General features: G+C 62.8%; 103 protein-coding genes (1 of these 103 only partly in view). 44 read left to right on the top strand and 59 right to left on the bottom strand.

The window, feature by feature from the left end; all coding sequences use genetic code 11:
• The first annotated feature begins 486 nt into the window (after positions 1-486).
• The 7 genes from NKJ04_RS15385 to NKJ04_RS15355 all read left to right on the top strand — a co-directional run bounded on the left by NKJ04_RS15385 (position 487) and on the right by NKJ04_RS15355 (position 7,460).
• The gene (locus NKJ04_RS15385) at positions 487-1,209 is read left to right on the top strand and encodes a nucleotidyltransferase family protein (protein ID WP_023808950.1); all 723 of its coding nucleotides are present in this window, start codon (positions 487-489) and stop codon (positions 1,207-1,209) included.
• A gap of 39 nt (positions 1,210-1,248) precedes the next feature.
• The gene (locus tag NKJ04_RS15380; protein ID WP_023808951.1) at positions 1,249-2,385 is read left to right on the top strand and encodes a DegT/DnrJ/EryC1/StrS family aminotransferase; all 1,137 of its coding nucleotides are present in this window, start codon (positions 1,249-1,251) and stop codon (positions 2,383-2,385) included.
• On the top strand, positions 2,382-3,056 hold the full coding sequence (locus NKJ04_RS15375; protein ID WP_023808952.1) for a sugar transferase: 675 nt from the start codon (positions 2,382-2,384) through the stop codon (positions 3,054-3,056). The genes NKJ04_RS15380 and NKJ04_RS15375 overlap by 4 nt, the downstream gene beginning before the upstream one ends.
• 87 nt (positions 3,057-3,143) lie before the next feature.
• Positions 3,144-4,148, top strand: a complete 1,005-nt coding sequence (locus NKJ04_RS15370; protein WP_023808953.1) for an SDR family NAD(P)-dependent oxidoreductase — start codon at positions 3,144-3,146, stop codon at positions 4,146-4,148.
• The gene (locus NKJ04_RS15365) at positions 4,145-5,374 is read left to right on the top strand and encodes a hypothetical protein (protein WP_352676093.1); all 1,230 of its coding nucleotides are present in this window, start codon (positions 4,145-4,147) and stop codon (positions 5,372-5,374) included. The genes NKJ04_RS15370 and NKJ04_RS15365 overlap by 4 nt, the downstream gene beginning before the upstream one ends.
• A 16-nt stretch (positions 5,375-5,390) precedes the next feature.
• Positions 5,391-6,653, top strand: coding sequence for a polysaccharide biosynthesis/export family protein (locus NKJ04_RS15360; RefSeq protein ID WP_023808954.1), 1,263 nt, complete (start codon positions 5,391-5,393; stop codon positions 6,651-6,653).
• A gap of 63 nt (positions 6,654-6,716) precedes the next feature.
• Positions 6,717-7,460: a N5-glutamine methyltransferase family protein gene (locus tag NKJ04_RS15355; protein WP_050592622.1), complete on the top strand. Its 744-nt coding sequence runs from the start codon at positions 6,717-6,719 to the stop codon at positions 7,458-7,460.
• Between the two features lie 60 nt (positions 7,461-7,520).
• Here NKJ04_RS15355 and NKJ04_RS15350 read toward each other — a convergent pair whose 3' ends face one another.
• The 11 genes from NKJ04_RS15350 to NKJ04_RS15300 form a co-directional block, all read right to left on the bottom strand.
• Entirely contained in the window at positions 7,521-7,787 is a 267-nt protein-coding gene (locus tag NKJ04_RS15350; protein WP_013533122.1) for an acyl carrier protein, read from the bottom strand.
• 39 nt (positions 7,788-7,826) lie between these two features.
• Positions 7,827-9,380 (bottom strand): class I adenylate-forming enzyme family protein, encoded by a 1,554-nt coding sequence (locus NKJ04_RS15345; RefSeq protein ID WP_031212342.1) that lies wholly within the window; start codon positions 9,378-9,380, stop codon positions 7,827-7,829.
• On the bottom strand, positions 9,377-11,398 hold the full coding sequence (asnB, locus tag NKJ04_RS15340; RefSeq protein WP_352676089.1) for an asparagine synthase (glutamine-hydrolyzing): 2,022 nt from the start codon (positions 11,396-11,398) through the stop codon (positions 9,377-9,379). The genes NKJ04_RS15345 and asnB overlap by 4 nt, the downstream gene beginning before the upstream one ends.
• 3 nt (positions 11,399-11,401) lie before the next feature.
• Entirely contained in the window at positions 11,402-12,385 is a 984-nt protein-coding gene (gene nadE / locus NKJ04_RS15335; protein WP_352676109.1) for an NAD(+) synthase, read from the bottom strand.
• Positions 12,382-15,117, bottom strand: coding sequence for an AMP-binding protein (locus NKJ04_RS15330; protein ID WP_502897929.1), 2,736 nt, complete (start codon positions 15,115-15,117; stop codon positions 12,382-12,384). Before NKJ04_RS15330 ends, nadE begins: the two co-directional genes overlap by 4 nt.
• Before the next feature lie 1,061 nt (positions 15,118-16,178).
• Positions 16,179-16,385 (bottom strand): hypothetical protein, encoded by a 207-nt coding sequence (locus tag NKJ04_RS15325; RefSeq protein ID WP_352676084.1) that lies wholly within the window; start codon positions 16,383-16,385, stop codon positions 16,179-16,181.
• A gap of 113 nt (positions 16,386-16,498) precedes the next feature.
• Positions 16,499-17,092 carry a DJ-1/PfpI family protein gene (locus NKJ04_RS15320; RefSeq protein WP_352676082.1) on the bottom strand — a complete coding sequence of 198 codons (594 nt, stop codon included), beginning with the start codon at positions 17,090-17,092 and terminating at the stop codon, positions 16,499-16,501.
• Positions 17,093-17,164: 72 nt separating this feature from the next.
• Positions 17,165-18,115, bottom strand: coding sequence for a substrate-binding domain-containing protein (locus NKJ04_RS15315; protein WP_023808960.1), 951 nt, complete (start codon positions 18,113-18,115; stop codon positions 17,165-17,167).
• 54 nt (positions 18,116-18,169) lie between these two features.
• On the bottom strand, positions 18,170-19,159 hold the full coding sequence (locus NKJ04_RS15310; protein WP_352676106.1) for an ABC transporter permease: 990 nt from the start codon (positions 19,157-19,159) through the stop codon (positions 18,170-18,172).
• Entirely contained in the window at positions 19,156-20,748 is a 1,593-nt protein-coding gene (locus NKJ04_RS15305; protein WP_352676080.1) for a sugar ABC transporter ATP-binding protein, read from the bottom strand. Before NKJ04_RS15305 ends, NKJ04_RS15310 begins: the two co-directional genes overlap by 4 nt.
• A gap of 11 nt (positions 20,749-20,759) precedes the next feature.
• Positions 20,760-21,461: a GntR family transcriptional regulator gene (locus tag NKJ04_RS15300; RefSeq protein ID WP_352553532.1), complete on the bottom strand. Its 702-nt coding sequence runs from the start codon at positions 21,459-21,461 to the stop codon at positions 20,760-20,762.
• Between the two features lie 177 nt (positions 21,462-21,638).
• Between NKJ04_RS15300 and NKJ04_RS15295 the strand changes: the two genes are divergently transcribed.
• From NKJ04_RS15295 to NKJ04_RS15285, 3 genes are read left to right on the top strand one after another with little or no spacing between them, the layout of a single operon-like run.
• Positions 21,639-22,865: an iron-containing alcohol dehydrogenase gene (locus NKJ04_RS15295; RefSeq protein ID WP_352553534.1), complete on the top strand. Its 1,227-nt coding sequence runs from the start codon at positions 21,639-21,641 to the stop codon at positions 22,863-22,865.
• A gap of 16 nt (positions 22,866-22,881) precedes the next feature.
• Positions 22,882-24,363 carry an NAD-dependent succinate-semialdehyde dehydrogenase gene (locus NKJ04_RS15290; protein ID WP_292694426.1) on the top strand — a complete coding sequence of 494 codons (1,482 nt, stop codon included), beginning with the start codon at positions 22,882-22,884 and terminating at the stop codon, positions 24,361-24,363.
• A gap of 10 nt (positions 24,364-24,373) precedes the next feature.
• Complete coding sequence (locus NKJ04_RS15285) at positions 24,374-25,198, top strand: alpha/beta hydrolase (protein WP_352676104.1); 825 nt, start codon at positions 24,374-24,376, stop codon at positions 25,196-25,198.
• 403 nt (positions 25,199-25,601) lie between these two features.
• Here NKJ04_RS15285 and NKJ04_RS15280 read toward each other — a convergent pair whose 3' ends face one another.
• Positions 25,602-27,098, bottom strand: a complete 1,497-nt coding sequence (locus NKJ04_RS15280; protein WP_352440673.1) for an aldehyde dehydrogenase family protein — start codon at positions 27,096-27,098, stop codon at positions 25,602-25,604.
• 320 nt (positions 27,099-27,418) lie between these two features.
• Between NKJ04_RS15280 and NKJ04_RS15275 the strand changes: the two genes are divergently transcribed.
• Positions 27,419-27,553, top strand: coding sequence for a hypothetical protein (locus tag NKJ04_RS15275; RefSeq protein WP_281040467.1), 135 nt, complete (start codon positions 27,419-27,421; stop codon positions 27,551-27,553).
• Here NKJ04_RS15275 and NKJ04_RS15270 read toward each other — a convergent pair.
• On the bottom strand, positions 27,550-28,455 hold the full coding sequence (locus tag NKJ04_RS15270) for a LysR family transcriptional regulator (RefSeq protein WP_127294331.1): 906 nt from the start codon (positions 28,453-28,455) through the stop codon (positions 27,550-27,552). The two genes, NKJ04_RS15275 and NKJ04_RS15270, sit on opposite strands and share 4 nt — an antisense overlap.
• Positions 28,456-28,590: 135 nt before the next feature.
• Between NKJ04_RS15270 and NKJ04_RS15265 the strand changes: the two genes are divergently transcribed.
• The 10 genes from NKJ04_RS15265 to NKJ04_RS15220 all read left to right on the top strand — a co-directional run bounded on the left by NKJ04_RS15265 (position 28,591) and on the right by NKJ04_RS15220 (position 37,797).
• The gene (locus NKJ04_RS15265) at positions 28,591-29,313 is read left to right on the top strand and encodes a LamB/YcsF family protein (RefSeq protein ID WP_127255327.1); all 723 of its coding nucleotides are present in this window, start codon (positions 28,591-28,593) and stop codon (positions 29,311-29,313) included.
• 66 nt (positions 29,314-29,379) lie between these two features.
• Positions 29,380-29,613, top strand: a complete 234-nt coding sequence (locus tag NKJ04_RS15260; protein ID WP_013533152.1) for an acetyl-CoA carboxylase — start codon at positions 29,380-29,382, stop codon at positions 29,611-29,613.
• On the top strand, positions 29,613-30,977 hold the full coding sequence (locus NKJ04_RS15255) for an acetyl-CoA carboxylase biotin carboxylase subunit (protein WP_352676078.1): 1,365 nt from the start codon (positions 29,613-29,615) through the stop codon (positions 30,975-30,977). The genes NKJ04_RS15260 and NKJ04_RS15255 overlap by 1 nt, the downstream gene beginning before the upstream one ends.
• Positions 30,978-30,987: 10 nt before the next feature.
• The gene (locus NKJ04_RS15250) at positions 30,988-31,863 is read left to right on the top strand and encodes a 5-oxoprolinase subunit B family protein (RefSeq protein WP_352676077.1); all 876 of its coding nucleotides are present in this window, start codon (positions 30,988-30,990) and stop codon (positions 31,861-31,863) included.
• Complete coding sequence (locus NKJ04_RS15245; RefSeq protein WP_352676076.1) at positions 31,853-32,824, top strand: 5-oxoprolinase subunit C family protein; 972 nt, start codon at positions 31,853-31,855, stop codon at positions 32,822-32,824. The genes NKJ04_RS15250 and NKJ04_RS15245 overlap by 11 nt, the downstream gene beginning before the upstream one ends.
• A 249-nt stretch (positions 32,825-33,073) precedes the next feature.
• Positions 33,074-33,826: an ABC transporter ATP-binding protein gene (locus NKJ04_RS15240; protein ID WP_023808980.1), complete on the top strand. Its 753-nt coding sequence runs from the start codon at positions 33,074-33,076 to the stop codon at positions 33,824-33,826.
• Positions 33,823-34,557, top strand: a complete 735-nt coding sequence (locus NKJ04_RS15235) for an ABC transporter ATP-binding protein (protein WP_023808981.1) — start codon at positions 33,823-33,825, stop codon at positions 34,555-34,557. Before NKJ04_RS15240 ends, NKJ04_RS15235 begins: the two co-directional genes overlap by 4 nt.
• Before the next feature lies 1 nt (position 34,558).
• Entirely contained in the window at positions 34,559-35,464 is a 906-nt protein-coding gene (locus tag NKJ04_RS15230) for a branched-chain amino acid ABC transporter permease (protein ID WP_031212348.1), read from the top strand.
• 4 nt (positions 35,465-35,468) lie between these two features.
• On the top strand, positions 35,469-36,560 hold the full coding sequence (locus NKJ04_RS15225; RefSeq protein WP_352628436.1) for a branched-chain amino acid ABC transporter permease: 1,092 nt from the start codon (positions 35,469-35,471) through the stop codon (positions 36,558-36,560).
• Positions 36,561-36,603: 43 nt separating this feature from the next.
• Positions 36,604-37,797, top strand: coding sequence for an ABC transporter substrate-binding protein (locus NKJ04_RS15220; protein ID WP_023808984.1), 1,194 nt, complete (start codon positions 36,604-36,606; stop codon positions 37,795-37,797).
• A 153-nt stretch (positions 37,798-37,950) separates the two neighbouring features.
• Here NKJ04_RS15220 and NKJ04_RS15215 read toward each other — a convergent pair whose 3' ends face one another.
• From NKJ04_RS15215 to NKJ04_RS15135, 17 genes are all read right to left on the bottom strand, one after another.
• Positions 37,951-38,619, bottom strand: coding sequence for a nuclear transport factor 2 family protein (locus NKJ04_RS15215; RefSeq protein ID WP_352676071.1), 669 nt, complete (start codon positions 38,617-38,619; stop codon positions 37,951-37,953).
• The gene (locus NKJ04_RS15210) at positions 38,616-39,998 is read right to left on the bottom strand and encodes an aspartate aminotransferase family protein (protein WP_352676070.1); all 1,383 of its coding nucleotides are present in this window, start codon (positions 39,996-39,998) and stop codon (positions 38,616-38,618) included. Before NKJ04_RS15210 ends, NKJ04_RS15215 begins: the two co-directional genes overlap by 4 nt.
• Positions 39,999-40,091: 93 nt before the next feature.
• Positions 40,092-40,823 (bottom strand): LamB/YcsF family protein, encoded by a 732-nt coding sequence (locus NKJ04_RS15205; RefSeq protein ID WP_352553548.1) that lies wholly within the window; start codon positions 40,821-40,823, stop codon positions 40,092-40,094.
• Between the two features lie 12 nt (positions 40,824-40,835).
• Positions 40,836-43,184 (bottom strand): xanthine dehydrogenase family protein molybdopterin-binding subunit, encoded by a 2,349-nt coding sequence (locus NKJ04_RS15200; RefSeq protein ID WP_352676067.1) that lies wholly within the window; start codon positions 43,182-43,184, stop codon positions 40,836-40,838.
• Positions 43,177-43,671, bottom strand: coding sequence for a (2Fe-2S)-binding protein (locus NKJ04_RS15195; RefSeq protein WP_352676064.1), 495 nt, complete (start codon positions 43,669-43,671; stop codon positions 43,177-43,179). The genes NKJ04_RS15200 and NKJ04_RS15195 overlap by 8 nt, the downstream gene beginning before the upstream one ends.
• Entirely contained in the window at positions 43,668-44,519 is an 852-nt protein-coding gene (locus tag NKJ04_RS15190) for an FAD binding domain-containing protein (RefSeq protein ID WP_352676061.1), read from the bottom strand. The genes NKJ04_RS15195 and NKJ04_RS15190 overlap by 4 nt, the downstream gene beginning before the upstream one ends.
• Before the next feature lie 136 nt (positions 44,520-44,655).
• Positions 44,656-46,623 carry a hydantoinase B/oxoprolinase family protein gene (locus NKJ04_RS15185; protein ID WP_352676058.1) on the bottom strand — a complete coding sequence of 656 codons (1,968 nt, stop codon included), beginning with the start codon at positions 46,621-46,623 and terminating at the stop codon, positions 44,656-44,658.
• Positions 46,624-46,626: 3 nt separating this feature from the next.
• A complete protein-coding gene (locus tag NKJ04_RS15180) occupies positions 46,627-48,654 on the bottom strand; it encodes a hydantoinase/oxoprolinase family protein (RefSeq protein ID WP_352676056.1) in 2,028 nt (675 codons plus the stop codon).
• Positions 48,655-48,758: 104 nt separating this feature from the next.
• Entirely contained in the window at positions 48,759-49,739 is a 981-nt protein-coding gene (locus NKJ04_RS15175; protein ID WP_023808993.1) for an AraC-like ligand-binding domain-containing protein, read from the bottom strand.
• Between the two features lie 234 nt (positions 49,740-49,973).
• Entirely contained in the window at positions 49,974-50,219 is a 246-nt protein-coding gene (locus tag NKJ04_RS15170; RefSeq protein ID WP_245486035.1) for a hypothetical protein, read from the bottom strand.
• Between the two features lie 38 nt (positions 50,220-50,257).
• A complete protein-coding gene (locus NKJ04_RS15165; protein WP_352676053.1) occupies positions 50,258-51,592 on the bottom strand; it encodes a PQQ-dependent sugar dehydrogenase in 1,335 nt (444 codons plus the stop codon).
• A gap of 37 nt (positions 51,593-51,629) precedes the next feature.
• Positions 51,630-52,691: a c-type cytochrome gene (locus NKJ04_RS15160; protein ID WP_352676051.1), complete on the bottom strand. Its 1,062-nt coding sequence runs from the start codon at positions 52,689-52,691 to the stop codon at positions 51,630-51,632.
• A gap of 20 nt (positions 52,692-52,711) precedes the next feature.
• A complete protein-coding gene (locus NKJ04_RS15155) occupies positions 52,712-53,332 on the bottom strand; it encodes a cytochrome c oxidase assembly protein (RefSeq protein ID WP_352676048.1) in 621 nt (206 codons plus the stop codon).
• On the bottom strand, positions 53,329-53,703 hold the full coding sequence (locus NKJ04_RS15150) for a hypothetical protein (RefSeq protein ID WP_127294296.1): 375 nt from the start codon (positions 53,701-53,703) through the stop codon (positions 53,329-53,331). Before NKJ04_RS15150 ends, NKJ04_RS15155 begins: the two co-directional genes overlap by 4 nt.
• 7 nt (positions 53,704-53,710) lie before the next feature.
• Entirely contained in the window at positions 53,711-56,239 is a 2,529-nt protein-coding gene (gene ctaD / locus NKJ04_RS15145; protein WP_352676045.1) for a cytochrome c oxidase subunit I, read from the bottom strand.
• Complete coding sequence (gene coxB / locus NKJ04_RS15140; RefSeq protein WP_281040870.1) at positions 56,236-57,213, bottom strand: cytochrome c oxidase subunit II; 978 nt, start codon at positions 57,211-57,213, stop codon at positions 56,236-56,238. Before coxB ends, ctaD begins: the two co-directional genes overlap by 4 nt.
• A 290-nt stretch (positions 57,214-57,503) precedes the next feature.
• Complete coding sequence (locus NKJ04_RS15135) at positions 57,504-58,472, bottom strand: LysR family transcriptional regulator (protein ID WP_023809000.1); 969 nt, start codon at positions 58,470-58,472, stop codon at positions 57,504-57,506.
• Positions 58,473-58,603: 131 nt separating this feature from the next.
• Here NKJ04_RS15135 and NKJ04_RS15130 point away from each other — a divergent pair, with 131 nt between their 5' ends.
• From NKJ04_RS15130 to NKJ04_RS15095, 8 genes are all read left to right on the top strand, one after another.
• Positions 58,604-60,037: an amidase gene (locus tag NKJ04_RS15130; RefSeq protein ID WP_352553564.1), complete on the top strand. Its 1,434-nt coding sequence runs from the start codon at positions 58,604-58,606 to the stop codon at positions 60,035-60,037.
• A gap of 53 nt (positions 60,038-60,090) precedes the next feature.
• Positions 60,091-61,389 (top strand): ABC transporter substrate-binding protein, encoded by a 1,299-nt coding sequence (locus tag NKJ04_RS15125; protein ID WP_031212361.1) that lies wholly within the window; start codon positions 60,091-60,093, stop codon positions 61,387-61,389.
• 70 nt (positions 61,390-61,459) lie between these two features.
• Entirely contained in the window at positions 61,460-62,284 is an 825-nt protein-coding gene (locus tag NKJ04_RS15120) for an ABC transporter ATP-binding protein (protein ID WP_031212363.1), read from the top strand.
• A complete protein-coding gene (locus NKJ04_RS15115) occupies positions 62,281-63,009 on the top strand; it encodes an ABC transporter ATP-binding protein (protein ID WP_127294286.1) in 729 nt (242 codons plus the stop codon). The genes NKJ04_RS15120 and NKJ04_RS15115 overlap by 4 nt, the downstream gene beginning before the upstream one ends.
• Positions 63,010-63,013: 4 nt before the next feature.
• On the top strand, positions 63,014-63,901 hold the full coding sequence (locus NKJ04_RS15110) for a branched-chain amino acid ABC transporter permease (RefSeq protein WP_352440685.1): 888 nt from the start codon (positions 63,014-63,016) through the stop codon (positions 63,899-63,901).
• Positions 63,902-63,927: 26 nt separating this feature from the next.
• Entirely contained in the window at positions 63,928-64,995 is a 1,068-nt protein-coding gene (locus NKJ04_RS15105) for a branched-chain amino acid ABC transporter permease (RefSeq protein WP_352440686.1), read from the top strand.
• A gap of 10 nt (positions 64,996-65,005) precedes the next feature.
• A complete protein-coding gene (locus NKJ04_RS15100) occupies positions 65,006-66,589 on the top strand; it encodes a GMC family oxidoreductase (RefSeq protein ID WP_352628398.1) in 1,584 nt (527 codons plus the stop codon).
• Positions 66,590-66,599: 10 nt separating this feature from the next.
• Complete coding sequence (locus NKJ04_RS15095; protein WP_023809007.1) at positions 66,600-67,700, top strand: histone deacetylase-like amidohydrolase; 1,101 nt, start codon at positions 66,600-66,602, stop codon at positions 67,698-67,700.
• A 185-nt stretch (positions 67,701-67,885) separates the two neighbouring features.
• Here the strand turns inward: NKJ04_RS15095 and guaA are convergent, their stop codons facing one another.
• The 4 genes from guaA to NKJ04_RS15075 form a co-directional block, all read right to left on the bottom strand.
• Complete coding sequence (gene guaA, locus NKJ04_RS15090; RefSeq protein WP_352676040.1) at positions 67,886-69,448, bottom strand: glutamine-hydrolyzing GMP synthase; 1,563 nt, start codon at positions 69,446-69,448, stop codon at positions 67,886-67,888.
• Between the two features lie 55 nt (positions 69,449-69,503).
• The gene (locus NKJ04_RS15085; protein WP_352676037.1) at positions 69,504-70,172 is read right to left on the bottom strand and encodes a 5'-methylthioadenosine/S-adenosylhomocysteine nucleosidase; all 669 of its coding nucleotides are present in this window, start codon (positions 70,170-70,172) and stop codon (positions 69,504-69,506) included.
• A gap of 147 nt (positions 70,173-70,319) precedes the next feature.
• Positions 70,320-70,778, bottom strand: a complete 459-nt coding sequence (locus NKJ04_RS15080) for a PaaI family thioesterase (RefSeq protein WP_013530371.1) — start codon at positions 70,776-70,778, stop codon at positions 70,320-70,322.
• A 125-nt stretch (positions 70,779-70,903) separates the two neighbouring features.
• Entirely contained in the window at positions 70,904-72,193 is a 1,290-nt protein-coding gene (locus NKJ04_RS15075; RefSeq protein ID WP_352676034.1) for an RsmB/NOP family class I SAM-dependent RNA methyltransferase, read from the bottom strand.
• 182 nt (positions 72,194-72,375) lie between these two features.
• Between NKJ04_RS15075 and NKJ04_RS15070 the strand changes: the two genes are divergently transcribed.
• Positions 72,376-73,053 (top strand): MIP family channel protein, encoded by a 678-nt coding sequence (locus NKJ04_RS15070; RefSeq protein WP_013530368.1) that lies wholly within the window; start codon positions 72,376-72,378, stop codon positions 73,051-73,053.
• Between the two features lie 72 nt (positions 73,054-73,125).
• Here the strand turns inward: NKJ04_RS15070 and NKJ04_RS15065 are convergent, their stop codons facing one another.
• Positions 73,126-73,647, bottom strand: a complete 522-nt coding sequence (locus NKJ04_RS15065; protein ID WP_352676032.1) for a DUF8737 domain-containing protein — start codon at positions 73,645-73,647, stop codon at positions 73,126-73,128.
• 101 nt (positions 73,648-73,748) lie between these two features.
• On the opposite strand from NKJ04_RS15065, the gene NKJ04_RS15060 reads away from it, so the two are divergent.
• Positions 73,749-74,657, top strand: a complete 909-nt coding sequence (locus NKJ04_RS15060) for a LysR substrate-binding domain-containing protein (RefSeq protein WP_352676030.1) — start codon at positions 73,749-73,751, stop codon at positions 74,655-74,657.
• Positions 74,658-74,705: 48 nt separating this feature from the next.
• Here the strand turns inward: NKJ04_RS15060 and NKJ04_RS15055 are convergent, their stop codons facing one another.
• The 5 genes from NKJ04_RS15055 to hisS form a co-directional block, all read right to left on the bottom strand.
• A complete protein-coding gene (locus tag NKJ04_RS15055; protein WP_352676029.1) occupies positions 74,706-75,809 on the bottom strand; it encodes a calcium:cation antiporter in 1,104 nt (367 codons plus the stop codon).
• A gap of 188 nt (positions 75,810-75,997) precedes the next feature.
• Complete coding sequence (locus NKJ04_RS15050) at positions 75,998-77,770, bottom strand: AMP-binding protein (protein ID WP_352676027.1); 1,773 nt, start codon at positions 77,768-77,770, stop codon at positions 75,998-76,000.
• Positions 77,771-78,188: 418 nt separating this feature from the next.
• Complete coding sequence (gene hisG / locus NKJ04_RS15045; RefSeq protein WP_023809018.1) at positions 78,189-78,887, bottom strand: ATP phosphoribosyltransferase; 699 nt, start codon at positions 78,885-78,887, stop codon at positions 78,189-78,191.
• A complete protein-coding gene (locus NKJ04_RS15040; RefSeq protein WP_023809019.1) occupies positions 78,884-80,005 on the bottom strand; it encodes an ATP phosphoribosyltransferase regulatory subunit in 1,122 nt (373 codons plus the stop codon). Before NKJ04_RS15040 ends, hisG begins: the two co-directional genes overlap by 4 nt.
• A 178-nt stretch (positions 80,006-80,183) precedes the next feature.
• Complete coding sequence (gene hisS / locus NKJ04_RS15035) at positions 80,184-81,689, bottom strand: histidine--tRNA ligase (protein WP_352676024.1); 1,506 nt, start codon at positions 81,687-81,689, stop codon at positions 80,184-80,186.
• A 227-nt stretch (positions 81,690-81,916) separates the two neighbouring features.
• Between hisS and NKJ04_RS15030 the strand changes: the two genes are divergently transcribed.
• Positions 81,917-82,171 carry a hypothetical protein gene (locus NKJ04_RS15030; protein WP_023809021.1) on the top strand — a complete coding sequence of 85 codons (255 nt, stop codon included), beginning with the start codon at positions 81,917-81,919 and terminating at the stop codon, positions 82,169-82,171.
• Positions 82,172-82,200: 29 nt separating this feature from the next.
• Here the strand turns inward: NKJ04_RS15030 and NKJ04_RS15025 are convergent, their stop codons facing one another.
• A complete protein-coding gene (locus NKJ04_RS15025; RefSeq protein ID WP_023809022.1) occupies positions 82,201-82,839 on the bottom strand; it encodes a DNA-3-methyladenine glycosylase I in 639 nt (212 codons plus the stop codon).
• A gap of 215 nt (positions 82,840-83,054) precedes the next feature.
• On the opposite strand from NKJ04_RS15025, the gene NKJ04_RS15020 reads away from it, so the two are divergent.
• Both NKJ04_RS15020 and NKJ04_RS15015 read left to right on the top strand, forming a co-directional pair.
• Positions 83,055-83,792, top strand: coding sequence for a L,D-transpeptidase (locus NKJ04_RS15020; protein WP_023809023.1), 738 nt, complete (start codon positions 83,055-83,057; stop codon positions 83,790-83,792).
• A gap of 259 nt (positions 83,793-84,051) precedes the next feature.
• A complete protein-coding gene (locus NKJ04_RS15015) occupies positions 84,052-84,972 on the top strand; it encodes a bifunctional 5,10-methylenetetrahydrofolate dehydrogenase/5,10-methenyltetrahydrofolate cyclohydrolase (protein ID WP_023809024.1) in 921 nt (306 codons plus the stop codon).
• A gap of 176 nt (positions 84,973-85,148) precedes the next feature.
• On the opposite strand, the gene glcF is transcribed toward NKJ04_RS15015, so the two are convergent.
• From glcF to NKJ04_RS14995, 4 genes are all read right to left on the bottom strand, one after another.
• Entirely contained in the window at positions 85,149-86,474 is a 1,326-nt protein-coding gene (gene glcF, locus NKJ04_RS15010) for a glycolate oxidase subunit GlcF (protein WP_023809025.1), read from the bottom strand.
• A gap of 10 nt (positions 86,475-86,484) precedes the next feature.
• Positions 86,485-87,690 (bottom strand): FAD-binding protein, encoded by a 1,206-nt coding sequence (locus NKJ04_RS15005; protein WP_023809026.1) that lies wholly within the window; start codon positions 87,688-87,690, stop codon positions 86,485-86,487.
• Between the two features lie 235 nt (positions 87,691-87,925).
• Entirely contained in the window at positions 87,926-89,422 is a 1,497-nt protein-coding gene (locus NKJ04_RS15000) for an FAD-linked oxidase C-terminal domain-containing protein (RefSeq protein ID WP_352676019.1), read from the bottom strand.
• A 277-nt stretch (positions 89,423-89,699) separates the two neighbouring features.
• Positions 89,700-91,022, bottom strand: coding sequence for a DUF3422 family protein (locus NKJ04_RS14995; RefSeq protein WP_352676017.1), 1,323 nt, complete (start codon positions 91,020-91,022; stop codon positions 89,700-89,702).
• A gap of 202 nt (positions 91,023-91,224) precedes the next feature.
• Here NKJ04_RS14995 and NKJ04_RS14990 point away from each other — a divergent pair, with 202 nt between their 5' ends.
• The 3 genes from NKJ04_RS14990 to NKJ04_RS14980 are packed head-to-tail and all read left to right on the top strand — an operon-like array spanning position 91,225 to position 93,994.
• On the top strand, positions 91,225-92,028 hold the full coding sequence (locus NKJ04_RS14990) for an FCD domain-containing protein (protein WP_352553602.1): 804 nt from the start codon (positions 91,225-91,227) through the stop codon (positions 92,026-92,028).
• A gap of 19 nt (positions 92,029-92,047) precedes the next feature.
• Positions 92,048-93,193 (top strand): alpha-hydroxy acid oxidase, encoded by a 1,146-nt coding sequence (locus tag NKJ04_RS14985; RefSeq protein WP_127292760.1) that lies wholly within the window; start codon positions 92,048-92,050, stop codon positions 93,191-93,193.
• Positions 93,194-93,220: 27 nt separating this feature from the next.
• Complete coding sequence (locus NKJ04_RS14980; RefSeq protein ID WP_352676015.1) at positions 93,221-93,994, top strand: metallophosphoesterase family protein; 774 nt, start codon at positions 93,221-93,223, stop codon at positions 93,992-93,994.
• Positions 93,995-94,033: 39 nt separating this feature from the next.
• Here NKJ04_RS14980 and NKJ04_RS14975 read toward each other — a convergent pair whose 3' ends face one another.
• Entirely contained in the window at positions 94,034-94,165 is a 132-nt protein-coding gene (locus tag NKJ04_RS14975) for a hypothetical protein (RefSeq protein WP_013893872.1), read from the bottom strand.
• A gap of 293 nt (positions 94,166-94,458) precedes the next feature.
• Complete coding sequence (locus NKJ04_RS14970) at positions 94,459-95,157, bottom strand: type 1 glutamine amidotransferase (RefSeq protein ID WP_127292765.1); 699 nt, start codon at positions 95,155-95,157, stop codon at positions 94,459-94,461.
• A gap of 88 nt (positions 95,158-95,245) precedes the next feature.
• Between NKJ04_RS14970 and NKJ04_RS14965 the strand changes: the two genes are divergently transcribed.
• The 4 genes from NKJ04_RS14965 (at position 95,246) to NKJ04_RS14950 (ending at position 99,337) form a co-directional block, all read left to right on the top strand.
• Positions 95,246-95,893, top strand: a complete 648-nt coding sequence (locus tag NKJ04_RS14965; RefSeq protein WP_352676013.1) for a hypothetical protein — start codon at positions 95,246-95,248, stop codon at positions 95,891-95,893.
• Positions 95,894-95,924: 31 nt separating this feature from the next.
• On the top strand, positions 95,925-96,659 hold the full coding sequence (locus NKJ04_RS14960; RefSeq protein ID WP_023809034.1) for a 16S rRNA (uracil(1498)-N(3))-methyltransferase: 735 nt from the start codon (positions 95,925-95,927) through the stop codon (positions 96,657-96,659).
• A gap of 163 nt (positions 96,660-96,822) precedes the next feature.
• Positions 96,823-98,196, top strand: coding sequence for a glutamate--cysteine ligase (locus tag NKJ04_RS14955; protein ID WP_127292773.1), 1,374 nt, complete (start codon positions 96,823-96,825; stop codon positions 98,194-98,196).
• A 100-nt stretch (positions 98,197-98,296) separates the two neighbouring features.
• On the top strand, positions 98,297-99,337 hold the full coding sequence (locus NKJ04_RS14950) for a DUF937 domain-containing protein (RefSeq protein ID WP_352676010.1): 1,041 nt from the start codon (positions 98,297-98,299) through the stop codon (positions 99,335-99,337).
• A gap of 159 nt (positions 99,338-99,496) precedes the next feature.
• Here NKJ04_RS14950 and NKJ04_RS14945 read toward each other — a convergent pair whose 3' ends face one another.
• Positions 99,497-99,787 carry a DUF1127 domain-containing protein gene (locus NKJ04_RS14945; protein WP_127254768.1) on the bottom strand — a complete coding sequence of 97 codons (291 nt, stop codon included), beginning with the start codon at positions 99,785-99,787 and terminating at the stop codon, positions 99,497-99,499.
• Positions 99,788-99,965: 178 nt separating this feature from the next.
• Here NKJ04_RS14945 and NKJ04_RS14940 point away from each other — a divergent pair, with 178 nt between their 5' ends.
• The 3 genes from NKJ04_RS14940 (at position 99,966) to NKJ04_RS14930 (ending at position 103,760) form a co-directional block, all read left to right on the top strand.
• Positions 99,966-100,922, top strand: a complete 957-nt coding sequence (locus NKJ04_RS14940; RefSeq protein ID WP_027035580.1) for a LysR substrate-binding domain-containing protein — start codon at positions 99,966-99,968, stop codon at positions 100,920-100,922.
• An 83-nt stretch (positions 100,923-101,005) separates the two neighbouring features.
• The gene (gene xseA, locus NKJ04_RS14935; RefSeq protein ID WP_352676006.1) at positions 101,006-102,637 is read left to right on the top strand and encodes an exodeoxyribonuclease VII large subunit; all 1,632 of its coding nucleotides are present in this window, start codon (positions 101,006-101,008) and stop codon (positions 102,635-102,637) included.
• A 4-nt stretch (positions 102,638-102,641) separates the two neighbouring features.
• Positions 102,642-103,760: a DmpA family aminopeptidase gene (locus NKJ04_RS14930; protein WP_352676004.1), complete on the top strand. Its 1,119-nt coding sequence runs from the start codon at positions 102,642-102,644 to the stop codon at positions 103,758-103,760.
• 154 nt (positions 103,761-103,914) lie between these two features.
• Here NKJ04_RS14930 and NKJ04_RS14925 read toward each other — a convergent pair whose 3' ends face one another.
• From NKJ04_RS14925 to ehuR, 11 genes are all read right to left on the bottom strand, one after another.
• A complete protein-coding gene (locus NKJ04_RS14925) occupies positions 103,915-104,169 on the bottom strand; it encodes a DUF768 domain-containing protein (protein ID WP_013530335.1) in 255 nt (84 codons plus the stop codon).
• A 500-nt stretch (positions 104,170-104,669) separates the two neighbouring features.
• A complete protein-coding gene (gene doeB / locus NKJ04_RS14920) occupies positions 104,670-105,668 on the bottom strand; it encodes a N(2)-acetyl-L-2,4-diaminobutanoate deacetylase DoeB (protein WP_352676001.1) in 999 nt (332 codons plus the stop codon).
• A 5-nt stretch (positions 105,669-105,673) separates the two neighbouring features.
• Positions 105,674-106,852, bottom strand: coding sequence for an ectoine hydrolase DoeA (gene doeA, locus NKJ04_RS14915; RefSeq protein WP_352553619.1), 1,179 nt, complete (start codon positions 106,850-106,852; stop codon positions 105,674-105,676).
• A 38-nt stretch (positions 106,853-106,890) separates the two neighbouring features.
• Positions 106,891-107,883, bottom strand: coding sequence for an ectoine utilization protein EutC (gene eutC / locus NKJ04_RS14910; RefSeq protein ID WP_352675997.1), 993 nt, complete (start codon positions 107,881-107,883; stop codon positions 106,891-106,893).
• Positions 107,884-108,115: 232 nt separating this feature from the next.
• Positions 108,116-109,108: a hydroxyectoine utilization dehydratase EutB gene (gene eutB / locus NKJ04_RS14905; RefSeq protein ID WP_352675996.1), complete on the bottom strand. Its 993-nt coding sequence runs from the start codon at positions 109,106-109,108 to the stop codon at positions 108,116-108,118.
• Between the two features lie 9 nt (positions 109,109-109,117).
• Positions 109,118-109,894 (bottom strand): ectoine utilization protein EutA, encoded by a 777-nt coding sequence (eutA, locus tag NKJ04_RS14900; RefSeq protein WP_352675995.1) that lies wholly within the window; start codon positions 109,892-109,894, stop codon positions 109,118-109,120.
• Between the two features lie 3 nt (positions 109,895-109,897).
• Entirely contained in the window at positions 109,898-110,557 is a 660-nt protein-coding gene (gene ehuD / locus NKJ04_RS14895) for an ectoine/hydroxyectoine ABC transporter permease subunit EhuD (RefSeq protein ID WP_352440712.1), read from the bottom strand.
• A gap of 34 nt (positions 110,558-110,591) precedes the next feature.
• Positions 110,592-111,251, bottom strand: a complete 660-nt coding sequence (gene ehuC / locus NKJ04_RS14890) for an ectoine/hydroxyectoine ABC transporter permease subunit EhuC (protein WP_352675993.1) — start codon at positions 111,249-111,251, stop codon at positions 110,592-110,594.
• A gap of 172 nt (positions 111,252-111,423) precedes the next feature.
• Positions 111,424-112,275 (bottom strand): ectoine/hydroxyectoine ABC transporter substrate-binding protein EhuB, encoded by an 852-nt coding sequence (gene ehuB, locus NKJ04_RS14885; protein WP_352675991.1) that lies wholly within the window; start codon positions 112,273-112,275, stop codon positions 111,424-111,426.
• 87 nt (positions 112,276-112,362) lie between these two features.
• Positions 112,363-113,148 (bottom strand): ectoine/hydroxyectoine ABC transporter ATP-binding protein EhuA, encoded by a 786-nt coding sequence (gene ehuA / locus NKJ04_RS14880; RefSeq protein WP_127292802.1) that lies wholly within the window; start codon positions 113,146-113,148, stop codon positions 112,363-112,365.
• Positions 113,149-113,273: 125 nt separating this feature from the next.
• On the bottom strand, positions 113,274-114,489 hold the 3' portion of the coding sequence (gene ehuR, locus NKJ04_RS14875; protein WP_352675986.1) for a MocR-like ectoine utilization transcription factor EhuR. 170 nt of this gene lie beyond the right edge of the window; the window shows 1,216 of its 1,386 coding nt (coding positions 171-1,386); its start codon lies beyond the right edge, outside the window; the stop codon is at positions 113,274-113,276.

Below are 114,489 nucleotides of genomic sequence, written 5' to 3'. Positions count from 1 at the left end.
CCCGCATGTGTCCCTAGCTGCCGAACCCTCCCTTTGGATGGACTGTACGGTGACCCAACACAGATCAGCCGCCCGCTGATCCCCCGTATGTCGACGCTCGTCGCCGCCCATCCGCACATTTCAACCTGCTAATATAGCTTACAATCGCACACATTTCAGGGCCAGATAGCAAAGTGTTTTTTTCGTACGAACGGTAGCGATGCCCTTCCGAGAAGGTCGTTACCGGCGCCGGACATGCGCACAGCAGTTGCCAATCGAGCGGCTACAGCTCCCAGCTCTGATTGACCGCCCTGCCGCGCCCATGCCCTGCCGGCTGGAATATTGAAATCAAAACGCCGGGAAAGTGCCATTCAAATGCACGACGACGCCTTCTCGGGCGCCACTTACCATCGCTGCACCCGGAGAGGCGAAACCAACACTGGCGTACCTTCCGGCCGGTGGGCTGGACCCATCACACCGCGACAGTCGTATCAATAGGAGGACGAGATGAAAGCGGTCATTCAGTGCGGTGGAATGGGAACACGCCTTCGGCCTTTCACATCCATCTTGCCCAAGCCTCTCATGCCGATCGGTGCTCGACCGGTTCTTGAATTGCTTTTGAAGTGGCTGCGACGGAACGGCATTCAGGAAGTCTACGTCACGACCGGCTATCTGGGGCACTTGATCCGCACCGTATGCGGAGACGGATCACAGTGGAATCTAAGGATACGCTATACCCAGGAGCTGGAACCTCTCGGCACTATCGGCCCGCTCTCCCTGATCAGGGAGGAACTGGACGAGCCGTTCATTGTTCTCAATGGGGACGTACTTACCGATCTCAGTCTCAGCCGGTTTGTGGCATCACACCGGACTCACACGGATCCAGTCACCATAGCCACCGCTTCCCGCGTCATCAAGATGGACTTCGGCGTCATCGACGAGATCGACAATACTGTTAAAGTATTTCGTGAAAAACCGACTCTATCTCATCTGGTAAGCATGGGTATATATTGCATGAACCCAGATGTTTTCCGTTTTATACCTGACGGTATCGCCTTCGGATTCGACGACCTCATGCTGCAGATGATGCAAAACGGCACGAATGTGCACGTCTACAAACATGATGGGCTTTGGCTGGATATCGGACGCGTTGAAGATTTTCAAAACGCACAAACCATTGCCTGGGAAGAGCAGTCCGCATCGATCGAGGTCTCGGCAGCGGCCGCTTGAGGGCCGAACGCTCGGCCGCGCCAACATGAGGAGGTCGTAATGCTCTTGGTCAGCGCTCCTATTCTTGGCTTTCCGGAAAAGGCGGCCCTGGCCAAAGTTGTCGACAGTGGGTGGCTGACGATGGGGGACCAGGTACGAGCCTTTGAAGAGGCCTTCGCGGCCGTGCATGATGCGGTCGATTGCGTCGCCGTCAGCTCTTGCACCGCCGCCCTGCATCTCATTCTCCATGCACTTGGGATCGGCCCCGGAGACGAAGTGCTGGTTCCCTCGCTGACCTTCGTGGCGACCGCGAATGCAGTGCTCTACGTAGGAGCAACACCGGTATTCGTCGACATAGAGTCGGCCGAAGTGCCACTGATGTCTCTAAGCGACGCGGAAGCCAAGTGCACCGGACGCACCAAGGCTGTCATTCTCGTCCATTTTGCCGGCTACCTCGCCGACCGGGAAGAATGGCAGAGATTTGCCCGTGTGCGAGGACTGCATATCGTCGAGGATGCCGCGCATGCTCCCGGCCTTAAGGAGGTGGGGACCTACGGTGCGGCCGCGGCCTTTAGCTTCTACGGCAACAAGAACATGACCACCGCGGAAGGCGGGGCCGTTATCGCCCGGGATGCACAGCTCCGTGAAGCGATCCGCCAGGCTCGCGGACATGGGATGACCAGTGGCACACATCAGCGGCTGAACAGCCGCACGCCGCAATACGACGTGACGATGCTCGGTTTCAATTATCGCATGGACGAATTGCGCGCCGCTATCGGCTTGGTCCAACTTCAGAACCTGCAGGAATGGAATGAAATCCGGCGCATATTGGTCGTCCTCTATCGGCGTCTGATCGCAGATTATTGCTCGGCTGTGACAGTCCCGTTCGGCAAACCGCGGACCTCGGCCTACCACATCATGCCTGTCCTCCTGCCGCATGACGTCGACCGGCAAACGGTAATCGACCATCTGCGAACGAAGGGTATACAGACCACAATCCACTATACGCCCGTGCACCAGATGACGCTTTATCGCCAGATGTTCACTGAAATCCATCTGCCGAAGACCGAGGACTTCGCGCAGCGGGAATTGACGATTCCACTACACCCGCAAATTACGGCAAGTGCGATCGAGTCGGTGGTTGTTGCGTTGGCCACGGCGATTGAAGGCAGCGGGCGGGCGGGAGCCGCGGCATGAACGCACTCGACGTGACGATGCATCGGCCCGCCGTAGCTGGCACCAGCCACGGAATTGCCAGACGCGCGATGGACATCATCCTCGCCGCAGTAGCGGGAATGGTACTCGCTCCACTGATGCTCCTGATTGCCGTTGCACTCTTTGTCGAGGGCGGTTGGCCCGTGCTTTTCGCACAGACGCGCCTGGGTGCCGGCGCAAAACCGTTTCGCATGTACAAGTTCCGCAAATTCAAGACGACAGCCGATCCTTTCGGCCTTGCGCTGACCATGAACGATGACAGCCGCATGACGCGGGTAGGCCGTTTTCTCGCGGCAACGAAACTTGATGAGCTGCCCCAACTGTGGAACGTTTTCACGGGGGACATGGCAATTGTCGGGCCGCGGCCGGAAAGCCTTGCCTTCGCCGATTGTTTCCGCGGCGGCAATGAAGCTGTCCTACAGTGGAAGCCTGGCCTGCTCGGCCCAACCCAGGTTCTCTTCCGTCACGAAGCCTGTTTTTACCCGCCCTCCCTTGATCCGCTCCTGTTTTATCGAGAGGTCCTGTTCCCGGCCAAGGCAACGATCGACCTCGCCTACTATCCGCGGCGCACCATTGCATCGGACCTCGTCTGGATAATGCGGGGCTTCAGGGCGGTTTTCGGCGTGTCCCTGCCTCCCGCGGCAAGTGGGTAGAGTTGGCAAGTGAGGAGAGTTTGGCATGAATGGATTGTTGTTCGTTCGCCAGTTTGACGGCTCACATGATCGAAGGAGTGCACGGTCGTGAACTATCACGGCAGGAAGGTCCTGGTCACGGGTGCGGATGGATTTATCGGATCCCACCTCACGGAAGCGCTGGTGCGCGAAGGTGCCGATGTCACGGCACTGGCCCTCTACAACTCGTTCGACAGCCATGGCTGGCTGGATGATTTGCCCGACCACGTTCGAAGCCAGTTGCAGTGCATTCGGGGGGACGTTCGTGACAGCGCCTTCATCAACCGGATCGTGCGCGGCCAGGCGGTGGTGTTTCATCTGGCTGCGCTGATTGCGATTCCCTATTCCTATGCGGCTGCCCAATCCTATGTGGAAACCAATGTGCTGGGTACCGTGAATGTCCTCGAAGCGGCACGCCACTGGGAAACCGAGCGCATTGTGCATACGTCCACAAGCGAGGTTTATGGCACCGCTCTGACCATGCCGATCCACGAATCCCACCCGTTGCAGGGACAATCCCCCTACTCCGCATCCAAGATCGGCGCGGACATGATGGCGGCGTCCTATGCCAGGTCCTTCGATGTGCCGGTGGTGATCCTGCGACCGTTCAATACATACGGGCCGCGCCAGAGCGAGCGGGCCATCGTGCCGACCATCATAAGGCAGGCTCTGGACGAGAACTGTTCGGCGATCATGGTCGGCGACACCAGCCCTATCCGCGACCTTACCTTTGTGGAAGACACTGCGGCGGCATTTGTGGCGGCAGGGGCGGCCAAGCTTGAATTTGGCCATGCCTACAATGCCGGCAGCCAGCGCGCCGCCAGTGTCTCGGACGTTTTGGAGTTGGTGCTCGAGTTGAGTGGCACCAGGAAACCGGTCCGCCGCGATGAAAGCCGGGTGCGGCCGCAGAACTCCGAGGTTCGTGCGTTGCTCGCCGATTCCTCAAACCTTGAAAGTAAAGTCGGATGGCGGGCACATACGAGCCTGCGTGATGGTCTGGAAAGGACCATCGAGTGGTGGCGCTCGCGCCTCAGCGAAGGCCGCGTCCGTCGTGAAATGAGCTATATGACATGACCTTTCCGCGGCTCATACCGGCTGTGCTGCTGATGGCCGCTCTGCTGGCGCTGCACACAGCCGGAAACCGGCCGAGCGGTGCGGCAAGCACGGAGCCGTCAATGGATCTGCCCGCTTACCTGAAACCTGTCACTGATCCGGCGACAGGGATCAGCTTTACTCGGATTACCCAGCCCGGAGCTCTTGGCAGCGGAATTGTCTGCGGCAAGATATATTGCAGTCACCGATACTCGAGCGCGCAAGCGTGGAATGCGGATCAGAGCCTCCTCGTCCTCATGAACGGCTGCAACGGCATGTGTTTCCTCGACGGGAAAACCTACCTCCCTTTGTTTCAGCGCAACAAGTCGGGTGAGTGCGAATGGCGCCCTCGAAAGGCGGAGATGATGATCTGTGTCGACGGTCAAAAGATCTCGACTTGGGCTCCCCGCACCAATCGTGAGGACATAGTGTATGCCGCAACGAAATATCGGGATCTCGAATTCGGCCCGTCCAAGGGAAATCCTAGTCGTGACGGCAACCGCATTGCCGTACGCGCGACCCGCGATGATGGGGCTGCCGTCGTCTTCGCATACGACATCGACCGGCGTCTGAAATACCCGGACATCGATCTCGCCCAGGTTGCCGGAACGACCAGTTCCTGCACCATTTCTCCGCTTGGAGAAAACATCCTGTGTTTCCAAAACCTGGTCGACGGCACCGAGCAGCGAGCCATTTTCGCAGTCGACGGCACCCTGCGCCAGAGGTGGAAGGACCATCATCGGCCCGGCCATGGCGATTTGACTCTCGATGCGGATGGTAGCGAGATTTACGTCGGAACCAGCAAATCCGCTCCGGACGAATATCAGGTGATCAAGCGTCGGCTGTCCGATGGAAAGGTCACGTCGCTCACGAAGTACGGTGAGGCCGAGCATACGTCGCTGCGTGCTTTGGACAGGCCCGAATGGGCATTTATAAGTTACGGGGGCAATCCCGATGAGGTTCGGAGCCATCCAAACTGGGCGCCATACACGCGCGAAGTGATCGCGCTGCGTGTTGACGGTCGTCAGGAGGTCCGACGCATCGTGCAGACGCGAAACGCTCCATTTGACTATTGGAGCGAGACACATGCCTCACCGTCCCCTGATGGGTCGCAAGTGATCTGGTCGAGCAATTGGGGGGTGCCTGGTGGGCCGGTCTACGAATTCGTCGCCCGTCTCGATTGGCCGCAGCAGCCGAGCTTGAATTAAAGGGAGATTGCCATCAATGGCCTTCGTTAGCCGAATTTTCTTTGCAGCGCTTGCCGGCTGCCTGGCCCTGGATATCGCAGCCGCGGCTGAAGCGCCGGTGGCCTACAAGCTTTCCCCCGGCGACACGGTGGAGATAGGAATTGCCTCCATAGCGGAACGAACGCAACGCGCGATTGTCCAGATGGATGGCTCGATCGCGCTGCCCGAGTTCGGGATGATCCCAGTTGGCGGGTTGACGCCGGCTGAATTGCAGACGCGCATGGAAGCGGTGCTGCCAACCAAGATCGTCCACCAGCGTCTGCCTGATGGACGGGAGCAAATGATCGTCATCAAGCCGAGCGACGTCACGGCCGTGATCGCGGAGTACCGGCCGATCTACGTCACTGGCGATGTGCTGACGCCAGGGCAGCAGGCTTACCGGCCACTCATGACAGTCCGGCAGGCGATTGCGGTCGCCGGCGGTTTCAGCCTTCTGCGGTCGCGGGCAAGCCAAAGCGGACCTGATCCCGTTGATCTGCGACGCGACTACGAGTCGATCTGGGGGGATTATATCAGGGACTACTTTCATGGCGCCCGTATCCGCGCCGAACTTCAGAACCAGGCAGAATTTGACATGCAGCCGCCGCAAGGTTCGCCCCTGTCGAATGCATTGATATCGGCGGTCGCGCAGGCGGAAGCGGAGGGTCTCAGAATTTCGCTGAACAATTTTCAACAGGAGCAAAGCTATCTCGACAAGACCGCCAAGGATGCCGAGGCTGAGGTCGAGGTTCTGCTCAAGCGCGAGCAGACGGAAGCGGCCGCGGTGAAACAGGATGAGGACGATCTGGCGCGGGTCACCAAATCGTTCGAATCGGGCAACCTGACCAACAGCAGGCTCGCCGACGTCAGACGTGCCGTGCTAATGTCGTCGAGCCGGGCGCTCGAGACGTCGGTCGAACTCATGAGAACGCGACGCCAGCAGGAAGACTTCGTCAGGCAGCAGGAACGCAATGAAAATCAACGAAGGATCGGCCTTCTGAACGAGTTGAGGGACACCGACCTTCGCCTCGCCGAGACCACTGCAAGGCTCCACGCAGCCAGCCAGAAGCTTCAGCCATCAGGGGCGTCCGCTCTTCCACTGCCGGTCGCCGGCGAAACCTTCCAGGCGCGGATCACAATAACCGGCGGGGCCGGCGACGCGTCGAGAAGTCGACCGGTCGACCAGGACACTGAGGTCGCGCCTGGAGACACGATCGAGGTGAGGTTCAGCAGCGACCTGCAGAGTGCGGCGATCCAGTAGCTACGCGGACGTGAACCTAGCCGGGAACGATGAGGCTGATGCCTCGCCTCACAGCATGAAGACATGGGCGACCTGAGAAATCGAGCATGGGAAAATCAAGAAAGCGGGTTTGTCGTGATTGGTGAAATAGATGTCGCCAGCGCCTACAGCACCGGCCGCACCGACTTCATGGGACTGAAGTTGGTTGTCGCGCCCGGCGTGCTCGTCCCTCGCCCGGAGACGGAATTGCTCGGCTGCACCGCCCTCAATGTGCTGCGTGAACTTAATCGGCCGGTCCCGCGTGTCGTCGACATGTGCTGCGGGGCAGGCAATCTCGCCTGCGCCATTGGATACAAGGTCCCCACCGCGCGCGTCTGGGCGAGCGATCTCACTGACAGCTGTGTAGAAACCACGTGCCGGAACGTCGCCCATCTTGGCCTGGCCGGACGCATTTCGGTGCTGCAGGGCGACCTGTTCAATTCCTTCTCGGGTCTGGAGCTCGAAGGCACGATCGATCTGGTCGTTTGCAACCCGCCTTACATCTCCGAGAAGCGGCTCGAAAACGACCGCGCGCATTTGATGGAACTTGAACCACGTGAGGCGTTCGCTGCCGGGCCCTACGGCCTGAGCATTCACATGCGGGTGATCAAGGAGGCGCGGCGCTATCTGCGGCAAGGTGGTATGCTGCTTTTCGAGGTCGGGCTTGGCCAGGACCGGCAGGTCATGAGTTTGGTTGAACGTTCCAAAGGCTACGAGAGCATTCGCACGGTTGCGAACAATGCTGGTGAAGCCAGGGTGGTTTGTGCACGAGCCAGAACGCCAGCGTGAGCCGCGCCATGGGTTTGCGCGCTCGGTTGGGAAGACGCCCTTATTACCATCGCCCGGCGATCAGTTTTCCTTGCTCACCACGTAACGTGCAATTCCCTGGATGGAATCGAAATTCTCAGGCAGAAGTTCACTGTCCTCGACAGTGATGCCGAATGTCTCCTCGACGAAGCCGATAACTTCAAGCACTCCAGTCGAGTCTATGATGCCCTGGTCGAGCAACGACGTTTCAACCTCCAGGGCACGCGGGTCGGCCACGTAGAAATTTGACGCCAGAAAGGCGCGTATCTGATCGCTGTAGGTGTCAATTCTGTTGTTCGTGCTCAGCATTGAATTGGCCTCCGATCCAAATGATTTCCAGGTATCGCTTTATGACAGCGCTATTTTCTTGAGCTTGCCCGTGTCCGTCATCGGTAGACTGGACACAATTTGGATGGACTTCGGAATCATGAAGTTTTCCAACCGCTTCTGACATTCCATCCGCAGCTGCTTTTCGCCTATGATCGTTCCTTGCTCCATGACGACAAACGCTTTCACTGCTTGCCCCAGCAGGTCGTCGGGAACTCCGACAACCGCGGCTTCCCGTACTCCCGGGATTTCCATCAGCACGTTTTCGACTTCCCTAGGCGCCACCTTTTCTCCCCGCGATTTTATGATCTCATCGCTGCGGCCGACAAAATAGAGGTACCCTTCCTCGTCCATTCGGCAGTAGTCGCCGGTGTACAGAACCTGCTCGCCGGGCAAAGGGCCAGGCTTGAGCTTCCTCGCGGTAGCCTCCGGCTTACCCCAGTAGCCCTTCATGACCGTTGCTCCGCGGATGACCAACTGGCCGACGACATTGGGACCGACCTTTCGGTCATCCTCATCGACAATCCACATTTCGGTGTTCGGGATGGCGATCCCCACGCTCAACGGTTTTCGCGCAAGATCTTCCGGCGGAAGATAGGTGCAGCGTTTGCATTCGGTCAGGCCGTACATCGAATAGATCCGGGCATCGGCAAACAGTTCCTGGAGCAGGCGAATGTGCTTGAGCGGCAGTGCCGCAGCAGTGTTCGTGACATACCTTATGCTTGCAAAATCATTTGCCTTCAGCGTCTTGAGATCCGACAGCGCGGCAAAGATGGTCGGCACGCCGGGAAAGCCTGTAACTCTCTCCCTTTCGATAATCGCAAGTATCTGTGCGGGGAAGGCAAACGAGCGCTCGAGGACCAACCGCGCCCCGGTACGGAATGCCATTATCATCTGATAGAGGCCGTAATCGAAGGCCAGGGGCAAGACATTGAGGATCACGTCGTCTTCGCCAAGCTCGAGGTACGAGGCGATAGACGCGCAGGCTGCCATCATGTTCCTGTGTGTCAGCATCACGCCTTTGGGTTCGCCGGTCGAGCCCGACGTGTAGATGATGGCTGCGAGATCGATATCGATGCGGCGGCGGGCCGGCGCTTTGCCGTGGCCGGCGGCCGCCTCATCCCAGCGCACGGCATGCGGCAATCCCCGGAGCTCGGCGTCGTCCACCTGACCGGAGACGATGAGCCGCCGCAGCGACGGACAGTTACGCGCCGGCTCAGTAAAGATCGGCTGCAAATGTTTGTCGGTGATCAATGCCGCCGGCAGGCAATCGTTGAGCAAATACCCCAGCTTGTCGCTCTTGGTGAGCGGATTGACGACGCACACAACGGCGCTCGCCTTGAGAACCGCCCAGAAGCTGACCACGGTCTCGACGGTGTTGTCGGCGAAGATCATGACGCGGTCACCGGGGGCGACCCCGGACGTGACGAGATGATGGGCGACCGCGTTGGAACGTGTCTCAAGCTCATCATAGGCGAGCCGGTGCCCGCCGCACACCAGCGCCACCTTGTCGCCGAGCCGGCCGGCCGAATGGCTGAGGTAGTCGTGCAGCAGAGGGACGGCGCCATGCATCATACCAGCACCTCTTGCCTGTGCAGGTGATCGACATCTATCCTGAGGTCGACCGCACACCCGCTCGAAGGGCGGCTTGCGACAAACTGCTGATGGAGGAGCTGCGTCGACAGCACGCCGACCAACGCCATGTTGTCCGAGTTGGACAGATCCCCATCGCCGGTCTTGGCAGCGCATTTGTCCAGCAGGCGCGCGACCGAGTTCGGATCAAAGACATTCGCCGCGCGCAGGGCAGTCTCCGAGAGTGCTTCGCGGACATAGGCGGGTGCGCTATCGCCGATGAAGCAAAGTGCGTTGGGCGCCCGGTAGGGTTGCTTCTTGCGGGCCACGACTTCCGCGGGCACGATCGATTTCGCCACACGCTTCAGCACGTGTTTCTCATCCAGAATGCGCAGCTTGTAGTCGGCCGGTAGCGAATTCGCCAAGGCCACCAGCCTGTCGTCCAGGAACGGGAACCGCCCTTCGACGGAATGGGCCATCAGCATCCTGTCTCCCTGCGAGGAGAGCAGGTAGCCCGACATCAGCGTCCTGATCTCAAGATACTGGTCCTGCGCGAGAGGACCCCATCGTTGAAACTCTTCGGGCAGGCGGCAGAGCAGGTCCGCCACCACGTCGTGACGCGCCGTTTCGGCGTGCATGTCGGCCGAGAACAGCCGTTTGATGGCGCTGGTGGTGCGCCAGCGGGTATCATGCGCGAAGCCGGGCGCGCCAAATGCATGGATACCATGTCCAAAGAACTGGCGCGCCATCGCCTGCTGCTTGACCGGCGAGCGGCTCAGATAAGGGTAGAGGCGTTCCAGCAGTCGCGCGCGTCGGGCAGAGGCGGGCTGCCGCCCCCAGAAGCGGCGGACCTTGCCTTCCCGGAACAGGTCGTAGCCGGCGAACATCTCGTCGGCCCCTTCGCCGGTCAGCACGACCTTGATGCCATGTTCGCGCACCAGCCTCGAGAGAAGGAACAACGGCGCCGGCGCCGTCCTGAGAATCGGACGCTCGGCGTGACGGATCACATCTGGGAAGATGTCGGCGATGTCACTGCGCGAAACCATCACCTCGTGGTGCTCGCCGCCGCTCGCACTTGCAACCAGCCGCTGGTAACGGGTTTCATCATATTCGGCGTCAGCAAAACGCAACGAGAAAGTCTGGAACGGCGCGCCGGCGAAGCGCCTCCCGAGCATGGCGACAAGTGAGCTGTCGAGCCCGCCGGAAAGGTAGCAGCCGACCGGCACATCCGCCTTCACCATCCTAAGCGCCGTCGCGGCCTGCAAGGCGCCGCGCACTTCGTCCACCGCATCCTCCAGCGAGCCCCTGAAGGTGCCATGGGACAGGTCCTCGCTCTCGGGATAGCAAGGTTTCCAGAAAGCCTGCTCACGAACGCTGCCATTGTCGTAGATGCGGACATGGCCGGGGGTAAGTTCCTGTACTCCCTGAAATACGCCTTGCGGCGGTACGACGGTCCACAGCGTGAAAGTCTGGTCGACCCCCGCCGGATCGAAGGCCCGCGGTATCGCCGGGTCGGCTGCGAAGATGGCCTTAACTTCGCTGGCGAAATGCAGGCGGCCAGCGTGTTCGCACAAATGCAGCGGGCAGATGCCGAACCGGTCGCGCGACAGGACGAGGCGGCCTGTCAGCGAGTCCCAGATGGCGAGTGCCCACTGCCCGTTCAGCCGCTCGAACGCGCCCACGCCCCAGGCGCGGTAGGCATGCACGACGACCTCCGTATCGCTGCGGGTGCGGAAACGATGTCCCAGGGCTATGAGTTGGTCACGCAACTCGACGTAATTGAAGATCTCGCCGTTGAACACGATCCAGGTGGTATTGCCTGTGTCGGCGAGAGGCTGCTGTCCGGTCGAGAGATCGATGACCGACAGGCGGGTATGCGCCAGCCCCGCTCGCTTGTCGCGGTAAAGGCCGCTTTCGTCTGGACCTCGATGGGAGAGCGCGGCTGCCATTCTCAGAAGCGCGGCTCGTGACGGAGGCTCCGCAGCCGCGTTTAGCGCCACAATTCCGGCGATGCCGCACATGGGTCAATCCCTGTCCATCGCAGCGGACAGCTGCGGCCGTGCGTGAAGGTAGCGTGCGGCGCGGCGTTTGCTGACGATATCCTTATAGACCTTCTCGACCTGCTCGGCCGTGAGGCCGGCGGCAGCGGCGACCGCGCCGGCCGAAATTCCGTGATTCATGCCGTAGAGGCACAAATCCATCAACTGATAGGGCAAGGCGAAGTAGAACTCCTCCTGGGTTTGCGCCATGGAAAACGTGTCCGTGGTCGGCGGCCTTGTTCGGACCTCCGTGTCAATACCGAGATATTCCGCCAGCTGGTAAACCTGGGTCTTGTAGAGATGGACGATAGGCATCACGTCGGCGACGCCGTCGCCCTGCTTGACGAAGAAGCCCTGGTCGTATTCGAGCCGGTTTGGGGTGCCTGCCACTGCATAGCTGAGGCGGTCCGCATGATAATATTCGGTCATCTTGCGAACCCGCTGCTTATAGTTGGTAGCAGCGACGATCTGCAGGTAAGCCGCCGGCGACAGACGCACGGTGTCGATCTTTCCGTGCGGATCCTCGACCGTAAGGCGCGTGATATTGAGGCCGCTGCTCTCCAGCACCGATGCCATGACCAGCTTGCATTTCCAGCCTTCGCCATATCCAGGGACGGCAGTTCGGATGGCCTCGATCTGTCGGGCGTAGGCGCCAATGCCTTCGAGCGCCGGCTCGATATCTTCAAGGATGGTGTCGATGCCAAGCTGCCCAGCGACGCTGCGGCCAAGCCTCAACGAGTCGCCTGATGAATCGCGCTCCGGCATGAACAGGCCCAGTACCTTGTACTTTCCGAACGCCCGTGCGCACACCGTTGCGACGACCGAACTGTCGATGCCTCCGGAGAGCCCGACGACCACTCCGCGACGCCGTTGTGTGCCGAGAACCTGTTCGCGCAAAGTCTCGACGATGCGATCGATCTCCAGCCGGGCATCGAGCGCCAGCACATCGCTGCTGAATTCGCCGATCAGGTCGATGACACTGCCTCCTGTTTGCGTGACTCGATTGAAGAGTAGGTCTCGGTCACAGCGTTTTCGATGAGTGGGCGATTGACGGTCAGATGAGGCTCCACGACCATGTCGATGTGGGTGCCGGCGATCGGAATGACGTCCAGATGGACGAATGCCCGATCCCACCCAAGTGCAAGCGGCATTCCGGGCCGCGTGCAACGGAACAAGGTGCCGGTGATCGGCAGTATCGGCCTAGGTTCTGTCAGCCATTGGAAGAAGGCGCGCGCCCGCAGAACCTCCTGCAGTTCCAGTTTGGTTCTGAAGCTCGTCGGATTGAACTGACCCTCGGCATAGCGGTCGAGGAAGCCGGCAAGCCGGGATTCGCAGTGCATTTTGACCGCGACCTTGGCAAGCGCGCGACACGCCACCCGACTAGCCGATATACGATTGGTTCGGATCCGGTGAAATGTCCGGGTAATGGTCTCCCAACGCTTGCTGCGCTCGCCAACCAGGCTGGTATCCAGAATGCCCGTGAACGCTACCACTCGCCCTTGATCAAGCAGACGCGCGGCAACCTCAAAAGCGACCGCTCCTCCGAGCGAGTGGCCAAGCAGGCGAACACAGCCGGTCGGCTGCACGCGGTTGATATGATCAATTGCAGCTTCGACCATTGCAGCGACAGTGTTCTGACCTTGCAGGATCATGCCCAGGGCCGGATATCTGATGGGAGACACCCTGGCGACCTTGCTTATTGCTGATGCGAACGAAGCAAGGCTCGGACCATAGCCGACCGACCCGGGGAAAAGGAAAAGCAGCGGAGGCTCGTGTTTCCAGGCGGGCGCGTGCTCTCCGCCTCCTTGAGCGGAAATGACCGCTGCAACCATCTCATCGAAGCTCATTCCAACCGTGAAGGCTTCCAATCCGAGCTCTTGCCCGATCGCGCTTTCGATTTCCATCACGCAATGCAGCAGCTTCAGCGAATCTCCCCCCGCTTCATCCCAGCACCCCAGTGCGACCCGCGTTTTAAGGACCTTGGTCCAGGCACGCCGTACGATCTGATGAGCAGGAACTTCATTTCCCGCATGGGCGATTTGCGGTGGGGGCGTTGTTTCCCGAACCGAAAGGTCGATTGCAGCCAGCATTGCCATATCTATCTTTCCGCTGGCCAGTCGCGGTATCTCGGCGCTTGCATGGAGCCGCAGCGGGCAAAGCGCCGGCGGCAATTTTGTCCTGGCAAGTTGGCGCAGCTCGTCGCAAAAACTGGCTCCCGCCCCGCCGTGCGGGACGGCGAACGCAACCAGTTCATTCGCCGGGGTGACGATAACCACGGCATCCTTCACCGACGGCGCGCCACGCAGAACCCGTTCGAGTTCGGCCGGCTCAACGCGCCGCCCATTGACCTTTATCTGGCGCCCTTTTCGACCGATGATCCGCAACAGGCCATCACTCCCAATTTGCACAAGATCGCCCGTTGCAAAGATACGAAGCGTCTGGTCGGCGGGATCTATTTCAAACGGAACAACTGCCCCGTTTTCCCAATATCCGAGTGCGACATACGGGCTTCTGATCAACAGTTCTCCGATCTTGCCGGGATGAACCGGGTAACCCTCTTCATCGACAATTGCGAAGCTGATTCCCGGAAGCAGCCAGCCGACGGGAGCTGAGGAATCGAATTCCGGCCAATCGTGCGGCAAGAACCACTGCGATCCAGTCGTTTCTGTCGATGAATAGCCGATCTGAACCAGGCAAGTTGGCGGGACAGCCTTGCGCACCAGGCGGATGTCGGCCGAGGACACCTTCTCGCCTCCAATTCGGGCAACCCTGAGTGAACCAAAGGCGTCCGCGGGCTCATCCGCCAGGAGAGCGCGAAGCAATGCCGGCACTAGATACGTGATCGTCACGCCTTCCGATTGCATGCGGCCGCGAACCGCGCGCAGGCCGACGGCTTCGACCTCCACAAGCTGCAACGTAGCACCCGTAAGAAGAGCAGCAAGGATTTCCCGGCAACCGGCGATGGTTGCCGGGCCGGTCAGGGGCAGGAAAACATCCTGCGCATTGATGTGGCAGGCGTCGACATATTGCTGCACTCGGCACAGCAAGCTCCGCTGGCTGTTGACAATCCCCTTGGGGCGGCCCGTGCTGCCGGAGGTATAAAGCACGATTGCCGGTGCATCGACAGAAACGGTACGGTGTTCAGCTGGACGAAGCGTTGCCTGCAACGATTGCGCTATCTCGATCCGGGCAACGTGCTGGGGCAGATCAAGGCCGTGGATGCCTTTGTCGCCAATTATGGCGGAGAGCCTCGCGTCGGCGACGATTTCGTTGATGCGCGAGTCCGGATCTCGCACGTTAAGCGGTACTGACGGTCGACCGGATGCCATGCTGGCCAGCATCGCAACTGTGTACCAGACCGAGTTGGCCTGAAGTATTCCAACCGCATTTCCGTCGGGAACGACGGCTTCAATCCGGCTGGCCAAGGCCTCGACCGCCCGAAAAAGCTCGGAATAGGTCAGTCGGTTGGTGCCGTCGCTGGCGGCTAATTTTTCGGAATAATGCCCGGCGATTTCCCTCAGGTGATCAAAGACCGGAATGTCGACGAAGCCAGTTCCCATCCGTTGATGCAGACGTAGAACGGGCCCGCCCTCGTCAAGAGCATGATCGGGAACTTTTGACCATCGACAAGAGACCACCGGTTGGTAGTCAGTCTGCACCGTTCGAATCGCCCTCGAAGATTCTAAATGCGCCAGAGACATAAGGGCCCCACGCTAGGATTGTTGCCGCTTATCGCCCCGCGGCATGATCTTTTCATCAATCATTCGGATGATGCGCCAGGCGGTCTTGATCGCTTGAATCGTTCGAAGTTGAGCATGCCAGCCTGCGCCCGCACGGGCTGTGGGACTACCTTACCGAGGTGTCGGGCTGTGCGCTGCTGTCCGCTTCGCCGGCGCCTGAAACGAAGCAATATGCGAATACTTCTCCTCCAAGCTCATCCGTGACACGAACCCAGTTGTTTTCCCATGTCCGCAGGGTAACTTGGCGTCCTGTTGATATAGTCGCCGCCGTGAACGGGCTGGACGCATTGACATTACTCGCCGCAACTACGTCGTCCCCTTCCATTTGCTCTACCAGGTATGTTTGCATCACTGCTCCTGACTGCAGGGCATGGCCGGCTCAATTGCGTGTAGCTGGAGGCATGAACTCCAACCGCAGGGAACGGATTTCGTTCCATGCAACAGGCAACACTACCGCCGGCAATCAGCGGTCAGACTGCCCCTGGCAGGACCATGGCCTAGCCGCTGAATGACTTGGTCAGGACTGAGCTATGCTTTGGCGGAGGTAGACCCTCGCGCTGCGCCGCATACTTCTGGAACAGTGCAATCTTGTCGGGATAAGTAATCCGGATTTCGCTGTGACACCCCTCGCAGCGATATTTGGATGCAACCTGAAACCAGCGCCCGGGTTTCAGCAAAGCCAATCCGCAACGCGGGCATTTGAATGTCATTTCAAGAGGGCATAGATTCTGACACAGCGGCATTTCGCAGATTCCATAAGAGATATCTAATGTTAGGCAACGGCAGCCGGCCGGAATCGTTCCTAGACGCCGTTCTTTTCGTCAGGCCGATGACCAACCCGGACGCTAGGAGATTATTGGGTTATCCGCGATGCCCAGATTCACTGGCGCGGCCTGAACTCAAGCGCACCCCGATTTATTGGCGGCGTCGCGCCGTTGCAGCTGTTGACTTGGGCCAGCAACTTGAAATCTGAACGAGCAAGCCCGGAGCGCCTCACTGCGTGGGCGCCGATCGAACGACCGTCAGAAAGGTTTTACGAGAACTTGTTCATCGCGTCCTCGTACCGAGCGTGATGGCCTCGGGGCGACGACGGGCCGCACGGTCGACGACACGACCTCTAATCCGGACGCTGAAACAACGCCGCGCGCCAGCATGTCGAACAGCACTGCCGCGATCAGTGAAACAAGAAGGATGAAAAGCGGCGTAACCAGGCGGCGATCCTTGAGCATCTCGCCTATATCGTTGTGCTCGGGAGCCGCGATCCCGACCGAATTTATGGATATGGAGGCGCTGTTGAAAGCAACCGACGCATCCCTTGGCGAAATGCGTCGGTTCCAGAAGCTTATGCGTGGCGGATTTCCGTCCCCAGCACCTTCAAACATTCGCGGATGAACGCAGCAAGCGCCGTCCAGCCTTTGGCAGAAACCATTGTCCCGTCCACATAGGCCTCGGTCGGCGACAGGTCGATATAGGTGCCACCCGCCAGTGTCACCTCAGGCTCGCAGGCGCCGAGTGCTGCGACCTTCTTGCCACGCACCACGCCTTCAACAGCGATCAGGATCTGCACACCGTGGCAGATGGTGAAGATCGGCTTCTTGGCCTCGTGGAAATGGCGCACGATCGCCTGCACGCGCTTGTCGGTGCGGATGTATTCCGGGCCGCGGCCGCCCGCGCAGTAGACGGCATGATATTGATCGAGCTGCCTCTCGGCTTCCGAGAAAGTCTTGTTGATTAGCGCATAGTGGCCGAGCTTTTCGGTGTAGGTCTGGTCGCCCTCGAAGTCGTGCAGCGAGGTCTTGATCAGATCTCCGGCGTTCTTGTCTGGGCATACCACGTGGATGGTGTGACCGACGGCTTCCATCGCTTGCTGGTAGACAAAGATTTCGTATTCTTCGGTGAACTCACCGGTCAGCATCAGTATCTTCTTGCCTGGCATGGCTCTTCCTCTCAGTGTTTGAGCTAGGCAAGGCGCAGACCGCGCCCTGCCTTTCGGTGAAATCGGATAGGGTTAGAATGGCGAGTCGGGGAAATAGTATTCCTTGGCGTTGGCTTGGGTGATCAACGGCGCGTCGAGCTTGACGGTGCCACGGACGGGTGCCTGGCCGATCAGGTTGGCGACGGTCATGTAGATCGCGGTCTTGATCATCGACGGTGGATATGGCGTCTCGACCGGCGTCATGGCGTCGCCGTCGATCACCTTCTTGACGATGTCCTTCATGCCGTTGCCACCGAGCGCCAGCTTGATATCGGTCCGGCCCGATTGCTTGACCGCTTCGAGCACGCCAAGCAGCATGTCGTCGTCATTGGCCCAGACCGCATCGATATGCGGGTACTTGGCCAAATAGTCCTGCATCAGCTTGAAGGCCTCGTCGCTGTTCCAATGCGCGTACTGGATGTCGAGAACTTTCAGGTTCGTACCCTTGATCGTGTCCTGGAAGCCCTTGATGCGCTCGTCGTCGATGACGGTCGGAATGCCGCGCAGCACAACGACGTCGCCCTTGCCGCCGAGCTTATCGATCATGAACTTGGCTGTGTTGGTGCCAACCGCGATATTGTCGCCGGCGAGGTAAAGATCCTGGACGGAGGCGTCAGTCAGACCGCGATCGACGACGGTGATGAACGTGCCCATGTCCTTGATAGCCTTGACCGGCTGAGTCAGCTCTTCCGAGCTGTAAGGCAGGATCACCAAAGCATCCAGCTTGCGGCTGGCCGACAGGTCCTCAAGCGCGCTGACCTGCTCCGCCGCGGACGGCGACGTCTTCACGACCACTTCGACGTTCGGGAACGCGGCGTTGATTTCCTTGGCCGCTGCTTGTGCGTGATAGACGATGCCCGCCGTCCAACCGTGGTCGGCTGCCGGTATTGACACCGCGATGACCTTCTTGTCTTGCGCCATGGCCTGGCCGGCCAGCAGCAGCGCGCCAAGTGTCGCCGCCGCAATCCATTTTCTACTGAACATTGTCTTCTCCCTTGGACCTATAAGAACGTTGATCCGCGTGGTCCGGACGCGGCGCTATTTCGAATTCGAAAACCGCTGGATGAGCATGGCGATGATGATGATGACGCCCTGAACAGCGGCAACGAGGTATTCGGAGACGAAGTCCGACAGCACCATGAGGTTGGCGATGAGCTCCAGGATAACGGCTCCGGCGACCGTCCCCCACACATGGCCCTTGCCGCCGCGCAGCGCGGTGCCGCCAATCACCACGGCTGTGATGACCTGCAGTTCCCAAAGCTGTCCGGTCGTCGGCGTCGCGGCGCCCAGGCGCGGCACGTAGCAGATCGCGGCAATGGCCACGCAGACACCCTGGACGATATAGGCGACGGTCCGTGTCCTGATCACCGAGATGCCGGAATAGCGGGCGACATCCTCATTGGCGCCGACCGCCGCGCATTTACGGCCGTATTTCATTTTGTACAGGATGAAGGATGCGACCGCGGCGACGGCGACGGATATGAGGATTGGAACCGGGATGCCGGCAACCGTGCCGAAATAGACAGGCCGGTAGGCCTCGCGCAGCGACCGGTCGATCGGTATCGTGCCGCCGTCGGTCAGATAGGTTATCAGCGCCCGGAAAATCCCCATCGTGCCCAGCGTGGCGATAAACGGTTCGATCCTGCCGACCGTGACGACGAGGCCGTTGGCAAGCCCGCACAGCAGGCCGACCAGGATCGCCACCGCCATGCCGGCGGGAATAGCCCAGATACCGGCATGCGGCGCCACCGTGTTCATGAACATGATGGTGATGCCGGTGATGAAGGCGGCCATCGAGCCGACGGAAAGATCGAGCCCGCCGGACGAGATCACAAATGTCGCGCCGACCGCGATAATGGCGATGAAGGCGCTGCGGGTGATGACGTTGGCGAGATTGGTGGCGGACAGGAAATCGGGGTTGATGAGGTAACCCACGACCAGGAGGGCCGCCAGCGCAAGGAAGGGCCCGATGTCGGTCCAACTGACATTGAGATCCAGGGGGCGACGCCTGGGTGCGGATTCGGTCATGACAGCCATTCTGTGCCTCCCTTGGCTTTTGGCCCTGGCTTGGGGCCACTGGTCGCCAGTACCGCCACGTTGCTTTCGGTCATTTCGGCGCCGCTGACCTCGCCGGTGATGCGGCCTTCGCGCATCACCAGGATGCGGTCGCAGATGCCGATCAGTTCCTGCATCTCCGAAGAGATGACGATGCAGGCCTTGCCCTTGGCCACAAGCTCCTGGATGAAGGCATAGATCTGCGCCTTGTTGGCGATGTCGATGCCACGCGTGGGCTCGTCGATAATGACCACCGAAGGATCGGTCAGCAGCACCTTCGCCAGCAGCAGCTTCTGCTGATTGCCCCCGGAAAGCTGGCCCGCTTTGGCGCCGAGACTCTTCAGCCTGATGTCATATGCCTCCACGGCCTGTTCCAAGGCCTCCGCTTCGCGGCGCCGACCCATCGAGAGGCCCCGATGGAACACACCGAGCGCCGACAGCGTCAGGTTAGGCGCCAGGCGCTCCTGCAGCAGCAGTCCCTTGCCCTTGCGATCCTCGGTCAGGTAACCGACGCCGGCGTCGATCGCCGCGCGCGGCGATTGGAAATGGATCGACTTGCCCTCAAGTTCGACCTTGGCGGCCGCCGGGCGCAGGCCGATAATGCCCTCGAAGAGTTCGGTTCGACCTGCGCCGACCATGCCGGCGAACCCGAGGATCTCGCCTTTGTGGACCGTGAACGACACGTCCTCCGCATAGCCGGGAACGGAGGCGTTCCTCACGCTCAGCATCGGTACATCCGAAGGCGCTGAGGTCCTTTCAGGATAGAGTGCGGCCAGTTCGCGACCGACCATCATCCGCGCCATATCCATCTGGCTCAGCGTCTTGCCGGGATAGGTGCCGACCATCTTGCCGTCGCGCAGAACGGTCACTTTGTCGGCGACCCGTTGCACCTCGTCCAACCGGTGGCTGATATACAGCACGGCGGTGCCGTGAGCCTTCAGTCGCAGGACGATCTCCAGAAGGCGCTCGACCTCGCCACCGGTCAGAACGGCGGTCGGCTCGTCGAAGATAACCAATTTATAGTCGCCAAGCAGAGCACGAGCGATCTGCACCATCTGCCGGTCTGCCAGCGAGACGTCTCGCACCAGTGCCCTTGGCGAGACCGCGCAGCCGATCTGCGCCAGTTTGTCGGCCGCCAGCCGGCGCATGGTGCGGTCATCCACGACATGGCCGCGCGAAAGCTCTCGCCCGAGAAACAGATTATCGGTGACCGTGAGCCCCTCGGCGAGCAGGATCTCCTGATGGACCAAGGCGATACCGGCATCCTGTGCCTGGCTGGGCTTGGCAAATTTCACCGCGTGTCCGTTCATCGACAATGTGCCATGGCTTGGCTCGACATAGCCGGACAGCAGCCGCATCAACGTCGACTTGCCGGCACCGTTCTCGCCAATGATGGCGTGGACCTCACCGGGCAGGATGTCCAAAGTGACGTCCGACAACACCGTCACCGGGCCGTATTGCTTGGACAATTGCTGGGCGCGCAGCACCGGTTCGAGCGAACCATGCGCATTGCTGGACAACGTGCTCCCGCCCTCCCCGGCGATATTAGCGGCAATGGACATCCGTTCCGACCTCAATCGAATGCCGGGAGCAGGCGATCGCGCGAGTGCTCTATATGGATGCGCATCGCCTTTGCGGCGGCATCGGGATCGGCAGAGCCGAACGCGGCAAGAATCGCCTCATGTTCGTCAAGTGCCTCCTCGGTCACACGTGCATGAAACATCAGGCGGAAGATGTGGAAGTGCGTGTGCTGGTGGCCCAACGTCTCTCGGATGAGTTCGTTTTGAGAAAACTCCAAGATCTTGTCGTGGAAGATCGCATCCTGCCTGGCGAAGTTCGAATAGCGTACGCGATCATCCTTGCCGTCGCGGCGTGACATCACGCCGGCGGCTTCGAGCAACACATTGAACTTGGCCTCGTCCATCATTACGGCGGCCTTTGCGGCGCCATGCGGTTCGAGCAGCAGACGCATTTCGTACAATTCGTCGAAACGGCGCCGGGTGATCTGGGGTGCAGCACGATAACCGATCAAATGCGTCTTGAGGACGAGGCCTTCGCCTTCGAGCCGGCCAAGGGCTTCGCGGATCGGCGTGTGCGAGACGTTGAATTCCTTGACCAGGCTATCGACTGTAATACGTGAGCCTGGCGGGATTTTCAGCGCCATCAACTGCGCGAAGATGGCTTCATAGACATCTTCGACGAGACTGTTGGCGCGCTGGATGCGACCAACTCCAATGGTGGCGTCGCTTGGGTCGGCTAAGTTTGCGGTGTGCATATTTTGCCTCTTGACAGTCAGGACTGCTAACACGATGGTTCCGTCGATGCAATCCTATATCCTATACGATTTTAAAGCGGATATGTTTTAGGGGCGAGAGACACGCGCTTAGACCGTCCGATCCCAAGCCCAGTTCAATGCCTCCGTTTCCAGTCAGCCGCCGTCAAAGGACCGATCATGACCCTCTTCGCCGCCCTGCGGTTGCCGCGTGAAATCCTGTTCGGGAAAGGGCAGCGCCATGTGCTGCCGACGGTCGCCGCCCGGTTCGGCCAACGTGCGCTGGTCTGCACCGATGAGCGTTTCGCGGGCACAACGGTATTCGTCGACATCATCAAGTCCCTTCAATCAGCCTCGATCGAAGTCCTTGTGCATGACCGCGTTCTGCCCGACGTGCCACGCGACACGGTCGGCATCTGTGTCGAGGAAGCCAAGGGGTTCAGGCCGGACATGGTGATCGGCATCGGCGGCGGCAGCTGTCTCGATTTCGCCAAATGCGCCACGCTGCTTCTCAGCCATGGCGGCAAGCTCCAGGACTATTACGGGGAGTTCAAGGTGCCGGGTCCGACACTGCCGCTGATCGCCGTACCCACCACGGCCGGCACCGGCTCCGAGGTGACGCCGGTCGCGGTGATTTCCGACCCGGACCGGACGCTCAAGGTCGGCATATCGAGCCCTCACCTTATCGCTGCAGTCGCCCTGTGCGACCCCGAACTGACAATGACCTGCCCCCCTGGCCTGACCGCGATCGCTGGCGCTGACGCTTTGACCCATGCGATCGAGGCCTTCACCGCCATGCGGCGCGGTGAAGACCCCAATCTGCCGCAACAGCATGTCTTCATCGGCAAGACTGCCCTGACCGACCATTTCGCGTTGCTCGCGATAAAACTGCTTGGCCGGAGTCTGGAGAAAGCCTGCAGCGACGGCACCGATGTCGACGCGCGTGCCGATGTCATGATGGGCGCTCTGGCAGCGGGCTGCGCATTCGGCACCGCCGGAACGGCGGCGGCGCATGCCGTGCAATATCCGGCAGGCGCCCTCACCCACACCGCCCATGGTTTGGGCGTGGCGACAATGATGCCTTACGTGATGACCTATAACAGCCGCGTCGCCGCTGACGAGATGGCAGAGATCGGCGCGGCACTTGGCTTGGAAACGAAGGCGAGAACCACCGCCCAGATGGCAGCCGCCACAATCGAGGAGATCAGGCGATTGTTCGCGGCGATCGGCATTACGCCAACACTGGCGGATCTAGGCCTCCCCGCCGACAAGCTTGACTGGACCGCTGAGCAAGCGCTCGGCATCGACCGCCTGATCAAGAACAATCCGCGTGCCTTCGATCTCGGCACGATGCGACGCCTCGTCCAGGCTGCCCATGATGGCGACATCGCCGCCTGCGTTATGTGAAGAACGGAACAAAGCGATGAATTTGAACGCTCAGCAGCTCGACCAGGATGGCTATGACGTGCGCGGTTTTTCGCACGGACTCTACATCGACGGCACTTGGCGACCGTCCTCCGACGGTCGGCTCATCGATGTCGTCGATCCCTCCTCCGGGGCGGTGATCGCGGCGGTTCCCGATGCGACAGTCGAGGACGCCACCGCCGCCGTCGAGGCCGCGGCCAAAGCAGCTAAGGGATGGCGGGAGACGGCGCCGCGCAAACGCTCGGAAATCCTTCGGCGCTGTTTTGAGCTCATGGTCGAACGCTCCGAAACGCTCGCCATGCTGATCTCGCTGGAGAATGGCAAGGCGTTGCGCGACGCGCGCGGCGAAGTGGCGTACGCCGCCGAGTTCTTCCGCTGGAATGCCGAAGAGGCGGTCCGGATTACCGGTGAATTCGGCACTGCGCCATCCGGCACCAACCGGATCGTGGTCGATTATGAGCCGATCGGAATCTGCGTGCTGATCACACCGTGGAATTTTCCGGCCGCGATGGCGACCCGCAAGATCGCGCCGGCGCTGGCGGCAGGCTGCACTGTCGTCCTGAAGCCGGCCAGTGAAACACCGCTGACGGCCTATGCGCTGGCGGCACTCTACAGCGAAGCCGGCGTGCCTGCCGGCGTCGTCAACGTGCTGACCACGACCAGTCCCGGGCCGCTGACTTCCGCCATGCTCGCCGATCCACGCGTCAGGAAACTGTCCTTCACGGGGTCGACGGGTGTCGGCCGAACCTTGCTCGGCGAGGCTTCAAAGCATGTCATTTCCTGTTCGATGGAACTCGGCGGCAATGCCCCGTTTGTCGTCTTCGACGATGCCGATCTCGACGCCGCCCTCGACGGCGCGATGATCGCCAAGATGCGCAACGCCGGCGAGGCCTGCACCGCCGCCAATCGCCTCTATGTGCAATCGGGAATCTATGATGCTTTTGCCGACGGGCTCCGCAAGCGCATGGCGGCACTTAAGGTGGGAGCAGGCCCGAATGCAGACACAGAATGCGGGCCGATGATCACCAGAAAGGCTGTCGACAAGATCGACCGCTTGGTCAAGGACGCCGTGGGCCGGGGAGCCAAGGTGCTTTGCGGCGGGGCGATTTCGGAGGAAGAAGGATTCTTCTATCCGCCCACAGTGCTGTCCGATGTGCCGCCCGATGCGGAGATGGCGCACGAGGAGATTTTCGGCCCGGTGGCACCCATCACACGCTTCGACACCGAGGCCGAGGCGATCGCACATGCTAACAACACGGAATATGGTCTGGCCGCTTATATATACACACGCGATATTGGACGCGGCATGCGGGTGGCGTCGGGGATCGAGGCCGGCATGATCGGTCTCAACCGGGGACTGATGTCGGATCCGGCCGCACCATTCGGAGGCGTCAAGCAGAGTGGCCTTGGCCGCGAAGGCGGCCAGCACCACGGCATCGCCGAGTTCATGGAGGCTAAATATATTGCCGTCACCTTCTGAACCGGCAGTCATGTCAAAAGACCCTTTCCGCACCCGCGACCATGTGGCCGATTTTGACTATATCGTGGCCGACATAGTGACTCGCAGCGCGGAAACCCGGGCGAACCTGCCGATGTCGGCTGATATCGCCTATGGCGAGGGCGAGGCCGAAAGGTTGGACCTGTTCTTTCCGCCCGGCGAGCGCAGGGATCTTCCCGTGCACATCTTCATCCATGGTGGCTACTGGCGCATGTTCTCCAGAAGCGACTATTCTTATGTAGCGAACACAGTCACCAAAGCTGGGGCGATCGCGGTCATCGTCGACTATGCGCTGATGCCTGAAGTCAGGATGGCGGCAATCGTCGACCAGATCCGGCGTGCCAAACAATGGGTGCTGGACAATATAGCCGCCCATGGCGGTGACCCTGCCCGGCTAAGCGTAAGTGGTCATTCGGCGGGCGCGCACCTGGCCACATTCCTGTTCGAAAAGACGCCAATGCCATCGCGCATACGTGCGGCGCTGCTGCTAGGCGGCCTTTACGACCTCAAGCCCCTTCAGACGTCCTTCCTCCAGCCGCTAATCGGAATCACCGATGAGGAGGCAACTGCCTTCACCCCGATGACGCGGTGGCATGACCCGGAGACGGCAGCGACCATTCTCGTCGGAGATCAGGAAACGTCACCTTTTCACCAGCAGGCCGCCGACTTCGGAAAGCGCTTGCGCGCGCAGGGGCAACTTGTCTGCGACCTCCGCCTGAATGACCGAAACCACATGAACAGCGTGCGTGATCTGGGCATCAGCGGCACACAATCTGGCGATTGCCTGATGGCGATGATCGAGGGAAACGGCCTATAGGACGGAAGCTGGGGAAAGTAGAGCCGCTTGACTGCCGGGCCAGACACTCCCGTCACTCAAGAAAGTACCGTCACGGGATCGCGGCAGCTACCGGCATCGGGCTGAGCTTTGCGGCAGGTGAAATCCGGCAGAGGACACAACCGACGATTCCTCATCGTCTTTCTCCACACTGCATGCGAGTGGTGCCGATCGACCATCGCGACGCCCACCGCTCCGTCGGCATCATCACCGCGGGGCTATGTGCACCAGTCCTTCTCCGAACAGCTGATGAACCTCATCCGCACCAATTTGCGAACTGGCAAACTGAGCATCGCGCCTTCGGACAGGCACCTTGCACGAGCGCCGAGAATGGTGCGGGACGCCGTCATTCGCAGGCCGGCCTCACCTGAATATCAGCGCACGCTCAGTCGGTCTGGATCCAGATCGACTTGGTCTCCAGATATTCATGCAGATGTTCGATGCCGCCCTCGCGGCCGTAGCCGGACATCTTCATGCCGCCGAACGGCACCGCCGGGTCGATGGCGTGGTACATGTTGACCCACACCGAGCCGGCCTTGATGCGGCGGGCGAGCTTGTGGGCGGTGCCCAGATGACTGGTGAAAATGCCGGCGGCCAGGCCGTAGGGCGTCGCATTGGCCCGCGCAACGGCTTCGTCGAGCGTGTCGAACGGCATCGCCGAAATCACCGGACCGAAGATTTCTTCACGCGCGATGGTCATCTTGTCCGACACCGCGCCGAAGACAGTCGGCGCGATGAAATTGCCGCCGTCGTAGATCTCGCCGGTCAGTCGCGAGCCGCCCGCTATCAGTTCCGCGCCTTCGTCGCGGCCGGCCTTGATATAGCCCACCACCTTGCCGGCCTGCCTGGCATTGATGAGCGGGCCGATTTCGGTTTCCGCCTCGATGCCATGGCCGATGCGAAGCCTGCCGGCAAACTCGGCTACCCGGCGCACGAATTCGTCATGGATCTCGCGCGCCACGAACAGCCGCGATCCGGCGATGCAGATCTGGCCCGAATGCACGAACACCGCCATCGCGGCGACAGGAACCGCCTTGTCGATGTCGGCATCACGGCAGACGATGATCGGCGATTTGCCGCCGAGTTCCAGGGAAACGCGCTTGAGGTTGATCACGCCCGCCCGCGCGATGGCCTGGCCGGTCAGCGTCGAGCCGGTGAAGACGATCTTGTTGACGTCGGGATGTTTAGCGAGCCACGCACCGGCCTCCGCCCCGGTGCCGGTGACGACGTTGACGACGCCGTCGGGAACGCCGGCTTCCTGCATCAGCCTGGCGATCAGCAACGGCGTCAACGAGGCATCCTCCGAGGGCTTCAGCACGATGGTGCAGCCGGTGGCGAGCGCCGGCGCGATCTTCCAGATCGAAGCGGCGGTCGGAGCGTTCCAGGGGATGATCGCGCCGACAACGCCCACCGGCTCGCGCCTTGTGAAGCTGACGATCTCGCCCGGGATCGAATTGTCTATGGATTCGCCATGCAGCGCGGTCGCCATGCCCGCATAGAAGCGCAGCATGCCGATGACGCGCCGCCGGTTGGCGAGCGTGCGCGTGATCGGCAGTCCCATGTCGAGAGTGTCCGAAACGCTGAGCTCTTCCCAATGGGTCTCGAAGAGATCGGCGATGCGCAGAAGCACGCACTGCCGCTCATAGGGCGAAAATTTTGACCATGGCCCTTCGAAAGCCGTGCGCGCAGCGGCCACCGCCGCATCGACGTCGGCCGCCGAGCCACGCGGCACGGTGGCCAGCACTTCGCCAGTCGCCGGGTTGAGCGCCTGCATCTCCTGGCCGGACCGTGCCGGAACCCACTTGCCGCCGACGAACATCGGCCGGAATTCGCCGTGGTAGAGCGCCGTGGCCTTCGCCCGCGGGTCGAAATTCAGCGTCATCCCTTCCTCCTCACAATTCCGTGGCGACTATGCCTCCCACGCCGGTCGACCTCAAACAAAGAAAGCTAAAAGGGCGTTCAGATAATCGGACTGTGCAATGTACGCGACTTCCCCGATGGTGCCGGCAATGGAGGAGCAGATATGAGACTTGCTGGCAAGGTCGCCATCGGCGGCAGACCTGGCCCGCTCGGCCTTTGGCGGTCTCGACATACTGGTCAACAATGCCGGCGTGGCCCAGCCGCCCTGGCGCTCGAGACGATGGACGAAGAGATGTCCGACCGGATCGCCAACGGCGGCGTCTCGCCTCGCCCGAATTTGACTTGGTGCAATGCTTCAAGGGCTGGGCGATTGCCGCCACCCGGGCCATGGCCGTGGAACTCGCACCGTTCGGCATCCGCGTCGTCGCCACCATTCCAAGCCTGTGCCATAGCGCCTGCCTGACGGCAGGCGGTTAGCCGCCGCCGCCCATGGTCACGGACATGAAGGCCCGGAAGGCCGCCGCTGCCGGTTCGATTGATCTGTCACGCGACCAGGCCAGGCCGACATCCATAGTGGGGATGGGCTCGACAAGCCCGCGCACTTCGATGCGCTGCCCCTCCAAGGACCAGGGGCGGTAAACCATGTCGGACAGGACAGTGACCCCCATGCCGGCAGCCACGAGCGACCGCACGGCCTCGACCGAACTGGTGGTAAGGACGGCGCGGAGCGAAAGCCCCGCGGCATCCCAGTAACGGGCGGCCGTCGTACGTGCCTCGTCAACCGTCAGCATGACATAATCTTCCGCCGCCACATCGGTGAGGCTGATTTCCTGTCGCGCGAGCAGGTGATGATCAGCCGAAAGCCAGAGCCGGCGGTTGGACCGCATCAAGACCTCCTGCGCCAACTCCTTGGTGTGCTCCAGGTTCGACACCAGCATCACGGCCATGTCGATGTCCCCGCACATCAACCCGCTTTCGAGAGCGTCTCGGGGCAGTTCCAGCACCTCGACCTCGATCTCGGGATAGGTCTTTCGAAACCGGGCGTAGTGGCGCGACATGTAGTAGCCGACGACCGTGTAGGTCATGCCCAGCCGCAGCTTGCCCGCCAGGCCTTTCCTATCGCGCAACGGGCTTCGGACGGCGGCAGCGACGGCCCCGGTGATAACCCGCGCATGTTCAAGAAACCGCGCGCCCTCCATCGTCAATCTTACGCCAGCGTGGTTACGCTCCAAAAGCCGTACGCCCAGGTCAGCCTCAAGCGTCTTTATCGCCGCAGTGACCGCCGATTGCGAGATGTTGAGTTCCACCGCAGCATGACTGACCTGTCCGCTCTCGGCGGTCGCGATAAAATAATCAAGCTGTTTCAAGGTGATGGTCATGGTGCGCTCCGGCCCAGAACCATTATCTGTTTTTTTGATATGACAATCAATAAACTACTATTTCACAAACGCCTTCGCATGCGCAAAAAATGCTGCAACGCCGCAAAGACGGCAGCTTCGAGGGGTAACAATGCGATGGCGGTGACGCTAAACTGCGACATGGGCGAAAGCTTTGGCCTCTACAAGGTTGGCGATGATATGGGCATGATGCCCATCATCGACGTTGCCAATGTCGCCTGTGGTTTCCACGCTTCTGATCCGGATCACATGCACGCCGCCGTCCGCAGCGCCAAGGCGAGTGGCGTCAAGATCGGCGCCCATCCAGGCTTGCCCGACATTCAGGGTTTCGGCCGGCGCGAGATGCGGATGACCCGCGAAGAAGTCAGGAACACCATCATTTACCAGGTGGGAGCGCTTGCCGGCTTCCTCAAGGCCGAAGGTGTGGAACTCCACCACATCAAGCCGCATGGCAGCCTTTACTTCATGGCCATGCAGCAGGAGGCAATCGCCCATGGCGTGTGTGACGCCGCAGAGGTTTTCGGCGTACCCCTCTTCGGCATGACGGGCACCCTGCATGAGAAGATTTATCAAGAGCGCGGTATCCCATTCGTCGCCGAGTTCTATGCCGATCTCGACTACGATGCCTCCGGCAAGCTGATCTTGACACGCGTTCATGACGCCAAGGACCCCGCAGAGATGGCCGAGCGGTGCGTACGCGCCATCAGGGAGGGCGAGGGCACGGCAGAGGACGGCAGTTTCTTCCCCGTACGCTGCGAAACCATCTGCGTGCATTCCGATACGCCGAACGCCATCGAAATAGCCAGAGCCGTGCGCACCGCAATCGCCCCCTGGCACTGAACTCGACCGAACCCGCCCGCGCGGGCGGTTCCAAATTAGTCTGTCCGCAGTTTTCCGGAGCTTTTTATGGCCCAGATTCTTTCGCCTCTTCCCGGCACTTTTTATCGGAGCGCTTCGCCAGACCAGCCGCCCTACAAGGCGGATGGCGACGCGGTTTCCGCCGGAGACGTAATCGGTCTCATCGAAGTGATGAAGTCGTTCCACGAAGTGAGGGCCGAGACGGCCGGTACGAACATCCGCTTCATTGCCGACAATGAAGACCCCATCATGGCCGGCGCACCTATTGCGGATCTCGACTGATGCTGAAAAAGCTTCTGGTTGCCAACCGGGGCGAGATAGCGGTCAGGATCATCCGGGCCGCGCAAGATTTGGGGATCACCACCGTGGCGGTGTATTCGGCCGCAGACGCCGAGTCGCTCCACGTCCAGCTTGCGGACGAAGCGGTCAACATCGGCCCACCAGCAGCAAAGAAGTCCTATCTCAATGTCGAAGCAATTCTGAAGGCTGCCCGCGACACCGGTTGCGACAGCGTTCATCCAGGCTATGGGTTCCTTGCCGAGAATGCCGCGTTTTCCGACGCGGTCACAGGCGCTGGATTGGTCTTCGTCGGCCCGTCGGGAGATGCGATCCGGATGATGGGAGACAAGGTCTCGGCGCGATCCGCCGCCGCCGCTGCAGGTGTCCCTGTGGTGCCTGGCTCGGCTGGCCGGGTCGAGGGCCTCAAGGCTGGCCACGAGGTGCTGACCGCAACCGGTTTTCCGGTGATGATCAAGGCGGCGGCAGGCGGCGGCGGGCGGGGCATCCGCATCGCCAACTCGCTCGCCGAGTTCGAGCAAGCCTTTCCTCAAGCCGAAGCAGAAGCCCTCGCCGCCTTTGGCGACGGTGGCCTCTACATGGAAAAGGTGATCGGCAAGGCCCGCCATATCGAGGTGCAGGTGCTGGCGGACGGAAGCGATGCCATCCACTGCTACGAGCGGGAGTGCTCGCTGCAGCGGCGACGCCAGAAGGTTTGGGAGGAGGCGCCGTCGCGCGCACTTTCAGACAGGCTGCGCGAGGAGCTCTGCGCTTCGGCGGTCGCTTTGGCCAAGGCGGTCAAATACTCTGGTGCCGGCACGGTAGAGTATCTTTATGACGATGAAGCAGACCGCTTTTACTTCATCGAGATGAACACCCGTATCCAGGTCGAGCACCCGGTCACCGAAGCGATCACCGGCATCGACCTCGTTGCGGAGATGCTTCGCATCGCCGGCGGCGAGAAGCTGCGGTTCAGGCAAGGCGATGTCTCCGTCAAGGGGCATGCGATCGAAGTCCGGCTCAATGCCGAAGACCCGGCGAAGGAGTTCGCTCCCTTCCCGGGGCAGGTGGCCGAGCTTCGCATTCCCGGCGGTCCGGGCGTACGCTTCGATTCGATGCTCTACCAAGGCTATCAGGTGCCGCCCTTTTATGACTCGCTGCTTGCCAAGCTGATCGTGCATGCAGAGACGCGCGAGGCGGCGATAGTGCGCCTGATCCGCGCGCTCAACGAGTTGAAACTCGGCGGGCTCAAGACCACCAAGCCGCTGTTTCTTGCGCTGGCCGCCGATCCGGCGGTGCGGGCGGGAGACGTGCATACCCGCTGGCTGGAAGGCTGGCTCATCGAAAACGCCGCAGCATTGGCGGGTTAAGGAGGGACCGATGTCGATACGATTCAACTTCGGCGGTGACGAACATATCTTCGGCGAGGTGTCCGAAGAAATGTCGCTCACCTCCTTCTTTACCGGCCTTTCGATGACCAACGCGGTGCGTACGGCAGGCATCCGAGGTGTCACCGAGATCTGCCCAGCCAACGCCAGCTTCCAGATTCGCTTCAACCCCGACATCGTCAAGCCGCAGGATTTGCTCCGCGAACTGAAGTCGATGGAAGAGGCGGCCTCGAAGGCGGACCCGGAGCTGAAGACCCGGATCATCGAACTGCCGGTTTATTTCCAGGATCCATGGACGCGTGAAACCTGCCTGCGCTTCCGCGAGCGCCATCAGGACCCCTCCTCCACCGATCTTGAATATTCGGCACGCATCAACGGCTATGCCACGGTGGAAGAGTTTATCGCGGCCTATTCCGGCCAGCCCTGGTTCGTATCGATGGTCGGCTTCGTCGCCGGACTGCCCTTCCTGTACCAGATGGTTGAGCGCAAGAAACAGATTCAGGCGCCGAAATACTTGCGTCCACGCACCGACACTCCCAAGCTCACCATTGGCCATGGCGGCTGCTTCGCAGCGATCTATTCAGTACGCGGCGCTGGCGGCTACCAGATGTATGGCATAACCCCGGCCCCGATCTACGACCCGACCAGGAAGGTGCGCTACCTCTCCGATGACATGTGCCTGTTCAAGCCAGGCGACATCGTCAAGTTCAAGGCCATTGGTCGCGATGACTACGACGCCACGCTGGAGGAAATCGAAGCCAATCGGTGGCAGCCGACGGTTCGCGAGTGCACCTTCAGCCTGAAGGACTTCAACAGCGATATTTACGGCACCAATGCAAAGCTGATGGAGCTTATCAATGGCCGTTAAGGTAATCTCTCCCGGCCTCTCCTCTTCCGTGCAGGACCTTGGCCGACCAGGCCACTATCATGTCGGCATTCCCGAAGGCGGCGGCATGGACCGCTTTGCCACACGCATCGCAAACCTGCTTGTCGGCAACGATCCGGGTGCCGCGGTGCTCGAAGCCACCTTCATGGGCCCCGAACTCGAATTCACCCAATCCGCGGTCGTCGCCGTCACGGGTGGAGAGCTCCCACCCAAACTCAATGGCGAGGAACGGCCTACCTGGGAAAGTTTTCCGGTGAAGGCCGGTGACCGGCTTTCCTTCGGCTTCCTCAAGGGCGGCGCGCGCGCTTATCTGGCCGTCTCCGGCGGCATCGACGTACCCGTGGTTCTCGGTTCGCGCTCGACTTACATTCTGGGCGCACTCGGCGGCCATCAGGGCCGCACGCTGAAGGCGGGTGATGAGCTTCCCCTCGGCGAAGGTTCCGGCAAAGCCGGTCTTTCACTGCCTGCAAATCTGCGCCGCGCGGGCAATAGTCCGGCGGAACTCAGAATGCTTCCCGGCATGTACTGGCATCGGATCACCGAGGCTGCCGGCAATCGGTTCTTTGAGGAAACCTGGAAGGTCGCGCCCGAAGCCGACCGCATCGGCTATCGCTTCCGGGGCGGGACGCCACTGGAGTTCGTCGAGCGCGAGCAGCCTTTCGGTGCGGGCTCCGACCCCTCGAACATCGTCGATGCCTGCTATCCCTACGGATCCGTCCAGGTGCCGAGTGGCACGGAGCCGATCGTTCTTCACCGGGACGCGGTTTCGGGTGGCGGGTACATGATGCTGGGCGTGGTGATATCGGCCGACATGGACCTTATCGCCCAACTCCAGCCGCACACCCCGGCGCGCTTCGTTCCGGTGACGCTGGAAGACGCGCTTGCCGCGCGAACCGAACAGCGCGCCGCGCTGGCGCGTGCTGAAGGACATCTGGCCGGCTGACGTCAGCCGGAAAAATGCCGGCGGAGGAGCCGGTGGCGAGGAGATCGGCCGGCCAAAACCGACCGTGCGTGGCGGAAGACAAAATCCGGTGCGCGAAACGACAAGACGACGCCGGGCAACGGCGTGAATTTGGCATCCGAGCAGTCCGCTAGAGACCGCCGGAACCGACAGGGGAAGACATTTGCAACGTGACTGGCCGCAAGGCCGGATGCTTCGCGCCTTTCCGTCGGTAGAAAGAAGGAAAGGGTCATGAGTCATCTGAGCGCGGAGAACGTCTCGGTATCGTTTGCGGGGCTGAAGGCCCTGTCATCGGTAGACCTCCAAATTACGCCCGGCCGCATTAGTGGCCTCATCGGCCCGAATGGCGCTGGCAAGACCACGCTCGTCAACGTGCTGACCGGCTTCCAGGCACCGACGGAAGGCACCATCAAGCTCGACGGCGCAGCACTCACGGGTCTCAAGCCGCATCAGGTCCGGCGGCGCGGCATCGCCCGCACCTTCCAGGGTGGGCGGCTCTTCCGCGACTTGCCTGTGCTGGACAATTTGGAGGTAACCGGCGTTGGCCTGGGAATGAGCCGGCGCGCTGCCATCGCCGAAGCGGAAGCGATGCTCGACTGGATAGGCATCGGTGCGCTGAGCACCCGCATCGCCGGAACGTTGCCATATACGGACGAGCGCCGCGTCGCCATTGGCCGCGCCCTGATGGGACGGCCCGCATACATCCTGCTCGACGAGCCCGCGGCTGGCATGAGCGCACTGGAGGCGCGGGAGCTTTCGGCCCTGATAAGACACATCGCCGCCGATCTCGGCTGTGGTGTCCTGCTCATCGAGCACAATGTCGGGCTGGTGCTCGGCCTCTGCCAGCATATCGTCGTGCTCGATTCCGGAGCGATCATCGAGGAAGGCCCGCCTGCCGCGATCCGCGACAGCGAGAAGGTGCGCCACGCCTATATGGGCACTGCCGCGAACACCGACCTGCCTGTGCTGGAGGCGATGGAATGAGCCTGCTCGCCCTTTCCGATATCACTATTCGCTATAGCCGTCTCACGGCGGTCCGAAATGTCTCCTTCTCCATGGCCGAGGGAGAAATCCTGTTCATCACCGGCCCGAACGGAGCCGGGAAGTCTTCGCTGCTGCGCGCGATCGCCGGTGTTACGCCGGTGGCGGGCGGCCGGATCGACCTTGCAGGTCATGAGATCACCGGCCAGGCGCCGGAAAACATCGCCCGGCTCGGATTCTCCATGGTGCCGGAGGGGCGCGATGTCTTCGGCTCGCTGACGACCGAAGAGAACCTCCTGGTCGGAACCGGCATGCACGCCCGCGAACGCGGCTGGCGCAGCCGAGCGGCCGACGAACTCGAAGCCGTCTACGCAACCTTCCCGATGCTGAAAGAGAGGCGGCACGGGCAGGCGGGATTGCTGTCCGGCGGGCAGCAGCAAATGCTGGTCATCGGACGCGCGCTGATGACCAATCCGCGGCTTGTAGCCATTGACGAGCCTTCGCTGGGCCTCGCCCCCAACATCAACGACCAGGTCTACGAGCGGCTGATCGCGCTGCGTGCGCAGCGCCAGCTCACGCTCCTGATCGTTGAGCAGAGCTCGGCCCGAGCGATGATGGTGGGCGGGAGGATGATCCTGATGCGTGGCGGACAGATCGTGCTCGATGGCGACGCGCGGACGCTCGGCAACGGCGAGGCGATCCAGGCTGCCTATTTCGGCTACGAGGACAATTGAGATGCTTCAGATCCTGTTCGACGCACTCTCGCTTGGCTCGCTGTACGCGCTCGGAGCGCTCGGCATCGCCCTCATCTTCGGCGTCATGCGGCTGGTGAACTTCGCGCATGGCGACGTCATCGCCTTCTGCGTCTTCGCGCTGCTATGGCCGTCTACGGACGCAATGGCCATCGTCTTCGCCGGCCAATTGCCGTGGTACCTTCTGGTTCCCTTCGTCCTCCTCTGCGGGGCCGGGCTGTCGGTGCTGTGCGAAATCGTCGTCTTCAGGCGGTTCCGCCAGGCAAATCCGGCAACCATGATGATCGCCTCCTTCGCGCTCGGTTTCGTAATTCGCTACTTCCTGCTCATGCTGTTCTCCAGTCGGCCGAAATCGATTTCGCTGCTGCCCGAACTGTCCCAGCCGGTGGAGATCCTCGGTGCCCGGCTTCCCCTCCTCCAACTCATAACGATCGTGACTACGATGGTCATCCTGATCGGCCTGACATTGTTCCTGCGTCAAACTCGCTTCGGCCTGGAGATGCGGGCGGCGGCCGAGAACTTCTCGATGGCCCGCATGCTGGGTGTGCGTGCGAACCGGGTCATCATAGGTGCGTTCGCCCTCTCCGGCGCGTTGGCCGCCGCCATTGCGCTGATCTTTGGCGCCCAGACAGGCACGCTGGACATCCAGATGGGCGCCTCGATCATGTTGATGGCCTTCATCGCCACCGTCATTGGCGGCCTCGGCAGCCTCGGGGGAGCCGTGCTCGCCGGCTTCCTGCTGGGTGCCGCCTCGGTGATCATGCAGGTCATGCTGCCCATCGACGCCCGGCCATTCCGCGATGCCTTTGTCTATGGAGCGGTCATCCTCGTCCTCCTCTTCCGCCCGCAAGGGCTTATTGCCGCGCGCGGCACCAAGGAAAGGGTCTGATTTCATGGCTGTCGCCGCCTCCCTAGCCAACTCTACCGCTCCCGGTGCCGCGGCTGCCAAGCAAAAGCCCGCCCGCTTCGCACTTGCCCGCCGCACAATCCTGACGCCGGTCCTGCTTTCTCTGCTGCTGCTGGCCATCGCGCTGATCACGGTGATGACCGGATCGCGACCCTTCAACCAGACGGTGATCGACGTGTTCGTCCGTGTCATCCTCGTCGTGGGCCTATACATCTTTATCGGAAATTCAGGCGTTCTCAGCTTCGGGCATATCGGCTTCACCTGCCTTGGCGCCTATGCGGCCGCATGGCTCACCATCAATCCGATGATGAAACGCGGTTCGCTGCCGGGACTGCCCGAATGGCTGCTGGCGACCCGATTGCCTTACTGGCAATCGGCCGTGCTGGCGGCATTGTTCGCCGCCCTCGCCGCTCTCATCTTCGGGCGGGTGCTGATGCGATTATCGGGCATCGCAGCATCGATCGCGACCTTCGCGATGCTCGCCATGATCAACACAATTTATTCCAACTGGGAGAGCGTGACCGGAGCGACCTCGTCGGTCGTCGGCATTCCGATCGTGCGCGTGATCTGGCCGTATCTCATCGGCGCCGTGGTCGCAATCTTCATCGCCTGGGCGCACGCGATCTCCCGGTCTGGCCTAGCCCTTCGTGCTGCCCGCGACGAGCCCACCGCCGCCGCGGCTTCCGGTATCGACATTCCCAGGGAAAGACTGGTGGCGTTCGTCGTATCAGGCGCGGTGATGGGGCTGGGCGGTGCGCTGATGGCTCATTCCATCGGCGTGGTCACACCCGATACATTCTATCTCGGTCTCACCTTCATCACCCTTTCCATGCTCGTCGTCGGCGGCATGGGCAGCCTGTCGGGTGGTGTGGTGGGTGTCGTCCTGCTGTCCGCCCTCATCCAGGCGCTGCGTTGGCTGGAGGCAGGCGTATCGCTCGGCGAGTCCACGTTCGCCCTCCCGAAAGGGGTTCAGGAAATAGCCCTCGGCGTCATCATGATCGTGATCCTCGCGCTTCGCCCATCCGGACTCATGGGCAACCGCGAACTCACCTTACCTCGCAGCAGTCGCAACAAGTGACCGGCGGCACAAGCCCGACCGGAAAACAAAAAAGGAGACGTGCATGGCATACAAAATGAGAATTGTCGCAACCGCTCTGGCCTCGATGTCCATCGCATACCCGGCCCTGGCCGATGACAAGACTATCGTCATCGGCTTCGCCACTGCGGAGTCGGGCTTCATGGAAGCCTATGACAAGCCTGCCCAGGAGGCGGCTTTGATCCGCATCGACGAGATCAATGCGGCTGGCGGTCTGCTTGGAAAGCAGATCAAGGTCGTCAAGGCCGACACCAAGTCCGACCGGGCCGAAGGCGCCAAGGCTGGCCTCTCCGTGCTCGACCAGGGTGCGGATCTCGTGGTCGTGTCCTGCGACTACGACTTCGGATCGCCGGCTGCGCTCGCGGCCGAGGACGCAGGCCGTATCTCCTTCTTCCTGTGCGCGGAATCGGTCAAGGCCGGCATCCAGGGTGTCGGCCCGCACAGCTTCTCCGCGTCGGTGCTGGCGGCCGTGCAGGGAGCGACCATGGCCGAGTGGGCATTCAAGGAAAAGGGCGCAAAGGACTTCTACCGTCTGCTCGATACCTGGACGGCCTACAACAAGGGCATCTGCGACGGCTTCGACTGGATGATGCCGAAGCTCGAAGCCCAGGGCGCGAAGCTTGTCGGTGAAGACACCTTCAAGAACGAGGATGCCTCCATCGCCGCGCAGATCACCCGCATCAAGTCTCTGCCGAAGGAGCCGGATGCGATCATGCTTTGCACGATGATGCCGGGCGCCGTCTCGGCCATCAAGCAGCTTCGCGCCGCGGGTATCAATTCCATGATCCTGAATGGATCGGGCGTCGACGGTAGCTATTGGCTCTCGGCTGTGCCCGATCTGACGAACTTCTACGTCCCCGTTCAGGGATCGATCTATGGCGACGATCCCAATCCGGCCGTGCTGAAGTTCAATGCCACCTACAAGCAGAAGACAGGCGCCGATCCCTCGAGCCAGTATGTCTTTCCGGGTTACGTCATGGTCGACGTCTGGGCCAAGGCGGTGGAGCGTGCAGGCACGGCCGATGCCGACGCGGTCGTCGCGGAACTGGAAAAGATGAAGAATGAGCCGACACTGTTCGGGCCTCGTACCTTCACGCCGGAACTGCATCACCAGAACCAGACGCGGTACCTGATCGTCGAGACCAAGGCCGGCAAGCCGGGTGTTGTAGGGAACTGGACGATTTCCGAGCCGGTACCGATGGAAGCCTTGCTCAAGTAAGACAAGATGGGCCGGGTAAGCGGGCGCTTCATATGCGAAAGGCCTGTTCCTTTGGGACGACCGGCCCTTTCTTCTTTCGAGTATCTCGCCTTTGGAAAAAACGAGGGCGGCCCGCTTGGACCGCCCTCGTCGCCCGATGAATTCAGATTTTCGCTATCCTCGCGCTTTGCGGTACGAATCCTTGAGCGCTATGAGCTCCCCCGAGAAAGCGAAGATATCGCAGCCGTCGACTTCGATTTGCTGCCCCGCTGCCGTGGCGCCGACGAAGCGCCATGATGAAAGCCCGGTGTCGCCCGTCACGACGTGCCGTCCCCTGGTCCACTCGGCTGTCGGGAAGGCATCGAACAGCGCTGCATAGGCGACGCGCACGGCGTCACGCCCCATATGCCTGCGCCCTTCGGCATCGGGTCCAACCGAGCCGTGGAAAGCGCAATTCTCAGCCATGCAGTCCATCAGCGCGCCCACATCGCGGGCGTTCCAGGCCGCGAGGAACCGGTCGAGCACGGCGAGCCGCCTGGCTGCGAGATCGCCAGCCTCAACGACTTCGACCTCCAGAAAGGCGAGCGGTGCATCGCCGGCATTGATGACATTGTGGGCCACGCCCGTCCGCCGCGAATAGGGCACCCCTTGGGTGAGAGCGGCTTGCGACTGCGCGCCGTCCGGGCCTTCGAGACCGAGCTTGCCGTCCGTAAGCGGCACGATGACGTAGTCATGGCCATGGATGTGCCAGCCGGTCTCGGCCCCGGTGGCAAAGCGCCATTCGGTGACCCGAAAGCGTTCGTCGTCGATATGGACGACCGGTTCGGCTTTCATGCGGGTCATTCAAGCCCCTCCTTGGCAACCGCACCGGTCAGGCGCTCAAGCGTCCGGCCCATGCGCGCCATGATTTCCTTCACATCGTTTTCTGTCGAGATCATCGGCGGACAGAGCGCGAGCTGGTCGCCGATGGCGCGGAAGATGAGGCCTTCCTCGTGGCCGATCCCTGCTGCGATACTCCCTGCGCGCCCAACCTTGGCGAAAGGGCGTTTCATCGCCTTGTCTGCCACCAGCTCAACGGCGCCGATAAGACCGGTGCCCCGCGCTTCGCCGACAAGCGGGTGATCGGCGAATGAGCGGATGCCGGTCTGGAACGACGTCTCAAGGCGGGCCGCGTTTCCGATCAAGTCCCGCTCCTCGAAGATGGCGAGGTTTTCGAGACCCACCGCCGTCGCGACCGGATGACCCGACGCCGTGAAGCCGTGGCCGAAATTGCCGATCGTTGCGGTGTTGTCGGCGATCGCCTGATAGATCGCATCGGAGAAAATGACGGCGGCAAGCGGCATATAAGACGACGTGATTTGCTTGGAGACCGTCATGATATCAGGCGTGAAGCCGTATTTCTGAGCGCCGAAAGGCGTACCAAGCCGCCCGAAACCACAGATCACCTCGTCTGCTATCAGGATGATATCATTTGCCCGGCAGATTTTCTCCACGCCTTCCCAGTACCCGACCGGCGGTGGCAGAACGCCGCCGGCTGCCATAAGCGGCTCGCCTATGAAGGCTGCAATGGTGTCAGCCCCTTCTTCCGCGATCACCGCTTCCAGCTCGGCGAGCAGACGCGCCGTGAAGGCGGCTTCGTCTTCGCCTTCCATGCCGAAGCGATAGAAGTGCGGACAGGTCAAATGGCGAACGGGAATCGCCGGAAGATCGAAGTCGCGATGGTTGACCGGCAGGCCTGTCAGGCTGCCGGAGGCGACGGTGATGCCGTGGTAGCCCTTGGTCCGTGCCAGGAATTTCTTCTTTTTTGGCCGGCCCAGCGCGTTGTTCATGAACCACATCATTTTGACGATGGTGTCGTTGGCTTCCGAGCCCGACGAGGTGAAGAAGACACGCGTCAGGTTTTCCGGCGTCATCTCCACAAGTTTCTCAGCGAGCCGGATGGATGGCTCATGCGCCTTGGAGGAGAAGGTGTGGTAGTAGGGCAGCTTCAGCATTTGCTGGTAGGCAGCGTCGGCCAACCGCTTTTCCGAAAAGCCGACGCCCACCGACCACAGCCCGGCGAGCCCTTCGATGTATTCCTTGCCGCGTTCGTCATACACACGGATGCCGTCACCGCGGCTGATGATCAGCGGCCCGGTTTCCTCGTGCTGACGCAGGTTTGTGTAGGGGTGCATGGAGGTGGCGATGTCGGCGGCGGCGAGAGAGTTGGAAAGCGCATCCATGGAAGTCCTCAGCGGCTTGGGGAAATGGTTCGGGCAGTGAGTGCAAGATAGTCCTCGATCCCATGCGTGGAGCTTTCACGATTCGGGAATGAATCATGGCAGGCTGTTGGAATGGGTGTCGATGATCCGCCGCATCAGCGCGGCGACGTCGCGCGCATTCGGAGGATCGGAGTGGATGCAGACGGTGTCGAAGTCGACCGGGCGGATCGTACCGTCTGTCGTGACGAGTTCGCGTCGGGTAAGCGCCCCCACCATGCGGTGCTCGGCAAGCGTCAGGTCGATGGCCGACTGGACGCGCGGAATGATCAGGCTGCCGCCGGGAGCGTAGGCAAGATCGGGAAAGAACTCGCCCACGAAGGCGACGCCGAGTTCGGCTGCCGCCGTCTCGTGACAGGTTCCCGCCAGGCCGAAGAGAGGGACGCCGAACGGCTTGACCGCCGCGGCAATCGCCCGGGCAGTGTCCATGTCGTGCGCGGCCATGCCGTAGATGATGCCGTGCGGCTTGACATGGCTGAGTTGCCCGCCCTCGGCGGCCAGCATTCCTGTCAGCGCACCGATTTGGTAGAGGAAGGCGGCTGTCAGTTCCTCCGGCTGAAGTTTCATCTCGCGCCGGCCGAATCCCTCGCGATCGGGAAGGGAGGGATGCGCGCCAACCTGCTTTCCGTGCGAAAGCGCGAGCCGCACGGTCTTCAGCATCGTCCATGGATCGGAGGCGTGGAAGCCGCATGCGATGTTGGCGCAATCGATGTGAGGCATGATGCCGGCATCGTCGCCGAAACGCCAGTTGCCGTAACTTTCCCCCATGTCGCAGTTCAGGGTGACCATGGTTTGCTTGCCTCAGCCCAGAGTGTTCGACGCCCAGCCGGGGGCGATGTGCGGGAATTCCGGCGGGGGTTCGCGCTCGTGCAGCAGCCGAAGCACGCGCGGCGGCGTCAGTGGCAGCTGCCGCACCGGCTTGCCGATAGCGCGTGCCACAGCGCAGCCGATCGCCGCGCCCACGGCCAGGATCGGGACCTCGCCCGCGCCCTTGGTGCCGAGCGGCCCCATCGACGGTGCGCCCTCGTAGAGGTCGGCGGCGACCGGAACCACGTCCTGCGCCAGCGGCAGGCGATAGGTCTCGAAATCGTCCTGCGCGATGCGTCCGTCAGCGGTGATCGCCACCTCCTCATGCAGGGCGTAGCCGAGACCCTGCACGACACCACCCTGTATCTGGCCCATGACCGCGCGCGGGTTGAGTGCGCGGCCGACATCCTGCACCACGCGATAGGCCAGCACCTCGACATGACCGGTGTCCGGATCAACCGCCACCTCGGCCTCGTGAACGACGAAGACGGGGATGTCGAGCGCATCGATGAAGTGCCCCATCGCGCAGCCGGACATTGCCGGAGTGTTCCTCGCGGTAAAGGCTCCGCTTCCGGTGATCGGGCCGGTGGTTGCCTGCGCATGGGCGACCACAGCGGGGATCGACATGCCGGAGCCGGGACGTCCCGCGATCTCGACACGACCATCCCGCAGCACCAAGTCTTCCGGTCGGGTCTGGAGCATCTCGCCGGCGGTCCGCAGCAGCTTTTCCCGCACTTCCGCGCAGGCAGCCACACTTGCCGCGCCGATGGACACGGTGGTTCGTCCGCCGCCGACGCCGACATCGAGACCGGCGGCATCGGTGTCGGCTTCGCGCACGATCACCTGGTCGGGAGCGAGGCCGAGTTGCCCGGCCACGATCTGCGGCAGGGATTGCACCATCGTGCCGGAACCAATCTCCACACCCGACGTGACCAGTGTTGCACTGCCGTCGGCGTTCAAATTCACCGTCGCCGCCGAAGGCCCGACGAAAACGAACCATGTGCCGACCGTGGTTGCAATACCATAGAGCCTGCCGTTGGCCTCGGCCTCTGATGTACCGGTACTGGCGCGCAGTGTCTCCATGCGATCGAGCATCGGACCCAGCACGTCGGCCTCGAAAACCTGGCCCGTGGCACCGAGATCGCCATCTCCCAGGACATTTTTCTTCCGGAACTCCATCGGGTCGAAGCCTAGAGCATCACAGATTTCGTCGGTGTGTCGCTCCAACGCGAAGGTGTTGTAGACGCCGTTGCAAGCTCGGAAAGCACCGTTGGGTGGTGTGTTGGTGTATACGGCGCGGCTGACGAGCCGCGTTGCGCCAACCCTGTAATTGCCGCCCAGCGTGTGCGCCGTCATCGTCGTCAGAAAAACCTGTTCGCCTCCATACGCGCCGCAGTCCATCAGCACGACCGCCTCGCGCCCGGCGATGTATCCTTCGGCAGTGACAGCGGACCGGATGCGGATTTCCGCATTCTCGCGGCAGAGGCAGGTTGCCATCTCTTCCTGCCGGATGTTTTCCAGGACCACCGTACGCCCGGTCATCCGCGCCAGAAGTGCCGTGATCGGCTCGATGGACGCATCGAATTTCAGGCCGAACCCGCCGCCGACAGGCGGCACGGTGACCCGCACACGCCCGGGCGCAAGCTGCATGACCCTTCCGGTGACGTTGCGAACTGTCCAGGGCACCTGCGTCGAGGTCTGGATGTGAGCACGACCGTCCTCCCAGGAGCCGATGGCAACGCGCGGTTCGAAGGGCACATGGCTCTGCCGGCCGACGGTAAAGCTGCTCTCGACAATGCGTATGTCGGGACGGGCGAAGGCCGCATCGACATCACCGCGGCTGGATTTTGCCTCCCATGCGATGTTGCCGGCACGTGCACCGCCTTCGGTGATCACCTCGTAGCCGCGCCAGCCCTCGTGGACGAGACGGGCGCCGGGCTGGAGCGCGTCGGCCATGGTGAGCACCGGTGCCTGCGGCTCGACCTCGAGCATGATGGCGGCAAGTGCCGCCCGCGCCTGCTTCTCCGTCTCGGCGGCGACGACGGCGATTGGTTCACCGTGATAGCGGATCGTGTCGATGGCCAGGAGCGGATGGTCGGCAATGCCGATGCCGTAGAGCCCTGGCGCGTCGGCGCCGGTCGCCACCGCGCGCACGCCAGGACAGCGAAGTGCCGCCGAAACGTCGAGCTTGCGGATACGCCCCGCGGGAACGGTCGACCGCAGCAGCACGGCATGCAGCATGTCGGGGCGAATCCGGTCGTTGGTGTATTTCGTCCGCCCGCGCAGTTTGTCCTGCGCATCGCGGCGGGGAAGATTCATCACCGTGGCGGACAGCTCAGACATTGATGCCTCCCGCCAACTGGCCGTCCTTCCGCACTTGGTCGAGGCAGTCGGCCACGGCGTCGACTATCCGCTCATATCCGGTGCAGCGGCAGATGTTGCCGACCATCGCCGCCTTGATTTCGGAACGGCTCGCATGCGGATTGTCACGCACGAACGCCGAAAGGCTCATGACCATTCCCGGAAAACACATGCCGCATTGCACGGCATCGGCCGCCTCGAAATTGGCCTGGAGCGGGTGCAGCGCCTGGTTTCCGGAACTCAATCCCTCGATGGTCGTCACCGCGCATCCCTGGACCAGGCCAATCGGCTTCAGGCAGGACGGCACCGCCTCATCGTCGACATGTACGGTGCACGCGCCGCAGAAGCCTTCGCGGCACACGGCTTTGGTCCCCGTCAGGAATCGTTCCCGCAGGATGTCGACGAGCGGCGTCATCGGATCGCCATCAAAGCGGCAGTCCTCGCCATTCAGCTGGAATATCACGGTCATGCCAGGCCCCCGGTCTTGAGAAGTGCGGCAACACCGCGCTTGACCAGCGGCGCAAGAACCTGGCGCCGGTACCAACCCTCCGCTTCCTTGCCGTCGCGGCCCTGAAAATCATTGTGCTCCAGCGCAAGCCCGGCGGCGCGTTCCGGATCGAACGCAGAGGCCGAGTCCGCCGCCATGGCCTGTTCGAGCGCCGTCCAGCGCCGCGCTACCGGCTCCACCGAGCCGACGGCGATGCGACATCGTTTGTCCTTGTCTACCGCAAGCGAGACGATGGCGACCGGATAGTCGCCGGCTTTCCGAAGCGGCAGGCGGATATGAGCACTGGCAACAAGGTCGCGGCGCAGATGAATTCTCGTCACAATCGCTTCGGCCACCAGCGCATGTCTGTCTTTGAGGAAATCCGAAATACCGATGAGTTTTGGGCCTTCGAACATCTCCAGCTCCACCGCCGCCTCACAGGCGAGAAGCGCAGGGGCGAGATCGGCGGCGGCAAAGTCGAGGGTACAAAGGTTGCCGCCCACGGTGGCGACCCTTCGGATGCCGGGATTGGCCGCATTCTCCGCCGCGGCAACCAGACCTTCGAAGCCCACTGCCCCGTGCAACGCGCGGCCAAGGACTGCATGGGTAACGGCTGCGCCGATCACGACATGGTCCGGTTCGATTTCGACCTTGGACAAGGCGGGTATTCGGTGGAGTGCGACCACCGCCTCGGGAAGATCGACCCCGCGCCGTGGATCACGCATCATCCAGGTGCCGCCGGCAAGCACCGCCGCGCCTTGCCGGCGTGCGGCCATTGCCTCTTCAATCGTGCTGGCTGCGGTGAACGATCGTTCCACGCTTGATGCCATCTGTCATACCCCTCGGAAGCAGCCAACTTTCGCGGCGCTGCAGCATTGTTGCTCCAGCTTTAGGCTCCTGTGAAATAGTAATTCTTTGAGTATCGTATCGAAAAAACAGATAACTCTGCGGCGTGCTCTTTGGCGCTCAGGCCCAGTGAGCGACCGTGCGTTTCTCAAAGCTCTCGCGGAACTGGGCGGTGGTTTTGGGGAGGAGTTCGCCAGTCTCCCAGTCGAGGATCACGGCATAGTGCCGAACCGCATCGAGCGTATCGATCTCGCCGGAGCGGTATTTGCGCGCGACCTCCTCAGGATCCATGCGTGCCCAGCCCTTCCGTTTCGCCCGGATGTCGGCACGGCAGGATTCTGTTGCCGTCTCGTCGATTTCGAACTGGCACAGGTCGCGGTCGATTTCGCGGATCACCACGCCGTAGTCAGTCCTGGCACGCTCCAGGGAAACGTAGTCGTCGATCACGTCCTCCATCACCTTGCGGGGCTCGCGCTGCAGCGGATCGCCGAAACCGCCGCCGCCGGCCGTCGGACGAGCGAACTGGTCGCCTGTGTGGACGGAGTAATCGGAGAATACGGAGCCGAGCCAGATCTCCGTCTCTTCTCCGGCGCGCTTCATGGTCAAGCCGTGGGGCATCGACGGCAGGCCTCCTTCGACACCCCAGACGACAGCGCGCTCGCGGTCGCAAATATAGGACATGACGGCATTTTCAGCCTCAAGCAGCAAGGAGGTCTTCTGCACGCCGACGCCGCCCCGCCATTTGCCGGGCCCGGCTGAATCCTGCTTGATCTGGAACTCGACCGTCCGAGTCGGATTCACCCGTTCGTTGCCTTCGTTCGGTTGCGACATCAACCCGGTTCCGAAGCAGGCGGTGGTGACATCGGCACCATCCTTGCCGTTGCGCCCGCCCCAACCGCCCGGCAGCCATTCGTAGAACATGAAGATCGGCTTTTCGGGTTTGCGCGCGTCCCGTCCCCCGGCCAGCAGATATTCGAGGTTGAAGGCGCAGGCGATAGCGCGTTCGGGCATGATCTTCGACCACATCTCGAAGATCGCGTTCATGATCTTTTCGAACGGCATCAGGAACCCGGTCACCGCCACCGGCCATTCCGCACTGACGATGCTGTTCTTTGGCGCAGTCACCTCGATCATCCGGTAAAATCCGCTGTTGAGCGGGAGGTCCGGAAAGAAGGTTTTCATGCCGGCGACCACGGCCGAGAAGGTCGCGCCCGGGGCGGAATTGTACATCGAGGCAATGGTCGAATGGCTTCCCGTAAAGTCGTAGTGGATCGTGTCGCCCTTGATCGTCATCTTGATGCGGATCGGGATCATGCCTTCGCCGGCACCGAGATCCCGGTCGATGTAGTCGACCGTCTCCCAAGTGCCGTCGGGCAGCTCCGCGAGACGCTTTCGCACGGCACGTTCAACGTAGTCCTGAACCTCCTCCATACCGCGCATGACCTGGCCGCGTCCGTACTTCTTGACCAGCCGCAACAGTTCGCGCTCGGCGGCCTGCGTCGCCTGCGCCTGGGAATGGATGTCGCCAATGATCGACGCGGGATCGCGCGTGTTGGCCGCGATCATGTTGGCGACGTCGGAGCAGAAGCGGCCGCGCTGGAAAAGGCGCAACGGCGTGATCCGCAGGCCTTCGCGAAACATGTCGCGGGCGGTGACGTCGAAGGAACCCGGCACCGAGCCGCCGAGATCCGACCAGTGTCCGTTCGACTGGGAGAAGCCGATCAGTTTGTCTTCATCGAAGATCGGTCGGACGAGCCGAACATCGCTGAAATGCGTACCGCCGGCATAGGGATCGTTGATTGCGTAGACGTCACCGGGTGCCATATCGCCTTCGAAGACCCGGATCACCTCCTTGCATGTGTTGTGCAGTGTGCCGACATGGACCGCGATGTCGTAGTTGCCCTGGGCAACGGAGTTGCCATCGGCGTCGTGCAGGGCGTTCGAAAAGTCTCGGTTGTAGATGACGAAGGAATAGCAGGTGCGAAGCATCTGTTCTGCCATCTGGTCGACGGTGGTGATGAAGGAGTTTTTCAGCACCTCGAACGTTACCGGATCGAGGCCAGGGCTCGTTTCAATCAGCTTTGTCATGTCTCAGCCTTTCGTCACGATGAGAATGTTCAGGAAGTCGTCGACGGTGGCGCTCATTCCCGGCGGAACCACGGTGGTGGAATCGAACTGTTCGACGATGGCGGGTCCCGCAAAGGCAGCGCCGGCGCTGAGTTGGTCGCGTTCATAGACAGCCGCATCATGAGATACGCCGTCGAACCAGACGCCGCGGCGGCCGAGCGGCTCGGGCACATGAGGCAAGACTTCATGCCGCGGCATCTCGGCTTTCGGTACGATGCCGATCGCCTTGACCGCGATGCGGAAGATCGACACCGGCGCCTCTTCGCGGCGATAGTTGAACTCGCGTTCGTGCTCGTTGTGGAATGCCTCTATCAGCGAGCAGATGCTCTCGATCCGCGCCGGGGCTGACACCGCGAGCGAGCGCCACTGGCCCTGGTACATCATCTCGACCGTACGCTGCAGCGCCATGTCTTCGCGCGCCACGCCCTCATGGGTCAGACGCTCAACCGCCTGTTCTTCCATCAGAACAAAGGCCGTCTGCATCTCGGCGGGCGAGACCGTCGAAGCATCGGCCATGAAGCTTTCGGAGAAATCATGCTGCACGTCGACGAGAAGGCAACCGAGCGCGGAGGTGACGCCAGGATTGGGCGGCACGATCACGGTTGGAATCGAAAGCTCCTTCGCCACGGCCGCTCCGTGCAAAGCGCCTGCACCGCCGAATGCGACGAGCGCAAAGTCTCGTGGGTCATAGCCCCGGCTGATGGAGAGAAGCCGGACGGCATTGCCCATATTGGCGTTGGCGACAGCGATGATCGCCTCGGCCGCTTGGTGGAGTTCCATGCTGAAGGGTGTCGCCACAGTCTCCTGCACCGCCTGGGCGGCCAGAGCGGGGTCCAGCGTGATCTTGCCGCCCGCAAGGCTGGTGCCGAGACGACCGAGCACGACATTGGCATCAGTGTTGGTGGCGGTGCGGTTGCCATTCTTGTAACAGGCCGGGCCCGGAAAGGCGCCGGCGGACTGCGGTCCGTTGCGCAAGCTGCCGCCCTCGTCCTGCCATGCCAACGAACCGCCGCCCGCGCCGATGGTCAGCACCTCGATGGAGGGGAAGCGGATCGGATATCCGAATTCGATGTACCAGTCTTTTGTGATGCGCGACTCCCCGTTCCATGCGAGCGAGACGTCGGTGCTGGTGCCGCCCATGTCGAAGCCGATCGAGTTCTGGAAGCCACAGAGATTTCCGATGAAGCGGCTTGCGATCGCACCGGCGGCGATGCCCGATCCTGCGAGCCGGGCTGAGAAATCCCTGACGCTTGCGGGTGTCATGACCCCGCCACCGCTGTGCAGCAACAGGAGATCTCGCTTGTATCCGGCCGCGGCAAGCTTTTCTCCGAGACGCGACACGTAGTCGACGACGACCGGGGCGCAGACGGCGTTGGCCATGGTGGTGGAAAAACGCTCGTGCTCGAAGATTTCCGGCATCACCTCCGAGGAGATCGAAACCGGCAGATCCGGCATGGCCTCCTTCAGAATCTCACGCATGCGGCGCTCATTGGCGCCGTTGACATAGGAGTTCATGAAGCAGACGGCGATGGACTTGACCTGCCGTTTCACGAGAATTTCCGCGACGCGGTGAGCGGCCTCTTCGTCCAGTGCTTCCAGGATCGTGCCCTCGGCACTGACCCGTTCCCGGACCGTCAGCCGGTCGCGGCGCGGGATATAGGGCTTGGCGACATCCTTGTAGGTGTCCCAGAGGTCTTCCTTGTTGGCGCGGCGGATCTCGACAACATCACGGAAACCCTCGGTGCAGACCATTGCGGTGCGTGGCAGGCGGCGGGTGATCAGCGCATTGGTGGCGACCGTCGTACCATGAGAGAACAGCGTCACCTCCGAAAGATCGATGCGGCCCTGCTCCACGCCATTCATGATCGCCTGCATGGGATCGTCAGGCGTGGAGGCGGTCTTCTCGATGCGGATCGCGCCGCTATCTTCGTCCATGATGCAAATGTCGGTGAAAGTCCCTCCGACATCGACGGCAACTCTTATTCTGCTCATGACAGTTCCTTCGCGGGATATTTGCGGGCAAGGCCCGGCTTTCGCCGCCCTTGCCGGGGCGGCGTCGCAATAGATTATGGGAATTGGCCCGGATTTCGCCGGGTCTAGTGCCGCTCTCTTGAGGTCGAAGCGCGGCCTGCCCGGTTCGCTGCTTCGCGACGGGTATCAGTCGGTGCGCAACCGAACCGCGTCCGGTAGTGCTTGCAGAATTGAGACTGGTCGGCAAAGCCCCAGCGGTAAGCAATCTCGGCAACGCTGCTGATGTTGGTCACCGACATCAGTTCCTCGGAGCAAAGTTCAAGCCGGGCGTCGCGGATGAAGCCGTTGATCGACTGGTTGCTGTCCTGAAAAAGAACCTGCAGGTAACGCAGGGAAATCCCGCAGGCATCGGCCACCGCCTGCGGGCCGAGGCCGGAATTCTTCAGATTGTCGCGAATATACTGCTCGGCACGATGCAAATGGCCGGCCCGGATCGACGAGATGCTGCTGTCCAGCACGCGATCGTCGCTCACGATCGACAGGCACAGCATTTCCAGGATGTGCCTGCCCATCATCTCACGAGCGACTTCAGTGATCTCATCGACATGGCCGATCGTGGTTCGCACCGTGTCAAGGAAGAGCGCGGCGACGCCTTGGGTTGCGTCGAAACTGAGCGCACTGAGCCGTTCGGCAGACCCGATCCGCGCCCGAACGCTCGACGACGGCACCTTCAGGACCCACAGCGCGTTTGGCTTACCGTGCCAGAATTCGTAAGGCGCATCTCCCCTCTCAACGAGGAAGCCCCCCGGACCGCAATTGACGGTCCTCGACCCTTGCGAGAAATTCACCTCCGACATCTCCGGGATGGTGATGAGCAGGCTGGCGTCACGTTCGTTGAGGAAGTGGCGGCGATGGCGGCGATAGCTTACGGCATCGCAGCGCATTTTAGACACGCTGACGAGCCCAAGCGAGAAGGTTTCCAGCGTGCCTGAAAATTCACGACGGTTCCGATACTCGGTGTCGAGCGGAAAATAGGCTTCGGTAACAGCGGCTTGCCAGGCATCACCGCCTGTGGGACCGCCGATCGTATCGACGACGTATTTCATTCCCCGACCTTTCTGGTTGGCCCCGGTTAGCCCGGTGTTTTTCTGAAGATTACAGGAATCCGCCGGCGCGTATTGGTCAAAAACGAATAAACTTATGTGGCCGTTTGGCCCAAGGGCCGGAGCTCGCGACGGTTTCAATTATCGTCACGGTCCTGGTGTGCAGTTGATCAAACCAGCCTTGGGCGCGCAAACCGCAAGCCAACTTGGAGCCATGCATTCTTCTCGCACACTCATTCAGGATAAGTTGGCCAGCGCCGGGATCGCCGCCATGTTCTGTGCCAGGCCGACGGTCACCGCCGCCTCGGCCAGTTCCTGCGCACCCTTCACCCCGAGGATCTTGAGCGCGATGTGGGCAGCGGACGCGTCTGGTGGCGCCGCCAACCAGACCGAGCGCCATCGGCATCTCGATCGTCCCCCGAGAAACCCTGTTTCGCCAAAAATGGTGACGATCCGCTCGGCTCCTCGGTCGTTTTGGCCCATGAGCCCAACCCTTCCACGCGCCGAAGCAACGCGCCGGCCTAGTCGGCCGCCGGGATAATCCGCCAAATCTTGTTGCCCACATCATCCGCGATCAGCAATGCGCCAGTTCGGTCGATGGCGACGCCAACCGGACGGCCGAATGCCTTGTCATCGTTGCTCAGAAATCCGGTGAGCACGTCCTGTGGCGGCCCCGACGGCTTGCCGTCGGCAAACGGCACGAAGATCACCTTGTAGCCGCTTCGCGGCATGCGATTCCATGAACCATGCTGGCCGACAAAGGCGCCATTCTTCATGTGCGGGCCGAACAGGTCGGCGGTGTTGAAGGTGAGCCCAAGCGACCCGGTGTGCGCCCCGAGTGCGTAGTCGGGCACGATCGCCTTGCCGACGAGGTCCGGACGTGGTGGCTGCGCCCTGACATCGATGTGTTGGCCGAAATAGCTGTAGGGCCAGCCGTAGAAGGCGCCATCCCTGACCGATGTCATGTAGTCGGGAACGAGGTCGCTGCCGATCTCGTCACGCTCGTTGACGACCGCCCAGAGTTCCCCGCTTTCAGGGTTCCAGGAGAGGCCGTTCGGGTTGCGCAGACCCGACGCAAAGAGCCGCGTCTGCCGCGTCGCGAGGTCGATTTCGTGCACGGCGGCGCGGCCTTCTTCCTCCTCCATGCCGTTTTCGCCGACATTGGAGTTGGAGCCCACGGTGGCATAGAGCTTCGTTCCGTCCGGACTGGCAATGACGTCCTTGGTCCAATGGTGATTGCGGCCGGCCGGAAGGTCGACGATCTTCTCGGACGGAGCAGTGATCTCGGTGGTGCCGTCGCGATAGGGGAAAGTGACGACCGCGTCGGCATTGGCGACATAGAGCTTGCCGTCGAGCAGCGTCATGCCGAAGGGCGAGAAGAGGCTGCTGAGGAGGGCTGTCCTGGTCTCAGCCACGCCATCGCCGTTCTCGTCGCGTAACAGCGAGATACGGTTGGCGCTCCGCACCTCGGCGCCAGCCCGGCTCTGGAACAGGTTCATGAACCAGCCACGTATGGAAAAACCTTCGTCAGGTTTTGGCGGCGCGTTGCTTTCGGCGACCAGCACGTCGCCATTGGGCAGCACGTGCAGCCAGCGCGGATGGTCGAGGCCGCCAGCGAATTCGTTGACGGCGAAGCCTTGGGCGGCGACCGGCATCTTGCCTTGGGGCCAAGGGGTCGCCTCGGCAACGTGGACCGTGGGTATCCAGGTCGGATTGGGTTCGGCGAGCGTCGGGTTTGGACCGTAGGTCTGCTCGATCGGAACGGTGGCCTGTTCGCGCGAGAAGAAGAACAAGCTCGCCCCCGCGATTACGACGGAGGCGACAATAACGAGTAAAACGCCGAGAATTTTTCGCATCAGATATTCCCGAGATTGGGACAGTGACGTAACGCCATCAGGGCGTTCCGGTTGCGGCGGCACGCGACATTTGCGCGAAATAGGCGGCCAGTGCGGCAATATCTTCGTCCGAGAGGTTTTTAGCAGCGTTGCGCATCAGATGGGCGAAGCGCGTGCCGCTGCGCTTTTCCTCGCGGAAAAGCTCGAGCTGGGTCGCAATGTATTTGGCGGGCTGTCCGGACAGTTCCGGATAGATGGGGTTGCGGTCCGGACGACCGTGGCAACCCAGGCATGCCGGAACGTCGCGCTCCGGAATGCCACGTCGCGCGATCTCATCGGCACGCGCGATCCGGGCACGGTCCGGTTGCGTCGACGTTGCAGGCGCAGGCAGCGCGGAAAAATGCCGCGCGAGATCGGCGAGGAGTGCAGGGTCGACAGCGGTGACAGAAATTCCCATGACACCGCTCTGGCGGTGGCCGGCAGCGTAGGCTCTCAAACTTTCAAGAAGATAGGTTTCGCGCTGAGAGGCCAAGACGGGCGTTGCGGGGCTCCGGCCGAGCCCATCCGTGCCGTGGCAGCGGGTACAGTCGGCGAGTGCGCGTTCGAGGCCTCGTGTTTGGCCAGTCGGCGGTTCGCTACTGCCATAAGCAAGGTCGCGCCACCGCGCCTGGTCCATCATCGGCAGTTCGCGCAGGAAGGCAACCATCGCCCAGACTTCATCGTCGCGCTGCTGCGTCGGCCAGGCCGGCATGCCGGTGAAGCGCACGCCGTGCTGGACGATGCGGAAGAGTTCGGCGTCCGTCCATTCGCCGACCTTACCGACAAGGTCCGGCGGCTGCGGCAGCATCGCAAGGACGGCGGGCGATCGCGGTTCGCCGGGCGCGCCGTGGCAGATGGCGCAGCCGCGCGCGAAATGGCCGGCAGCCGGCTGAATAGCGTAGCGCGGCAGCTCGTCCGGCACCTTGACCGTGAGTGCGTATGTCCGTACGGCCGAGCGCATGGCGAAGTGGAGGAACCACTCGGTCACCTTCCAGTGGCCGGTCGAGGCGCCAACGTTGAAGAAGCCGATCCAGGTCGCGAAAAGCACGGCGACCGGCAAAATCGCCAGGCCTATCGCCAAGTGTTTCCAGTTGACGTGCATCAGCCGGCCAGCCTCTCGGTTTTGCCGTCTAGGAGCCTGGCAAGCAGGAAGACGCCTCCAGCGAGGTAAGCGGCAGCGCCGATCATCAACATGATGATGCCGCCGAGCGCCTGGTCCTGTCCCGCCCCGAGCACGAGGCCGAAGCACGTCACATCGCCGAGGCCATAGAGCGGTCGCGAGGCGAGCGAGAGCAGCGCGCCAAGCAACGTCATGTGGATGGAGGTCAGGAGCAACGCGAAGGCGCCGGCAGCGTCCCTAGCCGGCGCATCGGAATTGCGCGGCGCCACGCACGTCAGCCACAGGAACAGCCCGGCGCCAAGGAAGGACACCTGCTCGATCATGGTGGCAATGGTCGATGTCTCGGCCCACTGGCGCGCAGCCGGCGCATGCCAGCCCCAGACGACAATCAGTTCGACGAGAGAGGCGATAAGGGGAGCGGCGGTGGCCACGGAGCGTATCGTCCTGGCAATACCGATTGCGATCAGCGGCGCCGCGATCGCGACGACGCCCATGTGGGCAAGCATGTGGGCCGCGAACGAGCCACGCCACGCATCGAGCAGCGGTCCCGCCCAGACCAGCGCGAGGGTGACGAAGCCCAGCAACAGGCTTGCCGTCCTCATGAGGAGCATCCGTCGATGAAGAGCAGCGGCAGCGCCACGTAGAGCACGGCGACGAAGCTCAGGCCGCAAAGCAGTAGCGTGGCAAACCCCTGGAAGAGGTTGCGGTCCGTCGCTGTGGGATCGTCGTGCGGCGGGTCGTTCGTGCCGAAGCCCCACTGCCTCCAGGCGAGCCACCCGGACAAGACGATCATCGCGAGTGCCGCCAGCGTCATAGCCACTATGCCAGCCTGGACGACAGCGAAACCGAGGTCACCGCGCTTTGCACACCAGATTGCGGCCAGTGCGTAACAGGCGAGGAAATGTCCGGCCCAGATCACGGGCGCGGTGAAGAGCGTCCAGAGCGTTTCGACCTCTTTGGGAATGATGCGCATCACCGTCTCACATCGCTTCAGGGAAAAGGCCGATGACGGCGAAGGTGATGACAGCGGTGATCGCCATAAAATGCCAGTAGAGCGCGACGTTGTGCAGTTCCATGTCGTGCTCCCGCGTCAGGCGACCGGCGAGGCTGCGCGCAAGGCAATAGAGCTGCATGACGGATCCGACCGTGGCATGAGCAAGCGCCCAGATGACGAGAATCCAGACGATCGCCGGATAGACATGCGCGGTCGGCTGCATGTCATGCTGCCAAGGTCCGGCAAAACCGGCTGCAGAGGCAGCAAGCGTCAGCAGAAACGCGGCAACAAGCGCAACGCGTGCGCCGTCGATCCACCCGCTTGCGTTCAGTCGGCGCGCACCAAGCATCGCGACCCATGCGGCGACGAAGAGAGACAGCGCGATCATCGGCCACCGCATACCGGGACCCGGCTGCCCCAGAGTGAAGTCGGGATGGATGGTCCAGTAGAAGAAATAGCCGAAGATGAGGCTGGCGAAGGCAGTTCCGTCGCCAACCATCGTAATGAACATCGCCCACCAGCCAACAGAATCCGGGCCGGAGGCATAGAGCGGCAAGCGCAGTCCAAGGCCGACATCCTTGGTCTTCTTTTCCGGGGTTTCGCCGGTGCCGGTCCAGAGCCACCACAAAATGGCAGAGAGCGTGCCGATGCCCGACAATAGGGCAAGGATCCAGAGTTCGAAGGTGAGCGCGACGAAGACGCCGCCGAGCAATGCGGCCGAGATTATTGTGATCGTGGTTGATGTCGCCACGCGCTGGCACTGCAGCGGATGGGCGTCGAGCACCGAGGTGATGAGCGTCTCGCGGCGATTCTCCTTGGCACTGCGAAGATAATAGGCGCCCTCATTGACCTTTTGCATCAGATCCGCCTGGTCCCAAAGCGGATACCGGCTCTCGATGATCGGAATGGATCGAACGCCCCAGTTCTCCTCGGGCTCGTTCAGCCATTCGAGCGTGCCCGCCTTCCACGGATTCTGCTCGCTGCGAGGTTCGCGATGCTTCGGCCGTACAACATCGAAGACAACCACCAGCACCCCTGCCGCGAAAACATAGGCGCCGATCATGGAGATGAGATTCAGCCAGTCCCAACCGATCCCCTCGGGGTAGGTGAAGACGCGGCGCGGCATCCCGCGCAGGCCGCTGAGATGCATCGGAAAGAAGGCGACGTTGAAGCCGGCAAACATCAGCCAGAAGGCGGTGCGCCCGAGACGGGGCGAGAGCATCCGCGCATTGATCAGCGGGTAATAATAGTAAACGCCGGCGACCAGCGGGAACAGCATTCCACCGATCAGCACGTAATGCAGATGTGCGACGATAAAATAGGTATCGTGCGCCTGCCAGTCGAACGGCACGAGCGCGACCATCACGCCGGTCAGCCCGCCGATGACGAAGATAGCGAGCCCGCCGGCGCCGAACAGCATCGGCACCGAGAAGATGACACGTCCGGCCAGCATGGTGGCGATGAAGACGAAGATCTGCACGCCGGTTGGAATCGCGACCACTTCCGAGGCGGCCGAGAAGAATGCCAGCGAGATCTGCGGCAGGCCGGTCGCGAACATGTGGTGGACCCAGAGGCCGAACGATAGGAAGCCGGTGCCGACAGCGGCAAGCACGATCCAGGAATAGCCGACGATCGGACGTTGCGAAAAGGTTGGCACGATCATCGCCATCAGCGCGATGGCGGGCAAGAAGATGATGTAGACCTCGGGGTGCCCGAAGATCCAGAACAGGTGTTGCCACAGCAGTGGGTCGCCGCCCCGCGTCGGGTCGAAGAACGGCCAGTCGAACATGCGCTGCATCTCAAACAGGATGTCGCCGGCGATCAGCGGCGGAAAAGCGAATAGGATCATGCCCGCGACGATCAGCAGGTACCAGGCGAACAGTGGCATTAGGTTGATGCGCATGCCCGGCGCGCGGCACTTCATGATGCCGACGATCAGTTCGACCGCCGCAGCAATGGAGGCGACTTCGATAAAGGAGAGGCCCAGCAGCCAGATGTCGGCACCAATGCCGGAATATGCCTTGTCAGTGGCAAGAGGCGGATACATGAACCAGCCTGAAGAGGGAGCGGCGTCGAAGAAGATCGAACCGCAAACGAAGACACCGCCGATCAGAAAGCTCCAGAAGCCGAAGGCGCCGAGACGGGGAAATGGCAGTTCACGCGCACCGAGCATTGGCGGCAGCAGAAAGATGGCGACGGCCTCGAAGATGGGCACGGCAAACAGGAACATCATCACGGTGCCGTGCAGCGTGAAGGCCTGGTTATAGAAGTCGGCAGAGAGGAAATTGTTTCCCGGAACCGCGAGTTGCGTGCGCACAAGAAGCGCCAGCACGCCGCCAAACAGCATGAAGGCAAAGGCCGCACCCCCGTACCAGAGGCCAACCTGCGTATTGTTGACCGAAGTCCAGTAACGCCAGCCGATCGGCGTCTTCCAGACGAGGCGCAGCTGTTCTTCCTCGATCTTCTCTGCGGAGGGCAAGGCGTTTCGCTTGATGCGGGCTTTGAGGGTTGTCATTCGAGCCCCTTCAGCCAAGAGGCGATTTCGGCGATGTCCTGTTGGGGCAACATGTTGAAGTCGGGCATCTTCGAACCCGGCTTGATCAAATGCGGATGGGCGATGAAGCTACGAACGGCCTCATCGTCGGTGGGCAAAACGCCGGCACCAATCGTTCCCCGCGAACCCATATGCGAGAGATCCGGGCCGACACCACCCTCAGCTTGTGTGCCCGCAACGCGGTGGCACGCGCCGCAGCCGTTGCGAAGGAATATGTCGCGTCCGGGCAAGGATGCGCCGGGCGAAGGGTTCGCCCGCACAGCCAGCCATTCCCGGAAGGCAGCGGGCTGCATGGCGACGGCCGTGAAGGTCATCAGCGCGTGCGAGGTCCCGCAATATTCCGCGCAAGGGCCGCGGTAGGTGCCAGGTTTGGTAGCCAGCAACGAGAGCCGATTCACGCGACCCGGGATCATGTCCATCTTGCCACCGAGCGCGGGAATCCAGAAGGAATGGATGACGTCGGTGCTTTTCAGCAAGAACTCGACGCGCTCGCCAACCGGCAGCCTGATCTCGTTGGCGGAAAGAATAGGAACTCCGCCGTCAGCCGGGTGGTAGGCGACCCGCCACCAGAATTGCTCACCGGTCACTTCGATCCTGAGACCATTGGCTTCGCCGGCTCGTGCGAAAGGTCTCAGTCCAGGCATCAACCAAAGCGCATAGCCTAGCAAGAGAAAGAGGAGTAGCGAAGGAATGGCTGCCCCGCCCCAGAAAATTAGCCGGCTTGCAATACGCTCGTCTATGGGAGTGCGCTCATGACGCGTCGCGTGGACCAGAAGACCGATGACCGTCAGCCAGATAAAACCGCCAGCAATGGCCATGAGCCAGAAAAGGTCAGCGATCTGGCGCGCTTCCTCTCCAGCCGGATCAAGCGCCGACTGGGCTCCCGAGCAGCTGGAACAGGTTCCCAAGCATAACCACAGCGCGAGCCAGCGCACCGCAGCGAGTTTCGTAATTCGGGCGCTTTTGCTTGGAACTGTTGACGAATCTATCCCTCCAATCGATGCCCTTGCTCACAAACGCGCCCGCAACCGAGTGGTTGCGCCAAAACTTCAGTTTAGCGGCAACGGCCAGTGCTCATGCAATCTATGCGCCGGCTTCGTCATTTGTCGCGCCGGTAGGCTTCGCCGAGCCAGCCGTCGATCTCGAACATCTCGATCCGGAACCCGCGCCTCCGGCGCGGTTGCAACGCCAGTCCTGTAAATGTCCGCAACGCCAAGGGGGCGGCTCAGCCATCCTCCCTGGCGACCAGTAGAAAAGGTTCGCGCTCCGGCGTCGTCACCGAAAAGCCCGAAGGGCCCACCGCGCTGAAAAAGCGATGGAACATGTCGATGAAGACACGCACGAAGAGTGGCTTTGCCGAACCGTACATGTCGGCGACGATCAGCGTCGGTGGCGGCAGTTCATCGAGGATTGGTCTTCGAACGATCTCCTCGCCATCGGCGGTGGCGCGGCCGATCGGCCGCATGTTGAGGACGGCCATGCCGAAGCCGGAGGCGACGGCCGAGCGCACCGTTTCGTAAGAGCGCGTGCGAAAGCGCACCTCCGGCCGTTTCGCCAGCACGTCGAACAGGGTCAGGAGATAGGTCGCCGTGTGCGGCAGGTCGAGCAGCACCAGCGGACGTGCCGCCAGTTCCGCCAGCCAGATGCCGTCGCGCGCGGCAAGGGGATCGTCTGCATTGAGCACGGCATGCGCCGGTACCTTGCAGATGCGGGTGACGCTGTCGATACCGATTGGACCGATATCGTAGAGAATGGCCAGATCGATCTGGCCGGCGACAAGCCGTTCCTGCAACTGGACCTGGTCGGCCTCGACAAGGTCGATCTCGACATCGCCGACGCTGTCGAGATAGCTGCGCAGCATCTCCGGCATGAACAGCGCGCCGAACGGCTCGAAGCAGCCGATGCGCAGGACCTTCGGCACGCGCCCGTTGAGATCTCCGATCGACCGGTTGAACTCTGTTTCCGCCGCCAGCATGATGCGGGCGGCGGCGACGAAGCGTTGGCCGGCCGGCGTGATGGAGACGCCGCGCGCCGGCCGCCTGTCGAAAATGCGCGCCCCCATCCCGGCCTCGGCCAGAGTGATCGCCCCGAGGATGGAGGATTGCGAGATGTAGAGCGATCTGGAGGCCGCCAGCACGCTGCCAAGGCGGGCGACTTCGCAGACATAGCGCAACTGCCGAATGGTCAGATTCATGGCTCTTTGTTACATTAAATAGCGAATGTTCCCCACAACAATACATTTTATGGTGATGAAAAAACCCGCCAGATTGCCCGGGCTGACAAGGCTGCCGCAAGAGCGGCCATGAAGTGAGGGGTTCGAACTGCATGCCGAATGGGCTGTCTCCCATTGCCGACGCCGATGTTCTGTGCCGCCTGGCTGCTGCGGAGCTTAGCGCCGCCTACCGCGCTGGATCGCTGTCGCCCGTCGAGGTAACGCTGGCGGCGCTGGATCGCGCCGAAGCGATCAATCCGCTTTTCAACGCTTTCACCATGATCGACCGCAAGGGTGCGATCGAGGCCGCAGGTGCTTCCGAGAAACGCTGGCGGGCAGGCGAGCCGCTGTCGGAAGCCGACGGCATACCGACGACGCTGAAGGACATCGTCTGGGTCGAGGGCTGGAGCGTGCGTTACGGCAGCAGGACGACGACTTCCGCCGCCTATGACAAGGATGCCCCCGCCGTTGCCCTGCTGCGCAGAGCCGGCGCCGTCTTCATCGGACAGACGACGACGCCCGAATTCGGCTGGAAGGCGATTACCGACAGCGGCCTCTGCGGCATCACGCGCAATCCCTGGAATGCGCAAAAGACCCCCGGCGGTTCCTCCGGCGGAGCGGCGGTGGCCGCCGCCACCGGCGCCGGCGTCTTCCATCTCGGTACCGATGGCGGGGGCTCGATCCGCATTCCGGCCTCGTTCACCGGCATCGCCGGATTGAAGCCGACCTTCGGCCGCGTGCCCGCCTATCCGTCCAGCGCGTTCGGAACCGTCGCCCATATCGGACCGATGGCGCGGACAGCACTCGATCTTTCCGTCATGGCCGGCGCCATGTCCGGCCGCGATATCAGCGACTGGCAGCAAGGCGTGGGAACGCTGGCGCCGCTTGGCCGGATCGAAGAAGTTTTGCGGGGCGCCCGGATCGGCTACTGGTCGAAGCCGCCTTCAGGAGCGCTGGATTCCGGGATCGCCGCCGTCGTCTCCCACGCCTTGACGTGTTTCGACGCCTTCGGCGCGACGGTCGAGCCGATTGACCTTCCCGGTGGCGATCTCCTCGATTTGTTCCAGCATCATTGGTTCACCGGCGCCGCGGCGCGGCTGGCGCTGGTTCCGCCGAGCGAACGGGCGGGCATCGATCCGGGCTTCCTGGAGATCGCGCAGGCTGGGGCGGCGTTCGACGTCCATACGCTCGTCGCCGCACAGTTGGAGCGCGCCGAATTCGGCGCCGCCATGGACCGGCTGCTAGACGACTATGATTTCATCGTTTCGCCGGGGACATCGATTCCAGCCTTCGACGTTGGCCTTGAAGTGCCTCTGGGCAGCGGCCTCTCGCGATGGATCGAATGGGCGGCGTTCAGCTACCCGATCAATCTCAGCCAGCAACCGGCCTGCGTCATTCCTTGCGGCATGACCGAGGCGGGCCTGCCCGTCGGCTTCCAGATCATCGGCGCGCGCGGCGACGATGCCCGCGTGCTTTCGGCGGCAGCCGACCTGGAAGCCGCTTTCGTGCCCATGACCCACGCGTTTCGCCAGAAAGATCTGGTGTGAAAGATTTCGCATGAAGAAAAGACTCTAACCAACGCCAAAAGGGGAACTTTGCCATGATGAACAGACGTGCAATGCTGCAGGGCGTGGTCGGCGCGGGTGCGGCCGGTGCCGCGCTTCTTGCCGATATGAACACTGCGGCGATCGCCCAGGACACCAAGCCCATTCCGGTCGGCTCGGCCCTGCCGATGTCCGGCATCGCCGCCGCCGACGGCATCGAGTTCAAGAACGGTCTCGAACTTGCCGCCGAGGAGATCAATGCGGCGGGCGGCATTCTCGGCCGGCCTGTCGAGATCCACATCGAAGACACCAAGGAAATGGGCGCCGACCTCGTCAGCCAGTCGATGCAGCGCCTGATCGACCGCTTCGAGGCGCCGGTCATCATCAATGGCTATAATCTCGGCACCAACATGATCGAGATGGACGTCGCCGCCGACAACGACGTCATCATGATGCACTACAACACGCTGATTTCGCACAATGAGAAGTTCAAGACCGACCCTGCCCGCTATTACAGCTCCTTCCAGGGCGATCCGCCGGAGTTCTGGTATGGACCGGGCTGCCTGAACTTCCTCAAGACGCTTGCCGCGGACGGCAAATGGAAGGCGCCCAACAAGAAGATCGCCATCATCCCGTCTGCCAACGAATATTCGATCGTCATCGCCAACGCGATCCGCGACAAGGCCGCCGAATATGGCTTCGAGGTCAGCCTGTTCGAGACCGTTCCGTTCCCGACCAACCAGTGGGGACCGACGCTGGCGAAACTCCGCCAGGACCCGCCGGCGGCGATCCTGGTCACGCACTTCCTGCCGCAGGACCTGGCGCAGTTCATGGTCCAATTCCTCGCCGAGCCGATCAACAGCCTGATCTACATGCAGTACGGACCATCGCTGCCGGCTTTCCGCGAGATCGGCGGCGAGGCGGTCAACGGCGTCGTCTATTCGACGGTGATCGGCTGCCTGCCGGACGACTTCTCCAAGCCGTTCCGCGAGAGCTACCGGGCCAAATTCGGTCCGAACTCGGCCTACATCACGGGATCGCAGACCTATGACGGCCTGTGGATGTGGGCGCTTGCCGCGGCAATCGCCGGTGGTCCAGGCGAACCGATGGACAAGGCGCAGACCACCAAGGTGGCCAATGCGATGAAGCGCCTGGTCTATCGCGGGGTCAACGGCACCTACCGGGCCGATCCGGCCGGCCAATCGGCCTTCTGCTATCCGACGCAGGTGGCCGATCCGTCGCTTGGCATGCCGCACCAGTTCCTGCAGCATCAGGATTACAAAACCGATCCGAAGCTGATCGCGCCGGCGCTCTATGCCACGGACAGCTTCATCCTGCCGCCATGGATCAAGTGACCGGACGCGGAAATGAAACCAACGACACCGGCCGGGCCCTTTGCCCGACCGGCTCCATTGGGTGAGAAATATGACTGAGGCCGCCGGTCCGATGCTGGTTTGTGACAGTGTGGTCAAACGGTTCGGCTCGCTGGCCGCCGTCGACGGCGTGTCGATGGTGGTCAATGCGGGCGAGATCGTTGGCATTGGTGGGCCGAACGGCGCCGGCAAGACGACCTTCTTCGACGTGGTGACAGGGATCACGCCGGCCAGTGGCGGCCGGGTGCATTTCGGCGACACCGACATTTCGGCGCTTCCGGCCGACCGCATCTGCCAACTCGGCATCGCCCGCACTTTCCAGCTCAATGCCGCCTTCGACAGCTTGACCGTTCGCGAAAACATCGAGATCGCCGCCTATTTCGGCCGGCAGCGGCGAAGGCTGGCCGGCTTCCGCCTCGGCGAGGATGTCCGGCAGGCAACGATCGAAGCGCTGGACTTCGTCGGGCTTGCGGCCAAGGCCGACGAGACCGTGGCGCGGCTGCCGGTGCTCGACCGCAAGCTGCTGATGATTGCCGGCGCCATCGCCACCCGGCCGAAAATGCTCTTCCTCGACGAGCCGGTGGGCGGGCTCAACGTCGCCGAGATCGACCAGATCATGGCGATGGTGCTGAAACTGCGCGACCAGGGACTGACCATCGTCCTGATCGAGCACGTCATGCGCTTTCTCCTGGCGCTCTCCAGCCGCGTGATCATCATGCACCATGGCAAGGTGATATTTGAAGGCCGGCCGGACAAGGTCGCCGAGGACCAGACCGTTGTCGAAACCTATCTCGGCCAGGGCACGCAGAAACGGCTGAAGAAATTCTTCGATGAGCAAGCCGCCATGACGAATCCGGCGGTGGGGGGAACGCCATGACGGGCGCAGCCGCAAAACCACCTGTCCTGCAACTCGACGGCATCGTCTGCGGCTATGACGGACTCGACGTGCTCAAGGGCATTTCGCTGACCGTTCATGCCGGTGAATTCATCACCGTCGTCGGCCCGAACGGCCATGGCAAGTCGACATTGCTCAAGACCATTTCCGGCCTGGTGCCGCTGCGCGGCGGTCAGATCAGCATCGACGGCCGGCGCCTGTCCGGCAAGCCGCATGAGACGGCGATGCTGGGCGTCGCCCACGTGCCGCAGGGCGATATGCTGTTCGCGCAGATGAGCGTGCTCGAAAACCTTTTGATGGGCGGTTATCTCGCGCCGGACAAGGCCGAGATCGCGCGTCGGTTGGACGAGGTCTACGCGCTTCTGCCGAAGCTTGCCGACCGTCGCAACCAGATCGCCTCGAGCCTATCGGGCGGCGAACGGCGCATGGTCGGCATAGGCCGCGGCCTGATGATGGGCGGGCGCATCCTTTTGATCGACGAGCCGTCGCTTGGCCTCGCGCCACTGATCATCGATCAGGTCTACGACGTCATTTCGCAACTGAGCAAGGCTGGGCGCACGATCCTGCTGGTGGAGGAGAACCCGGCCCGGGTCGAGGACCTCGCCGACCGCCTGCATCTGCTCGACGACGGCGCCATCGTCTGGTCAGGCAAGCCCGCCGAACTGATGGCGCGCGACGAACTCCTCGCAACCTACCTCGGAGGCTGACGCCATGACCGACGTTCTCATGGCCATTCTCGTCGCCGGCTTCACCTCGGGCGCGCTCTATGCGCTGGCGACGGTCGGGCTGTCGCTGGTCTGGGGTTCGATGGGCATGCTCAACATGGCCCATGCGGCGATGCTGACGCTTGGCGGCTACGTCGCCTTCACGGTGATCACCTCGCTCGGCCTGCCGGTCGCGATCGGTTTCGCCGGTGCCATCGTCGCGGGTGCTTTGGCCGGCGCCATCCTCTATTTCGCGATCGTTCGCAATCTCCTGCAGAATGACAAATCGACATTCGAAGCCAACGTCATGATCGCCACGGTCGGCATCGGCATCGCCCTCGAGAATGCCATCCTCCTGACCTATGGCGGGCAGCCGCTGAAGCAGCCGGTTTCGATCGCCGGTGCCTTACGCCTGGGACCGCTGACGCTGCCCTGGCAGAACCTTCTGATCATCGCGGTGGTGGTCGTGATGATGGTGGTCGTCTCGGCGGCGCTCGGCCGCACGCGGATGGGCCGTGCGATCCGGGCGACGGCGCAGAACCGCGACGCGGCGCAGCTCATGGGCGTCGCCGTCAACCGCGTCTACCTGCAGGTGCTGATGCTGTCGGGCGCGCTCGCCGGCATCTGCGGCGTCATGGTCTCGTCGATGACGCAATTGTCGCCGCCACTCGGCAACGACCCGATGCTGAAGGCCTTCATCATGTGCGTGGTCGCCGGTCTCGGCAATCTGCCGGGCGCCATCGCAGCAGCACTTGGGCTGGCGTTGCTCGAATCCTTCGTCCAGTACGCCTTGGGCGCCAGGTGGGGCTTTCCATCGCTGCTGTTCGTCGTCATTGCCGTGCTGATCTGGCGGCCGTCCGGCCTTTTCGGCCACGTCGAAATCCGGCGCATGTGAGGGGCATCATGACAGAGACACGTCCCATGTCCCGTTCCTCCATGTCTCGCTCGGGCAGGACTGATCTTGCCATCAGCCTCATGCTGATCGCGGCGGCGATCGCGCTGCCGTTCCTGGTCGACAGCCGCTACATCCTTGGCCAGATCGTGCTGGCGCTGTTCTATGCGACGATCGCCTCGCAGTGGAACCTCCTGTTCGGCTTCTCGGGCATCTTCTCGCTAGCGCAAATGGCGATCTTTGCGTTCGGCGGCTATGCGACGGCGATGCTCTGCTTCTATTTCGGCTGGAACGTCTGGGCAGCACTTGTGCCTGGCGCGCTGGGCGCCGTGCTGTTCTCGCTGGTCGTCGGCCTCGCCTGCCTTCGCCTGACCGGCGTCTATGTGGCGCTGCTGACGCTGGCGATCGCCCAGACGATGTATCTGCTGATCGTCACCGACACCGAATGTTTCGTCATGGTCGGCTCCGTCTGCCGCCAGTTCACCGGCGGCGCCGTCGGCTTTGCCCGCTTCGGCGACCTCGGCACCAGGGCCTTGCTCCGGGCGCAGTGGCTGGTCGGCAATTACGCCATCATCGCGGTGCTGTTCGCGCTCACCATGGTCTTCACCTACGCGATCGTCAAAAGCCCTATCGGCCTTGCCTTCCGGGCGCTGAAGGACAATCCGGGCTATGCGGTGGCCCGCGGCGTCAACCGCTTCCAGGCGCAGCTTCTGGTGTTCGGCATCTCCGCCTTCTTCACCGGGCTGGCCGGCGGTTTCTATGCCGCGCATTTCCAGGCGATCGGCCCCGGTGTGCTGTCGATGTCGCAACTTATGTTCATCATCGCCATCGTCGTGGTCGGCGGCGTCGGCACGTTCTGGGGACCGCTGGTCGGGACGGTGGTGCTGGTGCTGGCTGACGAATTGATGCGAGAGAGCGGCGAGTTCCGCACGCTCGGGCTCGGCCTGATCATCGCCCTGTCGGTGGTGTTGATGCCCAAGGGGCTGGTCGGCCGTTTTGGTGATCTCATCGACTGGCTCGGGCGCCGTCGCGCCAGCCCCGACAGCAAGCCGGCAGCAAGCAGCATTGTGCAAAGCCCGACCCCGGCCGGAAAGTGAGAGACTGACGATGTTCGATACGATCATAGTGGGCGCCGGCTCGGCCGGCTGCGTGCTGGCAAACCGGCTCAGCGCCGATCCTGCCCGCAAGGTGCTGCTGCTGGAGGCCGGGCGCGAGGCGCCGCTCGCCTCGGATGTGCCGTCGGACTGGCCGACCATGTTCAACACGCAAGTCGACTGGGGCTACTACACCGAGCCGCAGGCCGCCTGCCGCGGCAGGCGGGTGTTCTGGCCGCGCGGCAAGATGATCGGCGGCTCCGGCGCGCTGAACGCCATGATCTATATTCGCGGCCTGCCGTCCGACTATGATGGCTGGGCGGCGATGGGCTGCCCCGGCTGGGCGTGGGCTGACGTGCTGCCGGTGTTCAAGGCCAGTGAAAGCAATGCCGAACTCGGCAACGACCCGCTGCACGGCGCCGACGGGCCGCTGCATATCGGCAATGTCGGACATGTCGATCCCAACGAGCTTGCCTGGATCGAGGCCTGCAAGGCCGCAGGCTACAAGCAGAACCGCGATTTCAACGGCGTCGAGCAGGAAGGCGTCGGCCTGTTCCAGTTCACCATCAAGAATGGCGAACGTTGGGGCACCGGCAAGGCCTATCTGCGCCCGGCGCGGGAACGACCCAACCTGACCGTGAAAACCGGTGTGCTGGCGACGGGCCTGATCGTCGAGAAGGGCCGGGTCAAGGGCATCCGCTATCTCGTCAATGGCGAACCTGAGACCGCTTTCGCCGACAGCGAGGTGGTGCTGTCCTCGGGCTCGATCGGCAGTTGCCAGCTGATGCTGCTTTCGGGCATCGGGCCGGCCGACGAACTCGCCCAGGTCGGCGTTGCTCCCGTGCACGACCTCCCGGGCGTGGGCAAGGATCTGCAGGACCACATCAACATTCCGATCACCTTCTATACCAAGGACAAGATCGGCGTCGGCGCCTGGACCGACGAGACGCTGCAGCGCGACTTCGCGGAATGGCAGACATCGCGCAGCGGTCCGCGTTCCTCACCCTGGGTGGCGGCGGGCGGCTTCGTCAAGAGCCGGCCCGATATCGAGCCGGACCTGCAGCTTTACGGCGCCATCAGCCCGCATCGCGACTATGTTCGGTTCCTTTCGTCCAGACCCGGCATCACGCTGCACACCACGCTGCAGCGGCCAGACAGCCGCGGCGAGATTCGCCTGCGCTCGGCCAATCCAATCGAATATCCGGCGATCGACCCACGTTACTTCATCAGCGACGAGGATGGCTCGGACATCGCCACGCTGGTCGAAGGCATCCGCATCAGCCGGCGCATCGCGGCGCAGTCGCCGCTTGCCGAAATGCTCGTCGGCGAAATCACGCCGAGCGCCGAATGCGAGAGCGACGCCGAGATCGCCGACTATATACGCGGCCACTGCACGACGCTTTATCACCCGACCAGCACCTGCCGCATGGGTTCAGATGCGATGGCCGTCGTCGATCCCACGTCGATGAAGGTTCATGGGCTGGACGGGCTTTGCATCGCCGACGCCTCGGTCTTTCCGAAAATGGTGTCGGGCAACACCAACGCGCCGACGATCATGATCGCCGAACGCGCCGCGTCAATGATCCTGGCCGGCTAGGAAACAAAACATGACGACAGGCTGGAATTTCCACGAACTCTATCTCTGGCACGAGACCGGCAATGCCGCGCAGTTCTTTCAGCCGAGCCTGACCATCGAGCCGGGCGAGCATGCGGAGAATGCCGACACGAAACGCCGATTCCGCAATCTGATGGAGGTTTCAGGCCTGACCGAGAAACTGTATAAGATCGCCTCCGTCGCGGTGAGCGAGGATGACCTCGCCCTGTTTCACGACCGCGACTACATCAGCCGTATCAAGCTGCTCAGTGATGGGCGCGGCGGCGATGCGAGCTATCTCACCCCCTTCGGCCATGGCAGCTACGAAATCGCCTGTCTGGCCGCTGGCGGCACGGCAGCGGTGATGGATGCGGTGTTGAGCGGCGATGCCGACAATGGCTATGCGCTGGTACGACCGCCCGGCCATCATGCCGAGCGCGGGCAAGGCATGGGCTTTTGCCTGTTCGGCAACGTTCCGGTCGCTATCCTGAAGAACCGGGCCAAACATGGCTTCGAGCGGGTCGCCAGCGTCGACTGGGATGTTCATCACGGCAACGGCACCCAGTCCGCCTTCTATTCGGACCCGTCGGTACTGACCATCTCGATCCATCAGGACGGTCTTTATCCGGATGACAGCGGTCTTCACAAGGAACGCGGCGAGGGCAAGGGCGAAGGCTACAACATCAATGTACCGCTGCCGGCCGGCTGCGGCCACGGCGCTTACATGTCCGTCTTCGAACGCGTCGTGCTACCGGCGCTCAATCGCTACAAGCCTGATCTCATCGTCGTGCCGTCGGGCTTCGACGCCTCGGCGGCCGATCCGCTGGGGCGCATGATGCTGCATAGCGGTAGCTACCGCGACATGACGCGGATGCTGATGCAGGCGGCGGACGACCTCTGCGGCGGGCGCCTGATGATGTCGCATGAGGGCGGCTATTCGGCCTCCTACGTTCCCTATTGCGGCCTGGCGGTGATGGAGCAACTGTCCGGCATCAGGACGCATATCGACGACCCGTTCCTGCCGGTCTTCGAAAGCTATGCCGGCCAACCCTTGCAGCCACATCAGGCGGCCGCTGTTTCCAGGGCGGAGGAACTTTTGGGCGGCATCGCCTAGAATTCTGATTGCGGTCAGCCAATGAGGCGATCTCAAGACACACCGGCGCCCAATCTCACAAATGCGGACTTGCGCTGACGGTAGGACGTGCGGCTGATGCAGCGTCGATAGTGAATGAGATAAACCGCAAATCGTTGCTTTTTCTGCGAAAAACTACGCCGGAGCATTCCAGACTACGCTAACTCCTACTCCCACTCGATTGTTCCCGGCGGCTTCGACGTCACGTCGTAGACGACGCGGTTGATGCCGCGGACTTCGTTGATGATGCGGGTGGCGGCGGCGCCGAGGAAGGCCATGTCGTAGTGGTAGAAATCCGCCGTCATGCCGTCGACCGAGGTGACGGCACGCAGCGCGCAGACGAACTCGTAGGTGCGGCCATCGCCCATCACGCCGACCGTCTGCACCGGCAACAGCACGGCGAAGGCCTGCCAGATGGCGTCGTAGAGGCCGGCCTTGCGGATCTCGTCGAGATAGATGGCGTCGGCCTCGCGCAGGATCTCCAGCTTTTCGCGGGTGATGCCGCCGGGGCAACGGATGGCAAGACCCGGGCCTGGGAACGGGTGCCGGCCGATGAAGCTTTCGGGCAGGCCAAGCTCCTTGCCTAGCGCCCTGACCTCATCCTTGAACAGCTCGCGCAGCGGCTCGACAAGCTGCATGTTCATGCGCGCGGGCAGGCCGCCGACATTGTGGTGCGACTTGATCGTCACCGACGGGCCGCCGGTGAAGGAGACGCTTTCAATGACGTCGGGATAGAGCGTGCCCTGCGCCAGGAATTCGGCGCCGCCGAGTTTCTTGGCCTCTTCCTCGAACACCTCGATGAACAGCCGGCCGATGGTCTTGCGTTTTTTCTCCGGGTCCGACTCGCCCTTGAGGGCGTCGATGAAACGGTCCGACGCGTTCACCAGAATGAGCGGTAAATTGTAGTGTTCGCGGAACATCGCCACCACGCCCGCGGCCTCGTCCTTGCGCATCAGGCCGTGGTCGACAAGGATGCAGGTCAGCTGGTCGCCGACCGCTTCGTGGATCAACAGCGCCGCAACGGAGGAATCGACGCCGCCCGACAGCGCGCAGATGACCTTGCCCTTGCCGACCTGCTTGCGGATCGTCTCGACCGCGTGCTCGCGGTAGGCGCGCATGGTCCAGTCGCCCTCGATGCCGGCGATGTTGTGGACGAAGTTGCGCAGCAGCCGGGCGCCGTCGGGCGTATGCACCACCTCGGGGTGGAACATGATGCCGTACATCTTGCGCTCGATGCTGCCGAAGATGGCGAAGGGCGAGCCTTCCGACTTGCCGAACACTTCGAAGCCCTTGGGCAAGGAGATGACGCGGTCGCCATGGCTCATCCACACCTGGTGGCGCTGGCCGGGTGCCCACAGGCCCTCGAACAGCGGGCTGTCCTTTTGGATCTCGACGAAGGCGCGGCCGAACTCGCGATGGTCGGAGCTTTCGGCAACGCCGCCCATCTGCACGCACATGGCCATCTGGCCGTAACAGATGCCAAGCACCGGCACGCCGGAATCGAAGACGATCTGCGGCGCGCGCGGGCTGCCTATATCGCCGGTCGAAGCCGGACCGCCGGACAGAATGACGGCCTTCGGATTGATGCGCTTGAATGCCGCTTCGGCCGACTGGAACGGCACGATCTCGGAAAACACGCCGGCCTCGCGGATGCGGCGGGCGATGAGCTGGGTGAACTGGCTGCCGAAATCGACAATCAGGACGGTGTCGGGATGATTGGCTGTTTTCATGGCGAGCGTTTAGAGAAAGAAACGAGTCGGCGCAATGGGTTGCGTAGCCCGACTTTCAGGCTGGTCTGGCATCTTCATGGGATGGTTCCGTCCGAAGGGCGCCGTCGCCGATCGCCCGTTCGAGCCGCATGACGGCGTCCGCCAGCTTCTCGTCGATAACATGCAGATATTCGGTCCAGTCGTTGACGTGCCGCAGATCCGCCGCGCCGTCGGAAATGCCGCGCAGCCCGACCAGCGGGATGTCGAACAGCTGGCAGGCGCGCAGGCAGGCGAAGGTCTCCATGTCGACCATGTCGGCGCTAACAGCATCATAGGCCGCACCGGTGATGATCGCTGCGCCGGTCGACAGGGTCGCCTGCCTGATGTCCGGTATCTTGAAGGGCAATGGCACGGTTACCGGCAGGTCGAGGAAGGGTGTGGCGCCCTTTTCGAAGCCAAGCGGCGAAGCGTCGATGTCACGGTAGCTGACCGAAACCGCCTGGTAGATCTCCGTCTGCTGCAGCGTCCGACTGCCGGCTGAGCCGAGCGAAACAACGAGATCCGGCAGTGCTTTTTGCGATTTCAGCCAGGAGAGTTCCGCACCCAGCCTAACGCCGGCCTCGACGGGACCGACACCGGTCATCAACGGCGTGAACAGTTGCTTGAGGTGCGGACCGTATTCGGCCTGCGCCGCCATGACGAAGAGGACGTCCTTGCCCGCCAGGCGCGACACTTTACCGGTCATGATCTATTCCTCTCTACCCAATCACCTACACCGGAAGGTAAGAACGGCGACGTGCCCTCACCGGCGCCCAGCCCTCCGCTATGGCTCCGGGCGTTCGTGCTCGGAAAGCCCATTTGGGAGCTTTCCGTCCGCTCCGCGGACCGCTCCTCAACCTTCTATGCCATCACGCCCGACCACCGTCATCATGGTGCCGGTCATGGTGGCGATCAGCTTGGCCTCGCCGTCGGCGGCAAAGGCGTAGGCCTGGCCGTCGGCGACGATGATGGTGCGGCCCGGCTTGGTCACCGAGCCGCGGAACAGGAAGCGCTCGCCCCTGCCCGGCGCCAGGAGGTTGACCTTGAACTCGATGGTCAGCACGCCGGAATTTTCCGGCATCAGCGAAAAGGCGGCATAGCCGCAGGCCGAGTCCAGCGCCGTCGAAATGACGCCGGCATGGAGGAAGCCATGCTGCTGGGTGAGTGCCGCCGAATAGGGCATCTCGATCTCGATGATGCCGGGCGTCACCAGCGTCAGTTCGGCGCCGATCGTGGCCATCGCCTTCTGGCGCGCGAAGGAGGTCCTGACGCGATCCTCATAGTCCGGGGCGGGTACGATCTTTGCTGCCATTGCCGCTGCCTTCCTTTACGCGGATAAGCTTATTGCAGAGGCATGGGCGGCAGGCAATGCTTTTGCTGCACTGCACAATCGACCTGGCCTGCCGGCCGGCGCCGCGCATCCGTCAGGAATTGGATTCAGGCCGATCTGCGTAACGCACAGAGATAAAACCCATCGGTGCCGCTGAGCGCCGGCGACAGCGAGATGTCGCCTTTGGCGCCGATGCGTGCGGCTGCCTCATGGCCGGGAAAACGGCTGTCCCAGAGCTTGCGGTGGTCGACGGGAACATAACCGCTGTTACGGTCCCGAAAGGCCGCGATCTGCTCACCGTTTTCCTCATCAAACACCGAGCAGGTGATGTAGACCAGCAGGCCGCCCGGTTTGACATAGGCTTTGGCCGCATCGAGGATCGCCGACTGCTCGCCCTTGCGGGCATCGAGTTGTCTCTGCGTCAGCCGCCATTTGGCGTCGGGACGGCGGCGCCAGGTGCCGCTGCCGGTGCATGGGGCGTCGACCAGCACGATGTCCATGTGGTTGCCGAGCGGGGCGAGTTCGGCCGGCTTGGTGACGATCTGGACATTGCGGTTTTCAGAGCGGCGGATGCGGTCGAAGATCGGCGCCAGTCGCGCCTTTTCGGCATCGTGGGCAAATATCTGGCCACGATTTTCCATCGAAGCCGACAGTGCCAGCGTCTTGCCGCCGGCGCCGGCGCAGAAATCCAGCACCTGCATGCCGGCTTCGGCCCCGGCAAGGGCGGCCGCGATCTGCGAGCCTTCGTCCTGGACCTCGAACCAGCCCTTCTGGAAAGCCGGCTCGGCCTGCACGTTCGGGTGCCGGCCGTCGCCGTCGATCGGCGGGATGCGGATGCCGTGTGGCGCGATTGCCGAGGGTTTCGCGCCAGTTCCCGTCAGTTCGGCCAGCACCTTGTCGCGATTGGCCTGCAAGGTGTTGACCCTGAGGTCGAGCGGCGGGCGCGTCGCCAGCGCCGCGCCCTCGTCGGCCCAGGTCGAGCCAAAGGCTCGCTCGAAAAGCGGCGCGCACCAGTCGGGAACATCCGCCCGCACCGCGTCCGGCGCGTCGGCGAGCCGATGGTCGGCGATGGCCTGAAGCTCGGCGGCGGTCAGCAGCGGCGGTGCGAACTTGTCGCCATCAAGCGCCTCGTTGAGCGATTGTGCCGTCTGGCCCCATTCGAGCAGCAGCGCGCCGAAGCCGATGGCGCGCGGCGTGTCCTGCCCCAGCAGCCAGCCGGCGGAACGCTTGTGGCGCAAGGCGTCATAGACGATGTTGCCGATCGCCGCACGGTCGCCGCCGCCGGCGAAGCGATGCGACAGGCCCCAATCCTTCAGCGCGTCCGCCACCGGCCGGTGGCGCCGGCCGATGTCTTCCAGCACTTCGATGGCCGCAGCCAGCCGTCCGCCCAATCGCATGGTCTTGTTCCGTCACGCAGAAAATTATTCCGGCCCTGCTCTAGAGCGCGCAACCGGCGCGCACAAGCAGGTCGGCCTGCACAACCGCTCTGCTTTCCAACTTTTCTGGTTGCGAATACTCTTCCGGTTGTGATTCGCGGCGCGCAAAAGGCGGACCGGCGGATTGACACGAGGAGAGGGCAATGAAGACTTATCTGGCGGAAGTTCTAGGCACATTTCTATTGGTGTTCATCGGTACGGCTTCTGTGGTGACGGGCGGCTTCGGCGGCGCGCTGCCGCTTGGCCAGGAAGGCATCGGTCTGGCGTTCGGCATCGGCCTCATCGCGGCGGCCTATGCGATCGGCCCGATTTCGGGCGCGCATCTCAACCCGGCGGTGACGCTCGGTGTCTTTCTGGCGGGCCGGCTGCCGGCCAAGGACGTCATCCCCTACTGGATCGCGCAGGTCATCGGCGGCGTCCTTGCTTCGCTGGCGTTGTGGATCATCGTTTCCGGCCAGGTTGGCGGACACACGACCGGCTTCGGCGCCAATGGCTGGGATGTGACGAAATGGGGCGTCAGCTCGGCATTTCTGTGGGAAGTGATCGGCACCTTCACCTTCGTCACCGTGATCCTGGGTGTCACCGCTGAAAAGCACTCGACGGCGTTCGCCGGGCTGGTCATCGGCCTGACGCTGGCGGGGTTGCATTTCGCCATCATCCCGGTGACCGGCACGTCGCTCAATCCGGCCCGCTCGATCGGCCCGGCGCTGTTTTCGGGCACTGCCGCGATCGGCCAGCTCTGGCTGTTCATCGTCGCACCGTTGATCGGCGGCGCCATCGCCGGCGTCGTCGCCAAGGCGCGCATCTTCGAGAAGGACTGAGCTTCGAAAGCCTGGACAGAACAAAGGCGCGGGCCAAGCCCGCGCCTTTTTCTTTGGGGTATACTCTTGCCGTCAAAGCACAGCCGGGGCGGTCGTCGTTAGGATCCGGACCTTCGGAGGGCGTAGCAGAAAATAGAATGCGGCGATGTGCGTGATCATCAGCAGCGGTACATAGATGATCGGGATCGCGTAGGCGGCGCCCAGTTGCTCCGCATGTGCAGGGAGGCCGACCTGGATGGCGTGGTAATAATCGACGACGAGCTCGACCGTCCCGACGATGTTGAAGGCGACGATCAACGGCCAGAAGAGCCGGGGTAGCCTCACCGTGAGCAGCGCCAGCATGGCCAGTACCCCTGTTGCGAAGTCGCCGTAGGCGGCGAACACGGCGAAACCGGCCGGCAGATCGGGGCTTACGACGCCCGGCAGGATGAACACGAGCCCGAAGAAACGCAAGCTGTGCAGGGTGGCGATGGCACGTTGCGCCGCGACCCGGTCCAGCGAGCTCAGCCATGGGAGGCCGTATGCGCCGAAGCAGAGCAGCCACGCGACGTAGCCTAGAACGAGATGGGTCTGGAACACCATTTCCGTGGACATTTGGCCTCCTGTCAGCAGCCGGTTCACGCGGCCCCAGCTTCAGTCGGTTACCTCTAAGCCTGCTTCCATAATTCGACTACCCGGGGTAATCACAACAACCTATGAAGCAGAACTACACAGTCCGGCACGGTGCGCTGGAGGGGGTCGAGACCTTCCTGGCGGTTGCCAGGCGCCGCAACTTTCGCCGTGCCGCCGCCGATCTCGGCGTGACGCCGTCCGCCGTGAGCCAGGCGGTGCGCACGCTGGAAGCCCGCACGGGTGCGGCGCTGTTCGTGCGCACGACGCGAAGCGTCGGTTTGACCGAGGCTGGCCAGCGGTTCCTCGATCTTGCCGGACCTGCCTTCGAGGAGCTCGTCGCGGCAGGCGAGGCCGCGCGCGATGTCGGCCAACGGCCGACCGGGCTGCTACGCCTGTCCGTCCCCCGCGCCGTCGTGCCGTTGATCCTGGAGCCGATGATCGCATCGTTCTGCCGAACCTATCCCGAGGTCGAGCTGGAGATCGCCGCGAGTGACGAGATGGTCGATCTTGCGACCGGCGGGTTCGATGCCGGCATCCGCCTCGGCCAGTTCATCGCGCCCGACATGGTCGCGGTGCGGCTGACGCCGTCGTTCCCGTTCGTGGTCGTCGGCAGTCCGGACTATCTCGAGCGCCATGGCTACCCCGAGCACGTCGACGACTTGTGCCGCCACGCCTGCCTGCGCTTGCGCCGTTCGAACGGCGCCATCGCGCCCTGGTCTTTCGTCGACGGCAACGGGGAGATCGAGGCGATGGTCTCAGGCCCGCTGATCGCGCACGACTATCCGACGCTGCTCGGGGCCGCGATGCAGGGCATTGGGCTGGCGCAGATCCCCCGACCCGTCGCCGAAGGTCCGATAGGCCAGGGAAAACTCGAGCCGGTCCTAGACACCATCGCCGCCACGACGCCGGGCGTCTTCCTCTACCATCCCGGCAAGCGCCAGATCCTGCCGAAGCTGCGCGCCTTCATCGACCACCTCAAATCCACGGCGTGAGGTAACGAAGGATACCGCCCCCTTGGCGCTTCGCTTGCACCAAAGCTCTCATGGTATAAATATCAGAAATACATAAGTAAAAAATACTACAAGATGGACCATTCCGGTCAAGAACGTCGTTCTTTCAGTGCTGAAGCTTACATTGCATATGAAAAGCGCCAAGACCAAAAGGACCGCATCAGCAGCCGGCAGCCCCAGGGTTAACCCTCTTCCCGTCAGCAGGCTGGCGGCTGCGACCGCCGGTATTGTCAAACCAATCGTGGCACAAGCGGAACCCATCGCGACATTCAAACCGCGTTGCAGCTCATTGTTGAGTGAAGCGCGAACCGCCGAAATGGCCTCCGGCATCAAAACCAGCCCGGCGATCAATGCCCCCACAATGCTGTCAGCCTGTGTCACCTGATAGGCAACGAGCGTATTTTCAACACTTGCGGCGACCTGCTCGGCGAGCATGACAATGCCAATCAGCCCGATCAAAAGCAGCAATGCGCCGGCAAAGACGCTTTCGTGAGGGGCAGTCCGCAGCGCAACGCCGTGGGCCTGCCCTTCGACAAAGTCTTCTCGGTGGCGGACAGTCTGCGCGAACACAAAACTTGCATAAAGCAGCACCGAAAGCACGCTCACAAAGCCAAGTTGAGCTGCCGAAAATGTGCCCGGCCCCGTAGCTTGTGTGTAGGTCGGCAGAATAAGCGTCATGATGGTCAGCGCGATCAGAACCGCCAAATATGCGCTGGTCCCTTGTCGAACAATTGCCTGCTTGCGATGACGCCAGCCGCCGAGCGCAAGACACGTGCCGACGACGCCGGTAGATGCAATCATCACCGTTGAGAAGACGGACTCACGTGCAAGCGTAGGGTTGTTCTCTCCATGCAGCATCATGGAAACGATGATCGACACCTCGATTGCCGTCACGGCAAAAGTCAGCACCAATGTGCCATAGGGCTCTCCTACACGCCGGGCCACCGCCTCGGCGTGGTCGAGCACCACGAAAATGGTGGTGAACATAATCGCACTCGAAAGCGCTCCGACGAGTATCCTGGCGCTCAGCGAACCTTCGTCCGCCGACAGCCCGCCTGCCCTGACTGCAACAGCCATCACCAAGGCGGCCAAGGGCAACGCATAAGAAACCACCGATCGTTTGAAACCAACCATTCAAGCCCCTATGCGCTTCTGCGAACCTTGCGGAAAACCCCATGTGGAGTGTGGAGCGCCTTGGAAAACATCCGGCAGGCCCGACGGCCGGCGTTCGCCCCCTCACAAACAACGCGCTCCAAATGATGCAGCAGGATCGCGACCTGACCGCACCCAGCGCGCCGGACAAACCGAAGCGCCGCCTTCGCTCACGCCGTCTTCTGCGCCACCAGCCCCAGTTCCTCCACCATGGCCTCGCGCATCAAGAACTTTTGCGGCTTGCCGGTCACCGTCATCGGCAATGCGGTGCGGAAGCGTATGTGGCGGGGGATCTTGTAATGGGCGATCTGGCCGGCGCAGAAGTTCTTGACCTCCTGCTCGGTGGCGATCTGGCCGGGCTTGAGCACGATCCACGCGCACAGCTCCTCGCCATATTTGGCGTCGGGAATGCCGAACACCTGCACCTCCTTGACCTTTGGATGGCGGTAGAGGAATTCCTCGACCTCCCTGGGATAGACGTTCTCGCCACCGCGGATGACCATATCCTTGACCCGGCCGACGATGTTGCAATAACCCTCGGAATCGATGGTGGCGAGGTCGCCGGTGCACATCCAGCCGTCGCTGTCGATCGCCTCGCGGGTCTTGTCTTCGTCGTCCCAGTAACCCTTCATCACCGAATATCCGCGCGTGCAAAGCTCACCCGGTACGCCGACCGCAACGGTAGCGCCATCGGCATCGACCGCCTTTACCTCGACATGGGGATGGATGCGCCCGACGGTCGAGACGCGCTTTTCCAAGGGGTCGTCGACGCCGCTCTGGAACGAGACCGGGCTGGTCTCGGTCATGCCGTAGGCGATGGTCACCTGTTCCATATGCATCAGCGACACCACCTTCTTCATCACCTCGATCGGGCATGGCGAGCCGGCCATGATGCCGGTGCGCAGGCTGGAGAGATCGAAGGCGGAAAAATCCGGATGATCCAGCAGGGCGACGAACATGGTCGGCACGCCATAAAGCCCGGTGCAGCGTTCCTGCGCCACCGCCTTCAGTGTGGCGCCGGCGTCGAACCCTTCTCCCGGAAAAACCATGGTGGCGCCTTTCGAGACGCAACCCATCGTGCCCATCGACATGCCGAAGCAGTGGTAGAGCGGCACCGGAATGCACAGCCGGTCGTCGACGGTCAGCTTGATCGCCGAAGTGACGAAATTGCCGTTGTTGACGATGTTGCTGTGGGTCAGCGTCGCGCCCTTGGGGGCTCCCGTGGTGCCTGAGGTGAACTGGATGTTGATGGCCTCGCCCGGCTTCAGCTTCTCCGAGATGCGGTCGAGGCTGTCATGCTCGTCACGCCCGGCCATGGCCAGCACGTCGCCGAAATTGAACATGCCGGGCGAATTCTCGTCGCCCATGCGGATGACGATCTTCAGCGCCGGCAGTTTCTGTGCCTTGAGCTTGCCCGGTGTGGCCTTGGCGATCTCGGGTGCCAGCGTCTCGATCATGCCGAGATAGTCTGACGTCTTGAACCTGGCAGCGGTGACCAGCGCCTTGCAGCCGACCTTGTTCAGCGCATAGTCGAGCTCGGTCAACCGATAGGCGGGGTTGATGTTGACCAGGATCAGGCCGATGCGGGCGGTGGCGAACTGCGTCACCAGCCATTCCCAGCGGTTGGGCGACCAGATGCCGACGCGATCGCCCTTTGCCAACCCCAGTGCCAGGAAGCCGGCAGCCAGCGCGTCCACTGTGTCCGACAGTTCGCTCCAGGTGAAGCGCTTGTCCTGATCAACGAAAACGGCGGCGTCGAGCGTGCCGTATTTGCTGACGGTATCGGAAAACAGCGCGGGGATGGTCTTGTCGAGCAGCGGCACGCTGCGTTCGCCAGAGACATGCGCCCTGTTGTCGACGGGTGCCACGAAGACACCGCCAGCACGCGCGCCGCGTCCGCGCAAATTGCTGGCGTTCTTCAGCTCGTCGAGATTGACCGGCATCGCTCTCTCCTCCCGGGACTAAAGCGTGTCGCGCTGAAACGGAATCATGCGACGCGCTTTAGGTCCTTGTTTTTAGGCATGTCGTTCTCCCAAAACCGAGATCACTTTTGGGCGACATGCATTGGCCGAACCTATCAGCCTGAGGGGGTGGTGAAAACCCGCCGATCGTCGTGGCAGGTCAACGATGCTTCGGAGCTTCGCGTTGGTTGACGAAGCCCCAAAACGCAAAAACCCGCCTGGGCGGCGGGTCGCTGGCGCAAATCAGCACCATGGGCAAAAATGTAGCATAGCTGCCCTCACGGGTCAAGAAAAAATTCCTATCAACATGAAAACCTCGGCGCAAACGCTACCGACACCGCTGGGCGGCCGTCAGGGTTCTTAAGCTGGGTCGGGGCCCTAAGGGTAGTGGGCCCCGCCGCTATCCGGCCGCAGCCGCCATCTTCGCGGCAATGTCGCGCAAGAGCGCCTCATCAGCCGCCGCCCGTGTCTTCTTCGACGCCACCAGACAGGCCTGCGAGCGCAGGACAAGGCCATCGCCCAGCACTTTGAGATGATTGGCGCGCAGCGTCGAGCCGGTGGTCGTGATGTCGACGATGACATCGGCCAGACCGGCCGCCGGCGCGCCTTCGGTAGCCCCTAGGCTCTCGACGATACGATAAACCTGGATGCCGTGCTTCTGCGAGAAGAATTGCTGGGTCAGCCGCCAGTATTTGGTGGCGATGCGCAGCCGCCGGCCATGGCGCTGGCGAAAATCGGCGGCGACGTCGTCGAGATCGGCCATGGTGTCGACATCGAGCCAGATATCCGGCACAGCCACCACGACATCGGCATTGCCGAAGCCGAGACGGGCGACGATTTCGGCGCGCGCCTCCCAGTCGGCGAGGTTTTCACGCACCAGGTCCTCGCCGGTGATGCCGAGATCGACGGCGCCCTGGCCGATCTCGCCTGATATTTCGGAAGCCGACAGGAACACCACTTCGACATCATCCAGACCCTCGACGCGGGCGTGGTACTTGCGCTCGTCGCCTGGCAGGCTGACGGCGAGGCCGGCTTTGGCCAGCACGTCCAGCGCCTGTTCTTTCAGGCGGCCTTTCGACGGGATCGCCAGCGTGATCATGGCGCCGTCTCCCGCAGTGCCTCGATGCGATCGAGCCAGACCGAAAAGCCTACGCCGGGGATAGGCGTCTTCGCGCCAAGCAGGGTCAGCAGCCGGTCATAGCGGCCGCCGCCGACCAGCGGCCGGTCGCCATTGTCGGCCGCGATTTCGAAAACAAGACCGGTGTAGTAATCGAGCGGGCGGCCGAAGGCGGCGTCGTAGCGGATTTTATCGGCCGGCAAGCCATACGTTTCGATCGCCTTGGCGCGGGCAGCGAACTTTTCCAGCGCGACATCGAGCGACAGCCCGGCGCCGGTGGCGAAGGACTCCAGCGCCTGGGTTGCGCCATCAAGCGGAACGTCGATCGCCAGAAAATCCTTCAGCGCGGAAAAGGCCTCGCTCGACAGCCGAACGCTGCGCAATTCGGCTTTCTCGATCAGCCGCCGGGCAATGTCGGACGGCGCGCGCCCGGCGGACGCCGACAGGCCCGCCTCTTCCATGCCGCTGGCGATATGGGCGGAAAGACCGTCCAGATCACCGTCTAGCACAAGGGCCGCGACCGGGCCGGAGAGCTGGCTGTTGCGCGGCGGGTTGGCGAGATCGGCGAGAGCCGCCTCAAGCATCGGCGCCGAGCCGAACGCACGGGCAAGGCGCATGCGCCAGCCGCGCGGCAAGCCAAGGGCAGCCAGAACCGCCTCGAAAATAGTCTGATCGCCGAGCGTGATCGCCAATGCCTGGCCAGGCAGCACCAGCGACAGCAGCGCATGCGCATCGGCCACCGAGCGGGCATCGGCTCCAGCGGTATCGCGGTCGCCAAGATCCTCGATGCCGGCCTGGAAGAACTCGTTGCCGCCTTCGCGGCGCTGGCGAAACACCTCGCCCAGGTAAGAATAGCGTCGCGGCGTGCCGGCCTGCGAGCTTATGTGGTCGAGGCAGACCGGAATGGTGAATTCCGGCCGCAGGCACAATGTCTGCCCGGTTTCGCTTTCGGTCAGGAAGATACGGCGGCGTAGATCCTCGCCGGCCATGTCAAGGAACGGGTCGGCCGGCTGCAATATGGCGACTTCGACCGCATGCGTGTTGCGGGTGGCGAAGAGGTTGGTGATGTCGGTGGAGATGGCGGGGGTGCGGGAGGTCATGGAGCGGATGGGCGCGAGGCACCCCCCTCTGGCCTGCCGGCCATCTCCCCCGCAAGGAGGGAGATCGGCAGCTTGAGGCTCAGCGCCTCTTCTTCAACGCTGGAGATTGGCGAAAGCCCACGTGACATCCAATCTCCCCCCTTGCGGGGGAGATGGCCGGCAGGCCAGAGGGGGGTGTTCAAGCGCCACCTTTCGCGCGATCAGCAGCCTGCGCCCCCAGGATCTTCCTAACCTCGGAGACCAGCTCGCCCTCCGCCACCGTCACCTGCGCCGGGCGGACGGCGCGCCATTCGGCATTGTCTGTGATTTCGGCCGACATGCGGGCGCCTTCGATCAGGTCCTTGATCTGCAGTTCGCCCTTGGCGCGCTCGTCGCCGCCCTGGATGATCGCGACCGGGCAGCCGCGCCGGTCGGCATATTTGAGCTGCGCCTTCATGCCGGCGCCGCCGAGATACATTTCGGACCGGATGCCAGCGGCGCGCAGGCTCGCCACCATCTTCTGGTAGCGGCCGAGACTGTCGGTGTCCTTGTCCATCACCAGCACGACGACAGGTGCGATCACATCCGAGGCGTCGAGCTTGCCGAGGTTCTTCAGCGCCGTCATCAGCCTGGAGACGCCAATGGAAAAGCCGGTCGCCGGCACCGGCTCGCCGCGAAAGCGCGAAACCAGACCATCATAGCGACCGCCGCCACCGACCGAGCCGAAGCGCACGATCTGGCCGTCCTCGTTGGGGATTTCGGCCAGCAGCTCGGCTTCGAAGACAGGGCCGGTGTAGTATTCGAGGCCGCGCACGACCGAGCGGTCCATGGCGATACGGTCCTCGCCATATCCTGCCGCCCTGACCAGCGCTTCAATCGTGGCGAGTTCGCCGACGCCTTCCTGGTAGATGGCATTCGAACTGACCATGGAATCCTGGCCTACCTGTGCATTCCTCGCTGTCGCGAGAAGGACTGCCTCGGCCTGCCCGTTATTCAACCCGGCGCCCTTGGCGAAGTCGCCTTCGCCTTCCTTGCCACCGTCCCAGCGGCCCGGGCCAAGCAAAAGCTTCACGCCTTCCGGCCCGAGCTTGTCCAGTTTGTCGATCGCGCGCAGCACCGTCAGCCTTCGTCCGGCATTCTCCTCGCCGCCAAGCCCGATCGCCTCCAGCACGCCATCCAGAACCTTGCGGTTGTTGACGCGAATGACGTAGTCGCCGCGCTTGATGCCGAGCGCTTCCATGACGTCGGCCATCATCATCGCCATTTCGGCGTCGGCGGCCACGCCCGGCGTACCGATCGTGTCGGCGTCGAACTGCATGAACTGGCGGAAGCGGCCGGGGCCTGGCTTCTCGTTGCGGAACACCCAGCCGGAGCGATAGCTGCGGTAAGGCTTGGGCAGGCGCTCGTAATTCTCGGCGACGAAACGGGCCGTCGGCGCGGTCAGGTCATAGCGCAGCGACAGCCACTGGTCGTCGTCATCCTGGAAGGAGAACACGCCTTCGTTCGGCCGGTCCTGGTCGGGCAGGAATTTTCCGAGCGCGTCGGTGTATTCGATCAGCGGCTGGTCTGCCGGTTCGAAGCCGTAAAGCTCATAGACCGAGCGGATCGTCGCCATCATCTTCTCGACGGCGCGGATATCCTCGGCGCTGCGGTCGGCAAAACCGCGCGGCAGCCGCGCTTTCGTCTTTTCCGATTTGTCGGCCATGAGTGAGCATCCGGTGTTTCGTGGCGTTGCGGGATAGGAAATTTCCTATTCGGCAGCGCGCGTTTCCTAACTGATGCAGCCGGGAGCGGCAAGGGTCGGCACCCAGCACCACGCTCGAACCTCCGTGAAACAAAACCGCATCGAAAATGAAACAATCCCGACACGGGTGCGGCATCGTGCCGACACAATCGTCGCCGATAAGGCGGGGTAAATGAGGGCTCGGGGCCATGGTCAGCACAGCAAGATTTTACGCTATTGATGGCGAAGCCGGCGAATTGCCCGCGCGCTTGCGCCCGGCCGACATCCACGCTCCGAAAATGGTCAGCCAGGCTGCCGGCCCGTTCGAAGTGCCGGCCGACACCGGCAAAGGCCCATCCATGCGCGACGCGTTGATGACCGGCCTGCTGGTGATCTATCCGACCGTGGCCACGGTGGTGGCGATCGTCGCCGGCCTGGTGCTGGCCAGCGCCAACGGCACCTGAAATTACTCGCTTTACCGGAAGTAGAGGGGCTACTTCGGCCTTTTGAACGCCTTCCGCTGCTTCTCGACCTCTTTGCGGCAGATGCAGCCCTCGAGATGGTCGTTGACCAGGCCCATCGCCTGCATGAAGGCGTAGACAGTGGTCGGCCCCACGAAGCTCCAGCCGCGTTTCTTCAACTCCTTCGAAATCCGCACCGAGACCGCCGTGGTCGGGTTGGCGCGCAGATGGGCGAGATCGACGATCTGCGGCCGCTCCTCCTTGCCGGGTTCGAACTTCCAGAACCAGGCGGCCAGCGAGCCGAACTCGTCGGCCATTTCGCGGGCGCGCTTGGCGTTGTTGATGGTCGAGACGATCTTGCCGCGATGGCGGATGATGCCGGCATTGCCGAGCAGGCGCTCGACATCCTTGTCGGTGAAGGCGGCGACCTTGTCGAATTCGAAATTGGCGAAGGCTTCGCGAAAATTCTCCCGCTTGCGCAGAATGGTCAGCCACGACAGGCCAGACTGAAAGCCTTCGAGGCAGATCTTTTCGAACAGCCTGCGGTCGTCGGCCACAGGCCGGCCCCATTCATGATCGTGGTAGTGCAGATAGTCGGGCAGATTGCCGTGCCAGAAGCAGCGCGCGACACCATCGGGACCGGCGAGCAGTCCGGTGTTTTCCTTGTCCATAAGCCAAAATCCGTTCGTTAACGCGCTTTTGCGCGGCATTTACTGCGGCTTTACCAGATTCCTGAACCCGGCGGTAACCACACCAAAAGGTTTACCGACAGTTCCGCATTTTACGCATTCCGATTCATGTTTCGGTTGCTGCTTGCGCGCCAATGATCGCCGAACCGGGAGGACGTTTCCACCCGTTTTGTATCAGACGATCAAGGTGCGTTACGATGAAGACAGTTCTGTTTCCCGTGCTCGGCGCCGTGGCTGTGTTTGCCGCCGGCGTCACACCCTCAACCGCCGGCGACCGCTATGCCGACAGGCCGCCGGTGATGGTGAGCCCCGACCTTTCCGCACCCTGGGTGCTGCAGCTTGGCCAGGCACCCGGCATCGTGCGCCAGAACCGCCAGGTCGTCCAGCAACAGCGGCGCCTGCGCCCGGCGCAGCCCGACCGGGTGCAGACGGCGGCGGTGCAGCCGCCGGCCAAGCGCATGGTCGCGCGTCCTCAGATCAACCCGATCTACCTGCCGCAGGAAGTCGACTATGACGGAGGCCAGAAGCCGGGCACGATCGTCATCGACACCACGCAGAATTTCCTCTTCCTGGTCGAGAAGAACGGCAAGGCAAGGCGCTATGGCGTCGGCACCGGCAAGCCGGGCTTCGAATGGTCGGGTACGCACAAGATCACCAACAAGCGCGAATGGCCGGACTGGCGCCCGCCGGCGCAGATGATCAAGCGTGAAGCCGCCAAGGGCCGCTATTTGCCGACCTATCTTGCCGGCGGCACGGAGAACCCGCTTGGCGCCCGCGCGCTCTACCTCGGCACGACCGAGTACCGCATCCACGGCACCAACCAGCCGTGGACGATCGGCGGTGCGGTGTCATCGGGCTGCATCCGCATGCGCAACGAGGACGTCGTCGACCTCTATGAACGGGTCAATGTCGGAACCACGGTCGAGGTGATATAGTAGGTCTTGCGAATCACTTGGCCGGCAAAGCAGTCCGCTTTTCGAGCCGGTTAGGGACAACGGGGGACGGGCCGTATGGGGATGCGGCCGGTCAGGAAGGGCAGCACGGGAAACCGCGCTGCCCTTTCCGTTTTTGAGCAGAAATCGAGGGCAAAGGTCACCCACGCGTCGCGCAACGGGCATAGCGGTTCGCTTTCATGCTGCCCTTTACCGCATTCTTTTGCTATCTCGGTGGCTAGTTCCACAAAAGAGTTCACCCATGCTCCTGTCCGAAGACAGCCGTTATCTCAAGGGCGGCCCGGTCGCCCAGCGCATCATCGCCGCCGTTCGCGAGGACGCCGCGATCGCCAAAGCCGAGGGTTTTCCGCCCAAGCTGATCTCGATCACCGTCGGCGACACCGATGCGGTGGATGTTTATGTACGCAACCAGCGCGCCAAGGCTGAGCTCGCCGGCATCGATTTCGAGGAACGGCGCTTTCCCGCCACCATCACGGCAGGCGAGTTGGAAGCGGCCATTCACGGCCTGAATGCCGATCCGCGCGTCACCGGCATCATCATTCAGCGGCCGGTCCCAGTGCATATCCCGATCAGGACGCTGCAGGCGGCGGTGCATCCGCTCAAGGATGTCGAAGGCATGCATCCGGCCTCGATCGGCAACATCGTCTACAACCAGCTCGATCTCGCGCCTTGCACGGCGGCGGCCTCGGTCGAACTGCTCAAGGAAACCGGCCCCGACCTCAAGGGGCTGGAAGTCGTCATCGTCGGCCATTCGGAAATCGTCGGCAAGCCGATCGCCTTCCTGTTGATGAGCGAAGGCGCGACGGTGACCGTGTGCCACCACATGACGCGGTCGGTCGCCGCCCATGCGCGACGTGCCGATGCGCTGTTCGTCGCCGTCGGCAAGCCGCGGCTGATCAAGGCCGACATGGTCAAGCCGGGTGCGGCCGTCATCGACATCGGCATCAATTCCGAAATCGGCCCCGACGGCTCAAGCCGCATCGTCGGCGACGTCGACACCGAGAGCGTCCGCGAGGTCGCCTCCTGGATCACCCCGGTGCCGGGCGGCGTCGGCCCGATCACGGTCGCCATCCTGCTGCGCAACACCATGGTCGCGCTCAGCCGCCAGCGCGCGCTCTATGAGGCGACCTACGGCACGGCGGACAGGCTCGCGGCGGAGTAAGCACAGAGCGGCGCCAGCCCCCTCACCCAGCCTCCGCTTCGCTCGGCTGACCTCTCCCCGAGGGAGAGGAGATTGTCACCGCCGGCGCAAACCTCTTCTCCCCTCGGGGAGAAGGTGGCCGCGAAGCGGCCGGATGAGGGAGACTTGCCGTTAACTCTGACAGCGGCAACGCCACGCTACTCAGCCGCAACCAGCCTTTCCTCGGGGACCCCTTCCGGCATCGGTCCGCCATAGGCCCAGTCGAGCAGTTTTATCGTGTGCACCACCGGCAGCTTGGCGGCGGAAGCGATCTGGGTGATGCAGCCGATGTTGCCGGTGGCGACGATCGAAGCCCCCGTCGCCTCGATGTTTGTCACCTTGCGGTCGCGCAGTTTGGCCGAGATTTCGGACTGCAGGATGTTGTAGGTGCCGGCCGAACCGCAGCACAAATGCCCTTCGCGCGGCTCGCGCACGATGAAGCCGGCCTTGGCGAGCAGTTCCTTCGGCTGGCGGGTGATCTTCTGGCCGTGCTGCATCGAACAGGCCGAGTGATAGGCGACGACCGTGCCCGGCTTGCGCGCCGGTTCAGGCAGGTCGAAGGTCGAGAGATATTCGGTAATGTCCTTGGCCAGCGCCGAAACGCGCGCCGCCTTGTCGGCATAGGCCGGGTCGAGCCGCAGCATGAAGCCGTAGTCCTTGATCGTCGTGCCGCAGCCGGAGGCAGTGATGACGATGGCATCGAGCCCGCCTTGTTCGATGGCGCGCGTCCAGGCATCGACATTCTGCCTCGCAGAGGCAAGCGCGGCCTGCTCGCGCCCCATATGATGAACCAGCGCCCCGCAGCAGCCCTCGCCCGGTGGCACCACGACCTCGACACCGAGCCGCGTCAGCAGCGAAATCGTGGTGTCGTTGATGGCGGGATCGAGCACCGATTGCGCGCAGCCGGTGAGGATGGCGACGCGGCCTCTTTTGCTCCCCTGCCCGGCATGGATGCCAGGTGAAGCTATCGACGATGCTGTCGGGATCGAGGCCGGCGCGAGCTTGAGCATCGCACTCAGCGGCTTCAGCGCCGGAACCTTGTCGAACAAGCCCATAAACGGCTTGCCCAGCTTCGCCAGCTTGAGCGCGGCGCGAAAACGCTGGGGATAGGGCAGCACGAAGGCCAGCATGGCGCGGGTCAGGCGGTCGAGCAGCGGCCGCTTGTAGGTCTCCTGGATATGGGCGCGGGCATGGTCGACCAGATGCATGTAGTTGACGCCCGACGGGCAGGTGGTCATGCAGGCAAGGCAGGACAGGCAGCGATCGATATGGGTGACGATCTCCTTGTCGGCCGGACGGCCGTTTTCCAGCATGTCCTTGATCAGGTAGATGCGCCCGCGCGGTGAATCGAGCTCGTTGCCAAGCGTCACATAGGTCGGGCAGGTGGCGGTGCAGAAGCCGCAATGCACGCATTTGCGCAGGATCTTTTCCGATTCCGCGACATGCGGATCGGCAAGCTGGGCAAGCGAAAAATTGGTCTGCATCGCTGATGTCCTAGGCCATTCGGCCGGGATTGAGGATATTCTTCGGGTCGAATTCCTGTTTCAGGCGCACCGCTAGTGCGGCAAGCGCCGGCGGCTGCGGCTCGAACACCGGCAGAGCGGCGCGATGCGAAGGTGCGGCACGCACCAGCGTCGCATGGCCGCCGCCATGTTTCCTCAACAGCCCGCGCAGCAGGGCGGCTTCCGGGTCGCCTTGTTCCATGCGCAGCCACACCAGCCCGCCCTGCCAGTCATAGAAGGCGCTGACGGCGGCCTGCATGCGCAGTGTCAGGACCATCTGGTGGCACTGTCCCGGCGTCATCGAGACACGCCAGACCGGTTTCTCGCCGTTGTCGGCGAAGGGCCTGCAATCGCGCACATCGCGCCAGATCAGCCGTGAGGTTTCACCGGCAATCTCCTGCAGCGGCCCGGCCTTGCCGAGCAGCGTTTTCAGCGCGGCAATACGGTAGGCAACCGACGGGCCGAAACCCTCGACACGCAGCAGCGTGGCGGCCTCGCTGCCGAGACTGCCGCCGGCGACGCGCGCGGCGATCCGCTCCGGCAGATGGGCGGCACTCGACACTTCAGCACTCGAGCCAAGCGCCAGGGCCATGGCGGCGGCAGCGGCATCGTCGAGCAAGCCACGGATGGCGAGCGTGACTTCGGTCTCGGCTGCCGGCAGCACCTTGAAGGTGACGTCGGTGAAGGCGGCCAGCGTGCCCCAGCTGTTGGCCATCAGCTTGGACATGTCATAGCCGGTGACGTTCTTGACCACGCGACCGCCCGACTTGAAGGCCTCGCCGCGCCCGGACACCACATTGATGCCCAGGATATGATCGCGCGCCGCGCCCGCCTTCAGCCGGCGCGGACCGGAGAGGTTCGCGGCGAGCACGCCGCCGATTGTGCCTTTGCCAGCTTCGCCGCCGAGCAGTGGGCCGTAGTCCATCGGCTCGAAGGCAAGCTGCTGGCCGTTTTCCGCCAGCAGCTTTTCGATCTCGGCCAGCGGTGTGCCGGCTTTTGCCGACAGCACCAGTTCAGCCGGTTCATAGAGCGTGACGCCGGTGAGCCTCGACAGGTCGAGCGTGTGTTCGGTTTGCAGCGGCCGGCCGATGCCACGCTTGGAGCCGTGGCCGAGGATTTCCAGCGGCGAGCCTTCCGCCGCTGCCCAGGCGACGGTGGAGGGGACTTCGGATGAGGTGGTCGGGGTGAAGGTGGTCATGGGCGACCCCTGTTCCTCGCCCAGCGAAGCGGGGAAGGCCACATCGGCCGCGTTTCTTCACACCCCCCTCTGTCCTGCCGGACATCTCCCCCGCAAGGGGGGAGATTGGCAGCTCGCACGACCGCGCCTTTCAAACCTTGGTGATTGGCGAAAGCCAAAACGACATCCAATCTCCCCCCTAGCGGGGGAGATGTCCGGCAGGACAGAGGGGGGTGTTCAAGCGCCGACATATCCCTCAAAACCTCGGAATGTCTGGGAACGGCAGTTTGCCGCCGGAAATGTGCATCCGCCCAAGCTCGGCGCATCGCCGCAGCTGCGGGAACACTTTTCCCGGGTTGAGCAGATGGTTGGGATCGAAGGCACATTTGACCCGCATCTGCTGGTCGAGATCGATCTGGGTGAACATTTCCGGCATCAAGTCGCGTTTTTCCACGCCCACACCGTGTTCGCCGGTCAAGACGCCGCCGACCTTGACGCAGAGCCGCAATATGTCGGCGCCGAAGCTTTCGGCCTTGTCGAGTTCGCCCGGTACGTTGGCATCGTAGAGGATCAGCGGATGCAGATTGCCGTCGCCGGCATGAAAGACATTGGCGACGCCGAGACCGTATTTTTCCGACAGCTCGCGCATGCCGGCGAGCACGCGCGGCAGCTCCTTGCGCGGGATGGTGCCGTCCATGCAGTAGTAGTCGGGCGAGATGCGGCCAACGGCCGGAAACGCCGCCTTGCGGCCGGCCCAGAAGCTCAGCCGTTCCTGTTCCGACTGCGAAATGCGGCAGGTGGTCGAGCCGTTCTTGTAGGCGATCGCCTCGACCAGCCCGATCAGATGATCGACCTCGACGCCGGGGCCGTCGAGCTCGACGATCAGCAGCGCCTCGACATCGAGGGGATAGCCGGCATGAACGAAATCTTCCGCCGCATGGATCGCCGGCCGGTCCATCATCTCCATGCCGCCCGGGATGATGCCGGCGCCGATGATGTCGGCAACGCACTGACCGCCCTGCTCGCTGGTCGGGAAGCCGATCAGCAGTGCACGTGCCGTCTCCGGCTTCTTCAGGATGCGTACGGTAACCTCGGTGACGACGCCGAGCAGCCCTTCGGAGCCGGTCATGACGCCGAGCAGGTCGTAGCCTTCCGCATCAAGGTGACTGCCCCCCAGCCGCACCACCTCGCCATTCATCAGCACCATCTCGATGCCGAGCACATTGTTGGCGGTAAGGCCGTATTTCAGGCAGTGCACGCCACCGGAATTCTCCGCGACATTGCCGCCGATCGAGCAGGCAATCTGGGAGGATGGATCGGGGGCGTAGTAAAAGCCCTCCTGCTCGACGGCGGTGGTGATGCCGAGATTGGTGACGCCCGGCTGGGCAACGACGACGCGATTGGGGAAATCGATCCCGAGGATGCGGTTGAAGCGGCTCATGACCAAAAGCACCGCGTCCTCGAGCGGCAGCGCGCCGCCCGACAGCGAGGTGCCGGAGCCGCGCGGCACGACGCGGATGTTGCGGTCGTTGCAGTATTTCAGCACGCGCGAAACCTGCGCCACCGTTTGCGGCAGCACGACAACCAGCGGCAGCTGCCGATAGGCGGTCAGGCCGTCGCTCTCGAAGGCGCGCATGGAATTGGCGGCGTCGACGACGCCCTCACCCGGCATGATGATGCGCATGTCGGCGACGATCTCGTCGCGCCGGCGCATCGTGGCGTCGTCTGGTTTCGGCATGGCCAAGCCGGACATCAGCAGCCTCATTTCGCTTGACTGGTCAAAATCTTTTACCAGTGAAGCGCGTTGGGTGCAAATCCTGTGGCGGCGGGGAATCCGCTTCAAGGCTGAGGCAAGCTTCCTCGGCGGCAATCTGCCGGTCTCTCACCCTCCCCTTGTGGGGAGGGTCGCGAACGAAGCGAGCGGGGTGGGGGTCCGCGCGGCGCTCTACGAGGACCACCACCCCGTCTCACGATCTTCGCTTCGCTGCGATCATGAGCCGACCCTCCCCACAAGGGGAGGGTGAGCAGATCTATTCGCCGGGCGGCTTGCCGGGCTCGGAATGCATCCGGCGCACACGGCGTACGCCCCACCAGACCAGCAGGATGGCGACAGGCACCGAAGCCGCGGTAACGATCTCCGGCGCGAAGGCGTGGCCGAAGATCGAGGCGCCCTTGGCGACATAGCCGACAAGGCCGACCACATAATAGGAGACGGCGGCGACCGAGAGCCCCTCGACGGTCTGCTGCAGGCGCAGTTGCAGGCGGGCGCGGTTGTTCATCGAGGCAAGCAGGTCGCGGTTCTGCTTCTCGACCTCGACATCGACCCAGGTGCGCAGCAGCGTCGTGGCGCGGGTCAGTTTTCGCGACAGATTTTCCTGCCGCTCCTCGACCGAGCGGCAGGTGCGCATTGCGGGTGCCACACGGCGCTGCAGGAACCCGCGCCATGTGTCATAACCGGGCACAGCCTCTTCCTCGAGCGCCTCCAGCCGTTCGCCGACGATGCCGTCATAGGCGCGGCTGGCGCCGAAACGATAAAGGCTCGATGCCGCGTCCGCCTCCAGCTCCGCCGCAAGTTCGGTCAGATCGGCCAGCAAGGTCTGGCTGTCGCGTGTCCCGGCGACCTTCATCTCCAGCGTGGTCTGCGCCAGCCGGTCTTCGATGCGGCGGGCGCGGCCGGACAAGGTCAACGCCAGCGGCAGGCCGAGCATGGCCAGCGTCCGATAGGTTTCGATGTCGATAAGCCGCTGCGACAACGCGCCGGTGCGCGCCGGGGTCAAACCGCGATCGAGCAGCAGCATGCGCGTCAGGCCATCGCCATCCTGGCGAAAATCGGTGACGATGGCGGCGTTTCCGCGCTCGACCAGCGAGTAGCACAGGCTGGTCGGGTCGAAACCGGCTATCAGTTGCTCGCTCGCTTGCGTCCATTTGCGGATTTCGAGCCTGATGCCGGAGATGCAGGTTCCCGGCGACGAAAACCCGTTGCCGAAGGGTGAGTCCTCCTGCGTCCTGCCGCTTTCGGAAAGCGGCCCTTCCCACAAATAGGTCGAGAACTCGGTGTGCCGCTCCCAGCGCAGCGAGCCCTTGCCCCATTTCATGGCATGGTGGCGGGCCTGGCGGTCGGGCGCGGCGATGCCGAGGCGCCGCGACAGTTCGGAAAGCACCGCATGGTCGACGCCGGAGCCACCCTCCGTCATGAAGGCGAGTTGTATCAGGACGCGTGGCTTTTCGATCAGCGGATGCGGCCGGGCATGAACCTCGCCAAGTGCGCCGGGCCGCCCCTCATGCGCAGGAAAGCCCATGACGCTGCCCTTGGCGCGCGGCTGGAATTCGAGATCGGACGGGTCGTCTGACACGGCTTGTTCCCTGGGTTCCTTGAACCCTCTTGCACGTGCGTCCCTCTAGTGCCAATGGCCTTATGACGCAAACAGCAAAGTTAGCCGAAGATGATGGCATCGGGCGGAAAATCGGCACGCTTTTGTCAATTGGATAAATAATTTGACCAGTTGGCGAGGCAGGCTCTATTCTGCGACACCGGTTCACCTTCCAGGCATTCTGTTGAGCGACATTTTTTCCAGGATCGAGCATTCGCGCACCGCCGACGAGGTGGTGCAGCAGATCGAGAGCCTCATCCTCGAAGGCGTGCTGCGCACCGGCGACCGGCTGCCGGGCGAGCGCGAGCTTGCACGCCAGTTCGACGTATCCCGGCCGATCCTGCGTGATGCGCTGAAGTCACTGGAAGGACGCGGCCTTTTGACGACAAGGCCCGGCGGCGGCACGCATGTCGCCGATGTCATCGGCCAGCTCTTCACCAAACCGGTGACGGACCTGATCTCGATGCACCGCAAGGCAGTGACCGATTATCTGGAATACCGCCGCGAGATCGAAGGGGTCGCGGCTGAATACGCGGCACGGCGCGCCACTGCGGACGACATGGCGCTGCTCGACAAGATCATGGCACGCATGGACGATGCGCACCGGACCGGCGACTTCGACGACGAAGCCGAGATCGATGTCGAGTTCCACCACGCGATCTGCGAATGCGCGCACAACATCATCCTTTTGCACACGCTGCGCTCCTGTTACCGGCTGTTGTCGGAGGGCGTGTTCCAGAACCGGCTGCTGGTGTTCAGCGTGCCCGGCGCGCGCGACGCCCTGCTCGCGCAGCACCGCGCGATCCATGCGGCGGTGAAGGCCGGCGACCCGGATGCTGCCCGGCAAGCGGCGATGGACCACATCACCTATGTCGAACGGTCGATGGCGGAGGCCGAGCGCAGCGGCGACTGGCAGCGCGTCTCGCGACTGAGGTTGAAACAGCGCGTCGACGCCACCGATACAGAACCAGCACGCAAACGCTCCTAGCTATCGAGACGGGAAGCCCATGAGCCAGATCCTGACCATCGCCGACCTCAAGGACCTCGCCCGCCGGCGCGTGCCGAAGATGTTCTTCGACTATGCCGATTCCGGTTCGTGGACCGAAGGCACGTATCGGGCCAACGAAGAGGATTTCCAGAAGATCAAATTCCGCCAGCGCGTGCTCGTCGACATGGACAACCGTTCGCTGGCGTCGACGATGATCGGCGAAAAAGTGTCGATGCCGGTGGCATTGGCGCCAACCGGCATGACCGGCATGCAGCACGCCAATGGCGAGATGCTGGCGGCTCAGGCGGCGGAGGAATTCGGCGTGCCGTTTACCTTGTCGACGATGAGCATCTGCTCGATCGAGGATGTCGCCTCGGTAACCACGAAGCCGTTCTGGTTTCAGCTCTATGTGCTGCGTGACAAGGATTTCGTGCTCAACCTGATCGACAGGGCAAAGGCGGCGAAATGCTCGGCGCTCGTGCTGACGCTCGACCTGCAGATTCTCGGTCAGCGCCACAAGGACATCCGCAACGGGCTTTCGGCGCCACCCAAGCTGACGCTGACGAACATCGTCGACATGGCCATCCGCCCGCACTGGTGCGCCGCCATGGCCGGCACGAAGCGGCGAACCTTCCGCAACATTGTCGGCCACGCCAAGGGCGTCGGCAACATGGCCTCGCTGGCATCGTGGACGACGGAGCAGTTCGACCCGCATCTGTCGTGGAAGGACGTCGCCTGGATCAAGGAGCGCTGGGGCGGCAAGCTGATTCTCAAGGGCATTCTCGACAAGGAGGACGCGCTGATGGCGGCCAAGACCGGCGCCGACGCGATCATCGTTTCCAACCATGGCGGGCGCCAGCTCGATGGTGCGTCGTCGTCGATCGGTGTGCTGGAAGAGATTGCCGACGCGGTCGGCGACACGATCGAAGTGCATATGGATGGCGGCATCCGCTCCGGCCAGGATGTGCTGAAGGCGCTTTGCCTCGGTGCCAAGGGAACCTATATCGGCCGGCCATTTCTTTACGGCCTGGGTGCGCTTGGCAAGGAAGGGGTTACCAAAGCGTTGGAAATCATCCGCAAGGAGATGGACATCACGCTGGCGCTGTGCGGAAAGCGTCTTGTCACCGACATGGGCAAGGACCAGCTCCGGCGCCAGGTCCCGTGACCGCCTGACCACGGAGACACCGAAAAATTGGTAGAACCCGGCATCCATTTTCTCGACGCGCATGGGCCGGAAGGTGTGCGTCTCTATGCGATCGGCGACGTCCACGGCCGGCTCGACCTGCTGGCCGCCATGCATCGGCGCATCAGGGCCGAGATCGAGCAGCAGGCGCCTGCCGACTGGCGCGTCATCCATCTTGGCGACTATGTCGACCGCGGGCCGGACTCGAAGGGCGTCATCGATTTCCTGATCGAAGCGCAAGAGCGCGACCCTCGTCACCTGATGCTGGCCGGCAACCACGACATCGGTTTTCTCGACTTTCTCAAGACCCCTGACCCGGAAGGGCTTTTCATCCGGTTCGGCGGCATCCAGACGGCACAGTCCTACGGCGTGGCGATCAGTGAAGGCACAAGCGTGTGGTTCGGCAAAGCCGAATCGGCCGTGCGCAAAGGACATCAGGCCCTGGTCGAGGCCGTGCCGCAAAGCCACATCGACTTCCTGCGATCGCTGCCGTTCTCCGCGATTTTCGGGGACTTCTTCTTCTGTCATGCCGGCATCAGGCCGGGTAATCCTCTGGAGAAGCAAAACCCACAGGACCTGATCTGGATCCGCGACGTCTTCCACAACCACACCGACCTCTATCCGAAGATCGTGGTGCACGGCCACACCCCGGTGCCGGAGGCGGAAGTGATGGCCAACCGCGTCAATGTCGACACGCTTGCCTGGCAATCAGGCATGCTGAGCGCGCTCGTCGTCGACGGCGCGGATAAACGCATCCTGACAATGACGATCAAGGAAGCTTGAGCGTCGCGCGTCGGAGGACGCGAAAGGCGCTTCCCGCCTTTAGCGCAGCGAGGCGGTGACGCCGTAACCGTCTACGGCGTTGTGGTTGTTGGCTGCGTCGGCGGCATAGATGCCGAGACCGCACAGCACGATGGCGGACAACATGGCAAAGGACAGAAGCGCTGCTTTCACGGAGGTCATCTCTTGTTGAGCTTTCTGCATCTGTGCACCAGGCGGTTACCAATGCGTTGAAACGGAGAATTCGCTTCAAAGTTTCGACGATTTTGCGCTTCTAGGCATGTTCTGTATCAACGGTGTGTCGCGCGGGTCACACAAAAGGTTCATAGCCGTTGCACAGAAGATGCAGAGCGCGCGCCTTCTAGGATGGCGGGCGGACACAAGCCAAGAATGAAACGGTTTTCCCCAGGCGGTTTCACCGCCGCGTGCCAATTATGTCACGCTGGAGGGTACGGAGAGACCAACGCTCAGATAGTCGCTACCCAGGCACGGGCAATGGCGAGGCCAGCGGCATCCGCATCGGGTCCGTTGCGGGCCATTTCGCCATCGAGCTTGCCGGCCCAGTCGGGATGGCGCGCGGCGATGGTCGGGGCAAAGGACGTGCTCCAGTCCTTGACCATCGGCCGGTCGGCCTCGAAATGGAACTGGAAACCGTAGACGGCGCGTCCGACGCGAAACGCCTGGTTCTCGGCGACATCGTTGCCGGCGAGCCGCACGGCGGCCTCGGGCAGCACGAAGGTGTCGTCATGCCACTGGAAGATCGGGAATTTCTCCGGCAGCGCGCCCAGCACCGGATCGGCCTTGGCGTCCGCCGTCAGCGATACGCCGCGCCAACCGAACTCATTGGCGCCGCCGATGCGGTTTTCGCCGCCGAAGGCACGGGCGACGAGCTGGCTGCCGAGGCAGATGCCGAGCACGGCGCGATCCTTGTCGGCAAAGTCGCGGGTCAGTTCGAGCAGTGCCGGGAAATAGGGGTACTCATCGTCGGCCAGCGCATTCTGGCCCCCGCCGAGCACCACCATGGCATCATGCCCGGCCGCGTCATCCGGCAGGGGATCGCCCCTGTAAGGGAGACGCAGGTCGAGATCGGCACCCGCTTCCGCAAGTGCTGCGCCGACCTGGCCAAGGCCGGTATTGTCGTAGTTCTGGACCACCAGCACCCGCATCACAAAACCCTACTGACATGAAAAAGATGCGACGAGCGATATCATGCCGCTCGCATTGCAGCCAAGATGCGTGTCCGGAGAGAAAACTATGCCACTGCAGAACCGGGTCGATCCGTTCGGTACCATCCACGCCGTGCCTGATCGCGGCCTGTTCACCGGCAATCGCGGCATCATCCACGATCCCGAGACGAAGACGCTCAAGAAGAAGCGCTGGGCGCTTCCGGCCTGGATCATCTGCGTCCGCCAATTCCGCGATGTGCGGCGCGAACCGATGGGCCGCAACCGGAAGGGCGGGAAAGCGGGCTGGACCGAGCTGTTCTTCCTCGACGAGGTGACTGCATTGGCTGGCGGGCATCGCCCCTGCTTCTTTTGCCGCCGCGAACGGGCCAGGGATTTCGTCGGCCGCTTCGGCGACGCCTTCGGCATTGCCGAACCGCGTGCGCCGATGGTCGACAGGCGGCTGCACAAGGAGCGGCTGGCCTCGGGCGGCAGGCCGCCAGTGGTTGCGGTTGAAGACCTTGCCGGCCTGCCGGACGGCGCCATGGTCGCGGATGGCGCCACGGTTTATGCTTTGCGTCGGGGCAAAACGCTGCGCTGGTCGTTTGCCGGGTATGGGCATCCCGGCGATTTCGGCCTGCTCAACGGCAAGACACTCTCGCTGCTGACACCGGCCACAACGCTCGCCGTGCTGGGGTATGGCTTTCGGCCGGTGTGGCATCCGACCGCCGAGGCTTGACGCCGGCAGCCGGCTCGCTCATTCCTCGGCGATGCGCGCCAATTACAAGATGCAACGTCTGTTCGTGCCCGACGATCTCGCGCCGGATGTAGAGTTCGACGCCGGCCAACAGCAGAGCCACTATCTCCTGCATGTGCTGCGGCTTGGCGAAGGCGCCGAAATCCTGGTGTTCAATGGCCGCGGCGGCGAGTGGTCGGCGGCCATCGCGGCGAAGACGAAAAGGTCGGTTCGACTGAAGGTGTCGGCGCTGCAGCGACCGCAGCCGCCGCTGCCCGATCTCGTCTACTGCTTTGCGCCACTGAAGCAGGGCCGGCTCGACTATCTCGTGCAGAAGGCGGTCGAGATGGGCGCCGGCGTCCTGCAGCCGGTCATCACCCAGCACACGCAAGTGGCCAAGCCGTCGATCGATCGCCTGCGCGCCAATGTCGTCGAAGCCGCCGAACAATGCGGCATCTTGGCGGTACCTCAGGTGCACGAAGCCGAAAAATTCGACCGCCTGCTGATCGGCTGGGACACAGGGCGACGGCTGATCTTCTGCGATGAGGATGCTTCGACCAACAATCCGCTGGCCGCGCTGCAGGCGGTCAAGGAAAAGAAGCTTGGGCTGCTGGTCGGGCCGGAGGGTGGCTTTTCCGACGACGAGCGCAAGATGCTGCGCGCCCTGCCCTTCGTCACCGCCATTCCGCTCGGCCCGCGTATCCTGCGCGCCGACACGGCGGCGGTGGCCGCGCTCGCGGTGATGCAGGCGACAGTCGGAGACTGGTGAAACGTCATCTCTTGCAAGGGACGGTGAGCTCTTGCAAGGGACGGTGAGCGCGGTAAGGTTCAATTCCTGTTGACCTGTGGCTCAGGATTTTTCGCTTGATCGGCTACTGACATTTCGTCCATTTAGCGCCGGCGGTTCTCCAACCGCCTCTGAGGGCTTGATCATGGCGCGCGACACAACCGATTTCCGGCCCATCGAAGGCATCGACGAACTCGTCGAGCATCTGGCCGAAGGCAACAAGCCGCGCGACAAATGGCGCATCGGCACCGAGCACGAGAAATTCCCGTTCTATGTCGACGGCAATGCACCGGTCCCCTATGGTGGCGAGCGCGGCATCCGCGCCATTCTCGAAGGCATGCAGTCAAAGCTCGGATGGGATCCGATCGTCGATGACGGCCGCATCATCGGCCTGGTCGAACCGACCGGTCAGGGTGCGATTTCGCTGGAACCCGGCGGCCAGTTCGAACTTTCCGGCGCACCGCTGGAGACGATCCACCAGACCTGCCGGGAGGGCAACGCCCATCTGGCGCAGGTGCGCGAGATCGCCGAGCCGATGGGCATCCGCTTCCTCGGCCTCGGCGGCAGCCCGAAATGGTCGCTGGCCGAGACGCCGAAAATGCCGAAATCGCGCTACGAGATCATGACGCGCTACATGCCCAAGGTGGGCACCAAGGGCCTCGACATGATGTACCGCACCTGCACGATCCAGGTGAATCTCGACTTCGAGAGCGAGGCGGACATGCGCCGCAAGATGCAGGTGTCGTTGAAGCTGCAGCCGCTGTCGACGGCATTGTTCGCCAATTCGCCTTTCACCGAAAGCCACCCGAACGGTCTGCAGAGCTGGCGCGGCGACATCTGGCGCGATACCGACAACCAGCGCTCGGGCCTGCTCGAATTCTGCTTCTCGCCCGATTTCGGCTTTGCCGACTATGTCGAATGGGCGCTCGACGTGCCGATGTATTTCGTCATCCGCGACGACCGCTATCACGACATGACCCACATCACCTTCCGCCAGTTCATGGCCGGGGCCGCGCGCAATGAAGTGCCGGACGGGCTGCCGACAATGGGCGACTGGGCGAACCATCTGTCAACGCTGTTCCCGGACGTGCGGCTGAAGCGCTTCCTCGAGATGCGCGGCGCCGATGGCGGGCCATGGCGGCGCATCTGCGCGCTGCCGGCCTTCTGGGTCGGATTGCTTTATGATGAGGCCGCACTCGATGCCGCCGAGGCGCTGACCTCGAGCTGGACGTATGAAGAAACGCTGGCGATGCGCAACGCCGTGCCGGAACAAGGCATTTCCGCACCGTTCCGCAACACCACGCTGCGCGAGATCGCGCGTGACGTGATGGTCATTTCCCGCATGGGGCTGAAGAACCGTGGCAAGAAGAACCGCGACGGCTACGACGAGACCTCCTTCCTCAACACGTTGGACGAAGTCGTGGCGCGCGGCACCACCAGCGCCGAGGAGATGCTGTCGGCCTATCACACACGCTGGGGCGGCTCGATCGAGCCGGTTTTCATGGAATACGCCTATTAACCCTCGGATCTGGGAAAGCTGACCGGCCGGCAAAAGTCGCTTCAATCGGAAGTGGAAACAAACTAGGCTTCTTCGGCGAGGATTTCCGGAGGAGAGACCAATGCCTTCCTTGTTCGACATGCTGACGCAGGCCCAGAACGGCAACGGCATGCAGGCCCTTGCCCAGCAATACGGGCTTTCGATGCAGCAGACGCAAGCCGCGGTCGCCGCATTGCTGCCCGCCTTTTCGCAAGGGCTGCAGCGCAACACCGCCGACCCTTACGGGCTCGGCGCCTTCATGACGGCGATGGCCAGCGGCCAGCACGCCAAGTATTTCGAGGACGCAACCCGGGCCTTCTCGCCGCAAGGCGTCGATGAGGGCAACGGCATTCTCGGGCACCTGTTCGGCTCGAAAGACCTGTCTCGCGCCGTGGCCAGCCAGGCGGCGCAAGCCAGCGGCGTCAATCAGCAGATCCTGCAGCAGATGCTGCCGGCGATCGCCTCGATGGTCATGGGCGGGCTGTTCAAGCAGACGACAAATCAGATGCAGGCCGCCGGCGGTTTTGGCGGCGGCAACAATCCGCTCGGCGAGATCATCGAGCAGATGATGCGGCAAGGCGGCGGCATGCAGGCCCCGGCGCCGCAGCCGCGCCAGGCGCCGCCACCCCAGAACCCGATTGACAACCCGCTCGGCAAGGTATTGCAGGACATGTTCGGCGGCGGTGCGCCTCAGCCACAGCCGCAAAGCCAGCCGCAGCCGCAGCCCAATCCCTACGGCGACAATCCGCTCGGCAAGGTGCTGCAGGACATGTTCGGCGGTGGCGCGCCTCAGCCGCAGCCGCAAGGGCGGGCGCAGCCGCAGCAGACACAAAGCCCCTACGGAGACAATCCGCTGGGGAAAATCTTCGAGGAGATGCTGTGGCAAGGTGGCGGAGGCTTAGGCGGCATCCCTGGCGGACAGCCGGCGCCGCAACAGCCTCAAGCGCCCCCACAGCAGCGTCAGGCACCGCAGCCACAGGTCAATCCGAGCGGCCGGCCGAAAAACCCGTTCGACGACCTGTTCGGCAAGATGTTCGAGACCGGCGCCCAGCAGCGTGACGACTACCAGAAGGGCGTGGAGACGATCTTCGACCAGTTCAAGCGGGATATGGATCGGCGGTAGCGGTCTTCGCTGAGGTAGAAAGAGAAAAGCCCGGTCCTGGGAGGACCGGGCAGAGTGCAGGCGGGCCGGGGGGATCCGGCAGGGAGTGGGAGCCTGCATACTCGTCAGTCGCGTCGAGCCCCGAGAAGGTTCGCGGCAACCCAAACAACAAGCATCAGATCAGGCCACCTTGCGGGCGATGTCCTCGATTGTTTCGACGCGATCGCTGGCGATTTCGCGCAGCATCGCCGTCGGGTCGCGGCCAAACGGCACGTCGATGGCGACGTGCAGGTCGGCGCGCGTCAGGCCGATATCGGCGAGTTCGGCGTCCGACATCTCGCCAAGGCGATAAAAGGCGCGGCGGTTTTTCCAGGCGCGATAGATGTTGGAGACGGTGTTGGCCACGCGAGTCGCAACGGCCGGACGCGAGGTGATGCGCGAGGTCTCGGTGGCGAAATCGAACGTGGTCATTGTCGGTCTCCTTCAGACTCGAACGGGCAAAGCCTTGCTATCGGCGCTGGCGACAGCGGCCGTTCCGGCTTCGATTCACATGCCTTCATGTGGACAATACCAATTTGCCATCGAGTGATTGATTAATCCAACGAATGTTTCTAATCTTTACCATCAACACCAGTGATGGATCATGTCGATGAAATCGCCGCTCGATCTCGATCAATTGCAGACCTTCATCTCGATCGCCGATACCGGCAGCTTCACCAGGGCGGCCGAAGAGGTGCACCGGACCCAGTCGGCGGTTTCGATGCAGATGCGCCGGCTGGAGGAGCGGCTCGGCAAGCCGCTGTTCGAAAAGGACGGGCGCACCAACAGATTGACCGAGGAAGGCGACAAGCTGCTCTCCTATGCGCGGCGGCTGCTCTATCTCAACCGTGAGACGCTGGCTGCCTTCGATGACCGGCGGCTCGAAGGCACGATCCGCATCGGCACGCCCGACGACTATGCCGATCGTTTCCTGCCCGAGATCATGGCGCGGTTCACGCGCTCCAATCCGCGCGTCGAACTGACCGTCATCTGCGAGCCGACGCCGGGGCTGGTCGAGCATATCAAGCGCGGCAATCTCGACCTCGCGCTGGTGACTCACAACGACGTACGCGGCCAGTCGGAGGTGGTGCGGCGCGAACCGCTGCTGTGGGTCACCTCGGCCAACCATGCGACGCATGAGCAGGAAACGCTGCCGATGGCCTTTGGCCGGCCGAACTGCATCTGGCGGCGCGCCGCCGTCGATGTGCTCGACCAGCAGAACCGCGACTATCGCATCCTGTTCACCAGTTTCTCGGCCACCGTCATCACCGCCGCGGTGCTTTCCGGGCTGGCGATCTCGGTGCTGCCGGAATGCGCGCTGCGGCCCGGCATGCGGGTGCTGAGCGAAGCCGACGGCTTCGGCGCCCTGCCCGACTGCCGCATCGGTATCATGCGCGGCCAGACGTCGCGGCCGGAGATCGTCGATGCGCTCGCCCGCCATATTTCGGAAAGCCTGGACAATATCTCCGTCCCGGTCGGCGAAGACCCCGGGACATTCGATTTCGCAGCACTGGCCTTCACCAAGCTGCGGCGGACCAAGCCGAACCAGATTCTGCCCGGCTGGTAGGCAGGGTCAGGTATGCGGGTGATGAACGGCTGGCCCGACGCAACCGCCTTGACGCCGGCGCCCAACCGTTCCCCAATTGGCCGATGAGCGAAGCAGCATCCGAATCACGCACCAACGCCGCCGAATATACGGTGAGCGAGATTTCCGGCGCGCTGAAGCGCACGGTCGAGGACGTTTTCGGCAATGTGCGGGTGCGTGGCGAAATATCAGGCTATCGCGGGCCGCATTCCTCAGGTCATGCCTATTTCGCGCTGAAGGACGACCGCGCCCGGCTCGACGCCGTGGTGTGGAAAGGCACGATGAGCCGGCTGAAATTCCGTCCCGAAGAGGGCATGGAGGTGATCGCCACCGGTAAGCTCACCACCTATCCCGGCAAGTCCAACTACCAGATCGTCATCGACAATCTGGAGCCTGCCGGCGCCGGCGCGCTGATGGCGCTGCTGGAGGAGCGCAAGCGGCGGCTACAGGCCGAGGGTCTGTTCGACACCGGCCGCAAGCGGTTGCTGCCATTCATGCCGCGCATCATCGGCGTCGTCACCTCGCCGACAGGGTCCGTCATCCGCGACATCATCCACCGCATCAAGGACCGCTTTCCGCTGCACATCCTGGTCTGGCCGGTGCGTGTTCAGGGCGAGACGTCAGGCACGGAAGTGACTGCTGCGGTCAACGGCTTCAACGCGCTGGCATGGGATGGCGCCGTCCAGCGTCCCGATCTGTTGATCGTGGCGCGTGGCGGCGGCAGCCTCGAAGACCTCTGGGGCTTCAACGACGAGGCGCTCGCCCGCGCGGTTGCTGCTTCCGGCATTCCGGTGATCTCGGCTGTCGGCCACGAGACCGACTGGACGCTGATCGATCTCGTTGCCGATGTGCGGGCGCCGACACCAACGGGTGCAGCCGAAATCGCCGTGCCGGTGAAGGCCGATCTCGAAGCAACGCTTGCCAGCCTCGGTGCACGGCTGAAAGCGGCGGTCCTGCGCAATTTCGAGCGCAAACGGCAGGCTGCCCGTGCCGCCGCCCGGGCTCTGCCCTCGCCCGATCAATTGCTGGCGCTGCCGCGCCGACGCCTCGATGAGGCGACATCCAGGCTCGGCCGGGGCCTGTTGGTCTCCACCGAACGCAAGCGTGCAAGGTTTTTTGCCGTAAAGCTGACACCGGCAATGCTGTCGCAGCGCATTGCCGAGGCGCGGCGCACCAACGAACGCAATCTTTTGCGAGCACAAGGGGCATTGCGCACGTTGGCAAGAGCCCGGCGTGCGGAGCTTAACCGAGCGGCGGATCAATTGCCAAAATGTGCCAGGGCATCGCTGCAGCGGCACAAGCAGCAACTGGCCATGCTGCAACGCCGCATCACGATCGAGCCGACGGCACGGCGGCAACGCGTGCAGAGGGATTTGCTGACAGCTTTGACAAGACGCGGCACGCAAGCAGTGGTGCTCAGGCTGGAGCGTTTGCGCGGCCGTGTCGTCCAGGCCGACAGGCTGATGGCAACACTGTCGCACAAGGCCGTCCTGGCGCGCGGCTTTGCGCTGGTGAGGGATGCGGATGGCGCGGTGATCAAGCAGGCTGCCGATGTGGCGTCGGGAATGGCGCTTTCGCTCGAGTTCGCCGACGGCGTCGCCGATGCGGTGGCGATCACCGGCACGGCAAAACCGAAAGCCGTAGCCAAGCCGGCGGCCAAGGCCAAAGAGCCCGGCAATCAGGGATCCCTGTTCTGACACCATGACCAACAATCCGCATCATCTGACAACGCCCTCAGGCAAACCGCGCGCGCGAAATTTCGGCATCGGCTTCGACGGGCGGCCCGGACCGTTTAACGCGATCACCGATGTGCCCGGCGTCGCGGTCGGTTATGCGACGCTGATTTCGGGCGATGGCGCGCTTGTCGTCGGCGAGGGACCGGTGCGCACCGGCGTGACCGCGATCCTGCCCAGACCGCTGGCGGATCTCGCCACCCCGGTCTTCGCCGGCATCTTCAGCCAGAACGGAAACGGCGAACTGACCGGCTCGCACATCGTCGAGGAAACCGGCGCTTTCAACTTCCCGATCACCATCACCAACACGCATTCCTGCGGTGTTTCACGCGACGGCACGCTGCGCTGGATGCAAAGCGTGCTGCCGGCGGCGCTCGACAGCGGCTGGGGGCTGCCGGTGGCGGCGGAGACCTATGACGGCTTCCTCAACGACATCAACGGCCACCATTTGACGTCGGAGCATGTTGCGCAGGCCCTCGACAGTGCCGCCGGCGGACCGATCGAGGAAGGCAGCGTCGGCGGCGGTACCGGCATGATCACCTTCGGCTTCAAGGCCGGCTCCGGCACGGCATCGCGCATCGTCGAATGGCACGACCGTGCCTACACCGTCGGCGCCTTCGTGCAGTCTAATTTTGGAAAACGGCGCAATATCACCATTCGCGGCCTGCGCGCCGGGCCGGAGCTTCTCGAACCGGCGGTCCGCGAAGGCACACCGCGTGCTGAAAAGGGCTCGATCATTGCCGTCGTCGCCACCGACGCACCGTTCCTGCCGCATCAGATGAAGCGGCTGGCCCGCCGGGTGCCGCTCGGCGTCGCCATGACCGGCGGCTTCGGCTATCACAGCTCAGGCGACATTTTTATCGCCTTCTCAACCGCCAATGCGAGCGCGGCGCTGGCGCCCTCCGGCCGCACCGCCAGCGCCGATTTTATTCCGGACACCGATATCGATCCGTTTTTCGATGCGGTGATCCAGATCGTGGAGGAAGCAATCCTCAATGCGCTGGTTGCCAATGACGATATGACCGGACGCGACGGAAATTTCGTGCCGGCGCTGCCGAAGGCGTGGCTGAAGGAGAAGTTTGGCTGAAGACAAAACGTGGGCCAGAAGCCCGCGCTGAAACAACGACGCCGCTAGAGCAATTCCAGGAAAAATGTGAAACGGTTTTCCGTCCGGGATTGCGTAAAAACAAAGAGTTAGAGAAGTTCACTGTTTCCGTGAAACGGTGAACTTCTCTAGGTGATCATTCCGCGGCTTTTCTCGGAGCCTGCTGGCTTTCCTCGGCCTCGGCCGCTTCCTCAAGCCGGGATGCGATAAGTTCCTGGATATCGCCGACTTCTTCCTGGATGTCCTCCAGCGGGATGCCGACCTCGGCCGCCTCGGCAGCGCACTCCTTGGCCAGGGTTTCGGCCTGCTTGTCGATCCTTGCCTGGGAGGACTGGCAATGGACCTTTTCGCCGATCCATCCCCGCAAGAATTCGATGGCGTGTTCACTCATACTGCTGTTCCCTGGCGGCAAAGCCGGTTGGTAATCATAAACGTCGACATCCCGCAAAGGATGCATGTCCCCATTCCAGCCGAGTCGCGACCAGCCGGCAAGCCAATGCCGTCCAAGGTCCACAGAGCCATAGGAAATCGAGGGGTCAAGAGCATTTTCTGATTCTGGAGGGGTCGGTACCGTTGGCTGGGTCACACCCAGCGCTGCGCGACTGTTTCTATTTGCTTTTTTCCGGTTTCCGAGCCGATTTCCGTCACAATAGATGGCGCAACACACTACACATTCACAGTTGCTTCGAGGTGCGGCCCTCGGGCGCGCGGGTCGAAGCCGCCGCTATATAGTGACATCGTCCTGCAATGTCGACTCCGCTCGCTATCCTGCTTCTTTCCGCCGCGCCGGAGGGCCGCGACGGACGCAGAGCAAGTGACGAAGGGCCGCGACGGACGCAGAGCAAGTGACGAAGGACCCGAGCCGGGTGGAGCAAGCCTCGGCGGAACCGCTCAGACGTGCACAGCCACCACCGCCGCGCAGTCGCCGGCCTTGACCAGCCCGGGGAAATGCCGCGCCGCCAGCATGCCCGACATTTTTGCCTGGATCTCCTGCGGGGCGATGCCGGTGCGGCCGGTGGAATGGATGCGCGCCAGCAACGCGCCCTTTTCGACGGGTTCACCGAGATCGACCATGGTTTCGATCATGCCGTCATCTTCGGCGAAGGAGAAACAATCGCCCGATGGCATATCCAACCACTGGGTTGAGGTCTTCTCCACCGCACCGGCGACAATGCCGGCGTGGCGCAGCACGTTGAGAATGCCGTGCCGCGCGATCCGCACGGTTTGCGCGCGCGACGTGCCGCCGCCGCCAAGCTCGGTGCTGACGAAGACCTTGCCCATCTCCTCGGCTGCCGTGTCATACATGCCGACGGCGTCGATTTCGATCATGCGCATCGAGAACGGGGCGGCGAAGGCCGCGACCGCGTCGAAAGCTTTCTGCTCCAGCGCCTTGTCGGGCAAAGTATGCGCGGCGCAGAACGGCACGAAGTCCAGCGTCTTGCCGCCCGAATGGAAGTCGAACACGATGTCGGCGCGGGGGAGCAGCTCACGCTGGAAATAGTCGGCGATCTTTTCGGTCACGGTTCCGTCCGGCCGGCCGGGAAAGCTGCGGTTCATATTGCCCTTGTCGATCGGCGACGTCCGCGTGCCGGCGCGGAAGGCCGGATAGTTCATCGCCGGCACGATGATGACCGTGCCGCTGACATGTTTCGGATCAAGCGTCCTGGCGAGATCGTAAAGGGCCAGCGGTCCCTCATACTCATCGCCATGGTTGCCCCCGGTCAGCAGCGCTGCCGGCCCGTTGCCGTTGCGGATGACGCAGATCGGGATCATCACCGAGCCCCACGCGGAATCGTCGCGGCTGTAGGGCAAGCGCAGGAAACCGTGCTGGATGCCGTCGCGGTCGAAATCGACGGTCGGCGCGATCGGCGACGGGCGGGTGCTGGACATCGGGCTCAATCCTTCACCACCAGCTTACGCGGCACATTGGCCAGGCACTCTACACCGGTTTCGGTGATCAGGATGGACTCGGTGATCTCCAGTCCCATCGTTTCCAGCCACAGGCCGGTCATGAAATGGAAGGTCATGCCGGGCTTCAGTTCGGTGCGGTCGCCGGGACGCAGGCTCATCGTGCGCTCGCCCCAGTCCGGCGGATAGGACAGCCCGATCGAATAGCCGGTGCGGTTGTCCTTGATGATGCCGTATCGCTTGAGGACACCGAAGAAGGCGTTGGCAATGTCCTCGCAGGCGTTGCCGGGTTTCGCCGCGGCCAGCCCCGCTTCCATGCCTTCCAGCGTCGCCTTCTCGGCATCGAGGAATTCCTGCGTCGGCTTGCCGAGGAAGACGGTGCGCGACAGCGGGCAGTGATAGCGGTTGTAGCAGCCGGCAATCTCGAAGAAGGTGCCCTCGCCCCGCTTCATCGGTCTGTCATCCCAGGTCAGATGCGGCGCCGAGGCATCGGCACCCGACGGCAGCAGCGGCACGATCGCCGGATAATCACCGCCGATACCGTCAACGCCGCGCGTGCCGGCATCATAGATTTCGGCAACGAGATCGCATTTGCGCATGCCGACCTCGATCTTGTCGAAGATGCGCTGGTGCATCGCTTCGACGATGCGGGCCGCCTTGCGCATATAGTCGATCTCGGTCGGGCTCTTCACCGCACGCTGCCAGTTGACCAGCGCGGTGGCATCGACAAAGCGGGCATTGGGCAAATGCTTCTGCAGCGACGCAAAGGCGGCCGCCGAGAACCAGTAATTGTCCATTTCGACGCCGACTGTCAGCTTGCCCCAGCCGCGATCCGCAAGCACGCTGGCCAAAAAATCCATCGGGTGGCGCTCGGTCGACTGCACATAGTGGTCGGCATAGCCGACGATGTTGTCATGCGCGAGATAGGCGGTGCGCTTGGCGCCGTTGGCGTCCTGGCCGCGGCCGTACCAGACCGGCTCGCCCGAAGGCGGCACGATAACCGCCTGATGCACATAGAACGACCAGCCGTCGTAGCCGGTCAGCCAGGCCATGTTGGAAGGATCGCTGATAACAAGAAGATCGACGCCCTTCACCTCCATGGCTTTGCGTGTCTTCGCGAGGCGATCCGCGTATTCGCCGCGCGAGAATCTCAGGTTCGGTTGCATTGTTCTTGGTCCTCGTTTGTTGGGCCTTGCGGCCGGTATCAGCTTTCGAAAATGGTTCCCGCCTTCACCACCCGCGCGCGGTCTCGAGCGAGCGTGGCGATCGCCGTGTCCTGGACGCCAGTGCCGGTGAGGTCGGCGATGGTGATGTCGCTGGCCGAGCGCCGGCCATGTTTTTCGCCGGCGATGATCTGGCCGAGTTCGGTCACCTCCGCATCTCCAGCCATCACACCCGCCGCGATGGCATGGTGCAGCTCACCCAGCCGCCGCGTCTGGCGGGCGCTGTCGGCGACATAGAGATCGGCCATGCGCAGGATTGCCGGCGCAATCTCATTCTTGTGCTCGGCGTCGGAGCCCATCGCGGTGATGTGCTGGCCGGCGGTAACAAACCCCGCTTTGATCAGCGGCTCGGTCGACGGCGTGGTGGTGACGATGATGTCGGCGCCGGCGACCGCGTTTGCCGCGTCGGATTCAGCGCGCACGACGATGCCGATCTTTTCGCGCAGGGCTCCGGCGGTCGCCTCGGCCTTTGCCGCATCGCGCGCCCAGATGCGCGCCTCGGCAATCGGCCGCACCAGCATGAGGGCTTCCAATTGCAACCCGGCCTGGACACCGGCGCCGAAGATCGCGGCAACGGACGAGTCCTGCCGCGACAGATGTTTGGCGGCGACGGCGCCGGCAGCAGCCGTGCGGACGTCGGTGAGATAGCCATTGTCGAGCAGCAGTGCTTCGACCAGCCCGGTCTTGGACGACAGCAGCACCATCATGCCGTTGACGCTGGCCAGGCCGAGCTTCGGATTGTCGAAGAAGCCGGGGCTGATCTTGATGGCGAAACCGTCAATGCCAGGCACATAGGCGGTCTTCACGTCGACCTCGCCGCGATGCTCGGGAATGTCGAGTCGCAGGATCGGTGGCATCGCCACCGGCAGGGTAGCGAGCGCGCGGAAAGCGTTTTCAATGCAGGCGACGGCATCGAGATCGAGTGTCACGATCGCCCGCAACTCTTTCTCGGTAAGGATGGTCATCCGGCTCATGCGGCGCGCTCCGGAGTGGCAAGCTCTGCAAAGGACAGCGTTCTGTCACACCCCCCTCTGTCCTGCCGGACATCTCCCCCGCAAGGGGGGAGATTGGACTTCATCTTTGCCTTCCCCAATCTCAGACGCCGCAAGAAAAGCGGCAGCATCGAAGCTGCCGATCTCCCCCCTTGCGGGGGAGATGTCCGGCAGGACAGAGGGGGGTGTGAAGAAACTCGGCGTGAAAGACGTTTCATCCGGCGCGACCCGCATTTATCGAAGTGTCACCGCAGACGATTTTCCGATGCAGCTCCGTATCAATGTTTCGGCCAGAAAGAAGCACAACCACCGGCCCGTTCGCCGTAATCTTGCCGGCGAGCAGTGCGGCGATACCGACCGCGCCGGCGCCCTCGACGATTTCGCGCTCCTGCGCATAGGCGTGGCGGATGCCGGCGGCGATCTCTTCTTCGCTGAGCAGGACGACATCGTCGAGCAGGTCGCGGCACATGGCGAAGGTCAGCCGGTTGTCGAGGCCGATGCCGCCGCCGAGCGAATCCGCCAGCGTCGGCAATTCTTCCACCAGCACCGGCTGGCCCGCATCGAGGCTGGCCTTCATCGCCGCGCCACGCGCCATCGAGACACCGATGACTTTTGTCCGGGGGCTGACGCCTTTGATCGCCGCGGCAACGCCTGAGGCGAGCCCGCCACCCGACAACTGCACCAGAACGAGGGCAGCATCCGGGACCTGTTCGATCATCTCAAGCCCGAGCGTGCCTTGCCCGGCGATAATGTCGGGACGGTCGAAGGGTGGCAGCATGACCAGCCCCTCTTGCGCCACCAGCCGATCGACCTCCTGCTGGGCATCGTCCTGGCTGTCGCCGATAATGCGGACCTCCGCGCCGAGCCGGCGGATCTCGTCGAGCTTGTTTTGAGGCACTAGCCGCGACATGCAGATCACCGCGCGCATGCCCTCAAGCTTCGCCGCATGCGCCAGCGCGCGGCCGTGATTGCCGGTCGAGGCCGCGACCACGCCACGCGCCTTCCGTTCGGCGCTCAGCGAGGCGACGGCGTTCGAGGCGCCACGCAGCTTGAAGCTGCCGGTGGTCTGCCGGTGTTCGAGCTTGAGGTGAACGGGGACGCCCAGCTCTTCGGAAAGACTTTGGGATAGCACGGTCGGCGTGCGCTCGACTTTACCGGCAATGCGCTCACGCGCGGCGCGAATGTGCTCAAGAGTGACCTGTGTCATGATCATCAATCAGACGGCCAATGGCTGCGTCATCAGACGGCCGAATTCGGGATGCGGCGTGTCATCTCCGCAAAGCCGCAGACAATTCCAGGCGGTCGCCTGGTTGCTGGTCACCACGGGACGTCCAATAGAATTTTCCATGCCGGTGACCGCGAGGGCGCTACGCAGCGCCGTGCAGGACACGAACAGCGCATCGGCGCTGGCGTCGGTCGCTTCACGCGCCAGGTCGACAAGCGTTGCCGGTGCGATGCGTGCCATCTCGCGGTCGTCCTCGAAGCCGAGGCAGGTGAAGCTGACGATCTCGAAGCCGCGCGCGGCGAAATAGGCGGCCATCGGCCTGGATGTCTCGACCGTGTAGGGAGTGAGAATGCTGATCTTGTTTGCGCCCAGAGCACGCAGCCCGCGCACGCCCGCCATCGGCGGTGTGACCACCGGCACGCCGGGCTTTGCGACCTGGATCGCCGCCTCGATCTCGGCATCGCCGATCACCACCGAGGCCGAAGTGCAGGAATAGCAGATGGCATCGAGCTTCTCGTCCGGCAGGATCAGGGCCGCGCCCGCCGTCAGCGCCGGCTGCATCTTGCGCAGGTTTTCAGGCGTCGTCGGGTTGGCATAGGGAATGCGCGCGACATAGACGCCGACCCGCTCGCCCGCCACCATGCGGCGGAAATCCGGTTCGCTGGTATGGTCGGTGGCCAGGATAATCAGGCCGACGCGCCGCTCCAGCGGGCGCGCATCCAGCGCCGACCGTTTCGGGTAGACCTTGATCTCGGGCAAGGGTTTCATCGGCTACCTCTCGATCTTGCCGTAGCGGCGTTCCAGCCAGCGCAGCAGCACGACCGAAAACAGACTGATGACCAGGAAGAAAGCACCGACCAGGGTGATCGGCTCGATATAGCGATAGTAGGTGTTGGCGACGCTTTTGGCCTGGTTCATCAGTTCCAGCACGGTGATTGCCGACAGCAGCGGCGTTTCCTTGAACATGGCGATGAAGTAATTGGCGAGCGCCGGTATCATCGGCGGGATAGCCTGCGGAATGATGATGTTGGTCCAGGTCTGCGTGGCGCTCAGATTGCACGCCTTGGCCGCTTCCCACTGGCCGCGCGGCACATTGTCGATGCCGGCGCGATAAACTTCCGCCGTGTAGGTGCCGTAGTGCAGCCCGAGCCCGATGACACCGGCGACCAGCGGCGGCAGCAGGATGCCGATGTCGGGCAGCACGTAGAAAATGAAATAGAGCTGCACCAGCAATGGCGTGCCGCGGATGAACTCTGCGAGGAAGCCGACCGTGCGCGACAGCGCTTTGTTGGGCGAGCGGCGCGCAAGCGCAATGCCAAGCCCGACGATCGCCGCCAGCACCGAGCCGAGCAGCGTCGCCAGGATGGTGATCTTCACCCCCTGGATCAGCGTCGGCATGATTTCCCAGACGAAGTTCCAATCCCACTCCATCAGCAAGCCCAATTTGTCAGAAGGGAATTGGCCATCAGGCACGCACCCCATCGAGGCCGCGCGCCATGCGTCGTTCCAGCGAGCGCACGCCCCACGAGATGAGCAGGGCGAGGACGAAATAGATGATCAGGATGGTGGTGAACGGCACCAGGGTGTTGCCGGTCTGGGCGCGCACCACCTGCGCCTGGAAGGTCAGGTCGGTGAGCGAGATCAGCGACACCACGGCGGTCGCCTTGAGCAATTCGATGGCATTGTTGCCAAAAGTCGGCAGCATCACCAGCAGCGCCTGCGGCAGGATGATGTGGCGCATGCCTTGCCAGCGGCCGAGATTGAGCGCTGTGCAGGCCTCATACTGTTCGCGGCCGATCGACTGGATGGCGCCACGCACCACTTCGGCGGCATAGGCGCCGACATTGAGGCCGAGCGCCAGCACGCCGGCCTGCAACGGGGTCAGCGAAATGCCGATGAAGGGCAGCACGAAATAGGCCCAGAACAACTGCACGAAGATCGAGGTGCCGCGGAAGAATTCGATGTAGGCGGTAGCCAGCGCGCGCAGCCCGAAGAAACGCGACAGCCGCCCCATTCCGGCAAGAAAGGCCATGAACAGCGCAAGCACCGACCCCATCAGCGTCAGCTCGATGGTGACAAGCGCTCCCTGCAATATCAGGCCGAAATAGCCGGACCACTGGGTCATCTAATGTACTGTTCCACCTGGACGTTTGGTCGAAGCCCCCTCACCCGGCCTCCGCTACGCTCGGTCGACCTCTCCCCGGCGGGGAGAGGAGACCACCAGCGTCGGCGCCAGCCTCTTCTCCCCAGCGGGGAGAAGGTGGCCCGAAGGGCCGGATGAAGGGGTCTTCCTTACTTCACTTCGCCGCGCAGAGCTTGTCGCGGCTGGTCGACATCGCGGCCGCCGCCGAGAAGCCGTAGGGCTCGATGATCTTGGCGAACTCGCCTGATTTCTTCATCTTGGCCAGTTCTACGTCGAAGGCGTCGCGCAGTGCCTCGTCGCCCTTCTTGAAGGCGGCGCCGTCGCAATAGACCGGTGCGCCCTGCACCGGAGCGATGACTTCGAGGTTCGGATCGTTGGCCTTCTTGACCAGATCATTGATCGACAGGACGGGCAGCGAATAAGCGTCGATGCGGCCATCCTGAAGCATCTTCACGCCGCTCTGGCCATCCGGCACGACGATGACGCGATCGCGTGGCACGCCGGCATTGAGCGCGAGCTTCTCCTCGGTGCCGCCGCCCGGCGCACCGATGGTCGCAGTCGTATCCTTGGCGACATCCTCATAGCTCTTGAAGCCCTTCGGATTGCCCTTCTTCACCAACATCGCCTCGGCATCGCAAAGCACCGGCTCGGAATAGACGACGGCGGCGCAGCGTTCCGGCTTCATGAACAGGCCGGCGGTGACGACATCGAAGCGACCGGCCTGCAGGCCAGGGATCATGGCGCCATATTCGGAGATCGAAGCGGCGACGTCGGCGACGCCGAGCCGCTTGAATATCTCGCGGGCCACATCAGGCGCGGCACCCGAAACCTTGCCGTCGGCGGCGACCGCCGTATAGGGCGGCTCGTTGGCGATGGCGAGGCGGGCGAAACCTTGCGCCTTGAGCTGTTCGAGCTTGCTGTCGTCGGCCGAACCCACGCTCGAGGCGGCCAGCACCGCCGTCAGTGCAAGGCCGGCAACGCCGGCCAGAATGCCAAGTTTGTTCATTGTTCCCAACTCCTTGTTTCTTGTCTTGCTTTGTTGCGAGGCGGCCATCGCCACCTCGGGACGACTTCGTCGCCCTAGGCATTGCGGTCAGACGCGATGTCCGGCCGCGATGATCTTCTTCAGGAAGCCTTGCGTGCGCTCCTGCTTGGGATTGCGGAAAATCTCGTCGGGCTTGCCCTCCTCGACGATCCTGCCACGATCGAAGAACAGTACCCGGTCGGCGAAATCATGGGCAAAGCCCATCTCGTGGGTGACCAGCAGCATGGTCATGTCGGTCTCGGCGGCAAGCTTGCGCATGACGTTCATCACCTCCTCGACCAGCTCCGGATCGAGCGCCGACGTCACCTCGTCGAACAGCATGATCTTTGGCGACAGCGCCAGCGCCCGGGCGATCGCCACGCGCTGCTTCTGGCCACCGGACAACTGCGCCGGCATGCTCTTGGCCTTGTCGGCCATGCCGACCATTTCAAGCAGTTCCATCGCCCGCTTTTCGGCGGCGGCACGCGGCGTGCCCTTGGTCAGCATCGGCGCCAACGTGACATTGTCCATGACGCATTTGTGCGGGAACAGATTGAACAGCTGGAAGACCATGCCGATCTTCTGGCGCATCCTTGTCAGATGCCGCTCATCAGCGGACAGCAACTGTCCGTTGCGCTCCATGTGGTAGAGTTGCTCGCCGTCGATCTGGATATGACCGCCATCGATGCGCTCAAGCGTCATCAGGATGCGCAGGATTGTCGTCTTGCCCGAGCCCGACGGGCCGATCAGTGCCAGCTTTTCGCCAGGCATGACCTGCATCGACAGGCCGTCCAGCACTTTGAAAGTGCCGAAGCTTTTTGAAATGGCGTCGATCTTGATGATGGGCGTGGGCACTGCAGTTCCCCGTCCTGGAGAGGTCTATGCTCTTAACGATGCGGAACGCGCTAAATCATGTCAATTGAGAAAATAATATCATGACAATTATTTCTAATTCCGCACAATTTCCGAGCAACCCCAGCCTAGATAGCGAGCAGCAGGTGTTCCGGATCGCCAAGCAGCAGCTTGGTGACAACGCCGAGGCCGGCGCGCAGTTCCCCCTCGGTGGTCGAACCCAGCGAGATACGCACCGCCGGATGCCACGGCGCAGCCGAAATACGGAAGGACGTGCCGGGTGCAATCGCCACACCCTGCAGGCGGGCCTGGGCGACAAAGCTTTCCTCGGCGCGGTCGGCCGGCAGTTGCAGCCAGACATGCAGCCCGTCTCGCCGGGCGCGATAGCCGACCCCCGCCAGCACTTGCGCTGCAATATCCTGCCGGCGCCGCAAAGCCGCGCGCTGCCAGTGGACAAGCTCCATCGCCGTCCCGTCGGTCACCCATTTTGTGGCGATCTCGGCCACCAGCGGCGTCGCCATCCAGTTCGAAACCAGATGCCGGTTGGCGACGGCGGCGACATAGCGGTCGGGTGCGACGAGATAGCCGATGCGCAGCCCGGGCACGGTGATCTTGGTGAAGGAGGTGACGTAGAGCGTGCGCTCCGGCGCGAACGCGGCAACCGGCGGCGGCCGGTCTTCGACCAGCGGACCGAGCACATCGTTCTCGATGATAGCGATGTCGTGCTTGCGCGCGACCGCGGCGATTTCTTCGCGCCGCCGCGCATCCATCAACGTCGCCGTCGGGTTGATCACCGAGGGCTGCACGAAGACCGCGCGGATGTCGGAAAGCCGGCAGGCTTCGTCCAGCGCTTCCGGGATCAGGCCGTTGTCGTCGATCGGCAGGCCTTCCAGGTTGAAGCCGAGATAGCGTGCCAACGGCACCAGCGTATGGTGGCCGATCGCCTCGGTGGCGACCGTCGAGCCCGGCGGGGCGACACTCATCAGCGCTACCGTCATGCCGGCGGTGGCGCCGTTGGTCAGGCTGATGTTCTGCGCGGAGGTGTCGAGACCGCACAGTTTCAGCCATTCGACCGCCACCGCGCGGTGGCGCGGAAACACCATGTTGGGCCGAAACGACAGTGCCGAACTCGACGGCAGGTTCTCGGCCAGCCAGCCCAGCGCCTGCTTCAGCCGCTCCAGATGCATCGGCTCGCAGACCGGCTTCAGGATCGACAGATCGATGACTTCGCCGAGCCGCTCCGGCAGATAGGGCGGTTCCGGCTCGCGGCGCTGCGTCTGGACGAAGCTGCCGCGGCCGATCTCGCCCGAAATCAGCCCGCGGCGGATCAATTCCTCATAGGCG

Source organism: Mesorhizobium sp. M0618, assembly GCF_040320765.1.
In the GTDB taxonomy this organism is placed as follows: Bacteria; Pseudomonadota; Alphaproteobacteria; order Rhizobiales; family Rhizobiaceae; genus Mesorhizobium.
This window is presented reverse-complemented; position numbering and strand designations above follow the sequence as displayed.

Coding starts and splice junctions, on each gene's coding strand:
- NKJ04_RS15385 (WP_023808950.1), top strand. CDS start 487: ATGAAAGCGGTCATTCAGTGCGGTGGAATGGGAACACGCCTTCGGCCT.
- NKJ04_RS15380 (WP_023808951.1), top strand. CDS start 1,249: ATGCTCTTGGTCAGCGCTCCTATTCTTGGCTTTCCGGAAAAGGCGGCC.
- NKJ04_RS15375 (WP_023808952.1), top strand. CDS start 2,382: ATGAACGCACTCGACGTGACGATGCATCGGCCCGCCGTAGCTGGCACC.
- NKJ04_RS15365 (WP_352676093.1), top strand. CDS start 4,145: ATGACCTTTCCGCGGCTCATACCGGCTGTGCTGCTGATGGCCGCTCTG.
- NKJ04_RS15360 (WP_023808954.1), top strand. CDS start 5,391: ATGGCCTTCGTTAGCCGAATTTTCTTTGCAGCGCTTGCCGGCTGCCTG.
- NKJ04_RS15355 (WP_050592622.1), top strand. CDS start 6,717: ATGGGCGACCTGAGAAATCGAGCATGGGAAAATCAAGAAAGCGGGTTT.
- NKJ04_RS15350 (WP_013533122.1), bottom strand. CDS start 7,787: ATGCTGAGCACGAACAACAGAATTGACACCTACAGCGATCAGATACGC.
- NKJ04_RS15345 (WP_031212342.1), bottom strand. CDS start 9,380: ATGATGCATGGCGCCGTCCCTCTGCTGCACGACTACCTCAGCCATTCG.
- asnB (WP_352676089.1), bottom strand. CDS start 11,398: ATGTGCGGCATCGCCGGAATTGTGGCGCTAAACGCGGCTGCGGAGCCT.
- NKJ04_RS15330 (WP_502897929.1), bottom strand. CDS start 15,117: ATGTCTCTGGCGCATTTAGAATCTTCGAGGGCGATTCGAACGGTGCAG.
- NKJ04_RS15325 (WP_352676084.1), bottom strand. CDS start 16,385: ATGCTCAAGGATCGCCGCCTGGTTACGCCGCTTTTCATCCTTCTTGTT.
- NKJ04_RS15320 (WP_352676082.1), bottom strand. CDS start 17,092: ATGCCAGGCAAGAAGATACTGATGCTGACCGGTGAGTTCACCGAAGAA.
- NKJ04_RS15315 (WP_023808960.1), bottom strand. CDS start 18,115: ATGTTCAGTAGAAAATGGATTGCGGCGGCGACACTTGGCGCGCTGCTG.
- NKJ04_RS15310 (WP_352676106.1), bottom strand. CDS start 19,159: ATGACCGAATCCGCACCCAGGCGTCGCCCCCTGGATCTCAATGTCAGT.
- NKJ04_RS15305 (WP_352676080.1), bottom strand. CDS start 20,748: ATGTCCATTGCCGCTAATATCGCCGGGGAGGGCGGGAGCACGTTGTCC.
- NKJ04_RS15300 (WP_352553532.1), bottom strand. CDS start 21,461: ATGCACACCGCAAACTTAGCCGACCCAAGCGACGCCACCATTGGAGTT.
- NKJ04_RS15295 (WP_352553534.1), top strand. CDS start 21,639: ATGACCCTCTTCGCCGCCCTGCGGTTGCCGCGTGAAATCCTGTTCGGG.
- NKJ04_RS15290 (WP_292694426.1), top strand. CDS start 22,882: ATGAATTTGAACGCTCAGCAGCTCGACCAGGATGGCTATGACGTGCGC.
- NKJ04_RS15285 (WP_352676104.1), top strand. CDS start 24,374: ATGTCAAAAGACCCTTTCCGCACCCGCGACCATGTGGCCGATTTTGAC.
- NKJ04_RS15280 (WP_352440673.1), bottom strand. CDS start 27,098: ATGACGCTGAATTTCGACCCGCGGGCGAAGGCCACGGCGCTCTACCAC.
- NKJ04_RS15270 (WP_127294331.1), bottom strand. CDS start 28,455: ATGACCATCACCTTGAAACAGCTTGATTATTTTATCGCGACCGCCGAG.
- NKJ04_RS15265 (WP_127255327.1), top strand. CDS start 28,591: ATGGCGGTGACGCTAAACTGCGACATGGGCGAAAGCTTTGGCCTCTAC.
- NKJ04_RS15260 (WP_013533152.1), top strand. CDS start 29,380: ATGGCCCAGATTCTTTCGCCTCTTCCCGGCACTTTTTATCGGAGCGCT.
- NKJ04_RS15255 (WP_352676078.1), top strand. CDS start 29,613: ATGCTGAAAAAGCTTCTGGTTGCCAACCGGGGCGAGATAGCGGTCAGG.
- NKJ04_RS15250 (WP_352676077.1), top strand. CDS start 30,988: ATGTCGATACGATTCAACTTCGGCGGTGACGAACATATCTTCGGCGAG.
- NKJ04_RS15245 (WP_352676076.1), top strand. CDS start 31,853: ATGGCCGTTAAGGTAATCTCTCCCGGCCTCTCCTCTTCCGTGCAGGAC.
- NKJ04_RS15240 (WP_023808980.1), top strand. CDS start 33,074: ATGAGTCATCTGAGCGCGGAGAACGTCTCGGTATCGTTTGCGGGGCTG.
- NKJ04_RS15235 (WP_023808981.1), top strand. CDS start 33,823: ATGAGCCTGCTCGCCCTTTCCGATATCACTATTCGCTATAGCCGTCTC.
- NKJ04_RS15230 (WP_031212348.1), top strand. CDS start 34,559: ATGCTTCAGATCCTGTTCGACGCACTCTCGCTTGGCTCGCTGTACGCG.
- NKJ04_RS15225 (WP_352628436.1), top strand. CDS start 35,469: ATGGCTGTCGCCGCCTCCCTAGCCAACTCTACCGCTCCCGGTGCCGCG.
- NKJ04_RS15220 (WP_023808984.1), top strand. CDS start 36,604: ATGGCATACAAAATGAGAATTGTCGCAACCGCTCTGGCCTCGATGTCC.
- NKJ04_RS15215 (WP_352676071.1), bottom strand. CDS start 38,619: ATGACCCGCATGAAAGCCGAACCGGTCGTCCATATCGACGACGAACGC.
- NKJ04_RS15210 (WP_352676070.1), bottom strand. CDS start 39,998: ATGGATGCGCTTTCCAACTCTCTCGCCGCCGCCGACATCGCCACCTCC.
- NKJ04_RS15205 (WP_352553548.1), bottom strand. CDS start 40,823: ATGGTCACCCTGAACTGCGACATGGGGGAAAGTTACGGCAACTGGCGT.
- NKJ04_RS15200 (WP_352676067.1), bottom strand. CDS start 43,184: ATGTCTGAGCTGTCCGCCACGGTGATGAATCTTCCCCGCCGCGATGCG.
- NKJ04_RS15195 (WP_352676064.1), bottom strand. CDS start 43,671: ATGACCGTGATATTCCAGCTGAATGGCGAGGACTGCCGCTTTGATGGC.
- NKJ04_RS15190 (WP_352676061.1), bottom strand. CDS start 44,519: ATGGCATCAAGCGTGGAACGATCGTTCACCGCAGCCAGCACGATTGAA.
- NKJ04_RS15185 (WP_352676058.1), bottom strand. CDS start 46,623: ATGACAAAGCTGATTGAAACGAGCCCTGGCCTCGATCCGGTAACGTTC.
- NKJ04_RS15180 (WP_352676056.1), bottom strand. CDS start 48,654: ATGAGCAGAATAAGAGTTGCCGTCGATGTCGGAGGGACTTTCACCGAC.
- NKJ04_RS15175 (WP_023808993.1), bottom strand. CDS start 49,739: ATGAAATACGTCGTCGATACGATCGGCGGTCCCACAGGCGGTGATGCC.
- NKJ04_RS15170 (WP_245486035.1), bottom strand. CDS start 50,219: ATGGGCCAAAACGACCGAGGAGCCGAGCGGATCGTCACCATTTTTGGC.
- NKJ04_RS15165 (WP_352676053.1), bottom strand. CDS start 51,592: ATGCGAAAAATTCTCGGCGTTTTACTCGTTATTGTCGCCTCCGTCGTA.
- NKJ04_RS15155 (WP_352676048.1), bottom strand. CDS start 53,332: ATGAGGACGGCAAGCCTGTTGCTGGGCTTCGTCACCCTCGCGCTGGTC.
- NKJ04_RS15150 (WP_127294296.1), bottom strand. CDS start 53,703: ATGCGCATCATTCCCAAAGAGGTCGAAACGCTCTGGACGCTCTTCACC.
- ctaD (WP_352676045.1), bottom strand. CDS start 56,239: ATGACAACCCTCAAAGCCCGCATCAAGCGAAACGCCTTGCCCTCCGCA.
- NKJ04_RS15135 (WP_023809000.1), bottom strand. CDS start 58,472: ATGAATCTGACCATTCGGCAGTTGCGCTATGTCTGCGAAGTCGCCCGC.
- NKJ04_RS15130 (WP_352553564.1), top strand. CDS start 58,604: ATGCCGAATGGGCTGTCTCCCATTGCCGACGCCGATGTTCTGTGCCGC.
- NKJ04_RS15125 (WP_031212361.1), top strand. CDS start 60,091: ATGATGAACAGACGTGCAATGCTGCAGGGCGTGGTCGGCGCGGGTGCG.
- NKJ04_RS15120 (WP_031212363.1), top strand. CDS start 61,460: ATGACTGAGGCCGCCGGTCCGATGCTGGTTTGTGACAGTGTGGTCAAA.
- NKJ04_RS15115 (WP_127294286.1), top strand. CDS start 62,281: ATGACGGGCGCAGCCGCAAAACCACCTGTCCTGCAACTCGACGGCATC.
- NKJ04_RS15110 (WP_352440685.1), top strand. CDS start 63,014: ATGACCGACGTTCTCATGGCCATTCTCGTCGCCGGCTTCACCTCGGGC.
- NKJ04_RS15105 (WP_352440686.1), top strand. CDS start 63,928: ATGTCCCGTTCCTCCATGTCTCGCTCGGGCAGGACTGATCTTGCCATC.
- NKJ04_RS15100 (WP_352628398.1), top strand. CDS start 65,006: ATGTTCGATACGATCATAGTGGGCGCCGGCTCGGCCGGCTGCGTGCTG.
- NKJ04_RS15095 (WP_023809007.1), top strand. CDS start 66,600: ATGACGACAGGCTGGAATTTCCACGAACTCTATCTCTGGCACGAGACC.
- guaA (WP_352676040.1), bottom strand. CDS start 69,448: ATGAAAACAGCCAATCATCCCGACACCGTCCTGATTGTCGATTTCGGC.
- NKJ04_RS15085 (WP_352676037.1), bottom strand. CDS start 70,172: ATGACCGGTAAAGTGTCGCGCCTGGCGGGCAAGGACGTCCTCTTCGTC.
- NKJ04_RS15080 (WP_013530371.1), bottom strand. CDS start 70,778: ATGGCAGCAAAGATCGTACCCGCCCCGGACTATGAGGATCGCGTCAGG.
- NKJ04_RS15075 (WP_352676034.1), bottom strand. CDS start 72,193: ATGCGATTGGGCGGACGGCTGGCTGCGGCCATCGAAGTGCTGGAAGAC.
- NKJ04_RS15070 (WP_013530368.1), top strand. CDS start 72,376: ATGAAGACTTATCTGGCGGAAGTTCTAGGCACATTTCTATTGGTGTTC.
- NKJ04_RS15065 (WP_352676032.1), bottom strand. CDS start 73,647: ATGTCCACGGAAATGGTGTTCCAGACCCATCTCGTTCTAGGCTACGTC.
- NKJ04_RS15060 (WP_352676030.1), top strand. CDS start 73,749: ATGAAGCAGAACTACACAGTCCGGCACGGTGCGCTGGAGGGGGTCGAG.
- NKJ04_RS15055 (WP_352676029.1), bottom strand. CDS start 75,809: ATGGTTGGTTTCAAACGATCGGTGGTTTCTTATGCGTTGCCCTTGGCC.
- NKJ04_RS15050 (WP_352676027.1), bottom strand. CDS start 77,770: ATGCCGGTCAATCTCGACGAGCTGAAGAACGCCAGCAATTTGCGCGGA.
- hisG (WP_023809018.1), bottom strand. CDS start 78,887: ATGATCACGCTGGCGATCCCGTCGAAAGGCCGCCTGAAAGAACAGGCG.
- NKJ04_RS15040 (WP_023809019.1), bottom strand. CDS start 80,005: ATGACCTCCCGCACCCCCGCCATCTCCACCGACATCACCAACCTCTTC.
- hisS (WP_352676024.1), bottom strand. CDS start 81,689: ATGGCCGACAAATCGGAAAAGACGAAAGCGCGGCTGCCGCGCGGTTTT.
- NKJ04_RS15030 (WP_023809021.1), top strand. CDS start 81,917: ATGGTCAGCACAGCAAGATTTTACGCTATTGATGGCGAAGCCGGCGAA.
- NKJ04_RS15025 (WP_023809022.1), bottom strand. CDS start 82,839: ATGGACAAGGAAAACACCGGACTGCTCGCCGGTCCCGATGGTGTCGCG.
- NKJ04_RS15020 (WP_023809023.1), top strand. CDS start 83,055: ATGAAGACAGTTCTGTTTCCCGTGCTCGGCGCCGTGGCTGTGTTTGCC.
- NKJ04_RS15015 (WP_023809024.1), top strand. CDS start 84,052: ATGCTCCTGTCCGAAGACAGCCGTTATCTCAAGGGCGGCCCGGTCGCC.
- glcF (WP_023809025.1), bottom strand. CDS start 86,474: ATGCAGACCAATTTTTCGCTTGCCCAGCTTGCCGATCCGCATGTCGCG.
- NKJ04_RS15005 (WP_023809026.1), bottom strand. CDS start 87,690: ATGACCACCTTCACCCCGACCACCTCATCCGAAGTCCCCTCCACCGTC.
- NKJ04_RS15000 (WP_352676019.1), bottom strand. CDS start 89,422: ATGTCCGGCTTGGCCATGCCGAAACCAGACGACGCCACGATGCGCCGG.
- NKJ04_RS14985 (WP_127292760.1), top strand. CDS start 92,048: ATGAGCCAGATCCTGACCATCGCCGACCTCAAGGACCTCGCCCGCCGG.
- NKJ04_RS14970 (WP_127292765.1), bottom strand. CDS start 95,157: ATGCGGGTGCTGGTGGTCCAGAACTACGACAATACCGGCCTTGGCCAG.
- NKJ04_RS14965 (WP_352676013.1), top strand. CDS start 95,246: ATGCCACTGCAGAACCGGGTCGATCCGTTCGGTACCATCCACGCCGTG.
- NKJ04_RS14960 (WP_023809034.1), top strand. CDS start 95,925: ATGCGCGCCAATTACAAGATGCAACGTCTGTTCGTGCCCGACGATCTC.
- NKJ04_RS14955 (WP_127292773.1), top strand. CDS start 96,823: ATGGCGCGCGACACAACCGATTTCCGGCCCATCGAAGGCATCGACGAA.
- NKJ04_RS14950 (WP_352676010.1), top strand. CDS start 98,297: ATGCCTTCCTTGTTCGACATGCTGACGCAGGCCCAGAACGGCAACGGC.
- NKJ04_RS14945 (WP_127254768.1), bottom strand. CDS start 99,787: ATGACCACGTTCGATTTCGCCACCGAGACCTCGCGCATCACCTCGCGT.
- NKJ04_RS14940 (WP_027035580.1), top strand. CDS start 99,966: ATGAAATCGCCGCTCGATCTCGATCAATTGCAGACCTTCATCTCGATC.
- xseA (WP_352676006.1), top strand. CDS start 101,006: ATGAGCGAAGCAGCATCCGAATCACGCACCAACGCCGCCGAATATACG.
- NKJ04_RS14930 (WP_352676004.1), top strand. CDS start 102,642: ATGACCAACAATCCGCATCATCTGACAACGCCCTCAGGCAAACCGCGC.
- NKJ04_RS14925 (WP_013530335.1), bottom strand. CDS start 104,169: ATGAGTGAACACGCCATCGAATTCTTGCGGGGATGGATCGGCGAAAAG.
- doeB (WP_352676001.1), bottom strand. CDS start 105,668: ATGTCCAGCACCCGCCCGTCGCCGATCGCGCCGACCGTCGATTTCGAC.
- doeA (WP_352553619.1), bottom strand. CDS start 106,852: ATGCAACCGAACCTGAGATTCTCGCGCGGCGAATACGCGGATCGCCTC.
- eutC (WP_352675997.1), bottom strand. CDS start 107,883: ATGAGCCGGATGACCATCCTTACCGAGAAAGAGTTGCGGGCGATCGTG.
- eutB (WP_352675996.1), bottom strand. CDS start 109,108: ATGACACAGGTCACTCTTGAGCACATTCGCGCCGCGCGTGAGCGCATT.
- eutA (WP_352675995.1), bottom strand. CDS start 109,894: ATGAAACCCTTGCCCGAGATCAAGGTCTACCCGAAACGGTCGGCGCTG.
- ehuD (WP_352440712.1), bottom strand. CDS start 110,557: ATGGAGTGGGATTGGAACTTCGTCTGGGAAATCATGCCGACGCTGATC.
- ehuC (WP_352675993.1), bottom strand. CDS start 111,251: ATGACCCAGTGGTCCGGCTATTTCGGCCTGATATTGCAGGGAGCGCTT.
- ehuB (WP_352675991.1), bottom strand. CDS start 112,275: ATGAACAAACTTGGCATTCTGGCCGGCGTTGCCGGCCTTGCACTGACG.